Below are 115,343 nucleotides of genomic sequence, written 5' to 3'. Positions count from 1 at the left end.
TAAAGCTGTCCTAAAAAAACATAAGGTACAGGTATTTCGCCCCCGTTTATTAACTGATGGTGAAAAACAAGCTGGAGGGGATAATGGATATTATTTTCATTGCTTCATTTATTGAAGATCCTCCGACTCACCGAATAATGACTATTCAAAAAGCTACTCCTGCCTCTTCTATTAGGAAAAGCAAAAGAACTTCACCAGTGGCAACACCCCTATCTACATGTGTCTTGTCCGGAAATTACTATACAGCGTAGAATCCTAAAAGATGAGATATCAATTTTGAGCTTTAATGTAAAAAGGTTACTTTAGAAAACCTTAATCTTCTTTCGTTGCTAAGGACTTAAACGAACTTAAATGATTCATGAACGTTTCGAATGTGAAATTTTAAGAGCTAGCAGGATCAGGCTATTGCAATTGATGGAAACAATCAATTACGAAATATTATTTAAAATTCCAGAGGGTTTTAACAATAATATAATTTGGCAAATTGGTCATTGTATCACTTCTCAACAGAGGCATATGTATATGCGTAGCGGATTACCAATTTATATATCTAAAGAATTCATGGAGTCCTTCAAAATTGGATCGTCTCCAGGTTCCTGGAAAATTACTCCAGACGTTAATGAGCTGAAACATTTATTGATTGATACAGTTAACCACCTTGAATCAGATCTTGAATCCAGTTTATTTGTCAACTATACTCCCTTTGAATTACCCATCGGAATTCAAGTGAAAAATCATGTTCAGGCATTACAAGCCGCTAACTATCACGAAGCAGAACATAGTGGGAAGATTTTTACGTATTTGAAGCTGCTAGTCAAAGAATGAAGTACCGTTTCTCATAATCTTTAAGGAAAAAGAACTGGAGAAAAAAAGCAATGTGCAAAAAACACACATTGCTAATGCCGATACAGCTTAGCTGTAATAATTTCAATTGTTTTTCAACCAATCGATTGCCTTTTTACTAACCAACTCTTCAATATTGTCTTTTGTAGCTTCTGGAACGTAATCCTGGTATGTTTCACCATAATCTAAGTCACCCCATGCCCAATAAAACAGGTAAAAGTCGAAGATCAGCTCTTCATAGTCAAAAGTTAAACCCGCTGAATATAAATCATTTAGATTACCCTTGATATTGATGGATATAGCTATTTTTTCAATAAAAGTTCTGCAATACCCAGCTATTGCATCGAGTTTTTCTGGTAATACAATACCTAGCTCGTTGAACGAAGCAAGAAGAATTTTTTCTGATTCAAAGAAGTTTGTTGGCTTTGATATCCCTGCCAGGATTAGCAAGGAGGGCGTTTCGTAACCGAGCAACAACATTTCAACTGCCCAATCAACTGCCTGATCGGTATTAAAATCTATAATGTGCTGATAGGCTAACATCTTGTTTGTTAATTCACTAGTTTGCATCTTTAGTTTGTAGGTTTATTTAAATTGATAGGTTTATAAACGAGAATTACTCTAACCAAACTAGCGTTAAAAGTCATTTATCTAAAGTTTAAAATAAAGTGATTCCATAGCCAACAAAAGAGAAAACCAATGCAAATACCATTACGGCAATAGAGGTTTTAAGGCCAATAATATTTGTAGATTGTTCTTTTGTGTAACCGCTATTTGATTGAAATTTAATAGACAATAGGAAACCAATGGTACTATCAAACAAGCCTAAAAAACCGTTAACTAGGAGTGCTGTCTTTAAATCAGCTATTTTACAAATTAAATAAGCGAGAATGATGTATAAAACCGCTGAAAATATGCTTAAATAAGAATATTTGAAATTGAGTTTTCTGGATAATACTGCCCCAAGTGTCGCTATTAGGACCATGACAAGTAAACCTGAAATTAAATAGCAAATCAGAATATTTAAGTCTTTCATTTTGTTGAGCGTTATTATTATTGATACTTTTAAAAAGGACTCTTTTAACACCCGAAAGGTACGATCATTATTGATTTATAAAGCAAACATGGTTTTGTTTTGTTACTCCGCCCAACCTATATCCATAATCAATTTTTCTTTCCCAGGAGCTCTAATCACCACTTGCATTAAAAGATGCAAAGATTAAATTTTTTCTATACAAGTTCTATTTTCCCCTGAATAAGCTCCTGTTCTACTGGTGTTTTTGCTAATGCTTTTGCCCGTTCAAAATAGTGCTTCGCCTTAATTTTATCTATATTTTTACTGAGCTCTCCCAGCAGTATAAAATAAAAATGGTTGGTCTCCAGCTTTAACTTCTCGGCTTCAGGTAGTGCTACCTCAGCACCTTTCGCCTTATACAGCGCAAACGTCCTATTGAGCGCAGCTCCAGGCGAGTAGCTAACCATTAACAACTGGTTATAAAGTTGTAAAATCTCTTCCCATTTCTCTACAGAATCTTTCTTTGTACAATGACAATAAGCGATTCTGGCTTCCAGATGATAAGTACTGAGCTCTTCTCCAGTAGCTGAAAGGCTCAAGAAATAAACACCTTTATTAATTAGCTCATTATCCCAAACATGTTCATCTTGTTGTTCATATAAAATCAACTCTCCTTCCTCATTTTGCCGGGCATTAAACCGGGAAGAGTGAAAACACATTAAGGCAATTAAGGCATTTGTTTTGGGTCTATTTGTCTTTTCATATTCCGTAAGCAAGACAGCCAGTCGTAAGGCCTCAATACAGAAATCTTTTCTTAAGATCTGATTCTGTGTCCGAGAATAATATCCCTCACTAAATAGCAGATAAATAATATGGAGCACATTATCCAGGCGTTTAACCAGGTTATTTTCGGCAGGAAAACCCAGTTGAATCTTCTCTGTGCGCAACTTTTCTTTCGCCCTGAACAACCTCTTGTTTATCGTTTCCTTGTTCGACAGGAATGCTTCGGCGATTTCATCAATTCCAAAGCCGCAAAGAATACGTAATGCTAGCCCAATTTGTGCTTCACTAGCAATTTCTGGTGTACAAACAGCAAAAAGCATCTGCAGCTGACTATCCTTAATGTTTTCTTTTGAAAAGCTAAACTCATCGGTGCTATCCGATAATTCCTGATCCTGACTAAAAGCTGGAACCACCTTATCTTCAAAAATTTTGGTTCTTCTAAAATGGGAAAGCGTCTTTTGCTTTGCCACAGTATAGAGCCATGCAGCAGGGTTTGCTGGTGCTCCTTTTGTTTTCCAGGTCTCCGTGGCCAGCAAAAATGTTTCGCTAACGATATCCTCAGCCAATTCTATATGTTGCAAACCAAAACGCTTACTAATTACAGCAACCATCTTTGCGAATTCCTGTTGAAATAAATGTTTTAAAAAATCTTTTTCCATATTTTATGACCAGCGCAGCAGCATTAATACACAGCATGCGCTGGTTTAAATTTTAAGCAAATACTGGTCTAATTTCAACGCTGCCGTCTGCATCGAGCGCCGGACAACCATGAGCCAAAGTGGTTGCTTCTTCCAGGTCATCAGCAGCAATTATGATGAAACCACCCAATCTTTCCCTGATCTCCACAAATGGGCCATCTGTAACCACACCGCCCGGCTTAAGCACCTTGCCAACTGGTTCTAGTCGGGCGCCATGGGTTTTTAATTTCCCCTGAGCCGCAATCCCACCTATCCAATCATTCCATTTTTTGTTCAGTGCCTCCTTTTCCTGATCCGAAGTATTACTTTGATCATAGCTACTTTGGCGAAATACGAATATGAAGTCTTTCATGTGATTAGTTTTTAGAATATTTCCAATATAAGAATTTGATGGTTGCGCATTAACATCTATTTCAGCAATGCTGCTTTATGTTGGCCAACCTCATAACCTCCAGCAGCGGTCCGAAACGCAATATTAATGCGATTATAACTGTTAATAGTGGTTATTGCTAATGTCAAATCGATCAATTCTACTTCGGAAAACTGTGTAATCACCCTCTTATAAACCTCATCAGCAACATTACCATCCCTAATTCTTGTTACTGCTTCTGCCCATTCTAAGGCAGCACGTTCACGGTCGCTATAAAGCGAAGCTTCCCTCCAGGCGTCCAGCAGAAAAATTCGTTGGGGATTCTCCCCTATGGCGATCAAGTCTTTAGAGTGCATATCCAGACAATAGGCACAGCCATTGATTTGTGATACCCGGTAATAGATTAAGTGTAAAAGCTCTTGTTCAATTGTACCTTTTGCCAGGTAAGCACCTACGCCATACATTGCTCTCATCGCATTTTGGCCTTTTTCAAAGGCATTAAGTCTCTGTTCCATGTTATTATTGTTTTATAATTTTTTATTTATACCACAATAATGCATGAGCTTATCAAAATTGGACAACCGAAGGTAAAATAAATCCACACACCACCTTATTCTACCCTGTTTTTGACTGAGGGTGTTGCCTTGGAATAATGCAATCAGATAAAAGTCAATGCATTAAGATTTATTTTTTTGTATTTTAGCAATTACGTAAATAACTTTTACAGACATAAAAAATATCCTTGTGATAATCCGGGAATTGATATAACCTGATTAAAAATAACGTCTCTATAAATTAAAAATGATAACAAAAAACGATATTCTAAATCTTGAAAACCAGCTTTACGACGCTATGAAAAGTAGTAACGTAGAAATACTCGACAAACTGTTGCAAAGTTACAACAGTCAACCCATTGAAGCCCAATATAGATATATTCGCTTTTGGAAAAACAACTAATACTCAAGTTCATCATACTTCTCCATCCTCCTGCAATTCAGTAAACGCTCATAAAGTGCGTCCTTTTCTGCATGAAGTTTTTTAAGTTCGTCTACTGTTTCAATTAGTTTATCTAATGGATTGAAAGTACACTGGTGTAATCCGCTATAGTTGCTTGATGAACCTTCATAATTATTCTGAATATTATAAATAGCAGTTTCCTCATCAAAATTCCTGATCGCTGCTTCCGGCACATTTAATATTCCAGCAATTTTCTCCAAAAGACCTTCATCAATCTTTTCCCTGGATTCCAGGACTGAAATCTTTTTCTGACTCCATTCCTCGCCCAAAGAAGCGGCAAGCCCCTCCTGTTTAATCCCCATCATTTCACGGAAACGCTTAATATTTCTGCCTTCATGGGCTTTATTTGGCCGATCAGTTGTACTACTCATATAGTCTATATAAATCAAAAAATAAGTCTTCAGTTGTGTATTAAAGTAAATCAGCGGCCAGGTTTTATCCACATCAACGAATACCCGGGTTCTTCAGGAACAGTACCAGGATGTTTTTTATTGAAAAGAGGTGTATTTAATTCCGCTGCTTGAAATGGAGCTGCTGCAAGCTTTCGAAAGCCGGCCAGGTGTGTAAATGAGTTACTAAACGAATATAACTATAATGATTGATTTTTCTTGTCTAAATCAGCAACTAAAAAATGCGCCAAAGCGTCTAAAAAATGAGCTTAAAGATTAATATAGACATGCTGGGTTTTGGTTCTTTGACTTGAAATAATTAAAGCCTAACATGAAACTACAACCAACGATTAGCAATCCACATTACCAAATTGCCTCCTTTTTCTACTGTGATAAAAACAGCATGGAGTCTTTCCGTTTTGGAATGATTGACCTGGTCAAAACAGCCTGTTCCGATCGATACTACGGCAACCAGAAAAACCATCATCACAACCATCAGCAGTTTGTCAAGCTATTAGAGCTGGCTCATGAGCTAAAGGATAGTCAGGAAGATTTTAAACTAAGGATTAATCACCCGCTTTACAGACTTTGTGACCGCCATTTTCCCGCTTTAAATTTCCCCACACTATCCGATCTGGAGGTAAATAATATTCGGTTGTTTTTTGAAGAGTTCTTCAACTATAGAAATTTAGAAGCATGGAGAGGGATTTTAGATGCGCTTTTGGACTGTAGCAACGGGAAAACGAGCTTAGATAAAAGCTATAACTCAAAATTACATGAATCAGTACTGATCAGTGAGTATATAGCTAAGATGATAGAGGCCACGCGTTTGGTCTGTGAAACAAAATCACTGCCTTATATCCTATTACATCATGCCGGGGATTTCAGGCCTGAGGAAGAAGAAAAAAAGAGCCTTCCGGCAGTAATTAACTTCATAGCAGATGTGATTGAGCCGGAAATGATCTATTGCCTGAACCACCAAACCGACAGCGATGGCAGAGACCATGCCGATCTGATATTGGTTATTTCTGAAGAGTCCCCGCAAAAATTCGAGGAAATTAAAAGGGTGATAAATTTTGTCTTTTTAAAGGACCTTCATTTAAGCATCACCTTATTTAAAAGTACATTTTTCCATAAAATGGTGACTGAGGGCCATATCTATTTCAGCATCGCCTGTAATTCCGAAAGCCTGGTTTATCACGATGGCAGTATGCCCCTCCCAAAATTAAGAACGGACAGAAGACAAGAGAAAATAAAAAAAACCAATCATGATTTTCATGCCGGACTTACAAAAGCCAAAACTTTTTATACTACTGCTGAGGTTTACCGGAATGACAACTTCATATTATCAGCCTTCATGCTGCACCAGGCAGCAGAGCTATGCATAAGAGCCTTAATCAAGTCACTAACTACCCAGGATAAATCAACGCATAGTATAGGAATGCTGCTCCGGTTCAGCCTGCGTCTCAGCACTAAATTAGCACTTCAAATGAACAATGGCAGCGCCGAAGATGAACGCTTGCTAACGATGTTTGAAGGTGCTTACCTGGGTCACAAGTATTCCGGGAAATACAACATCGATACTCATGACTTAAATCTTCTTTTTGAAAAGGTGAAAACTATGCATATCACAGCCGAAGAAACCTTTCTAAACTGGATGAAAAAATACGAACACTTACTAAATACTGCTCAAAATGAACAATAAGGGCTCACAAAATACTCCATTAAGGAAAGCCTCTACCCCTTACAAACTAAAGTTGGATAAGGATACAAAACTGCCTGATCCTGCCGATTTGTTTGCAGTAGAGGAATCAATAATTGAAAACAATTCATATTTCAACTATAAAACTATAAACTTTAAAGGCCGGACAGTTACCATACGTTCAGGCTGGCCTGAAGAATATGACCAGGAAATTAACCTGATTAAAGACTATATTCTGGTATCCTGCAATTGCGGCAGCGAAGTAATCCGGCTTTGCCCCCACGTCACCAGACTATTTACCCGCATGATAGAGAGAAAGGATCACGAATTCTTTGAGTACTTTAAAAAACACCCTTTTACAGATCAAATTTTCTTTGATCAATACCTAACGCTGAAACCTCACTATGAACATGATGTAAAGGCTTTTCCTAAGCCCGAGTACGGCCACATTTACAACTTTGAGGATGACATAAATGCTGAACATTTTGCAGCATATCATTCATTTTGCCTCTCTCCAACAAAAATTGAAGAAGAAGAATCAAGCATAGTTGCCTATGCTATAGCAGTGCATTATGCTTTTTCCGTTCCTTTTCTAATTCCTTGCAGGGCAATAATAAATACCGAAAAAACCGATGTAAAATCCTTTGGTAACTTTTATGATCCTGCATTAGCACCGGAACGACTAAATTCAGCGGAAAAACTACTGCATTCCCATAGCCTTGATTTCAATCGGCTCCTAAATTTCGAAAAAGCACATAAGCAAAATAGGTATGTCAGCAATGAAGAAAAAACAGAGATGCAGCAGATTGCTTTCAATGAATGGAAAAGGATAATTCCTACGCTAAAGGGCCAAAAACATCTTTTTTACCATCGTTTTCACCAAAAGCTGCCTTTTAAGGGAAATCTTGCAAAAAACACCATGAGACCGATAGCTTTAGCAAATGATCTGGTTTCATTTAGTTTTAAGCTATCCGAACATGAGGGGCATTACCAACTACGCTATCATGCCTGTGTAAACGGGCAAGATGCTGAAGTCGATGAGGTATTACCGCCAGAAGAACCTTTTTTCTTTTCCCTGAAACATGCCACGGGGATATTTTACCAGTTCTTTAGCCTGGAAGAAGGGAAAGCAATAGGCGAATTGGTTAAAGCAGGAGGAATCTTTACCATCCTTCAGAAGGACTTTAAAAACTTTAACAACGCCATTTTATCAAAACTTGCACTTAATTATCCAACAACTTTCCAACTGGCAAAAGAAACAGAGCCACTGAGGTTAATCACTAAATCAACTCAAATCAGGGTTGAAGATAAAGGTGAGTATGTTGCCTTTATACCTACAATTGTTTATAGTGAAGGTTTTGAGGTAGCGGTTCAATCCGGTGGTACTGAAATGCTCCAATTTAAAAATGGTTTAGTTCAGGTGCTGCAGCGAGACAAGGCAAATGAAATGGCGTTTAAAACATTTTTCATGGCAATGCACCCTGCATTTAAAAAGCAGGAGGCATTACCGTACTTTTACCTGTCAAAAGAAACCATTAGAAATGAATTCTGGTTTCCCAAAACAATCTATAACCTCAATGACCCTAATGTTAGTTTTACTGGCCTGGAAAGCCTTACTGGTGTTGATTTCCAAATCGAATTACCTGACATATCGGTAAACTTAGAGGAAGAAAAAGGCTGGTTTGACATTGAGGTGTCGGTAACTTTTGGCGAGATCAAGCTTAGCCCTGAAGAAATCCAGAAAGCCCTTAAAAGGCGTACCATTACCTTGTATCTATCCAATGGAAAAATGGCGCATTTACCCGATTCCTTTTTTAATCAGTTGACTGCGGTTTTCCGAATTGGTACGCTGACCAGAAAAGGTGTAAAACTTGCCGGACAACACTACACGCTAATTGATCAGTTATACGATAAAAAGGAAAGACCTGATCTGGCAAATATGGTAGATGAAAGGGATAAGCTATTCGGTGAGCAGGAAAAAATACCGCTGGTGCCAGTCCCTGACAACGTGAATGCCATCCTGCGACCATACCAGTTAATGGGCTATAGCTGGTTGTGTCACCTGCATTCCTTAAAATGGGGTGGCCTGTTGGCCGACGATATGGGGCTGGGGAAAACTTTACAGATACTTACCCTGCTCCAACACCTCAAAACCACCGGTTTAGCATCAGCCCCCCATCTGCTCATAGTTCCCACGTCCTTACTTTACAACTGGCAGGATGAAGCCGCTAAATTCTGTCCTGAATTAAATCTGCTGATTTTTCATGGAGCGGATCGTAAAAAGGAGGTATCTGAATTAATGAAATATGACCTGATCATTACGTCCTATGGCACTGCTGCTGTTGATGTAAAGTTTTTATGCAACATCAAATATCATTGCCTGATCCTGGACGAAGCACAAGCAATTAAAAACCCCTTCTCACAAAAATTTAAAATGGTGACGCTCTTTGATGCGCAGAACAGACTTGCGCTTACCGGAACTCCTGTAGAAAATAGCGCTACCGATCTCTATGCACTGATGAATTTTGTAAACCCTGGTTTTTTTGGAAGCATGAAAATGTTTAAGGACAATCTTGCGGCCCAAGGCGACGACCAGGATGCCGGGCGGACCGAAACTTTACTAAAAATGACGAAGCCTTTTATTTTAAGACGTACGAAAAAACAGGTAGCCACTGATCTGCCGCCTAAAATGGAAATGATTCTATGGTGCGAAATGGAGCCCGCCCAGCGAAAAATTTATGATCAGTACCGGAACCAGTTTAAAGCTTATCTGACCGATAAGATTGACACCATTGGACTGGAAAATTCTAAGCTATATGTGTTGGATGGGTTAATGAAACTCAGGCAGATTTGCAATTCACCAGTGCTAATGAAAGATGCCCCTGCCTTTGAGGAGACTTCCTGTAAAATCGCGGAACTGATGGAACACATCATGGAGAAAACTATGGGCCACAAGCTATTGGTGTTTTCTAATTTTACCGGAATGTTGACCCTGATCAGAACAGAGCTGGAAAAGCAAGGCATACCTTACGCCTATCTGGATGGTAAAACCAAGTTGGATAAAAGAAAAGCCGCTGCAACCACTTTTCAGGAAGATGAGGCTTGCAGGGTATTTCTGATCAGTTTAAAAGCCGGCGGAACAGGGCTCAACTTAACTGCTGCTGATTATGTATACCTGGTAGACCCCTGGTGGAATCCAGCAGTAGAAAATCAGGCTATCGACCGCTGTTACCGGATTGGACAGGATAAACATGTGATGGCTTACCGGATGATCTGTAAGGGCACCCTGGAAGAAAAAATCTTAGTTATACAGGATAAGAAAAGAAAACTCGCAGGTGAATTGATCCCAACGGATGAGGGAATATTGAAATCTTTTGGGAAAGATGATTTGTTAAAATTATTCGGATAGATAATGGTTACTGAATGGTTAAAGTTCCCCTTGTTGCTTTACTGGATACTCCTTTTGCATCAATAAAATCCACGAAAAATTCAAAAGATGCTCCCGATTTATAACCCCCTGCCTGCAACATGGCTTGGGTGATCGTAATTTTAGAACCTGATAATCCAAAACCTCTCAGGTCATTTCCTAAGGCATACCAATGTACGGCTGTATTGGCAGGTACATTGGTCACTGTAAAGGTTTGCGATCCGTTTTTTACAATCTGTGCTGATGCAGGGGAAAGATGGGGTGGAATTGGATTTCCCACATACTCACTCCTTTTATTCATATTGATCAAGCCATAGTATCTAACATATTCTATTTCCATAATCGCTGGCATAGCAATTTTATTGATATTATTCCCAACAAAATCACCACCAACACTCAGGCAAATATTTAAATCAAAGTAATCATTGAACGGCCATTCATCATATCCCTTACCATTGTTGGTGAAAGTACGCATCAGCATACCATTAAAGTACCATTTGATATAATCAGGGGTCCAGTCGATTCTGTACTCATTGAACTGGTTCAGCGTAACACGAGTTGGCAGCGTAACCATATTTGATGCACCATAGGATTTAGCTGAATGTACATTATAGTTTACTTCACGATCATTTTGTCCTTTAATTTCTACGATGTCAAATTCGCCGCAACCGGGCCATGTTTTCAGATCATAGTCTTTGTGACGCTCGCCGAACCCAAAAATTGCCGGCCAAAGTCCAGCGCCTAATGGCATTTTTGCTTTGATAATATATCTGCCGTAACGTTGCTTTTTGTTGGAAACAATTTTTCCTGATGTATAATTGAAACCATTATATGACTCATTTAAAGCAATAATCTTTAATTTACCATCTTCCACTTTCACATTTTTTGATCTGCCAGTGAAATGCTGAAGCTCATGATTACCCCAGCCATAGTATCCATTACCGGTACTCATATTCCATTTCTTTGGATCAGGAGTACCCGTGTAGTTAAATTCATCACCCCAGGTTATTGATGGACTGAATTTATATTGGAATCCAGTAACAGATGGATCAGATTTGTTTACTACATCTTCCCAGGCTACTATCTTTAAATACCTCTGTGAGGTTAAAGACTGCTCAGTTGCTAATCCGATAATTTCTATAGCTGCTACCATTGACTTACCTTCTGTTTTATATACTGTACTATTAACATCGGGAATATACAGTTATTTCCATCTATTCTAAATTTGGGGCTTATATTCACCTTTATCAACTATTATTTAGAGGCATTCTCATTCTGCACCAATAGTCTTTTACCTTTCGGAAATGACTTCACTATAATGTCTTCTTTACGCTGCTGTGTTTGGTAAAGTAGTTCTAAATAACTCAAAAAAACTGATTGGTTCTTACCATATTTCACTCAGGACAAATGTCCTTTCTTAATTTAATTAATATTCTGAAGTTTGTCGATGGAAAATTACAAAAGTAAAATGAATAAAAATATAACGACCATCGCCTTTGATGCTGATGATACACTATGGGTAAATGAACCCTATTTTCAGGAAGTTGAAAAAGAGTTTTGTGTTTTGCTTGAGGACTATTTGCCACAACATTCCGTATCGCAGGAACTGTTTAGAACGGAAATGCAAAACCTGCACCTGTATGGTTATGGAGTAAAGGGCTTTATGCTTTGCATGATTGAAACCATTAGCCGGGTTTCTAACGGGACGGCTTCATTGCAATTGGTAAACAAAACCATAACGCTCGGACAAGAGCTTTTACAAAAACCTATTGAACTTTTGGAAGGAGTGATTGAAACTTTAGAAAGCTTAAAAGGAAAATACAGGCTGGTGATCGCAACAAAAGGCGACCTGTTAGACCAGGAAAGAAAACTTAAAAAATCTGGATTACAGGATTATTTTCATCATATTGAAATAATGAGCGACAAAAAAAACAGTGATTACCAAAAACTGTTAAAACATTTGGATTGTGAACCTTCGAACTTTTTAATGTTAGGAAACTCTATAAAATCAGATATCTTGCCTGTATTGGAGATTGGCGGATCCGCTGCCCATATCCCATACCATATCACCTGGACACACGAACAACACAACCATAATTTGAAACACGATAATTTCATAGAACTGGAAAGAATTGATGAAATTCTTAAACATATATCACACTAAAATTTTAAAAAATGAATATCAACATTAGAGAAGAAAGACCCGAAGATTACGCTTCAATTTTTGATCTGATTGAAAAAGCCTTTAGGAATGAGGAATATAGTGACCATCAAGAACAATTTTTAGTAGAAAGATTGAGAAAGTCAGGAGCATTTGTGCCCGGATTATCTTTAGTAGCCGAAGTTGAAAACAATTTAGTTGGTCATATTTTGCTAACGGAGATCGAGATAAAAACTCCTGAAGGTGGGATTAAGTCGTTGGCACTGGCACCTGTTGCAGTCCTACCCGAATTTCAGGGTAAGGGAATTGGAGGAAAACTCATTGAAGCTGCACACGAAAGCGCAAGAGATTTGGGCTATCAATCGGTTATATTATTGGGTCACGAGAAATACTATCCAAGATTTGGCTATCGTCTTGCAGACGAATTTGGTATATCTCTGCCATTTGATGTTCCAAAAGAAAATTGTATGGCCATCGAATTACAGCCTGATGCTTTGAAAAAGGTTCAGGGTGAAGTAGTTTACCCAAAGGAATTTTTTGAATAAACTGTAATTACTGATCTAGTGCCAAAAGGTTGTTTTTCAGAAACATAACCTCCACAGCTAAAGCTTCAGAAACGGATATTCAAAACTTTATAACTGCTGGATCTGTTTATAATCCATGGCTTTAATCAAATTTACAAACAAAGGAATTTATTGTAGCCAGGGTGATTTTTACATCGACCCCTGGAAACCGGTTAATTTGGCTGTAACTACACATGGACATGCCGACCATGTAAAATGGGGCAATAAATCTTATTTGTGCCATGAGCTTACCAAACCTATTCTAAATCAGCGATTAGGTGATTTAAACATTGAAACCTTACCTTATAACAAAGAAATCAACATCAATGGGGTAAAACTTAGTTTATTCCCCGCGGGTCATGTCATAGGCTCCGCGCAAATCAGGTTAGCATATAAAGGTGAAATTTGTGTAGTATCTGGAGATTACAAAACCGAATATGATGGGATTAGCACTGTCTTTGAACCGGTTAAGTGCCATACATTCGTAACCGAAAGCACCTTTGGACTACCAATATATAAATGGCAGCCTCAAATAAAGATTTTCAACGAGATCAAGAATTGGGCTTCAGATAACATCATCAAAAACAAAACCACAGTTTTAGTCGCTTACAGCCTTGGAAAAGCACAAAGGCTGATCAAGAACCTCCATGGAGAAGTCCCAATATATGTTCATCAGTCTATTGCCAACCTAAATGACGCTTTTATAAAAGCCGGTGTAGACTTACCTAAAACAATTAGAATCAATGCAGAGACTAAGAAAGAACAGTTACAACAAGGCATAGTTATCGTTCCTCCTGCCCTCTCTGAAGGCCGTTGGATAAAAAACCTGGTCAATGCAGCCACCGGCGTGTGTTCTGGATGGATGCAGGTGAGAGCTAGCAGGCGATGGAGAAGTGCTGATGCCGGATTTGCACTAAGCGATCATGCCGACTGGCCTGGATTATTATCTGCCATTAAAGCAACTGAAGCAGAAAAGGTTTTCGTTACGCATGGCTCTACCGCAACCTTTGCGAAATACCTAAATGAAATTGGAATTGAAGCTGAAGAAGTGCAAACACAATATGGCAAAGAGGAAGAGGAGGAAGAAGCTTGAAACGCTTTACAGCACTGATTGCATCGCTCGAAATGAGCAATAAAACTAACGATAAAATCGCGGCATTAGTCGACTATTTTAACGAGGCCGACAGTTTGGATAAACCCTACGTAATCGCCATGTTTACCGGGAAACGACCTAAACGGCCGGTAACGACAGCGTTGATTAAAGCCTGGGCAATTGAACAGAGTGATATTCCTGATTGGCTTTTCGCAGAAAGCTACCATAGCGTAGGTGATTTAAGTGAAACGATAGCTTTGGTATTGCCTACCCCTACTTATACTGTTGACCGTAAATTACATCACTGGATTTCTGACTTAGCTGCCATTGATAAATTAGATAATGAATCTAAAAAGAGCTTTATCCTGAAAGCCTGGGACAGCTTAAACATTCAGGAACGCTTTATTTTCAATAAACTAATTTCGGGCAATTTCAGAATTGGTGTTTCTAATAAAATGTTGGTCAACGCCCTGGCTAAACAAAGTAATCAGGAACCCAGTAAAATCATGCACAGCATTATGGGTAAATGGAATCCAGACGAGATTACTTATGCAGAGTTAATTGAGGGGGTCCATGTAAATACGGACAGCTCCTGGCCTTACCCTTTCTGCCTGGCTTATGCCCTGGATGCTCATCCAGATTCACTTGGCGAGCCCTCTAAATGGCAGGCCGAATGGAAATGGGATGGAATTCGTGGTCAAATTGTTAAAAGGAATGGAGAATTATTTATCTGGTCGCGCGGGGAAGAGCTGGTGACAGAACAATTTCCGGAACTCCATTTCTTAACGGAAGAATTAAAAGACGGAATTGTTCTGGACGGAGAAATACTGTCTATCAAAGCAGGAAATGTACAGCCATTTAGTATTCTACAGCAAAGATTAAATAGAAAAACAATTAACAAATCACAATTAAATGATGCGCCTATTGGTTTTTATGTTTACGATCTTTTGGAGTATAAAGGAAAAGATTTAAGAACAGAACCTTTACAGTTGAGACGTCAACTATTGGCAGGCATAATTGATCAAATGAACCATCAAAATACCGTATTACTCTCGCCAGTTTTGGAATTTAAGGAATGGGATGAACTTGCCAAAGCGCGTGAAGCCGCACGCGAAAACAATAGTGAGGGTTTGATGTTAAAAAAGCTGGATTCCCTATACCATAGCGGCAGAAAGCGGGGCGATTGGTGGAAATGGAAAATTAACCCTTATACAGTTGATACCGTAATGATTTATGCCCAAAAAGGAAGCGGTCGCCGGGCGAATTACTATACCGATTATACATTTGCCGTTCGGGATGGTGATCAACTCATTACCATAGCCAAAGCTTATTCAGGCTTAACAGATCAGGAGATTAAGGAGGTAAATTCATTTGTATTGAAAAATGCAATAGAAAAATTTGGCCCGGTACGTACTGTAAAACCCGAACTGGTATTTGAAATTGCCTTTGAAGGAATTGCGGAGAGTAAAAGACACAAAGCCGGATTGGCCCTGAGGTTCCCAAGAATTGCCCGTTGGAGAAAAGACAAGAACGCCATGGAGATCAATACACTTGATGATTTAAGGCAACTCTTACATGCTACATTGACACCTAAAAATTAAAGTTAATTTGAAGATGAAATTAGAAAATAGCAAGGGGTATAAAAAAGTGATTAAATGGCTTAAAGCGAGTAAGAAAAAACCGTTTAAATTTCAAACTGATGCCTGGCAATATTATGCTGAAGGCTACAGTGGCCTGGTTAATGCCCCTACCGGATTTGGAAAAACATTTTCTTTGTTTCTGGCGGTAGCTATTGATGAAATGAATATACTTGAAGCTCTGCCAAAAAATCCAACAGGCAAAAAGCTAGTGAAGCGGAAACCTTCTGGCCTGAAACTGATCTGGATTACCCCTCTGCGCGCGCTGGCAAAAGATCTGGCACGTGCCATGGCTGCGGTTTGTAAAGAGCTGGAACTGGATTGGCATATTGGTGTTAGAAATGGTGATACTTCTCAAAGCGAAAAACTAAAGCAAAAAAAGCAGATGCCGGAAGTCCTGATTATCACTCCGGAAAGTATACATCTTCTACTGTCTCAAAAAAACTACTACGCCTACTTTGATGAGCTCAAATGTATAGTGGTGGATGAATGGCATGAACTTTTAGGTAGTAAGCGTGGGGTAATGACCGAACTCGGAATTTCCAGAATTAAAAGTCTGATTGCCAAAAGACATCCGGAAAAATTACTTCGAATTTGGGGGATATCTGCTACTATTGGTAATATAGAGCAGGCTATGGAGGTGTTGGTACCTTACCCCGACTTGCTAAAAACCATTATCAAAGCTGACATCGAAAAGAAAATAGACATCAGATCTATTTTGCCTGATCACATTGACCTGCTACCCTGGGCTGGTCATTTAGGGCATAAGCTGGCACACAAACTGCTACCGATTATTCACAAAAGTAAAACCACCCTAATATTTACCAATACCCGTCGTCAAGCCGAATTGTGGTACCAAACTTTACTGGGATTGGATGACAACCTTGCAGGATTACTTGCAATCCACCACGGGTCAATTGATTACGAACTTAGGAACTGGATTGAAGACACCCTACATTCCGGCGCACTAAAAGCCGTGATCAGTACCTCCTCTTTAGATCTGGGGGTTGACTTCAAACCTGTTGATACAGTGGTGCAGATTGGATCTCCTAAAGGTGTCGCGCGTTTCTTACAGCGTGCGGGTCGAAGTGGCCACTCTCCTTACGAAACTTCAGTCATCTACTTCCTGCCAACGCATGCCCTTGAGTTAGTTGAAGCAGCAGCAATTAAAGAAGCCGCAAAAACCTTTAATATTGAAAGCCGGGATCCGGTAGTCATGGCTTTTGATGTATTGATACAATATCTGGTTACACTGGCTGCAGGTGATGGATTTGAGGAATCTACTTTATTTTTTGAAGTGAAACAAACCCATGCTTTTAATGAATTATTACCACAGGAATGGAAATGGGTAATGCAATTTATCACTACCGGTGGGAAGAGCTTAATTGCTTATAATGAATTCAGTAAGGTTAGCCTGGTAGAAGGATTATGGAAAGTGGAAAGCAAGCAAATTGCGATGAGACACAGGCTCCACATTGGCACCATTGTTAGTGACCCTATGCTTAAGGTGAAATTTATTACCGGTAGTTACATAGGGATGATTGAGGAATCTTTCATCTCCAGGATGAAGGTTGGCAGTAGTTTTACACTTGCCGGGAGAGTATTAGATTTTGTGATGGTGAAGGAAATGACCGTACTAGTACGAAAAAGCAATTTAAAACGGGCAATAACACCTAGCTGGATGGGTGGTCGTATGTCATTAACGGCCAATCTGGGTTCTATATTGAGAAAAAAATACAATGAAACACTGGACAAATCACACCAGGATATCGAACTCGACTTTATCTATCCCCTTTTTGAAAGGCAGGCGAAGGTTTCGCATGTCCCGAAAGATGATGAATTCCTGATTGAAATGATTGATACGAAAGATGGATACCATTTATTTGCTTACCCATTTGAAGGCAGACAAATCCATGAAATTATGGCTGCCTTGATTGCCTATCGCCTGGGAAAAACAAAACCAATCAGCTTTTCCATTGCCATGAACGATTATGGATTTGAACTGTTGAGCGACCAGATCATTCCCATGAATGAAGCGGAAGTGAAACGATTGTTTAATCCGGAAAATTTAAGTGAAGACATCGTGGCCAGCATCAATGCGACAGAAATGGCCAGGCGAAAATTCAGGGCTATTGCCTGCATTTCAGGCCTGATGTTTCAAGGTTTTCCAGGAAAATACGTCAACAATAAGCACTTGCAATCATCAGCCTCATTATTTTTTAGTGTATTCAGCGATTATGATAAGTATAACTTATTATTGCGCCAGGCTTATGATGAAGCTTTTTACCAGCAGATTGAAGAACCCAGACTAGCAGCAGCATTACATCGGATTCAATCCAGTAAAATCATCATCGTAAAATCAGACCGATATACCCCGCTTTGCTTTCCAATTAAAGTAGACAGCTTAAGGGAAAGCTTAAGTTCTGAAGAACTTAGCCAAAGAATTGAAAAAATGACTATTGAAACAGAGAAAAAAAATAATAAAAAATGATAGTGAATTGCAGATCTGAGGAGCTCATCCTAAGTAAAGACCGTGCGATATATTGGAAAAGTAAAGCACTGTTAATCATTAGCGACCTACACATTGGCAAGTCTGCCCATTTCAGAAAAAATGGCATTCCGGTTCCTAACTTAGTCGGATTAACAGATTTCCAACGTTTAAACATATTGATTAAAGAATTTAATCCAGGAACCCTGGTGATCACGGGTGATATGTTCCACAATAACATCAACAGTGATGCAATTGCTTTTCAGGAATGGCGATCTAAATACCCCCATCTTAAAATAATTTTGGTGAAGGGGAATCACGATGATTTAAAAAAAGAAGATTATGAGGCGTTCGGCATAGAAGTTTATACTAAAGAACTTTTGATTCCTCCTTTTAGATTTATCCACGACAAGCCCCATGAAATCGATGCATATTACAACATCTCCGGACATCTACACCCTGGAGTGGTCATTTATGGCAAGGCCAGGCAAAGGCTCAAATTCCCCTGTTTTTACTTTGGTGCAGAGGGAGCCATTATGCCTGCCTTTAGCGTGTTTACCGGACTAAAAATATTAACCCCTGAAACAGGCGATCGCTTTTATGTGATAACGCCTGATAAGGTGATACCCATAATTCAATGACCAAAACATACCGGGGGAAGCAGCTAAACAATTAAATAGGGCCAGCTGTTTATAGTTTAAACCATTAATTGTAAAACTCCTTTTAAATTCAGGCCCCATGACTCAAAAAACTCAGATCATCCTCCATGCTGCAAGGATGGGAAACATTGAAGTGCTTCAGGAACTGATCAATCAGAAAACCGACCTCAATGCACAGGATGAAAAAGGGTACACCCCTTTAATCATCGCCTGTTATAACAACCAGTATCAGGCCGCAAAATTGCTTTTGGAATCCGGAGCAGCAATTGATGCTTGTGACCATGGTGGAAATACGGCTTTAATGGGCGTAGCATTTAAAGGCTACCTGGAAATTGCGGAGCTTCTGATCGGTCACGGCGCCAATTTAAACCTCCAACACGGTAATGGCGGAACAGCACTAATGTTTGCTGCGATGTTCGGTAGAAATGAGCTATTACAACTTTTAATGAATTCTGGCGCAGACAAAACAATCCTGGATGCCCGGGGACTCTCGGTATTTGACCTCGCCGCTCAGCAGGGAAACGAAGCGGCAATAATCCTACTTGAAAACTAAACCAAAAAAAAATACCCGATCTAATGGACCGGGTATTTTGATTATGCTGGAACCTGACGAGGTTTTTCACGTTCCCAGAAGCGATGCCGGGAGATGGCCATAATAAACTGGCTGGCAAGTTTAGCAGCATCAGCCCCCAGCACCAGTCCCTGTTTAAGAACCTGATCATCAGAAAAATCCTCTGGCAGGTCTTTAGAGAAATAAGTCGATTCCAGTACCCCTATTGCCTGGTCGTCGGCCGCAATAGCTTTACAATGTTTGAAAGCTTCATTTAAAAAATGAACCGCATTGGCTTCCCCTTTTAAAGTCGCCACGCTACTTTTTCCTCCAGGAACATAAACTGCATCGTATAATACAGATGCCGCAGTTAAAAAGCTCTCATCCACTGCAATCGTGGATTTATCTGCCGCAATTACCGCGCCCAGGACGGGAGAAATCACATGTACCACCCCGCCTGCCGAAATGATTGCTGATTTAACTGTATTTAGCGAAGCAGCATCAACCCCATTGGCGGCAAGTATCGCAATTTTACGACTCTTGATGTTATCTTTTATCGTATCAGCCATACTCAATGCAGCAGATTTTTCAAGCTTCCCTTCTACTTGAACAGGCTGATAATCGGCTGGATTACCATCGGCTGGAATGCTATGATTAATTGGCTGTTCGACTTGTTCAGGCACTTCAAGACCAAGCGCAAAGGCAACCTTTGTAGCCAGGCCTTTATCAACCAGAGAAAGGATCCCAACCATACGCTGGCGGATCGCTACAGTTTTTACTTTACCCAGCTCAAAACTTAAAGCATCAATCAAATGATTTTTTTCAGGATCAGACTGGCTGTTTACAAACAACCTCGCCTGACTAAAATGATCAAAAAAGCTTTGACTTCTTGCCCTCACCTTTTTGGCATCAATCCGCTCCTGATAAGAAGTAAAACCACCATCTGCTGCTTTTACCTGAGCAGGGTCATCATTGCCCAGTGAGTTTGGCCCATAACTTGTTTTGCCCCTATTGATGGTTTGTCGCATAAAACCATCTCTTTGGTTATTGCGCACTGCAACCAAGGGTCGATTGATGGGGATTTCATGGAAATTTGGCCCCCCTAAACGAATCAATTGCGTATCCGTATAAGAAAACAACCTGCCCTGTAATAAAGGATCATTAGAGAAGTCTATTCCTGGCACAATGTTTCCCACATGGAAGGCAACCTGTTCCGTTTCTGCAAAAAAATTGTCAGGGTTACGGTTTAGCGTCATTTTACCAATACGCTGTACTGGCACCAATTCTTCAGGAATTAATTTTGTCGGGTCCAGCAAATCAAAGTCAAACTTAAATTCATCCGCCTCAGGCACAATCTGGACGCCCAACTCCCATTCCGGAAAAGCACCACTCTCAATAGCTTCCCAAAGATCTCTTCTATGGAAATCGGGATCTTTACCCGAAATGTTCTGCGCCTCGTCCCAGGCCACCGAATGCACTCCCAACAGTGGCTTCCAGTGGAACTTTACAAAATTTGACACTCCCTTTTCATTGATAAAGCGAAAGGTATGCACGCCAAAACCTTCCATCATTCGTAAACTGCGTGGAATCGCCCTGTCGCTCATCAACCACATGATCATATGGGTAGATTCAGGCATCAGGGATATAAAATCCCAAAAAGTATCATGGGCTGAGGCCGCCTGAGGCATTTCATGATCTGGTTCCGGTTTCACCGCATGAACCAGGTCAGGAAATTTCATGGCATCCTGGATAAAAAACACCGGCATGTTGTTACCTACCAAATCAAAGTTTCCCGCTGTGGTGTAAAATTTAACCGCAAAGCCCCTTACATCTCTAGCCAGGTCAGTAGAGCCCTTAGAACCTGCAACCGTAGAGAAACGAACAAAAACAGGAGTCTGGACTGTGGTGTCATTCAGAAACTCCGCCTTGGTGACACTCCCCATAGACTTATACAATTCAAAGACTCCATGAGCTCCTGATCCCCTGGCATGAACCACACGCTCAGGAATACGTTCATGATCAAAATGGGTGATTTTCTCCCTAAGAATAAAGTCTTCTAATAAAGTTGCACCACGTTCGCCCGCTTTCAAAGAATTCTGATCGTCATTGATCTTTAAGCCATGATCGGTCGTCATCATTTCGCCAGTGGCATCAGCGGTGTGCGGTTGTAGCGCTTTAGTCTTTTCGTTTTCAGGTTGTTTTCCCTGCATATCTTTTTTTGCCATAACTCTAAATTTAATCGGTTGTGAAATGATATTGTGATTGCTGAATGATACACTATAAACTTAAGGCTGCAACCTGCAGCAGCATAAATCTGACCAGTAGAATAACTGGTATAGGTAATAATATCTTCCTATATCCCAGGTTTTGTGAAATGCTGCTGCTTTCATAATTTATACGTTAGTAACAGAACATACTTCAACACACTGAAACATAGAATGTTTCAAAATAAATTTTTAATATTTCTCCAAACATAATATAATTTGGAATGTTCTCAGGACCCAAGGATATTCTATAAGGACATTTAGAATTCTCAATTAATCAATGAATTCTATTCCACTTAAACATGCTAATCGGTTCTGGTTGATAAATTCTATAACCGAAAACTAAAGGAATTGCAAGGGGATTATATCCATTGGTGCATTGATTTCAGATTTCCGACCTTACTATCCTTTAGGAGAGCACTACGCACATAGCCTCTATTATTTGGTATCTTTGCAAGATATTTTTTGAGACAAATTAATAACATCTGATATGAAAATAGGAATAATAGGTGCCGGATCAATCGGCTTTAATCTAGCCAAAAAACTTGCTCCAAACCACTCAATTGTTATCTCGGCATCAAAACTTAGTGATGAGCTTAAAAGAAAAGTAGCATCTATAAACGTAACTGCAGTCGACATTAAAGACGTTGTAAAAAATGTTGATGTCGTGATTCTCTCTATTCCAACGAAAATTATCCCTGAACTGCCAAAGGATCTCTTCAATGATGTCCCGGATAATGTAATTATTGTAGATACAAGTAATTATTATCCATTCAGAGATGGCCATATCCTGGAACTTGATGAAGGAAAGATAGAAAGTGTATGGGTATCTGAACAATTAGGAAGACCTGTGGTCAAAGCATTTAATAATTTACTTGCTCATACGCTTGTTCAGGGAGGAACACCTAATGGCACTCCAGGACGCATTGCGATTTCCATTGCAGGAGATAATGATGAGCCAAAACTGGTTATTAGTAACCTGATTGATGAATTAGGGTTTGATACAGTAGACACAGGTAAACTTGAAGAATCATGGAGGCAGCAACCTGGAACGCCTGCATATTGCACAGAACTCAACAAAGTTGAGCTTAAGGATGCATTAACCATAGCCAATAAAGCTAATGCTCCTCAATTACGGGATCAAGTGATGGAATACCTTATTGAAAAACAATTCAATTTAAGTCATGAGGAAATCGTAGAAAACAATCGTTTGATATATTCAAAAGCACCGCCCCCTGGTTTGTCAAAATCATCCTGAGTATAATCAGTGCCGGAGTAAGAAAAAAGGCCCAGCAATCTTTAAAAGTTAAAAAGTAATCATTGTAAATCCTATGGATATAGAAGAGTTTCGAGCATACTGTCTGTCATTTCCCCACACCCACGAGGGGATGCCTTTTCAGGGTTTTTTCAAGAATTCGCGGTCTATACTTGTATTTTATGTGGGAAAGAAAATGTTTTCTTTTTTTGATATCGATAAATTCGATTACTGCACGTTGAAATGCGATCCGGAAGTTATTGAGACACTTAGAGAGCACAACGGCATCCAAAAACCATTTAACCTGAGCTGGAAACACTGGATCAGCGTTGCTTTAAATGGCGACGTTTCTGATGAGATGGTAAAGGATCTCGTAAAGAAATCTTACGCACTAGTCTCAGCAGGTTTATCAAAGAAAAGCACCTAAAATCAGTGAACCTGGGCCGGGGTACGTGCATTGACGTGTTAACCCCATTTTAATAACAGAATTGGGTTTTTAAGAAACTGCATTTAAGATTCCACTATATTCCTAATGGAATTCACTATCTTCATTATACTAAAGCAGCAGAATACCCGATCCCAGATTTCCGGTTAACCATTTAAATACGGAAAAGGAATACCCAGAATAATCATTTCCTAATGTTTATCAAACCACACTTCTACCATGAAAAGATTAACTCTTTCAGTTCTTACTGCATTTTTCTCCCTGTCTGCCCTGGCTCAAAAAGACAATAAAATAACCATCGGAACAATTGACAGCATCCAATCGAAGATTCTGAATGAACAAAGAAAAATCTGGGTATATGTACCAGATAGTTGGACCCCTGACTCTAAACAACGATATCCTGTATTATACTTATTGGATGGTGCTGACCATTTTTCTTCCGTAGTAGGTATAATTCAGCACCTTAGTCAGGGAATCGGTAACACCATTTGCCCCGAAATGATTGTTGTTGGCATTCCAAACACGGATAGAATCAGAGATCTGACACCAACACATGTAGATGCACCTCCACCCTATACCGACAGTTTGATGTTAAAAACAACAGGAGGTGGCGAACGTTTTGTTTCATTTCTTGAAAAAGAACTGATGCCGCGTATTGATTCCTTATACCCAACGCAACCTTACAAAATATTAACCGGACATTCATTTGGAGGCCTAACAGTGATGAACGTTGCAATAAACCATACAAAACTGTTCAACGCCTACATTTGTATAGACCCAAGCATGTGGTGGGATCAAATGAACTTGTTAAATACAACTCAGAAGGCGCTAAAAGAAAAGAATTTTTCAGGTACCACTTTGTATTTGGGAATTGCAAATACCTTGAGAGAGGGCATGGATATCACTAGAGTCCGCAGCGACACCACTAAAGGCACCAGGCATATCCGATCAATTCTTAATTTGGATCAATATATTAAAGAGCAAAAGGAAAATGGATTAAGGTATGATAGTAAATATTATAGCAATGAAGACCACGGATCCGTACCCTTAATCACAGAATATGATGCTTTGCGTTTCATCTTTAACAAGTACAGTTTTAAACTTTCCCCCAAAGACCTCACAGATCCGACTGTAGACTTAGTAAATAAATTTGAAAAACATTATCAGGAAGTATCAAAACTGTTGGGTTATAAGGTTTCCCCACCTGAAGAGGTAATAAACAACCTGGGCTGTGATTTTTTGCGGCAAAAGCAATATGCCAAAGCTGAAGGACTACTGAGAATAAATGTTGACAATTACCCTGAAAGTTATAATGTCTACGATTCTTATGGCGACTATTTTAATGCAACTGGAGATAAATCAAAAGCAATTGAATATTTCAAAAAATCTTTGTCTATCAAAGAAAACCCAATGTCCCGTGGAAAATTAAACACGTTATTGCCAGGTGGATAAACACCAGAAATATAAACAGATGCGCGCTGTTGGCTTATTTACGATATATCTCTTTCAACAAGTGCATCATATATAAATTGATCTCCCATTGATTGGCTACCGGCATCTTAGTAAAGGGTAAATGAACCATATAGGGTGCCGGACCAAATTCAGTAGTAATGGTTATTTTATCTATTTTTTTATTTTGATAATCTCTGATAATTTCATCCCACCAGTTCAAATGAGCCTCCAATGCTGTTTTAAATTCAGGTAAGCGTGGATCAATGACCTGTGCACTTTGGGACTGCCCTACTCTGGAATGAATATGTCCAACTTGTTTACAGGCTAAAGCAAGTGCCTCCTGTTGATCTTCGAGTAAACTTTCAGCTACATTGCACCAATGAGAAAAATCTGCGGTTATCCTTAAATCTGGTAATTCCTTTAGAAACCGGTGTGCTATATGTGAGGCAAATAATGCTTTACCCCGGTGTGTCTCGTGACAAATAGGAATACCGGTTTCCAGAGCAATTGCATCTGCGACAGTAAATAACGCCAGGTTCTGCTCAAAATTAAAATAATCCTTACCTGTCTGAGCGTTGATTTTCACCGGATTAAATGACGCGAGCAGCTGTAAATGTTTTATATAATTGGCTTTATGCTCCTCAAAATCCTTTTCAAACGATTGATAATATTGGCCAATCAAAAGCAAATTGTTCTTTTCCAATGCTTTGATCATGATACCTTGTTCATGTGGATCTTCAGGAACAGGTGTCTCCACACCATCATATCCTGCCAGTTTTACTTTCTGACAAAAATCATCCCAGTTACTACTTTCAGAACCCCAGCGAGGACAATAGAATTGTATTTTCATATTTAAAATTGTTGTTCTAGCTAGACTGTACTGCCGGATCAAATAGCAATGGGAAAAATTGCCCCTCCATCTGGTCACCTTCAGGAACCGCAGGTACACCATTGAGCAATACTTTATTTGAAGCAGATTGTGTCCCATCAGCAAACACGTTTAATACAAATGCCCCTCTGGAATGATTGGATTTATTTTCATTGGATCCATGTAATAATAAAGGATGATGAAATGTGCCATAGCCCTTCTTCATTTCAATGGAAACAGGAACAAATTCTTCTTTTTGCTTTTCAGTCAGGTGATCTGCAATACCATTCATATCGCCCGCTAGTTCTGGTTTTTCAAGCAAGCCCCATTTGTGACTTTTAGGAACATATAGTAAGCAGCCATTTTCAGTCGTGGAGTCATCTAATCCAATCCAGCAGGTTAAGTGCTGCATTGGGACAGTCCTGGTCCAATAAGAATAATCCTGATGCCAGGCAACAACTCCGCCATGCTTTGCCGGTTTACAAAATAATTGGTCATGCCAGAACCTAACCCCTTTATTCCCTAGCAACTGGCTTGCAGCCATCAGAAAGGCAGGGTTCCAAAGCGTATCATGAAAACCTTTTGTAATACGCCAGGCCCCCAATGCATGAAACAAAACAGTTTCCGGATTTGAAGATTCATTGGAATGGAATTCATGAAAGAGATGGTTTCCGGGATGATTCGCATTGGTAATCTCCTGTAAATCTCTTTTTAAAACCTCAACCTGCTCCTCTTCTAAAAGCTTAATGTTACTTAAATACCCATGCTCATTAAAAAATTGGACCTGCTCATCGGTCAACCGGTATTCTTCCCATTGGACTTTGCTTGCCGGTTTTTTAAATGTATCAGTGAGCTGATGATGAAATTCTGAAAGATCTTGCATGTTTGGTTCGTTGATTGATCACTCAAAGTAATTGAATAAAAAGATACCAGGGTTAGCTTATTTTGACTTAATAATCACTTATCTTGTGCTTAAAATAAGCTATTAAGTCAGAATGAGCATAGAATAAGATATTTCCCATGAAACCCGTTTTTGAATCTATTTTACCGCTACCATCAAGTTCTTTAAAGGCTTTCTTCCAGGAGAAAGACGAATTTGATGCGCCATGGCATTTTCATCCACAATTTGAATTAACCTTCATCCTAAAAAGTTCTGGTTTGCGCTATGTGGGGAATAGTATGGAGAATTTTGAAGACAATGACCTGATTCTATTGGGCCCAAACCTACCGCATTGCTGGAAAAACGTAGGCCCACAAATCAATAAAGCCCAGGCCATTGTGATTCAATGGGATATTGATTTATTGGGAAAAGACTGGTTGAGACAACCTGAATTTACCCATATAAAAAGGATGTTAGACCTTTCTGAAAAAGGAATCCGGTTTGACAAACTATTTGCCGGCGAAGTTAAAGACACCTTCATCAGGATGCTTAAAATGGAATCCTTTGAAAAGTTAATGTGTTTTTTAGATCTCCTGAACCTAATGGCTAACCAAATTCAATTTCAAACCCTTTGTGATCACAATTTTGCGATAATGACTGCTTCACAGCAAAGTGACCGGATCAATTCCGTTTATCAGTATGTGAGACAACATTATGGAACTAAAATAAGATTGGAGGACATAGCAGGGCATCTACATATGAGTGAAGAGAACTTCTCCAGATTTTTCAGCAAAGTAATGAAAAAAACCTTTTTCATCTTTTTAAACGAATTCAGGCTAAATATGGCCTGCAAACAACTCATTGAAACAGATCTGCAGGTTAAACAGATTAGTTACGCTTGCGGTTATGAAACACTACCTTTCTTTTTCCGCCAATTTAAGCGATTTAAACAAATCTCACCTTTACAATTCCGGCTAAAATACCATAAAATAGCCGGTGATTTCGAAACAGTATTATTGCAGAATAATAAGTGATATATACCATCTACTCAATGAGCCTAAACGAAATGGATAGCTTTAAGTTCTTTTGTTTAAATCTTAAAACCATGAAACAGAAAAAACTTTTAAGCCTTGGAGTAATTTTGTTACTCACGCTTTCAGCACTCTTCGCTCAAAAACAGCGTCCCACATTAAATCTCAAATCAGGAGATTGGTTTGAAACAGGTATTCGAATTCGCAATGAAGCTAATACCTTCGATTATAACTTTGATGTTAGGTATGAGCTCTCCAATAAAATGCCAAATGGAAATTTGGTTTTTAAAGTCTCTTTTGAACGATTGAAGTTAAAATATGCTGATGCAAAAAACACCTGGTTGGGCTATGATTCCTACTACCCTTCTTATTTAGAAAACAGAAAAAAAAATCTAACTAAACAGCGTTATGAAGTCACAGCTGATAGTCAGGGGAAAGTATCAGAACTGAAGTCACTATCGACCCCTAAAAAAATCAACTTCTCCTCAATTGATGTGAAAACGAAATCCACTGTTCCAAAAACAGAATTGTCTGTTGATAATATTTTCCCAATTGCCCATTTAAAACAAATTTCTGAGACCATCATCAGTTCGCTGATTGCCGGTAAGGGCTTGCCTAAAACATTAGACTTGCCAAACTCCACCGGGGGGAATCACCTTGCTAATGCAGTTTTAACATCGGGCTCTTTCCAATTGCCAAAAAATGCACTGATCAAAGGTAATATTACCAATTTAGTTAAGGCAGACAGCATTTATGAAATTAATAAGGAGATTTTCAGGTTTAATAAAGATGGTTCTTTTAGTGCTAGTGTTTTGGCCGGTTTAAATTATTCAAGGCGGAGGTTTATTTTTGGAGAATTTGATACCTATAAAACCTTCAGTCTCCCTTTGGAGCCCTTAGATACACTGATCATTAAAGCAGATGCGCTAGATTTCGACAACACCCTTTCTTTTGCAGGAAATGCAGCAGCAAAAGCCTCCCTGAGTAAAGATTTGGTCGCTGTTTTTAACCAGCAATGGGTTAATGAAAGTAATTATCATTCAAAATCACCTGCAGAATTTTTATCTTTTCAAAAACAAGGGCAAAAAGATTTGGACGTGATTATAAACAAGTACGCTAACCGTGTTTCGCCGGAAATTTTAGAGTATTGCAGCACTGATTTTAAGTATGTGCAGGCTGGGACCAAATTGATGTACCTTTCTGAATACCGTAAACAACCAAAACCGAATATCTCTATTGATAAGTTCCCTAGGGAGTTTTTTGTAGGTATTGATACACTGCCTGTTTTTATGAGTGGTTTAGATGGTGGTCTTTATTACGATTATTATCTAATGTGGTTAAGCTCCTATCAGCAAACAAAATTGGGTATGGTTAATGCCGACCAGCACGGCTTCTACGCTGATTACGCAACTGCTTTGGCATCTTTCGAAGGGTATCCCTTATATTTTACCATTTATGAATCATTAAGAAAAGAGCTTCACAAAAGTGAAGTGGAAAGTACTGAAAAGCTGAAGAATTATTATGAAGATTTCATCCATAATTGTGGCGATTCTACCTTTACAAATCGAATCAAAGAGGTTTGGACACAAGCAAGGCAATGGTTACCGGGAAATCCAAGCCCGGTTAAGAAACTCCTTTTAAAAGACGGAAGCGCTCTTGATCTCGCCCGATTTAAAGGAAAGCCTCTGGTCTTAATTGTAAACAATAACAATCCAGATGCTTTAAAAGGCTACATTGAGCTTATAAAAAAGCAAAAAGGTAGTAACGTTCATTTTGTTATCGCCCAATCTAATTCCTCCAATTTTGAGAAAAGTACCGTTGATCAAAAACTGAAGGATCTTCCCAATGTCACTTATGTCGAATTAAGTGATGACTTAAACAAACAAATGAATTTTGACCTTTATTATCTGCAAACCAAGGTATTTACATTTACTTCAGACTTTAGCGTCATATCCAGTTACTTGTTTGATGCAGCACCTGATGAACATCAGGTAGTAGAGGAAATGATAAAAAACGCAATAGATTCGAGTGTAATGACTAGGGATCAAAAGGCATCATTAATCAATACTTTAGGGTGGAGCGTTTGCTCCGCTCTGCTTACTTCAGTAGTTGTGTTTTTGGTTTATAGAGCAAGGATTGCCAGCATAAAGAAGAAGACCTTATTAAAGAACAAAATCAAGGATCTGGAGATCAAAGCAATACGCTCACAGATGAACCCACATTTTATATTCAATGCTTTGAATTCCATACAATCCCTGATTAATAATCATCAGTATAAAGAAGCTAATGTTTACCTGGAGAAATTCTCGCTGCTGATGCGAAGGGTTCTGAATAATTCGGAGAAAAGCTTCGTAACGCTTTCAGATGAGCTGGATGCAATCATACTCTATTGTGAGCTGGAGCAGCTGCGTTTTAACTTTAAATTTGAAATTGAAGTCTCTCCTGAAGTGAATACCCAATTAATAGAAATTCCAGGCATGATCATTCAGCCGCTGGTAGAAAATTCAATTCTACATGGTTTGGCTCAAAAGGGAGATGCGGGACTCCTTATGATTCATATTAGTTGTGATCAGAAATACCTTAAAATTGTAATCAAAGACAATGGTACCAGCTTAAAAGAAAATATAGCTGAGGGCAATAAAAGCTTTGGATTAAAGCTGGTCAAAGAACGACTAGTCCTGCTAAATACCGATGGAAATGTAGGAAACTTACATTTAAGTAGTAATTTAGGTGAAAATGAGCATGGCGTTACTGCTGTATTAACTATTCCAATAGATTAATGAGGATCTTAAAAGCGATATTAATTGACGATGAATCGAAAAGCAGAAATAACCTGCGTCAGTTGTTGCTGGAATATTGTCCAAATGTGGAAATCATTGCTGAAGCAGGCTCCGCTGTTGAAGCACTTAAATTAATCAGGGAATTAAATCCTGATTTGCTTTTTCTAGATATAGAAATGGGAGAAGTTTCCGGATTCGATTTATTAAAATTATTAAATGGTCAGCAGAAGTTTGAAGTTATTTTTGTGACCGCTTTCGACAAGTATGGGATTCAGGCAGTTAAAGCATGTGCTATAGATTACCTGCTTAAGCCAATTAATATTTTGGAATTGAGCAATGCAGTTGAAAAAGCAACCATCCAAATCAATCCTAAAAAAGAAAATGAAAGGTTAAAGGAATTGGTTGCTAATATAGATAGAGGAGATGATGAGCAGAGAATCGCGATCCCTTTATCGGATAAAATAGAATTCTTAGCGATCAATAAAATCATAAGGCTTGAGGCTGAAGGTAATTACACGCATATTTATGTAGACCATAAAAAACAATACCTGGTCTGTAAAACATTAAAGGAATATCAGGAATTGCTCGAAAACCATAATTTCATCAGGACGCACCAGTCCCACCTGATCAACTTCCGGAAAATCTCTGCCTATGTAAAAACAGATGGCGGATATATAGCTATGGACGATGGTAGTCAGGTACCAATATCCAGACAAAAAAGAGATGAGGTTTTACTCCGAATCCTGAAAGGAAAATCTTAACTCATTCTTTTTAACAGTCGTAAATGTGAAGCAATTCCTCCCCAATAGGTTGTCTGATTTGGTGATATATTGTGTTCCAATAAAATACTGTACAATATTCTGTTAAGTTTCGGGTAATGAATATGATGGTAGTGCGGGAATAAATGATGGGCAATATGATTATTAAAACCACCAAGTATAAAATTCGCTGTTTCACTGAATGGATGCATATCATTTGAACTTTTAATCTGGTTCATCAGCCAGGATGTTTTTATAAAACCATTGCTGTCTGTTGTAGGATATTCGGTCTGTTCCACATGGTGTGTCATAAAGAAAGTGAATAACAAGAACAATGATTGTGATAAATGCATTGCCAAAAAACCTGCCAGCACAATAAACCAGGGCTGCATAGAGAACAGTAAAGGCAATAGCAGTATAAAAGTTAAATAAAACGCTTTTTGAGCCCAAAATGAAAGATGATATTTAAGGTTCTTATTTTCTGTGTATTGGTCAGTTGAAAATAGAATTACAAAGTCTTTAATAAAAATCCAGAATAGAGAATAGATTGTATAGGCAAATGGTGCATAGAAATGTTGGTAGCGATGAAACCAATAATGTTCGCTGTTCGGAATTACCCGAATAAGTTTCGAGATTTTCAAATCAGAGTCATAGTCTTCGACATTTGGGGCGTAATGATGTGAGTGTATGTGTCTTTGTTTCCAGGCCTCTGCGTGTGCGCCAACAATGGTATAGATGAAAATAAAACACAGGTTATTTATTTTTTTGCTTTTAAATATGGTGTTATGAGAAAAGTCATGAGAAAAATTAAACGCAAAAAGCAAGGAGATAAAACCATACAAAACGAAACATAAAACAAATGCGATTGAATTACTTGTGGTAAATAATGCGGAGTAGCAAACAGCCGTAAATGTGAAATAGAATATAAACTTAGTCCATATTTTCAGTGTAAAGTTGACTTTATTCACGATGAGTTGCTCCTCCACTTGCTTGTAAATGGTTTTTAGCAATTCGCTGTCCCGGGCAATATAAATGTGCTTATCTTTCAAATGGAATAGGTTTAAATTGCTGCTGCTGTCCCATTCCTTTTAAAAATCTAAAATGTGAGGCAAGAGATTTTCTGTAAGGCATTTCCATATAGATCAGGCCGTGTTTTTGAGAAAGCTCTTTAAAAATGGGAAGGATTTCTAAATAATGAACGTGGCAAATGTTTGGCAATAAATGATGTAAAGCGTGGGCATTGAAGCCGCCCAAAGTCCAATTGAAAAATGTGCTATCCGCGTTATAGTCAACGGATGTGCACATTTGCAGTTTTGGCCAGCTCATATTAAGTTTATTATCTGTGTCTGGAACAGGATGCGCTACATAATCGGATAAATGTGAAACACCCAAAACGCCAACAAAGATTAGCGATACAAGAAAGTGGTTCATTAGAAATGCCAATAAAACTGTTGTCCAATCAAAGGGCAAAAGGTAGATCGGAAGAACAATCATATAGCCGATATAAAGAAATTTGTAAAGAATGAGTTTTATGACTTCATTTCCTGGAATCTCTATTTTAATGGTTCGACTTGAGTAATTAACTAACATCAGTGTTTCCCGAAGGAAAAACCAATTTATGGAGTACAGCAAATAAAGAAATGGAGCGTATATAAATTGATACTTATGAAACCATTTTAGCCGTTGATTTTCGGTCATTCGGAAAAGTGGATTGTTCAAAACATCAATGTCGCTACCCTCCACATTCGTGTACAAATGGTGTGATTCGTTGTGATTCTTTCCCCAAACGTAGGCGTTGTTTCCTTGCAGGTTAAAGCTAAGAGAGAATAATAGTTTGTTCCAGAATTTACTTTTTACTGCAACTCCGTGTGCGGCATCGTGTGAAATATTGAAGGCTGTCAGCAGAACAGAAAGTCCCGTAAGCAGGTAAAATAAGTAAAAACCAATTGTTGTGGTACTTGTAATCATCAGTACATAAAACAAAATGTCAAGGCTGAAATAGAGTATGATTTTAAAAATCATGGTCTTATTACCCGTCTTCTGAATCCCTTTCTCTGAAAAATGCTGGTCGATTCTCTCATTTAATTCTTTGTAGAATTCAGAGCCTTCATCCTTTGTAAATTTCAATTTATTCATTTTGTCAATATTGTCGGTGTAATTTCAGTCTTGTTAAAAGGCATCTAACTCTTAAATGTACGCAATACATACTCTTATTGTTAATAAGTACAGGAAAAACCATTGGAAAAACAGTTATCTTAGGTTAAAGACATCTTCCCGAGATGCATACCTACAGTGTCACATAAGTTCGTGAAAATATAAAAAAACAAACCATGAAGAGATTCGTATTAATGTTTATTGGAGTCTTGTTTTTTAGTCTCTGCTATGGGCAAAAAACAATTGATACTGAGGAAGCAAAAATTAAACAAACAGTGCTGAGTTTTTTAAACTGGTACAGACTGGAGCAAAGCGCAGACATTTCAAGAAAAATAGATAGCACAAAAGTTTATAAGTCGATTGTAGTTCGAAAGGAAGTAGATACGATGATTAAAGTAAGCATAGCTATGAAAGAAGTCGAACGTTATTTAATGTATTTAAAATCAAGCAACGGCCTTTCTAATACTTTTCTAAATGACTTAAGACAATATTATCAATTGATCGCAAATGATGTTGAATTATGGGAACCATATCCAGCCAAAGATGGGATGTTTGCAATACCTGGCTTAAATTATGACGTTATTTTCGGTTTTGAACCGGAAGATATCCTGGAGCACATTAAAGAAGGTAAATTCAGCAGAATTCACCTTCTAAATGACAAAGCAATGGTGAAATTTGACATCACCAATATCAATCAATATATTTTTACGTTGACTAAGGTTGATGACAAATGGTTAATTGATTATTTCGGACCTGACAGCAGTAATGTTGATAAAATGTAAGTCATTATTTTTCAATAAAGTTCCTTTCTTATTTCAATAAGGCTGTTTTCTAGTTTTTGATGATCAATGCTTTCAGGAAGCGTTGACTGCTCATAGGCAAAATCTATTTGTTGTATAAGTGCTTCAGCCTGTTCAAGCAAGACACTATATTCAAATTTCCCTGATCGGATAGCTAGTAATTCTTCCCGGTTTGATCGGTTTACCTGTAATTCTCCGGTTCTCAAAAGCTCTTCAGTTACCTGAAGGAGCCTGATTGTATGCATCATATTTTTTGCATCATAGTCCTTGCCATGCTGTTTGTTGTCCAAATATCGATCCTCATTTCGCTGATCCACCCAATCCCAATATTCCTTAAATTCTTTGCAGTACATAGAATAGCTTTCTGCATTGAAAAATACATAACCAATTACCTGCGCATCTTTTGGGACAGATGATAGGGAGACATCATTTGAGTTCTCGTTTACGACTATCCCTTTATATGGAGTTTTACTTTCAGCATCATAAAATAGGGCAAACAATCCTTTTACATGAGGAATATTAACCAGCCCACATCTCTCCTGGCTATAGTTCCTTTTCTCCAGCCATGACTTGAGCGCTGCCGAAGTATTGCCTTCCAGCATATAACAGAAATCTAATACAGAAGCCCTTTTTTGAGGCATCGGATTTACAATTTTCTTTTTTAAGCCTTTTGCTTTTCTTACCTGAGTTATTGCGTAACCACCGAAGGTCTCTTTGCAGTTTTTTGACAGGAAAGTCTTTATGTTTAGCCTTTCCATTAAAGGGTGCTTGTACAATATGCAGTCTGCCGGACTAGCGAGCATTTCGAGGATGTTAGGATTGCTCTTACTCAACAGATCCATAAACCGACCTAACTCATAATACACCTCATTATTCCTTTCATCGCTAACTTGAGGAATGTAGCTGAGTCCATAAAATTCTGAGCGTGGCAAATAAAATACACCCTTTAAATCGGTATCTGACTTTGAAGTAGCAAGCCCATAGGCTCGACTTCCGCTTATGCACTCAAAAAGTAGTAATCCTTTATCTTTTATTTCTTTAATTGTCATAAGCTTTGATCATTTTCAAAAAGAAAGTATCCAGTAGACCATAATCGAATTTCGTTTGTTCTATTATTTTAACTGCTTCACTACAAAGTTCAAATTCCCTCTCGATCCAGTTTTTCAAGTCTTCGTCGATTTTTACCGCCAAAGCTTCTACTGTAGTTGTTTTAAATATAACCAGATCCTGAACCATCTCCTGCAAGTTTTGCGGCATTAATTCCAGCAAAGGATCTATTGTCATTGCTGCGATCCCATTTTTTTCCAGGCACCATTTTGCGGCAAGCAGTGGACGCAGCACATAAAATAATTTTTTTATGCTGATCTCATTGTTGTCAGTGATGGTGCTCATCGCGGATTTCCCTATGCCGAGATAATGATTTGTATTTATTCTTTGAGAAAAGAAGTGCTGGCATAATGCCCATAGTTCCGATCTAAAACCTGCTACCTCCGAATAAACAATAGGAGATTGGAGCCATTCAAAAGGCGTGGTGTTTGATTTTGCAGTCAATTGTAAAACCTTTTTCAGGTCCCAGCCATAGATATCAAGCTCATCATTTATTGGAAATCCCAAGTGATCTTGTTTTTCTGCGACCGATAAATAGAAATTCGCTGACCTTATATAGATAAACCGCACATCAAAATCGCTGTCTGGAGAGGGGAACTGCCAGCCCCGGCTTCCGGATTCGCAGGCATAAAGTATCTTGAGTTGATTGTTCGTTTCTATTTCCTGTAGTTGATTAAGTATCCTTGTTTTCATTGTCGTTCTTTTAAAGGAAGACATAGCCTTACCTATTTTACAAATATTTGTTTCAACTGATCAACGATCTGCCCGCTTCCGGACAAGCTGATGGTGTTGATCTTTTCTGCGATCTTTTCTACATATTCCATTTCTTTCAATTTGTAGAGCATCACATTGTCTTCCATTAACTTTGCCGTGTTTAACAAACTTCTGGTAGATGCAGTTTCCTCTCTACGCGTGATTAAATTGGCTTGTGCCCTTTTCTCTGCAATTAAAACCTGGTTCATAATCTCTTTGATATCTCCTGGTAATATGATGTCTTTTACTCCGCAGTCCAGTAATTTCGCGCCTAAACCTTCAGCTTTGCCCGCACAGCTATTCAAGATAGCTTCCGAGATCTTGTGTTTATTTTCCATAAGTTCATCGAAAGTCATTTTTCCAACGACCTCCCTTAAACCCAGTTGGATACTGATATACAATTGCTTGTCAAACTCTTTATTTTCCAATAAAGCTTTCATCAGATCAGTAACCTTGTATTGGGTACTGAAATTGATGCGCAATTGTGCTTTATCTTTGGTCAGTATTTCCTGTCCAATGATTTCCATATTCAATTGACGCATATCCGTCTTTAAAACATGGATTACAGTTCTGTTCTTCCAGAATATGTAATTGCCTGGTTCCATTATTTTTTCACAGTTGCCATCAACTATCAGCAATCCTTTTTCATAATTCTCCACTTTGAAAACCCTGATATGAGCTGATAACTTTGATTTTTCTATGGTATTTTTATCGATATCTGCTGCAATTTCGTAGTTATCCAAATTGGCTGTGACAAATGAATATTTGTTTAAACCTTTCCAGAATGCATATTTTCCTGCAGTCAATACCTGCATGAAATTCTTATTTTGATAAACCAGTACCAACTCATTGTCTGCCACTTCTACGGTAGTTACCAATTCTTCAAAATCTTTGTTCAATAACAAAACGTCTAGTTCTGAGGCAAAAAATGTTTTTGCCATATCGTAAGTCATTACTGATTCTCCAAAACCCAACCAGTGGTTTCCGGTAGTCAATACACGTTTAAATTCTTTTTTTCTGTAAACCAACCCTACAGAGTTGGTATTGATCATTACTCTTTTCATATTTTAATTCTTTAGTTGGTTGCTATAATTATTCATAAGCACATTCAAAAGACATTCATCTGTTTTATACGGAGGGACAAATGATACTCGGTTTCTTTTTAAAGTATTTATCCTATTCTTTAAAGATCTTCTTGCTGCTTTGAGCAGGTTTTGATCTTTCTAATAACTGATAGCTACAGTAAATTCTGCCTTTCTATGTTGTACCTGCAAAGCTTAAATCAAATTGCTTTATGGTATGGAGCGTTATTTCCATAAAGCGGAATGTCTTTCCTGGTGCTTTTTGCAATGGAACATTTGAAAAGTGTTCCTTCTTTCTGAGGACCTAAATCCGGTGCATTACCTTTTTGCTACTCCATACTCTGGAGGCAGGATTCGAACCTGCAATTGGTTTGTTACTCTACCCCTGAGTTATCCTGTTTGACCAGGAGCAGGATTCGAACCTGCGACACACAAATTGGACAATCAGCCATTTTAAACATCAGAATATTACCGCTGAACAGCGCAATACTTTGGAGCCATTAGAGACTCACAACTGTGGATGTTTATCCTTTCGACTATCATTCCCTTTCGGGAATATCTTAATGTACTTTCGTACGTCTTATTTTTTCAAAGAACCTGTCGTATTGTTGACATTACAAAGATGCCTGAGCCACTACGCAACACAATTGCGTAATAAAAAACAATTCTCAATATTTACATATCAAACTGTAAATCAAGGTGATAATTTTACATTATTCTCATTCCAGTAATTTTTCTATTTCAATTACGCAATCCCATTGCGCAGTAGTTCTCATTTCATACCTTTATAAGGTGCCGATAATGATTTTTTAACCCCTAAATATGTTATGTCAGTAAATAAACTTGCTTTGATTCGATATAAAACCATTGATGAATGCCTGAAAAACAGGTTTAGAAAATGGACACTGGATGATATTATCGAAAAGGTCGCTTCCAGACTATTTGAATATGAAGGAATAACATCTGGCGTAAGCAAGCGTACTGTTCAGGCCGACATTCAATTAATGCGCAGTGATAAGTTGGGATACAATGCCCCAATTGTCGTATCTGACAGAAAATTCTATAGTTATGGCGATTTAGCTTACAGCATTACCAATGCTCCTATCAATTCCGGTGATGTGGAGAAAATGAAAGAAATTGTTGGTGTGCTCAAACAGTTCAATGGCTTTAATTATTTTGATGAGATGAGCGATATGATTGCCCGGTTGGAAAACAACCTTAATAAATCCACGAATCCCAGCAAAAACTACATTCAATTTGAAAGTAATAAACAGCTACGGGGATTGGAATATATCAACCCACTTTATCAGGCTATTCTTCAGCAAAAATCACTGTTGATTGGTTACCGGTCTTTTAAAGCATTACAAGCCAGTCAGGATATTTATTTCCCTTATCTTTTAAAAGAATACAGAAATAGATGGTTTGTTATTGTAAAGAAAAGGAAGGGTGCGCAATTGCTTACCCTCGCTCTTGATCGGATCATCGAATTTCAGGAACTCCCAAATGAACCCTATGTTGAATATAAAGGTGTAGATTTTGACCGTTATTTTGAAGACCTTCTTGGGGTAACCAAATCCGAAAAAGATCGGCCGCATAAAGTCGTCTTAAAAATAAATAAACAAAATGCGCCCTACATCCTAACGAAGCCCTTACATCATAGTCAGCAATTGTTGGAAGAGGATTCTGATGGTTTGACCTTTAGAATTGATGTGGTCTTAAACTTTGAGCTGGAAAGAGAAATCCTTGGCTTTGGTGAATGCCTGAAAGTTTTGGCACCTCGAAACCTGGCTTCCAGAATTAAAAAAAGGCTTATTCAATCTGCCCAACAATATGAAACAGAAGAGTCGATACCTTAGAGTAAGGTATGGTTGATTAAATCACATCAGTATAAATTTCCAGGGGGTAAATTTAACTAAACTTTTATTGCGCTGAAGCGTTTGTTTAATACCTGATGAATTTCCCTCAGATGTAAACAAGTGACTGATGTGTTTTTCCGTTGCAGCAAGTTTTACAGCAGGTGCCGGCCTGCTATTGGTAGGCGGTATTGCCTTGATTAAGGCTAAAACTACTCCACAATACGTACTGGCCTGCATTCCGATCCTTTTTGCGCTGCAACAGGTGATGGAGGGTCTGTTGTGGCTGGCACTTTCTCATGCAGCTTATGCCCGGTGGACTGACCTCGCAATGTACCTCTTTCTGGCATTTGCCCAGACCGTCTGGCCCATATTGGTTCCCTTATCGATGTTGTTGTTTGAGAAAGATCCCCTGAGGAAGAAAATTTTAACCGGCTTATTAGGAACAGGTATACTGGCAGCTCTATACCTTGGCTATTCGCTATTGAATTTTAATGCCTCGGCTAGAATAGAGGAACACCATATCAGATATTCGCTGCAATTCCCTTTCCAGAGCAAACTGCTCAGAGGTATCCCTTATATGCTGGCAACGGCCATTTCCCCATTTGTTTCCAGTAACAAATGGCTCAGAATTTTGGGCTGGGCGCTTGTGCTTTCCTATGTATTTACAGCAATCGTCTATACAAACTATCTCACTTCTGTATGGTGCTTTTTCGGGTCGATATTGAGCATGCTGATCCTTTTCATTATCATAAAACTGAACAGGGAAAATTATAATTCATCTCTTTGCCAGGCGTAATACCAGAAAGAGAGGTAAATCTGGATAATTTAACTCAGAACCCCCAATAAAAATACATTTGTTCTTTTACCGGCGGTTATCATGCTGCCGTTTTTTTTTATCCGGACAACCCACATAAGCTTCTGTATCAAATAATTTTAGACCTTAGCAGGACAGTAAAGGTTGCTAATTCCCTTTTAGGGATTTATTATTGTCATCAAACACCTAAATTTAACCGAATGAACCTCTTTTTTAAGCATTTATCTTTTCCGTTCCTCCCGCTACTCCTGATCTGGTCCGCTACCGGTCTGGCGAAAGATCCTTTGGTACTAAAACCTGCCGCCCTGCAATGTGAATATCTCAACAATCCAATAGGAATTGACGCTGTGAAACCGCGTTTATCCTGGTTAATGATCGATAACCGTCAGGATGCGAGGCAAACTGCTTATCGGATTATTGTTGGAAAAGATTCATTGGAAGTCAGTAAAAGAAAAGGAAAATCATGGGATTCCGGGAAGTTAAATTCCGAAGCGCGCTTAGTTAATTATGGCGGCCAACCTCTGGAAGCTTTCAGCAAATATTTCTGGACCGTAGTACTTTGGGACAAAAATGGAAAGCCAGCGGCTCCGGGCCCGGTTAGCAGTTTTGAAACGGGTATGATGAATACGCCATGGCAAGGTGCCTGGATCAGTGATGGGAACGATATTAATAAGCGTCCTGCCCCCTGGTTCAGAAAAGCATTCGAATCTTCAAAACAAGTTAAATCTGCAAGGGCCTATATTGCGGTGGCGGGATTATATGAGTTATACCTGAATGGAAAAAAGGTAGGGAACCACCGGTTGGACCCCATGTTTACCCGTTATGACAAAAGAAACTTATATGTTTCCTATGATGTAACAGCCCAGCTTCAAAAAGGTAGTAATGCCATTGGTGTGCTTTTGGGCAATGGCTGGTACAACCACCAGGCATTGGCGGTATGGAATTTTGATAAGGCCATATGGAGGGCAAGACCTGCTTTTTGTATGAACCTCCGGGTTACTTATACCGACGGAACAACGGCGGTAATTAGTTCAGGCGAGGACTGGAAAACGAGCTCCAGCCCTATTGTGCTGAATAATATTTATACGGCGGAACATTATGATTTCCGCCAGGAACAACCTGGATGGAATACCGCAGATTTTGACGACCGTAAATGGGAAGCTGTTGTGCTCAGAAAAGCGCCTTCAGAACTGGTGGTTAGTCAGGCCATGCAACCTATCCGGAATGTGAAAGAAATTCCGGTTAAATCCATGAAAAAGTTCGACGATACGACCTATGTTTTTGACCTTGGTCAGAATATATCCGGGGTAACAAAAATCAGGGTAAAAGGAGAAGCAGGTACCATCATCCGTTTAAAACACGGGGAACGCCTGTATGCGAATGGTAGAGTTGACCTTTCCAATATTGATGTTTACTACCGACCTCAAGATACTTCCGACCCTTTTCAAACTGATATCATTACCTTATCAGGAAAGGGAGAAGTTGAATTTATGCCAAGGTTCAACTATAAAGGCTTTCAATATATTGAAGTGACCAGCAGTAAGCCAATTCAGCTCAGCAAGGAAAGTATCACCGGCTACTTTATGCACAGCGATGTGGCACCAAAAGGCAGCATCAGCTCCTCTAACCCATTAATAGACAGGTTATGGTGGGCAACCAACAATTCTTATTTATCTAACCTGATGGGCTATCCTACGGATTGTCCACAAAGGGAAAAAAATGGCTGGACCGGTGACGGACATTTTGCGATAGAAACCGGACTGTTTAATTTTGACGGGATCACGGTTTATGAGAAATGGCTGGCAGACCATAGAGATGAGCAAAAGCCGGATGGTGTACTTCCGGATATCATTCCTACCTCAGGATGGGGATATGGAACTGCGAATGGCACCGACTGGACCAGTACCATTGCGATCATTCCATGGAACATTTACCTTTTTTACGGAGATAGTCAACTGCTGGCCGATAGCTACAACAGCATGAAAAAATATGTGGATTACCTGACTCAAATCAGTCCGGCGGGACTCACTACCTTTGGTCGTGGAGATTGGGTGCCTGTAAAATCGACCTCCAATCTGGAATACACTTCCTCTACCTATTACTTTGTGGATGCAACTATTCTTGCAAAAGCAGCCAAACTACTGCACAAACAAAAGGATTTCGAATACTACAGTAAACTTGCCGACAAGATCAAAACTGCGGTAAACAACAAATATTTTAACGCTGAAACTGGAATTTATGCTTCCGGAGTGCAAACAGAATTGAGCATGGCCTTACAGTGGGACCTGGTGCCGGAAGGGCTAAAAGCTAAGGTTGCGGAGAATCTGGCCAGAAGAGTTGCCGCAGATGGTATGCACCTGGATGTTGGGGTGCTTGGTGCCAAAGCAATATTAAACGCCCTTAGTGATCATGGACAAGCAGAAACTGCGTATAAGTTGGCGGCTCAGGACACCTACCCTTCCTGGGGATGGTGGATTGTAAACGGAGCCACTACCCTTTATGAAAACTGGGATATCAAAGCAGAAAGAGACATCTCTTTAAACCACATGATGTTCGGCGAAATAGGTGGCTGGTTCTTTAAAGGATTGGGTGGTATCCATCCTGATGAAGCCTATCCAGGATTTAAGCGGGTACAGTTACGCCCCAATTTTGTATCCGGGCTTGACCATTTCAAAGCGGAACATGAAGGCCCTTATGGCAAAATCATTTCCAGCTGGAAAAGATCCGGGAATAAAGTGATTTACTCCGTTACCATTCCGGCAAATTCAGATGCCGTCATTAATTTCCCGGTAGCAGGTGGTAAAAAAGTATACCGCAACGGTCAGGTGATCGCCTCGAAGATCAGGCTAAATGCAGGTGTATATCAATTTGAAATCGCCTAGCGATTGAAAAAAGGCCTTAAAAGAAGGGGAAATCATCCCCTTCTTTTCCGATAAATGGATTCTTATTTCTCCCTGATCACATTTTCAGCATAGCGTCTTTAAATAATCCTCATTGAAAAATTCTGCAACAATTAAGCGTTTGTGACTCTAAGGTAATATTTGATAGATTGCGGAATAAAACTATATTTATCAAAAAAACCTTTACTAGTTATCATCCAATGGGATTATTCAGCAAATTATTAGGCGAGTTTATAGATGTTATTGAGTGGGTAGACCAGAGTCAGGATACCTTAGTTTGGAAATTTCCGCGTCAGGACAACGCGATAAAAATGGGCGCAAAGCTTACCGTGCGTGAATCGCAGGTAGCCATTTTTATGAATGAAGGTCGGATAGCGGACATATTTACTCCCGGTATGTATGAGCTCAGTACACAGAATATCCCGATTTTGACTACGCTGATGAGTTGGAAATATGGCTTCAACAGTCCCTTTCAGGCAGATGTGTATTTTGTGAGTATGCGTCTTTTTCTAAATCAAAAGTGGGGCACTAAAAACCCTGTGATGATACGTGACGCGGAATTCGGCCCTGTTCGTCTACGTGCATTTGGTACATTCAGTTTTAAAGTACAAGATCCCAAAGTATTTCTGAGTCAAATCACTGCAACCAATCCTGATTTTAGTCTGGAAAACATTAATGAGCAACTGCGTGATACGGTAGTCTCCCGTGCTATGGATACCGTAGCCGAGTCTAAAATACCGGTACTTGATCTTGCGGCCAATTACAATGAAATGGGTCTGTTGATTACGCAAAATATACAACCTGATTTTGCAGAACTCGGACTTCAACTCAGCAAATTATTTGTTGAGAATGTATCCTTACCTGCTGAAGTGGAGCAGGCGCTCGATAAGCGCAGTCAAATGGGCATCATAGGAAACCTGGGTGCTTATGCTCAGTTTCAGGCCGCAAATGCCATCGAAAAATCTGCGGAAAACACCATTGGAGGCAACCTTGGTGCAGCAGGTATGGGCCTTGGTGTTGGTGCAGCGATGATGGGTCAGGTGGGCAATATATTTCAGCAAAATCAGTTTAATCCCAATGAAAAAGCTACAGATACACCACCATCGCTAAACATAGTAGAGTATCATTTCGCAAAGGATGGAAAGCCTGATGGACCTCACAGCCTTGCAACTATAAAAACCTTAATTGATTCTAAGGTGATCAGTAAAGAAACTCAGGTTTGGAAAAAGGGAATGGCCGCATGGGCTCCGGCAGTGTCGTTGACTGAGTTATTTGACCATGAACCCCCTCCACTAGCTTAATTTCATGAACAACACGATACAACCCAGTGTCCTTAATCTTTCTCTAAAATGTAATGGCTGTGGCGCATTACTATATTTTACACCTGGTAGTAAAAACCTCAAATGTGATCATTGCGGTCAGAGTAATGCTATAGAAACTAATCAATCGTATACAACCATCAAATCTTTTGATTATGAACTCTTTATAGACCGCATCAATCAACACAAAATAACTGACGACAAGAAAGTAGTGAACTGTAGTAATTGCGGTTCACAAACTGTTCTCAGCTCTTTTACCAGCTCAGATAAATGCTCGTTTTGCACAGCCCCACTGGTGTTAAGTCCACAAGCCGGGCAGCAATATCTACCGCCACATTACATTTTACCCTTCGAAATTAACCAGCAACAAGCTATTCTGTACTTCCAAAAATGGCTCAAAGGGCTTTGGTGGGCACCAAATGATCTGGCAAAAAAAGTAAGCGCCAGTGCTTCGAACCTTCAGGGAATTTACTTACCGCACTGGACTTATGATACGGACACCATCACCGGTTATGATGGAAGACGTGGTGATTATTATTACACCACAGAAGAGTATACGGTAACTGAAAATAACAAAACGGAAACCAGAACAAGGCAAGTGCGCCATACCCGATGGTCAGCGGTATCGGGCAAGGTAGATTGCAAGTTTCGCGATCTGATTGTATCTGCGAGTAACTCTCTTCCTACTGAAACCTTAAAGGATCTGGCTCCCTGGAATTTTAAACTGTTGGTTAAGTTCGACGAACGCTATATGAGCGGTTTCCGCTCTGAAACCTATCAGACCGATCCTCAACAAGGCTTGTTGATGGCTTTTAAACAGACCCAAGACAAAATTAGATCTGAAATAGAACATGATATTGGCGGAGACGAGCAGGAAGTTGGCAATACCACAACGGAGTACCTCAACAAGGCTATAAAATACATCATGCTGCCGGTATGGGTCAGTGCTTATGATTACCATAATAAAATCTACCAGTTTACAGTGAATGCCAGTACTGGTGAAGTTATTGGAAAGCGCCCTTTAAGCTGGATCAAGATTGTTCTTTTTGTATTCATGATATTGATTTTAATCACTATTGTGGTGGCATGTATTTAATAAAAGTTGTTACCTTAATTAGCCTTAACAATTAGTTTATGAAATCCTTATTACCCCTGTTTGTCTGCCTGTTCCTTCTCAAAATCGCCTCCGCACAAAATCAAAGCAAAGATCTGCGATATAAGAAATATGCAGGCCAGTATGGCGGCACCTCAGGTATCAGCCTGTTTGAGGATGGAACATTTTTACTATACGGTTATGCCACAGGGGTATTTGGCAAGTATGGATTTGAAAAGGATTACCTGCTCTTCTATCCGGATCAGCCGGAATTATTCGAGGTGTTTGCCCATCAAAACCCCGCTTTAAAAGACAGTACCAGAATAAATTTCGCCGGCTTTGAAAGAGGCAGTAAAACCTTCGCTCAGTTTGACCAGGACAGCATTAGGAAGGTGTTTAATGATGATGTGAATTGCATCAATGCACCATTTGTTTACCAGAAAGCTGGTCAGACCAAAACGATCATTTTATCCAGATTACCGGAAGAATCTGCAAAACCAAATGCAGCTATTGAAGGATCCTGGCATTATCAAAATACTTCCGGGTACAATGATTTTATCCTGATTCACCATGCGCCAAAGCGCGAGTACGAAAACTTTTCCGCCATGATCACTCCAGCAGCTATAATCACTCCTGCCAAAGCCGGTGATGTGATTAAGCTTTCTAATTACGGCGGAAATAAAGGTTATACTAAACAAAACCCAGCCGGAGAAGAACAAGCCGGGTGGAAAGAGATGCTGGAATGGAAAAACCAATATGATCAATCAAAAGGAGTAAATAAGAACCTGATTTATGCCAATAAACATTACAATATATTCCCTGAACCGGATGCTGCTACCTATCAGTATGACTCTAAATCCAATCAATACACTGACAGTTCAGATCAGGAGAATAATGCTTATCACCAGCAAAACCAGTACAACGACCCCAGATATCTGCGTAAATACATCAAAATCCAACCAGCAAGCAAGGGCAAATTCAGCGAGAGTAATTTAGCCCAAAAAAGCATCTTCTTCAGCGTGTGTGGCGAGGGCTCTGAGCGATCCTATCATTATCAAGGTTTTGAAAAGCAAGAGGAAACAGCTCCAGATCATTAAACTAAGACTAACCTTTTAAGATTTTATCTGGTTAGTAAGATCTCTTATTAAGGTTACTTTTTCTTTTGGAATTTTAGTGATACTTAGCCATTTAAAAAACAAGCCATAGCCCCATCCTGAAATGGATTTCTTATTTTCCCTGATAAAACTCAGCAATTCAGGTTTGCTTTTACGATCAAAAGAATTGTGACCAATTTCTGCTGAAGCTTTTAAATAGCGGAGCAAAGTGAGGTATCGAACTGACTTGAATTCCTTTTCCAGGTCAGTAGAATATTTTATTGCCCGGGTAAATTCTTCTTTAATGATCAATAATTCCAGCAAGGCTAATTGCTCCATCTCCGCAGATCTCTTGTTCTTTCTTAAATAAGCAATCTGGTTCTGGTAGTTTTCAATTCCTTTCTCCAATGCCATGTTGGCTTCATTTGATTTGCCAATAGTTTTATACAAAACACCCACTTCTCCCCAGCTGCCATCAAACTTTTCAGCTAAGGTCAGATAATCATTTATTCCACTTATCGTATCTCCAAGTTTAAGATAGCTTTCTGCCCGGAATGTGAAATCAGGCGTTATAAAGTTCATTATTTTAACGGATCCAGCTGTGTCTATTTTAATTGCCTTACTTAAATAGTCAATTGCTTTTTTATAGTTTCCGATCTGATAATTTGCTTCGCCCAGGTTATTCAAGGATATTTTAGTCATTGCCAGACTATCATTGATATTAATGGCGGTAGTAGCCAATTCTACAGCATATTTAAACTCATTTCGATAATAGTGATTGTTACTTTTTTTGACCAGGGCAAGCACCATAGAGTCTGTTCTAAGTAAATCCTGATCCGATAGGATACCCAGGTCGATAAACCATAAAGCTTTTTCATATCGATTCCCGGAATTCTGGTTTAAGTCCTTTGGCGAATTTTTTAGCTGATTTCTATTCAGATTGATTTTTGACAAATAAGCTGCCTGAAGAATTCCGTGGGGAATTTCTTCGATTTGATTGCTGCTAAGATCCAGCGATCCAACATAGAAGTTTTCCCATCCTTTGACAGGCAGAAATGAGATCCCACAATTTTCTAAAGAAAGAGAATAGCCTTTTGAAGGTATCGTAAATAACCCTTTCATTAATTGTTGTGCATTGATTTGGCTGTTATTGTCCAAAATAAGGTTTTTAAGAGAAGTCCATTTACTCAGGTCTTCCGGGAAATTCTTTAAATGATTTACCGTTATATTTTTAACTGGATATGGGTCATCTTTTCTATAAATCCCTCTTATTGAATTATACCGTTTAAAATCGCTGATTTTTCCTGCATTCAGGCGCAGCTCCTCCAGGGATGACAGGCTCGCAATTTGCTCAGGAAGGCTATCCAGATCATTGAAGCTTAGGTTAATTTTCTTTAGGGCATGAAGTCTCCCTATACTGACAGGAATATGCCTGATGTTATTAAAATCTAAAGACAATTCTTCCAGGCCATTCATGCTTCCTATTTCTTCTGGCAAGGTAGTAAGTTGATTATTGGAAAGGTTGAGTGTCTTTAACGTTTTGACAGCCGTCAGGGATTCCGGGATTTTTTTAAGGAAATTATCATTCAGGTTGAGGACTTTCAGTTTTTTTAACTGGCCAATATTGGATGGTAATGTCTTCAAATTACCGTACTGAAGCTCAAGCATTTCTAAAATGCTTAAGCTCCCTATGCTTTCAGTTAGTTCCGCTATTGGATTAGCACTGAGGTTTAACGTTTTCAGACTTTTCAAACCGCCAAAATCCGCAGGTAATGCGCTAATCAGGTTTCCTGATAAATCTAAATGCTTAAGCTGTTTCAAATCTGAAAAATTATCAGGCAAAATCATCAGGGAATCGTAGCGCAATATCAGGGTTTTCAGTTTTCTTAGTTTAAGAATACTGTTTGGCATGACTTTCATACCGGTCGAACTCAGATCAAGGCGAATTAGTTCCTTAGGAAATGTGGATTGATTCAAAAACAGCTTTGAATTTGAAAGTTCTAATGACCGTAGTTTGCTGAGGTCTTTTAGATTAAAGTTCAGCTGTAAGCTGTCATTTCTACCTTCAATACTTAATTCTCTTAACTGCTTTAGCTTAGCAAAGTCCTGATCAAGGGACCGGATACTTGAGCCGCGAATTAGGATAGATCTTAAGTTTTTCTGATTAGTCAGAAAGTTCACAAGGCTTTTGTTGGCCTTAAAATCTACACTGTGTAGTTCGATTTTTTCTAGCTTTTCAAAGTTCAATGTGCTGAGATCTCCATCATTTTCATAAAGATAAGAGAGGGATAGATTTTTTAACAAGGGCAATTTCTGCAATTTACTCAGGACATCGAAATAGTTTAGATATTGGGCCCCTTTAAAGTTAAATTTCGCCATCTCTAAGGAGATAGATTCGAGATTTGGAAGCGTTGTAATCCATTCTGGAAAAGCCACAACATTTGAACTTTGTAAGGAAAGTCCTATTAATTGGCTCAGAGACTTGAAAGTATCCGGAATAGGTTGCTGAAAGTTCTGAAAAAACAAATATTGAAGGTTAGGTAATTCTTTAAGGACCCTAATCCCATCCAGATAATCAATTTTCCATTCCCCACTAAACTTTAGACCTATAATATTTTTATAGGTTCCGATGATTTTAGGTAATTTAATTTCAGTAGTCTGTATTTTAGCGCCGTATCTCCCTCCCAAAATCAAATATTTCATCGAAGGGAATTTAGACAACAATTCAACTTCCTGATCGAGTTCAACTTGATTGCTAAATCGCAATTCAACAAGTTCAATTTTATTTAACTGCTTCAGCTTTTCGGCAGTAATACTTTTGAGATCTTCATATTCAATAGAAATACCAGTCACAGAATCCGGAAGCGTTATGATAAACCGGGGAATAGGCAAATTGCCGGGGAAACTCATTTTTCCAGCTATCTCCTTTAAATCCTGAGCAAAAAGAGGAACTGAAAAGACAAACACAAAAAACAAGCTTAAGGAGAGCGATTTCATAAACATTAACAGCTTTTTTAGCGAAGCCTAAGCTAAACATAGAAACAATATTCCATAAACCACTACATTTCATAACTTTAAGCTTTAGATCGCAGGAAATCCCGGGACTAAACATCATGGAAGAGAAAAATGGTTGATCAACTTCATCAGTATTATCTGGATAAAAAAGAGCCAAACAAGAGCTGTTTGCTTGCCATGCGAGACATTATTCTGAATCAGGATCCAAACATCAGAGAAACGCGGAAGTACGGAATGCCCTGCTTCTGCTATTATAAAAAAATGTTTTGCTATTTGTGGACAGATAAAAAGACAGACGAACCCTATATGCTCATGGTAGAAGGGAAATATCTTGACGAACCCGAACTGGAAGAAGGCAATCGCACAAGAATGAAGATCTTCAGAGTCAATCCCAATAAAGATTTACCCCTGAAAACAATGGAGCGTATTTTAAAAAAAGCTTTAGACTTGTATCGGGACGGAATAATAAAAACCTAAAATATCTTACATAAATTCAGATTACACCAGAGGAGTACAGAACGTGTACAAGTGTTTGGAATTTCAAAAATTAAATGGTTAAATTTAAGGGAAAGGTTTTTATTTATTTTCTTGAAAAATCATAAACTATGGGATTTTTGCCGAAAGTAGTATCATTTATAGTTCCAGCCAGACTTAAGGGTCCAACAAAAAGGTTACTCCAACAGTTACTTCATTCGGGTTTAGCAAAGGTATCCGGAGGTCAGGAAGAGGCTTTATTATGGTCTAATGCACAGGCTAAATTAACCCCTTATAGGATGATACAGGGATATTTACATGGCACTTTCCCTATGCCTAAAGTAGATAATAACCAGATATTTATCTGGTACGATCCCGATCCCCGTGCAATCATACCCGTTGCTGATTTTAAAATCAGGAATGATTTATTACGTTGCTTAAAAAAAGAAAAGCTCCAGGAGTTAGACAAACGATTTGAGATCAAGGTGAATACTAATTTTGAACAAACCATCATCAATTGCTCAAAACCAAGGGGGATAAAAACTTCTACCTGGATATCCGCTGAATACACCCGGATGATGTTAGAACTTCATCAAATGGGGATAGCCCATAGTTTTGAAACCTATCAGAATGGGGAGCTTGTAGGTGGTGTTGTAGGTGTTGCTTTAAATGGTTATTTTATCACTTTAAGCCTCTTTAGAACTGTTGATAACGCTAGTAAAGTTGCTTTTTGTTATTTATTAACCAGACTTAAAGAAGATGGATTTAAGCTACATCTTACCGGAGATTCGGATAGCTGGTTTGCACAGTTTGGGGCGGTAAATATCACCCGAAAAGATTTTAGACAAGAGCTAATACCTGCGATTACAGCCCCTGTCACCTTTACTTCCCTAGTGCCGGAACTCAGCATATAGTTCCGGGTTGCCCATCCTTTAGCTCCTGATTTCTACACGGTTTACCAATGGGGATCCCGCCTGAAAAGCATCGATATTATCAAAAGTCACTTTCGCAATTTCGGTCATGGCTTCCTGGGTTAAAAACCCCTGGTGGCCGGTGACCAACACATTTGGAAAAGAGATTAACTGACTCAGTTGTTCATCCTGAATGATCAGTTCAGAAAAATCATGAAAAAAGAATTCCGACTCCTGTTCATAGACATCAAGTCCCAATGAACCAATAATACCGGATTTTAAAGCCGCAATAACGACTTTGGTGTCAATCAATCCTCCCCTGCTGGTATTGATCAGCATCACACCTGGCTTAATGCCTTTAAGGCTGTGTTCATTAATCAGATATTGCGTATCTATGGAAAGCGGACAATGTAAGGAGATGATATCAACATCATTCAGTGTATCTTCCAGAGCGCCATATTCCACCCCTAATTCCTGCATCTCCGCAGATGGGAATGGATCATAAGCTTTGATCTGACAACCAAAACCCTTCAATATTCTACAAAAGGCTTTTCCAATATTACCTGTTCCAATAACCGCTACCTTACGCGCATTTAAATTCACACCCATTAGCTTTTCGAGGGAGAAATTCCCTTCTCTAACTCGATTATATGCTTTATGTGTTTTGCGGTTAAGCGTTAAAATCAAGGCCATCGCATGTTCAGCCACAGCCTCCGGAGAATAAGCCGGAACACGTAGCACCGGAATCTCCAATTGATCTGCATACCGGACATCCACATTGTTAAAGCCTGCACAGCGCAATACGACTAACTTAAGGCCAGATTGATGTAATATATCAAGCACCTGCTTGTTTAGGATATCATTAACGAATATACAGATCGCTTCAAATCCTGCCGCCAGGACAGCAGATTCTTCGGAAAGTGCGACTTTAAAAAATGTGATCTGATGGCCGGAGTTATGTTGACTCAAAAAATCTTCATCATACTGGCACGTACTAAAAACTGCAATTTTCATAAAACTGGATTTGTTATTGTAATCCCCCGACGTTTTCATAGCCCGGTTGGATAAGGTAGCTAATATTTCAGTTTTTTATATACTAACCATTAACAATTCCTTGTAGTTTCACAAGATCAGTTATGAAAATTTTCCTCCCTGTTAAAGTGAGTACACCTTGTTTAGCGAATTCGTTTAAAACCTTGAACAGCGTTTCATAAGTGGTCCCAGCATAAGAAGAAATGTCCTGTCTACTGATTTCTACATCAATAAAGCCTTGTTCATCTACTCCAAACTGCTGGTGAAGGGAAATAAATGCCTGTGCAATGCGAGCTTTAACCGGCATATGGGCTAAATCCCGCATGCTTCTATGGGAATCATCCAGTTCATTTGCCAAAAACCGGATCAGCATATAAGCCAGCTCTGCATTTACCTTTAAGGTCGCTTCGAAAAAGGCCATATCCAGGTAACAAACCACAGCTGGTTCGAGTGCTGTTGCCGACACCGGATACAGCAGTTTTTTTCCCAGTCCCATGTGCCCGATGATATCTGCCGATCTGGCAAAACGAATAATCAGCTCCTTGTCTTTATCCCATCTTTTATGGATTTTAAAACTACCCTTCTGTACAAAAAAAATCCCATCAACAGCCTCCCCCTCTTTAAAGAGCTGCTCTCCTTTTTTTACTTCAAAATTCCTTTTATGCACGGCCAGAGCCGGAAGCCATTCAGGCAAACAGAGTTTGCATAAGAAACACGTTTTAAGATCACAAGCATTAGCGCATTCCTTCATTCTTCAAATATGCAATTTTTATACTAAAATTTGAATCAACAGATTAAAACAATTGGAGATTACGATTAACAAATACATTGCACAAACAATACTATTAAAAGAAAAATAACTAAATATTCAATCATAAATATATTTTAAAATATATTTATTGTTTTGTAATACGAAATACAAACTCTACATTTGCCTGGGCTCAGCTAACGGAAAATCTATTGGAACAAAAAGACCAGGATCTGAGCATAAAAGAAGTCAAAGAAAATAATAATGAAAAAAAACAGGCCTAAAATTGGGATTCCTATCGTTCCATCTTTACTAAATCTGACACCAAAAGACAACACCTTATTTAAAGGTCATTTTCTAAAAAAGCGTTTGTTGCAAATCTCCCTTCTATCCATTGGCGTAGCCATTCTAATCAGCTTGATTGCAAAAGTTCTGGTTTTACTGATTAATCTGGTGACCAATATCTTTTTCTATGGTGCTATTGACATCACTTTTCACAGTCCGGCTGAAAACGACCTCGGATTATTCGTAATTATTCTTCCTGTAATCGGAGGTATTTTGGTCGGATTAATGGCCTTGTTTGGCTCTAAAGCAATCAGGGGTCACGGCATACCCGAAGCTATGGAGCAAATTTTAACCAATCACAGTAAGATTAAACCCGCTATTGCTTTTTTGAAACCCATTTCGTCCGCAATTGCCATTGGATCTGGCGGGCCTTTTGGCGCTGAGGGGCCAATTATTGCGACCGGAGCTGCATTAGGTTCAACTATTGGACAACTTTTTAAGATCACCTCTAATGAACGTAAAATTATCCTTGCAGCAGGTGCTACCGCAGGGATGTCGGCAATATTCGGGACCCCAATTGCAGCCATTTTTCTGGCTATAGAATTACTACTTTTTGAGTTCTCTCCTAAGGCCATTTTACCCGTAGCACTGGCCTGTATTACCGGAGCCGCGGGCCATCAACTGCTTTTCGAATCAGGTCCGGTTTTTCCGATGCCCGATTTAGGGAGTCCCACAAATTTTGCATTGGCCATTTATAGTGCCATTGGCATCCTCATTGGTTTTATCTCACTGGGGCTCACAAAAATAGTTTATTGGGTGGAAGATGCTTTTGAAAAGCTTCCTATCCATTGGATGTGGTGGCCGGCGATAGGTGGACTCGCTGTAGGGATAATTGGATATTTCTTCCCAAATACACTTGGAGTTGGTTACGATAACATTACCAATATGCTTTCCGGAAAAATTCCGCTTGCCTTAATGCTGAGTTTATGTTTTTTTAAGTTTCTTTCCTGGGCAATTGCACTTGGCAGTGGCACTTCAGGAGGCACCCTTGCGCCCCTTTTAACCATCGGTGGTGCGGCAGGAGCGATTTTAGGAACGCTGATATTGCTGTTTTTCCCTGAGTCAGGAATTAGTGTACCAATGGCAGCACTAATCGGCATGTCGTCCATGTTTGCAGGGGCTTCCAGAGCCTATTTAACGAGTATTATTTTTGCCCTGGAATCTACTATGCAATCGCAGGCCCTACTCCCATTACTGGGTGCATGTACAGCCTCTTACCTGGTTTCCTTTTTCTTTATGGAAAACACGATCATGACCGAGAAAATTGCCCGACGGGGCATCTATACACCAGATGCCTACGAACCAGACATTCTTAGAAGAATTGTGGTTTCAAAGGTGCTGGGAAGGGGTAAAAAGCTGGAACCACAAAGTCCTCCTTATAAAGAATTCTTAGCAGAAAACAGGCCCCACCTCCATCTTAATGATCCGCTATCTAAAGCCGTAGAATTGATGGCCCTACATGGCGAAGAAGTATTGCCAATAGTGCCTTCAGAGAATTCTAACGAGATAATTGGGTTACTTAATTATCATGATATACTCCATGCCTATAAGTTATATCATAAAGAAAATCAAGAAGTAGGAATTAACCTTTCTTTAAAAAGACAGCGCAAAAAAATCATGATACTAAGTCGTAAATTAATAAGGAGGCCGTAACTTACAACCGGTAGCGAAGCTTGATGTTTCTTCCTATAGCTTTTAGTAGTCCGGGATAGTCTTCTTTAGTCCCTTCAACAACATCCCAGTCGCCCTTTGAATTGCAGGCAAGCTGATATTCCATATTATTGAGGTTAATCTGGATGGTACTGGTTTCTTTTGTTATCCCCTTCGTTAAAACCACGTAGGTATAGTCTTTCTCATCAAAAGTGATGCGCATTTGTAAATTCATATTGCAATTAAAGCGTTGGAAATGGGCTTTTATTGTGTCCGGTTTAAAATACCCTAAAAATAACCAGGAACGGTAAAAAAGCTAAATTCTCTTGCAACTCCAATTTCAATAGCCCGGATACCCTTATCTACTTATCCCGGATAAGTGTAACTAAAAATGTTTGAGAAACCGCCCCTACTTAAATAGGGCTTAATCTACTCAGCACTATGACTTTATGAAATGATGTTTGAGGACCCCCCCAAACATCAATCAGATTATGAATTTATACTTCTACTTTATTTTGCGTTTCCCCACATGCGGTTTATAAACTTCCGGCTTGGACGCTCTATAAATTGATAAGTAACATAAGAGATGAGAATGAGTAAAATCAGATAGCCGATACAATACATCAATCCAGGGAAAAAATCAATATTCTGCTTCCCCCTTCCTATTCCCACCGTACCCGGCAGGTATGCACCATGCGAAAATGGTTCCTGCAGAAAGATTTGCATGAGGTAAACGGAATAAGAGATATTCCCTAAGAACTGCAGAAACTTCCGGTTACAGAAAGCGGCGATCTTACCCGTATTTGCCGTAAAACTAAGCACCAGAACTGCAAACAGGAAAACGGTTAATCCATCATTCAGCGAAAAGTGCATTGAGATAATAATCCCTAAAATGATGATCAATGAGGCCATATCAGAGGCGAAGGCTTTTTTAACCGCGCGCAATTCATAGAGCAGGTATACGAGTACACCAGCAGTAAAACCAGCTATTCCACGGATATATCCATAGTCGAATGTGGTGTTTAAATTATGAGGAACCGGGATAGCAGGATTAATCGGGTTTACCCTTGGCAGTAAAAACATAATCGCATAATAAGCCAGAACCACCAGAAAGAATAAAAGTACCGCAGCAAATGTCTTTTTCTTATTGATAAACAAGGCAATTAACGGAAACAGCAGGTAAGCAGCCCATTCCGCGCTGATACTCCAGGAAGGGATATTCCAGGAATAGATGTTTGTAAAGCCAAAGGAATGCAGTAAAAGAATATTTGGTAAAATATCAGCCGGCTGTTCTAAGATGATCGGCGGATTCCCCCAGTTGGTAAGCCAGCGCACAATGACGACCAGCAGCAGGAGAGAAAATAAATGCAGGGGGTAAACTCTTGCAAATCTGGCCACAAGAAAGCTTTTCAATGAGGAGGCCTGTATTCTATTTTTAAATTGGCTGCTATAGACATGCATCATAATAAAACCACTCATGATAAAGAAAAGATCCACCATGAGGTAAGATTTTTCAAAAAACATCGTTTGTGAAGCCGGAACAAATCGGGCGACTGCCATTTCAAAATGAAATACTGCGACCAGTAATGCAGCGATGCCCCTTAAGGCGGTTAACGAAGGAAGGTATTCTACTTGATGTGCTGTAATTGGAATAGGTTTGGCATTTACTGCCACTGTTTCCCTGGCGGGAGGAGAATAAATAGGGTTTTGGTTCATATTAGGTTTGAAGGTTTATAAAAAGCAATGCGCGCTGATTGTAAAAGTTACTATATTTTTTCAAATAATAGAATAAATATCGTTCGCTGTATTTTTAAATCCAGCTTCTATAGCAACTGAGCCAATTGGCCGGTTTTATTAAACGTAATTGTTACAGTAAGTGTAAGCTATGCACAGCAGCGAGATTATAAAAAGGCAGCATATTTGGGTCAAATGACCCTATTTCAGTTTCGGTATTCCTTTATCTTAGTACAGCGTTTATGCTTCCCCTCCCCAGGTAAGCCTACCTGTCGTCTAAAAACCTAAAGCCTGTGATAGAATCTAAGAAAATAAATGATAAGTATTTAGAAGCGCTGATCGTCTCTATTGAAAATTCTCCTCCGCAGGCAATCACGAAGAGATCAGAAGCCGATACCTTTGAGCTGTGGAGCGATCCGGCAATACTAGAGCAGTTATCAGGGAATATCGGAGCAATCTTTGTCAGAAGCCTACTGAACAGGTTAAATGTTGATGAGCATCATGTATTTAAATGGAGGCTGGAGAATAAATACAGGCAATATCAAATCTTAAATCATTATGTACCGGACTCCGTTGCCGAAAGCATGGGCCTCTCTGCACTATTAAACACAACTGATGGCGTTCAAAAAATCAGGGAATTATGTGCAGATGGCTTTTTCATAAAAGCAACATTAGGTCACCGAACCGGCGAAAATAAAAACTTCGACAGAACTGCTGATCTGGAAAACATCATACTTTCCCATCAAAAGGAAAGTGATCAGACCGAAAAATGGATGGTACAAAAGAGACTGAATCTAAAGGAAGAATTCAGGCTCCACACCTTTAGTAAAAAGGTGATTTACGGCCTTACATTTATCATGAAAGGTGAAGATTCCTTAAAGGGTGCTTATGCGGAGGAATTTGTGAAAGGGATTTTAGAAAAACTACCTGAAACCATTTCTCAGGGTACTTTAATTGGCTGGGACATTGGCATCACCGACAACAATGAATATTATGTGATTGAAACCAATGTTACCGGATTTCACCCGGAATATGCTCGTGGTTTTCAAACCAGTGGATATTTTGGAGATACGGAGTTTGGTTCTATCATGTGTGCCTGGTTAAATCATTATTTTAGCCTCAATTATCAGGTTTCCATAGATTCAGTGGAGAACAGCCTCCTTTCCAGCAATCCTTTCTATCAGGAATTCATGTATTATGCGGCATTATTTAAGAAGGAACAGCTGGAATTCCTGAGGAATCAGGTAAAAGCTACTAACATCGCTGGCATCCTGTATTTAGGCGAACAGATCAACCCGCTTTTAACTAATTTACTGACCTATTTTCAGATAGAGAATTTTGCCGACACCTACTATTTAATTGTAAACGGGAAAAATGCGCCCATGCTCAGGCAATTTTTTTCCGGACATGCCGACGTCATGATTTTAACGGAGAATGATTTGTTTACAGCAGATCAATATCAGCTCATTGAGCAATTAAGCTATGAAAGACGGAAAAAGATTTGCTCCTATCGAGCACTTCGCCGAATTCCGGAAATGGCTATTTTTATGCTGTGATTCTTAAATCTAAAATACGTTTGTTTATGGTGGGGCCTTTTGATCCTGAAAATTCAAAGAACATTAAGGAAAAAATTAATTCATTAGAAAACAGATTTAATTCTTATTTTTAAAACCAATAGCGCTACGGAGTATTCCAGGAGTTTAATAAAAACGGTGATTAACATATGAATACCAAGAATCCATTATTAATCTATAGAGCCTGGTTTGTCAATCTACCGATGACTTTGGCGGACCATGTTGCCCATTCGGTTTTTCTAACCCTTGCCAGGTATGAACCTCTGACTAACCTTAGACTCAAATGGGATTTCAGTAGTCATTCGATTCATTGCCCCGGGGCCTGGGCAGTCCCACTCTTCAACATGCTTAACCACCAGGTTCACCTGAAACAAGAGTTTAGCAACCAGCAAATGGCCGTTATTCTACTGTGTGCCACACAATTGAGCCTGCAACACCAAAACCTTCCAGGTCTTGATTTCAAGCGGGCGCAGTATATTAAAAATTTATTAAATGGAGATATGGAGCAGGCAACAAATTTCGAGCTGGAATTGCAACATGGCAGCGTATTTTTAAGCTGCGACAACTTCCTCGATCAACTTCAGGAAGCTGGTTTTAATTTTACGACAATCCATAGCTATCGGATCAAAAACCCCTAATCCTATCCTCAGTTACGAATGTCTTTTATAGTCTCCCGGAAAGTACCCCAGCTACCGAAACACCCTAATTAAAATGCTCCTTAATTTAGGAAATGGCGCTTCCCTATCCGCATTCCTGCGAGCGTTCCGGCACCGAATCACAGACTCCCCCTTCCCGCCTAAAAAGGCAATCCCTATCCTATAAAAAATTCAGAACAAATTATTATTTAGCACTTTTTTGACAATAAGATCAAAAATAAACCGTAATAATTATTATTTTAGAGTTTCAATAAATAGTATTTCCCAATCGAATAAAACATATCCGGATTAATGTACTGCCGGAATTAACAACATTTAAGAATGGAGAAACCGGGAAAGAATATTAAAAACCAACCAGCCCCCCTTTTGATTACTTAAACCAAATCTAATGCCCTCACCTCAGCTGCGATACGCTAAACTGTACCTTGTACATACAATCGTAGCAGATCATATTTTTCTAGTGGTATGAGGAGGATACGCGTGGCCATTGCAGAAGAAAATGAGCTATTCAGAAAAGGCCTCATTGCCCTTTTATCTGCGGATCGGCAACTAGAAGTTCCTATAGATATGGATAGTGGCAGCACCTTTATTGAAAAAATAAAAGGATTAAATGTACCTCCTGATATTGCCTTGATTGATCTTAATCTGCCAGGATTTAACGGTTTTGAATTAACGCAATTGCTCCAAAAAGATTACCCAAATATTCATGTGATCATTTTTTCGGCTTACGATCATGATCAGTCGATAGCCAAAGCGATTGATATGGGTGCAAGCGGTTATATTACTAAAAGCTGCAAATCCAGCGAACTGTTTGAAACGATCTTCAAGGTATATGAGCAAGGCAGTTATTTTTCCAAAGAAATATTGCAACGCGCAGTTAAAGCCTCCCATTACCGAAATGCTAAACCAGATTTTTCTTCCTTCCCTGTTGTGCTCACAAAGCGTGAAAAAGAGATTTTAAAGCTGTTATGCAAGGAATACAGCAATATTGAAATTGCAGACCGCTTGCAGTGCCTACTGTACCAGAATTAATTGCAGCAGGTAATTCCTACAATTCGCCGGCAGCAATGGCTAAAGCGGTGATAGATTTGGGTCGCCCGGCACCACGTATCAATGCACAAGCAGCTGGTTTTGCCATTCTGACTGCGATTTACCCTGGCGAAAGAGCCCGTTGCGTTGGCGTAGTCACCGCTGCGAATGTCAACACGGCTGCTGGCGCGCATGCTGTTCCTGCACTTACTGAAACGCATCTCATTTGTGTCAATGTAAATGGTGGCGGCTTGCATTGGGTGGCGCAAGGCAGCGATGGATTGTGCTATGATCCTGGAGATGGGAACTTAAATCACAATTGGGCGCCGGTAAATACCGGAGATGCCATGGGCCCAAACTATACTTTCTCTGGTTTATGGATCGTGGTTAGCTAGCCCTTCTATGACCGGAATTTGTTTTCGTAGTTAAAGAGCGTCTTTTGATAAGACGTTCTTTTCGTTGTTTTAGCAAGGGCAGATCTGCTGCTCCATTTCTACTCCTGTAAACACCTTGGTTTCTCTACTGCTTTCCGGAATTTCAAGGTTGGCCATCACTTTTTTTGCCAGCTCATGGACACGTAGTTTCATATATTCAGGTTCCAGAATCTCGGCAACATCTCCAAACATCAGGTACCAACGGGCAAATCCCTGGTCTGTTCTATTGATCATAAAGGTCATTTCTACCTGAGCACCCATGATCTTTTCTTCTACAAAGCCATAATTTTTTCTGCTGCTTTGCAGGTATTTTGCGGTTTTTCTATCGATCAATATCCTGACACAGATTTTCTCTTCCACATGACATCCCATATTTCGGTATTCCTCCAGTGCACCGTGGGCCTTCAGGTAAGGCTCAGCGGTTCTTCTGATCTGTGCAATGCGGTCGGTACGAAACTGACGGTAATCCTGCCTCAAATGACAATATCCTAAAACATACCAAAAGTTATTTTCATGGAAGAGGCCAACGGATTCAATGGTCCTTTGGCTGGCTTGGTCGGCTTCAACGGCCTGATACCATAAAATTAGTTGCTTCTGTTCTGCAATACTTTCCATAATAACCTCCAGCGCATCCGGTACATTTTTATTGAAAAGCACCTGACTTGGATTAACCAATATTTGTGATTCCAAAGCACTGATCCAATCCTTATCTTTATTTCTCAGCACCGATTTCACTTTGAACATGGCCGAGCTAAAATAAGCGCCCAAAGTTTTATCAGTCATCTGTTGCATGAGTTTTTCCGCAGCGACAAAACTACCGGCTTCCTCACGGGTAAACATGACAGGAGGCAGGCGGTATCCTTCCATAATGGAATAGCCAGAGCCGGCTTCGGATACAATAGGTACACCAGAGCTTTCCAGACTACGGATATCGCGGTAAATTGTGCGAAGGCTCACCTGAAAACGATCGGCAAGTTCCTGTGCTTTTACAATCCTGCTGGACTGCAACTGGATCAGTATCGCTACGATCCGGTCGAAACGTTTGGGGCTTTCATCGATCATTTTATCAGTATTTATTACCTGCTAAGATAACCATTCTCTAAAGAAATGATTTCGGTATTTAATGAAGTTTTTCCAACTGCTTTGCCGCCTCTTTTTTCGACAATACTTTTGGCGTAAATGTAACAGGTGATAAAGGCAGGTCATTTTTATCCGTTGGCGATGCATTTATGGCATCAGCCACTTCCATCCCTTCTACAATTTCGCCGAATACGGTATAATCCAGATCCAGACGAGGGATGCCTCCGATGGTTTTATAAGCGGCTCTTTGTGCCGGAGTATACTGATGACCTTTCTTTTTTTCCATAGCATCCAGCTGTTCATCAGTCTGCGGTTTACCGGCAACCAGATAGATTTGAGTCAGGTAAGAACTGTGTTCCGGATTGTCGTTTCTACCAGCTCCTAATGCTCCTTTTTTATGAAAAAGCGCTGGAACAATCTCCGCTGGAATGCGGGCTAATGGCTTTTCAGGACTTAATTTTTCTCTGTCGAGGATCGTTTCATCTAACTCTCCCCCCTGACTGACAAAAGCTTTGATCACCCGGTTAAAAGCGGCCTGATCATATAAACCTTGCTTGATACTTTTCAAAAAGGCGTCCCTGTGTTTGGGGGTTTGATCGTAAAGCATCAAGGTGATATTGCCCTTATTGGTTTCCAAACGGACAAATTTTGTTTGTGTATAACCGATAAGGGTAATTAGTACTAATGATAAAGTCGTAAAAAGGAATTTCATGTATTAAATTTTTGGCAGGCTGTAACCATTATGGTATGGAGCCATTAAGTATTTATTGTTAATTTGTTTATCGGTAAACTGGTTTTTCTGTGCATCCCAGGTTAGTTTTTCCCCGCTTTTATAGGCGATATTACCCATTTGGGCGATGCTGGCTACATGCGCACCTGCCTGAATGGAGCAATTCAGTTCGTCTTTCTTTCTTGACCTTACACAGTTAAAGAAGTTGACCATGTGGTTATTGAGGCCGTTATCTGAAGCTTTCACCAAAGGTTTACTGACCTTATTTCCGCTTTGTCTTTCTTCGACCACTTCCCATCCCCCTCTATTCAGAATCAACGTTCCATTGTTACCAACGTAAGCGATTCCATGATCCCTGTTATAAGAACCATTGTCGATGCCCATTGCAGAATCCCATACCAGATTGAATTTATCAAACTCGTAAAGCGTGGTCAGGGTATCCGGTGTTTCTTCGTATAAATCCGGATAGGCGAAACGGCCACCTAGTGCCGAAATACTTTTCGGAATAGGCGATCCCATGCCCAGCAAACCGTAATCCAGTAAATGTACGCCCCAATCCGTCATTAAGCCACCAGCATAATCCCAAAACCAGCGGAAATTAAAATGATATCTACTGGAATTAAAGGCTCTTTTCTGTGCAGGTCCCAGCCATAGGTTGTAGTCCACACCAGCCGGAACAGCAGAATCCGGAACCACTGGTCCGGGTTTCATCCAGCCTTGGTAGCACCAGACTTTAACCGTCCTGATGTTGCCGAGTTGTCCACTTTGCACAAAATCTACTGCATCTTTGAAATGCTGCTGACTCCGTTGCCATTGTCCTGCCTGCACTACTTTATTGTATTTTTCCTGTGCATTTACCATTGTTCTGCATTCCAGAATGGAATTGCCAACCGGCTTCTCTACATATACATCCTTGCCTGCTTCACATGCATGGATCATCATTAAGGCATGCCAATGATCTGGCGTTCCAATAATTACGGCATCAATATCTTTATTATCCAGCAAAGCGCGATAATCCTTATAGGTTTTAACCTTTGAAGCATCTACATTTAAGCCTTTCAAATCCCCCATCCGTTTATCCAGTACATTTTGATCGGCATCACAAAGTGCGATCAAATTTACACCGGGAACTTTTATCGCAGCTACCAGATCCGACCAACCCATTCCATTAATCCCAATTACCCCGATATTGATCTGGTCGTTGGCACCAATAGTGCGTTCATATAAAGCATAAGCAGGATTGTCAAGTGCAGAAAGTAGTACAGTACTGCCAATGGCGCCAGCACTATTTCGGATAAAGTTTCTTCGGTTGAGCATCGTTTTGGTTTGAAGGTTCGTTAGGACTGTAAAGTACTTAAAATCTTTCAGCCGGCAAAACTCAGTCCATTGGCATTTAAAAGGCATACCAGATAAATAAAGATAGTATTATGCTTTATTGTAATAGTAATACTATTACATTTGCAGTAAAGACATTCGAAATGGATCAGTTACTCGCAAACATCAAAATACAGGTGAACGACAAAATTTATGTCAAGGACCCTGAAACCACTGCACTCGGCAGGAAGATCATCAAGCATAGTTTGATGATTATAGATGAAATCGGCTTTGATAATTTCACGTTTAAAAAACTTGGCGAGCTGATTGGTTCCAATGAGAGCTCTATTTACCGTTACTTTGAAAACAAGCATAAATTACTGGTTTATTTATCCTCCTGGTATTGGAGTTGGATTGAGTACAAAATGGTATTTGCCACGGCCAATCTGGAGACGCCATTAAATCAATTGTTAAAAGCACTGGAGATCGTGACTGAAAAAATTGAGGACGACCTGAATACGCCTTATATTAATGAAGCTTTACTGAACAAGATCATCATTGCAGAGTTCACCAAGACCTTTTTAACGAAAGAAGTTGATGAAGAAAACAAAGAAGGCTTTTTCCTGATTTATAAAAGAGTGATCAACAGAATGGTGGCCATGGTGATCCTGATCGCTCCGGAATACCCCTACCCAAAAAGCCTGATTTCCGGTATTGTGGAGGGGGCATTACACCAGCATTTCCTGAAAGATCATTTCAAAACCATCACAGATTGCAATGAAACCGTTAGTCCTTCAGATTTTTACAAACACCTTATTCAGCACATTTTAAGTCCTAAATCATGAGCCCTGCCAAAAGATTCTTCAGTCTGCTAAAACTTGATAAAAAAGATGTTTACCAGATATTTTTCTACGCGATCATTGCCGGACTCATTAGTCTATCCCTGCCCTTAGGGATTCAGGCAATTGTGAATTTCCTTCAAAGTGGCAGAGTTAGTGTATCCTGGATCGTTCTGGTGATCGGTGTAGTAACCGGTGTTGCTTTTGTGGGGATTTTATCGCTCATGCAATTGCGGATTACAGAGAATCTACAGCAGAAGATCTTTGTCCGCTCTTCTTTTGAGTTCGCTTACCGCCTTCCGAAAATCAAATTTGACGAGTTATACCAGAATCTTTATCCCCCTGAAATTGCCAACCGTTTCTTTGATACTTTAACCATTCAGAAAGGCGTTTCAAAGTTACTACTGGACTATTCTTCTGCCTTACTACAAATTGGCTTCGGAATCATTCTGCTCTCCCTTTACCACCCATCCTTTATCTTATTTGGACTGATGTTGGTGATCTTACTATACCTGATCTTTAAATTCTCTTATACTACCGGAATTGACACCAGTATGAGCGAATCCAAGTATAAATACCGTGCAGCAGATTGGTTACAGGAGATTGCGCGCAATAAATATAGCTTTAGAAAAACGCTGAACTTCGACTATGCCCTTCAAAAGAACAACACCTTAACCAATAATTATCTGGATTACCGGGAGAAACATTTCAACATCATCAAGCGTCAGTATGTGCAGTTGATTATTTTTAAAGTGATCATTACAGCCGGCTTGCTCCTGATTGGTGGTTACCTGGTCTTGAACCAGCAAATGAACATCGGCCAGTTTGTAGCCTCAGAGATCATCATTCTGCTGGTTATTAATTCAGTCGAGAAAATTATCCTTGGTCTGGAAACCTTTTATGATGTACTAACTGCGGTAGAAAAGATTGGAAAAGTAACTGACATGGAAGTAGAAGAAGTTTTAGAAAATGAGGAAAAACCTCTTTATGACCGCATCGCACTGGAAACTGATCAACTGTCCTTTCGGTTCCCTGATGCTCAAAAAGATGCCTTAAAAGACATCTCTTTGAAAATTGAACAGGGTGAAAAAATCATCCTGAATGGAGGAAATGGCGCAGGAAAAACGACCCTGATCCGAACCCTATCCGGGATTTTAAAACCCAACAGCGGAGCTTTGTTTATCAATGACGATACTTTCCGAAAAATTGATATTAACCAGTACCGGTCACAAATTGGTACGATCATGTATGGGGAAAGTCCTTTTGAAGGTAGTATACTGGAAAACATTACGTTCAATGACCCGGCAATTACTGCTCAGGACATCCGCTGGGCATTAGATGCGGTGCAATTGAGCAGCTATATCAAAACGCTGCCTCAGGGGCTGGACACACAAATACTTCCGGAAGGCAGGCAAATGTCCTCTTCCAATGCGCAGAAAATCCTATTGGCGAGAAGCATTATCCGTAAACCGGCAATCCTTTTTTATGAGGATCCAACAGACCGTTTAGACCCGGACACTGCTGAAGAGATTATCGATTTCATCTGTTCTGAAAAACAGGGCTGGACGGTAGTGGTCTCTTCTGTTAACCCAACCTGGAAGTTAAAATCAAGCCGATCCATTACTATGGAAAACGGAAGAATCATCAGCGATCTAAAAAAATAAAGACATGCTCCATCTATCTGATCAAAAATACACCCAACAACATATCCTGGAACGCTATAGTGCAGTCAAAAACCTCAGAAACCGACCACATTACAAGGTACTGAACAGGATAATTTTAGCACTCTTTATCATTGGGATTATTGTGCTCTTTCTTCCATGGACACAAAATGTATCCGGTTCGGGAGCTGTAACAGCCCTAAAACCTAGTCAACGGCCGCAAACTGTCAATACCATTATTCCTGGTAAGATTGAAAAATGGTATGTGGAAGAAGGCGATTTTGTAAAAAAAGGAGACACAATCATTTTCCTTTCCGAAGTAAAAGAAGAATATTTTGATCCGAATTTACTACAAAACACAAAAAACCAGGCTGATGCCAAGAAGATGGCATTGGAATCTTATGGCGGAAAAGTAACTGCTTTAAACACACAAATTACCGCATTGGAAGGCGAGAAATCCCTAAAACACCAACAGGCAAAGAACAAAATCAGACAGTCTCTTTTGAAAATAAAGAGTGACAGTATGGATTTTGAGGCGATAAAAACACAGGTAAAAATTGCAGCTACCCAGGCTGAACGCTCCATCCAACTCCAAAAAGAAGGACTAAAACCCTTAACGGATGTGGAAGAAAAAAGGCTAAAATTACTGGATGCGCAGGCAAAATCGATCACTCAGGAGAATAAATTACTGACCGCCAGAAATGAACTGATCAATGCCAGGTTAGAAATAGAGCGACTTTCTGCAGAGTACGCCGAAAAAACCGCTAAGGCCAATAGCGATAAATACACCGCAATGAGCAGTCAGTTTGATGCTTCAGCACAGCTGAGTAAACTGGAAAATCAATATGCCAATTACAACATCCGCAATGGAATGTACTATGTTAAAGCACCACAAGATGGCTATGTAACGCGCGCACTACAGTCGGGAGTAGGCGAAACGGTAAAAGAAGGTATCGCGATTGTCAGCATTATGCCTGCTGCTTACGAGCTTGCGGTGGAGACTTATGTAAATCCGATAGACATTACGCTTTTAAAAAAGGACGAAAAAATCCGCGTATGGTTTGATGGATGGCCAACCATTGTTTTCTCCGGATGGCCGGATATGTCTTATGGCACTTTTGGTGGCAGAATTGTAGCGATTGACAATTCCATCAGCCCAAATGGCAAATACAGGGTACTCATTGCGCCCGACAAATCAGAAGATCCATGGCCAAAGCAATTGAGTATGGGTTCCGGTGCAGAAACCATCGCACTGTTAGAAACCGTACCTGTTTGGTTTGAGATTTGGAGAACCCTCAACGGCTTCCCTCCTAACTATTATCAATCGGAAAAACCTGCTACTTCTAAAAAATAAAGGCATGAAAATCAAATTATTTATATTCCTGCTACTCCTATGCCGTTTACCAGCAAGCGCCCAGCAGCTGAAACCGGAAGTACTCAGCTTTAATGAGTTTTTGGGCTATGTAAAGAAGTATCATCCGGCAGCACGTCAGGCAGATTTATTGCTTACTGAAGCGGAGACCAGGCTCATGATGGCTCGTGGCGGTTTCGACCCAAAGCTGGAAGTAGATTTCAACAATAAACAGTTCAAAGGAACGGAGTATTATTCCTTATTTAACAGCAGTTTCAAAATACCAACCTGGTATGGAATAGAGGTTAAAGCGGGCTTTGACACGAATGAGGGCTACTACCTGAATCCACAAAACAAGACACCAGACAATGGTTTGGCTTCCTTAGGGATTACCGTTCCTTTGGCACAGGGCCTGCTCATCAATCAACGGATGGCTGATTTACGCATCGCAAAAATCCAGCTACAGCTGAGCAAATCTGAGCGTCAGTTACAGGCTGTAAATGTGATTTACGATGCCACTACTGCTTATGTGAACTGGAAAAAAGCGCATGATGAAGCACAACTTTACCAGGAATACCTATCCTTTGCAGAAAAGCGGGCTGCGGGAATAACAAAATTGATTAAAGCGGGTGATAAAGCTGCGGTGGATAGTATTGAAGCAAATATTGTAATTAAAAACAGGCAGTTAAATTTAGCTGAATCCCAACTGAAACTGACTAAATCCAGACTAGAACTCTCGAATTACCTCTGGATTGAAAACATCCCCATGGAGCTAAAAGAAACGATGCTTCCGGAAGAGAACCTGGAAAACGTGATTAAACTAGCGCTCAATTTTGAGGATACTGAACCAGAATCGATGGTTTTAGCGAGCCACCCTAAGCTCCTGGCGATGCAGAACAAAATTGAAATACTGGGTATCGAACAGCAATTAAAACGCAATATGTTATTACCGAAACTGGATGTGGGCTATCATTATTTATCGGAGCCTTCTTACCTGAACAACTACCAATCCGGCAACTACAAGTTTGAACTAAAATTCAGCGCTCCGCTTTTCCTTAGAAAAGAACGAGGGGCTTTGAAATTAGCAAAGCTGAAAATCACAGATCAACAGCTCGACCTTAACCTGGAACGGATACAACTTAAAAATAAAATCACTGCGCAGCAGACAGAGATTAAGTCCATTCAACAACAAATTTCCATTACCGCTTCATTGGTCAGCGATTATGAAAAGATGTTGCAATTTGAAGAAAGGCTGTTCCTAATGGGTGAAAGCTCTGTGTTTCTGATCAACTCCAGAGAAAGCAGTCTTGTGAGTAGTAAATTATCCCGTATTGCACTTCAAAACAGGCTCCTGATTTCCGATGTAGCCTTATTTAAAATCAAAGCAAATACGGAATAAGGGTACTTTAGTAATGCATTTTAATCACGATATTATTGGCATGATCCTGTTTAAACATGGTATCTTCAAATTTCGGTGCCGATAATTTAGGGATGAAATTTCTGGAAAAAGCGTAACCTTCCTTAGGAATACCAAGCATATTGGTGTTACATTTTCCATCGTTGTTCTCATCATGATACAAGGCTACGGCATAATCTCCTTTGGGTAAATCAAGGAAAGTAAAAGTCTCCGTTCCTGATTTCACGTCCCTGACCATTGATTTATATTCTTTTCCTTTTTTAATAAAGGAGTCTTTGCTATTGTATAAGCTGACCTGGATTTTCCCTTTCAGCTCATGGATATTAGTCACGGTGATTTTCAAGGGACTCTGTTGCGCAAAACTAACTTGAGCCACAAACAGTAATAGGATTCCAATTAGATTTTTCATAATTATAGGTTTTTGTGTAATTGAAAGATTATAGTTCCTTAAAAAAGCGGGAGGCCATTTCCTTATCTTTATGAAGCAAGGCATTAAAAGGCTCTGATTTCTTGAGCAGGTGCTTTTTGACGGAGCTCCTGAAAACGGAGGCCAAAGTCCTTTTTATAGGAGACACCGAATGTTTTAATTTTTCAAAATAATCCTCCAGCGTATCTCTTCTGAAATGCAATAGTGCTTCCAGCTCATCACCATCCGCATAATATCCGCAGTGGAAATTCTTCTCCGCAAAAGCCTGTTGTGGAAAATCCATTCCTCCGAGTCCAAAAGCTTGAAATGAGCGGTTTAGAAAATCCTCATAGCTGGTACGGCACAAGGCGCCACCACCCAGATTATAGGTTTTACCGGTTAATTCCGTCTGATGTTCAATCCCCTTTACGAAGGCTCTGGCTGTATCTTCAGGCGTCAAAATCTCCATGGAAGTTGCTAAAGGCATGTGGAACATGATACCAGAAGGCTTGTGATTACTTAAACCCATGATTGCGGCCAGGCGAAAAATACAGAACTTGAGTCCACTGTTACGAATCAGCTGTTCAGACTCAATTTTGGTGACCGCATAATGATCTTCCGGACTCGGCGATAAGGCGTCTGTAACTTTAATCCATGGCGTATCTAAACGATCCCCATACACTGAAATCGAAGAGCTATACATAAAAAAAGCCTCCGGCGAATACTGCTTTAAACCCAGAATCAGGTTTTTAGTACCATTCACATTGACGGCATGGGCCATTTCCCGTTTCTCATCAGCTAAGGGAGGTATAATCGCTGCCAAATGAATTAAATAGTCCTTTTCCAGGCAAACCTCTGCTATTTTATCCGGATTGGTAATATCCCCGTAAACCACTTCCACCTGTTTTTCATAAGGCGTTAATAACTTTACAGAATTGTCTGTCTTTTGATCAAAAACGGTGACCTCATATTTATCAGATTGCAAAACCAGTTGCTTTAATACTTCGTAACCGACTGTTCCGGAAGCTCCTGTCAATAAAATTTTCTTCTTCACTTTCATATCCGCTTATTAATTTTGTAGACAAGAATTTGTTTATTATTCCTGATCATTTATTAATAAGCATTAATTATTCCAAAAAATTCAAATTGCAATATTTAAATGAGTCAGCCTCCCTAAATCCTAACCATAATGCCATAAGCCAAACACCAGACTAATCCCAATAATGTAGAGTTCATTCAGCTTATATTTCTTCATTAAAATCAGCGTGATTATGATCCAGATGACGGCTGCAATATCCAGGTTTTGGAAACTGATTCCTCCCGGAAAAACAATGTCCTTTCCCAGGAATAAAGTCAGGTTAAGGATCACTCCTACTACCGCAGCGGTAACGAAGCTGAGTACATTGGTGATTTTGTGATTTCCATGTGCCTTTTCTATGATTGGACCACCTACAAAAATGAATAAAAATGAGGGAAGAAAAGTGTGAAAAGTGGTGAGCAATAAGCCCAGAATACCCATAGAAATGGAGGCATCAAAATGATTATATGCAGCCATAAACCCCACAAAAGCGACCACAATAATCAGTGGCCCGGGCGTGCTTTCTGCAAGTGCAAAACCATCGATCATTTGCATTTTACTTAGCCAGTGAAGCTTGGTAACTGCGTATTGCGCCACATATGGCAATACGGTATAAGATCCTCCAATAGTCAGGAAGGCTGTTTTAGAGAAAAAGAAGGTCAGTTCTCTCCAAAATGCAAAATCACTGGTCAGGTAATACAAAGCGAAAGTTGGCAGGAGCCAAAGCAGCACAAAAACCAAAATTTGCAGGCCTGCACTTTTCCAGCTGGTCCCCGTCCCCGCGGCAACAGAATCTTTGTTGAAATAGTATTCTTTTTCGGGAAGCAGTTCCTGGTTTTTTTCAGCTTGTTTTTGCTGAATCAGATCCGGCCATAAGTAGTTAAATATAATGGCTAGTCCGATAGTTCCAAGGATGATAAACACCATGGAAATATTGAAAAAGAAAATGCAGGAAAAAGCGAGTGTTGCGATGGCAATATGATAAGGTGTGCGAAGTGCTTTTTTCCCGATCCCCAGCAAGGCCACGATAATCATCGAAATCACTGCCGGTTTAAAGCCGTCGAACATGGCAAACATCCAGGGTTGGTTTCCGAAATAAACATAGCATACGCTTAATACGAGCAGGATAAACATGGCGGGTAACACAAAAAGTATCCCTGCTGCTAATCCTCCCTTTCTACCATGCAGCTGTCTGCCCATATAAATGGCCAGTTGCTGAGCCTCCGGGCCAGGTAATAACATACAAAGGTTTAGCGCGTGAAAGAAGCGACTGTCGCTGATCCATTTTTTCCGCTCTACGAGGAATTCATGCATGATATTGATGTGTCCGACTGTTCCGCCGAAGCTGATCCATCCCAATATAAACCAAAATTTTAATGCGTCCTTGAATAAGGGTTTCTCTGTCATGTGTTGTTTTTTCTGCCCATAGCAATGCCCATCCCCGTATTTGGAGGTTTAAAATCAATTGCTAAAATCAGCTAGGTTAATAAATCAAAAGAAGGGCTGTTGTCCGGAATTAGCCGCAGTTTTTGTTCGTTATTTCTTGTTTCTGACGTGAAATTAGGCAAAAACAACGACCTGACAAAGGTATTTGTCACCTAATTTTAGCTGCGATTTAAGGCTAAAATCGAGCCCATAAAGACCGCAAATCCAGTTTACTTGTACCGGAGTAAATCTGTGGTGCGACAATTCAACAGAAGGCTTTATATGAGATAAAACTCAACTAGTTAAACTATGTTAAATAAAAAATAAAACCTGTTCATCCTGGTAGATTAGCTCTACAAACCTAGTTAACTAAACCTGGATGATCCTGCGCTACAAAAACTTACAGCTATTTACAGCCTTTTTATTGGTCAGTTTATTGGTCAGTTCCAGGCTTAAAGCACAAACCAAAGCTCCGGTATACCTGATCAAAGGAAAAGTCCTTGATGAAAAAAAACAGGAACTGATGTATGCCCTGGTTAATTTATATCATTCAAAAGATAGCACGCTGGTCACCGCAACCTTAACCAATGAACAAGGAGACTTTAGCTTTTCCAAAGCTCCGGAAGGCAGCTATCTGATTGAAATAGTATCAATGGGTTATCAAAAGAAATTCCATGGCCCATTTGTAGTCAATCCGGGTTATCAAATGATCAGCATTGAAAACATCCTGATGTTACCGGAAACAAAGCAGTTAAATACGGTGGATATCCTTGCTAAAAAACCATTAATAGAAAGGAAAAACGGAAAAGTGATCCTGAATATTGCCAGCAGCACCATTGCATCTGGCAATACCGCGATGGAAATACTCAGCAAAGCTCCTGGTGTGACGGCCGACAATGAAGGCAATTTCAGTTTAAGGGGAAAAACGGGTGTCAATATCATGATTGATGGCAAGCTGACTTATCTATCTACTACCCAGTTGAGCAACCTGCTTCGCACTACTCCGGGAAGCTCCATTCAGAATATAGAAATCATTTCCAATCCTACGGCTAAATATGATGCCGCAGGAACGGGAGGAATCATCAATATCAACCTGAAGAAAAACAGCAGTTATGGGACCAATGGAAACGTTCAGCTTGGCGCTGGTTATGGCACCTTTTATAAATCTGATATTGGCATCAGCCTCAACCACCGCAGCAAAAAAGTAAATATTTTCGGGAATTACAATTACGCCAACAACAAAGAATATGAAGACCTGTTCGTCAGAAGAAGCACAAAAGCACTGGAATCGGCAACCTATTTCGATCAGGAAGCCAAACAGAACTATTTCAAAAGAAACAATACGTATAAAGCCGGGCTCGACTATTATTTAAACGATCATCAGATCATTGGATTTATGGCGAGTGGTTATGTGAACAATAACAAAATTACAGACCATATCCTGACCAGAATCGGGGCACAACCAGGGATAACCGACTCTACCGTCCTTGGCAATAATCCGGGGAAAAGCACCTTTCGTAATCAAAGCTATAATTTAAATTACAAGGCTGTTTTAGACACCTCCGGACAAGAACTTAATGTAGATATAGACTATTCCAGGATCAAAAACACGGAACAGACAATTTACCAGAGTGAATTTATGAATGCTAATGGAATCGCATTTAAAAACCCTTTGATCTTCCGGAATGCTACCCCTACAAAAATCAATATCCTAGCTGCAAAACTAGATTACTCCTACCCTTTTAGCCCGAAGTTAAAGCTGGAAACCGGTTTAAAAAGTAGTTATGTAAACACGGATAATGACTTCCAATCCGCAAATTTTCAGGATAACAGCTGGATAAATGACCCTGCAAAAAGCAATAGATTTACTTACAAAGAGTATATCAATGCGGCCTATGCTTCGCTTCATAAAACATTTGAAGGAGGGACAAATGTACAAGTAGGCTTACGCACAGAACTGACCCGGTCTGAGGGAAATTCCATCACTTTACAAAGTGTATTAAAACGTAATTACCTGGATTTCTTCCCCAACTTTGCCATCAGTCACAGCTTATCAAAAGATCATGATCTGGGCTTTTCTTATAGTAGAAGAATTGAACGACCGGGCTACCAATCGCTGAATCCCTTTATTTATTATGCAGATTTATATACGCTAGCTCAGGGCAATCCTACACTGAAACCGGAATATGCAAATGCCTTAGAACTGACTTATGGTTATCAAAAGAAAACAAACTTTAGCCTTGCCTATACCAAAACGAAAGATGTGATTGCAACTACGCTGCTGACAGATACCATCAAGAAAACACTGTTATTATATGAGCAAAACCTGGCTTCCAGAAGCACCATCAGCTTCAATATCAACAGGCCTTTTGTGCTAACCAACTGGTGGAGTACCAATAACGACCTGACGCTCTATTACAGCCGATTTTCTACTCCGCAATTGATGGGTGTCCCTTTCAAAAACGGTAAAACCACCTTCATCCTGAACACCACACAAACCTTTCAGCTGCACAAAACCTGGAATGCAGAATTAGCGGCCAACTACACTTCGTCACAAGCCTATGGCACTTATGTAGCTAAACCGATCTATGGAATAGACCTGGGCATCAGTAAATCTTTTGCCAGGGAAAGAGCGAACCTTAAATTCGCAATTAATGATGTGTTTAACACGAGGGAGATCAAGATTAACAGCGCTATTCCTTTACAGGATTATCGCCTTACGCAGAAACAGGAAAGCAGGATTTTCCGGCTGACCTTTGGCTATAGCTTTGGCAGTACGGTTATTAAACCGGCCAGAGAACGCGCTAACAGCTCTGAACTGGAACAAAACAGGGTAAAAACAGGAAATTAAAACGGCTACAATCTTAAAGATGGCAGCTTTCTTTTTTCTTCGGGGAGCTGCTTAAATTCTTTATAAGCATCCATGATATATAATTGAAGACCGGCAACATCCAGACGTTCCAAGGCCTTAAAAGATGGCCGGTACATCACCATAAAGCAATCTAACTCCGCACCCTTTAATGGGCATATTGCCTTTACTGCGGTATTATTGAAACGTTGATCCACTTTTCTTTCAACCAATTCTACTTCCATTCTACGTTTAAATTTCCTGCCGGATTTCCCCTTTTTACTAAAATAACGGAAAGGACTGAAAGCCAGGGGACGGTTAACTCCGGTATTGAAAGCTTTTGCTTCGCGAAAAGCATCCGGATATTCCGCTCGCGGATCGAAAGTTTTCCCACTAATCACTACCGTACTTAAATCATATCGGTTGTGTTGAAGGTAACGTTTAACAGGCCTTAAATTAATCAGAAACAGCGTATCGGGCTTATAGCCCGGCTGAAAAAAGACAAGCACATCATTTACAGTTGCCGGGATTTTAAACTCCCCTCTTTTGTTTGTGACTGCTTTCTGCTGGTTGTTTAAATTGAATATTTCAACGTATTCCTGAAGCTCACGAGTCTGCCAATCGGCTACAGTTCCCTTAATTTCCTGCGCAAACAAGGAGCCGCTGGACAAAAGATAAACGGCTATAAAAACAAAGAGATTACATGATCGGGTTTTTAATTCCATTGACTGCTTGTTTTATTAAAAAACACCACCATATCAAAGTTCTTAGCCATAGACAATTTTTTATTGACCGGGCTACTCCATGACCCTATCATTCTCATTTGAAGTGGCTGAATAAAAAACTCATTTAAAACCGGATCTTTTAAAGCAGTTGGTAACTCAATTATAAAATTGCTGAACTTACATTGCTTAAAATAAAATTCGTACCCTTTATCCGAGTCTACTTCAGGAAAGTAATGCGCCTGAAAACCCAACATTGGTTTGTTCTTTGCCACAAAGACATTGACATAAGCTTTACCATGGTTGAAATCTGTGCCAATTGCAAAATACTTATCCCCGTATTTTTTGTCGAGCAAAGTACCCATTGCAGGAACTCCATATAATTCATCCTTCGCAATATGTCCGTTATGGGCCCATAAAATCAAACGCTGGTCCTTCGCTCCTTCTTTGAGAAAAATTGCGTTTGTAGCCATGTCTACATCCCTCGCTCCGATTTTAGTTTCATAATAGCGATCAACAAGTTGTTGAAGTAGCGTAACATACAACTTAACAGAGGCATTTCCATTGACTTTTTCCAGGTTGTTCAAAGTAACTTTCATTGCTTTGAGGTCTTCCTTTTTTATGTTTTGGTACGCGGCACCTTTAATTCTTTCCAGTAAGATTTTATCTGAGGCTTCGAGCGCCGGAATCACCGTGAGAATCTTGCTAATGACGTTAGAGAAATTTCTTGCTTCTAAGCCATAAACGTGAACTTTATCGGCTTGAGGCTGGCCCTCATTGTACTTTCTTAACCAAACCAACATTTGTCTATTGGTACCAATTAAGGCTGAGCCAGGCAGAGAAAATAAACTGTCCGTCTTACCATTGATGTATTGATCTATATCTTCAACAGCCAGGTAATCACTTTCAAAAGCAATGGCTTTATAGCCCATATTGGTCACAAGAAACCGAACCAGCCGATCCTTGTACTGGAAAACCTCAGCAGTTCCATGAGTAACCTCCCCGAGAGAGATCAATTCCTTCTCTTTTAATGTTTCCTTTAAAAAAGCAAGGTCAGCAAAACTACTATCTGCCTTCAGCGTTTCTATTGGCCGGATCAGGTTATTTAAACTAGGAACAATTTGCGTTTTTTTATCTTGCGAAAACAACTGGAAGGGCGTCCATATGATAAAAAACAAAATAGCGACCCGGGTAATTTTAAAGGATTTCATACGATAGCGGTTATTTTAGTTAAAGTTATTATTCATTCACATCAAGCGAACATTTTTAACTTACTTTAACACAACCGATACCTCAAGCTAGTCTGGCAGCTTCTATACTTCTAAAACCTAAATTGTTTTTAAAAGTATAAAAGCGCCAATAACTGCTCCGATTAAAAAGGCTGAAAATGCAAACTTGATTAAACTCTTCTTTGTCATGCCTCTAATCTAGAATTAATTCTGGTGTTTCTATGAAAAATTCAATGTTCCGACGTACTGCGTTTCCGCAGCAAGTTTCCCATCTAAAGAGACAAAGAAAATCCAGCAATGTAGTGTATCACCTATAAATGATTCGGGCATGGATATTTCTGCCCTTAAATCCGAACGCCGGGGCCCTTCGTGTTTTACACTATGGTCCTTTTCCCGATTATAAACGAGTATATAAGCCAGATCATCTGCTCTGGTGGTGATACTTCTAAACTCTGGCATCTGCCAGTTTAATATAACCGCCTCCCCATTCAGCAATGCTAATTCTGGTTTTACCACCGGATCTATTCCCTTATGAAAACTAAGTTTTAGCTTACTATAATCCATTTGATAATCCGGATAATCGCCAATCACTGCATGTTTCAAATGATAGGCACAGGCCAGATTCATCGGAATAAACCGGTTACCGGCAGCAGTACGGTATCCAATATGAATTAAATCAGAGAACTGTCCCATAAACCGATTTAAAAATTCGAACCTTTTGCGTTGCGCCAATTGCGCTATACTTGCTTTTTTCGTTGTTTTTGCAGGCAGATTTTTAACGATATCTTTACCCTTCCATTTTGTGGCAACTACGTGCCCTACTCTACCTCTGAAGCTACCGAATGCCCCTGGATTATAACTTCCCATATTTCAAATATTTAATATAATTACCAATACAATTGACCTGCATAAACGCTATTGGAGATAGACTGCCGGCTACTGGAAATAAAAGAGATGTACAACTCCATTAAGGCGTTCTTCTTTTCCAGGGTTAACAAGAGCAGATCATTACCGACATGCCGGTTTGCTCCTGCTGTCACATAATTTGAGGTCATAGATTCGGGGAAATAAGCCAGCATCATTACCTGATCTGTCCAATGGGCGTATCCTTCCTCAAATGCCGGATCCCAGCTAAAATTAACCCCATTTCCCAGCAATGAACAGCTGACTTTTTCGGGTATAGGCAAGACTCCGGCAGTCAGTTTCGCCTTACTGAAGTCGACCCCAATATCAGGATACTCTCCTTTTAAAGCATTCTTCCAGTGGTAAACAAAGGCTGGGTTTTGCGGATGTTCTTTATTGAGCCTTGCAATAATTTCATATCCGATTTTGACATATGGCATAACCGGATTTAAAAATTCGGAAGTCACCTTCGTTTTTTGCATCACTGCCAACTGTAATTTACTGCGTGGTTTATCGCTGACTCCAATGGAGCGCGTTACCATTTTTCCATTTAAGGGATAGGAAACTGTCCTAGCTAACTTCCCGGTTGAGAGCCTGTCTCTTGATGTTGCCATAATTAATAATTTAAAAGTTAATACCAAATGTATCTTTAAGAAATTTAATAACACTCAAAAACAGTGTAAATTACCCAAGATTACCCAATTTTACCTCCACTTTACCCAGGATTGCCGAAAATTGCCGGAACTTGCCGGAGATTGCCGCTCAACTGCCGGAATCTGCCGCTCGATAATCCTGACATTCAGTAAAAACGCTGCATAGCTGCTATCGTGATGCTTCTTTTTGAAGGGTTGTTGAAGAAGTGATGAAGGAGTTTTGGAGGGGCACCCTTAAACAGATCTCCTATACATCTTCGGCACTTCTTCATCAATCCTCCAACAACCCCGAATTCTACACCAATTTCAACTAAAGCTTCTCCGGGCAGCATAGCCTTTCCCGACAGGATCAATATTTCAAAAACAAGACTCATTAACACAAAAAAACCCCGGCCATTGGCCGGGGTTTCAAAAAAACTTAATTAAAACTATGGGTTTGTACTGATTTGCATCATGCCCGCATAATTATAAAAATTACCGTTATTCAGGGTACGTGCTCCGCCCCTCACATAATACAAGCTTCCTGGTTTTAGGTTTTTCAGTGTAAACTCATACGTATCATTTTCCACTGCTGCATCAGAGATGGCTTCTGTATTGACCACTCCCAATCCATTCTTTGTACCATCAACATTATAATAGTTATTGATATCCACACCAGCTGTCAATCCTGCAACCACTGCTACACGGGCAATTTTCTGGTCATTTCCAGGGGTACGTTTTGCCTTGATCCGAAGGGTGATGGAGGTCGATGTTTTCGACACCAGCTCAGCACTTACTTCCATATATGGCGTCACTTTCAGGTCTGCCACCACATTTCCCTTAATATTCAAAGAAATGGTATCTCTGTAGAAGAATGGTCCTTCTGCTACTACCTTATAATTTCCGCTAAAGATGAAGGTATTGGCATAACTACCATCCGATTTAATAGAGGAATTGATTGGCTGAGGGTTCTTATAATCCGTTTGATATAGACGAATTTTCGCACCGTTTAAAGTCTGTTGCGGCACATTTTGCCCTGTTAAGGCATCCACAATATTTCCGGAAATCCCGGCATCAGGTGCTTTATAATTGTCCTTTTTACAGGCGGTGCAAAATACAGCTACCGCAAGGGAAAGGTATATAAATTGTTTTCTCATTTGTTTTTCTTTAATACGCGGTTAATACAAAGGATTTTGAATGTAAACAGGCGATCCTTGTGGTACTGGCTCATAGTATAATTTCTCAGGAAAAGTCCTTGAGTTTTTCGGTGCCAGCGCTTTTTCAAACGTATATTTCATCGTATTAGGATTCCCGTTTGCTTCCCACATGATCCATGGGTATAAAGCATGAAACTGCGTATTGTTCAACACCGTTGTGGCTGTTCTCCACCTGCGTAAGTCCCATACCCGGTGATTTTCAAAAGCCAGTTCTACCTTTCTCTCATGTCTGATTTTTTCCAGGCTAACGACAGTAACCGTCGCAATTCCTGCGCGTTCTCTGATCAGATTTAAAGCGGTCATCGCTTCCCCGGTTTTACCCAGTTCGAAGGCAGCTTCTGCATAGTTCAATAAAATTTCCCCGAACCTGAACACCATCCATGGCGTTGTAGAACGACCGTAAGGCACCCGATTTACCGGATCCATAAACTTCTTGATGTAAAAACCAGTTTTAGTAGGATCATTAGTCGTTAATGGACCATCTTTACCGACTCTTTTAAATTCGGATTTTATAGTCGGGTAACCATCACTTAAAACTTCAGAAGTATATTTAACCCCATTATCAATTACACCGCGACGAATTTCTAAGACTCCCCCTTGCCAGGCATCAAAAGGCGTAAGGATTGTAGCAAACATCCTCGGGTCTTTACCGATGAATAGATCGGTTGGTTTATTGTAAACGATAGGATTTCCTGAACCGTCCAATACTTTTAGGATACCCGGACTCCCATCTGTATATTCAAATTCTTCCACCATTTCCAGTGTAGGGTTTGTGGCATTTCCATAATCTACACGGAAGCTTTGTGGCGCATTGTAATAGTCGAAACTATGCGCTTTATCAGGCGACTGAAACATCTTGGTAAAGATCGCCTCTGTAGCTGGTGCGTTTAAGAATAGCTTCTGAAAATTGGTTGCTTTATCAGTATCCCCTTTATAAAGAGAGAACTTCTTTGAATCCATAATCAAGGCTGCAGCGTCCATTGCTTTTTGCCAATAGGCATTCGCTAAACCCGCAGGAATTCCGACCAGGCCATTCAACTGCACCGTTGCATATTTTGCACTGGAAGCCGCGTACAACATCGCTCTTGATTTTAAGGCCAATGCGCCATACTTCGTAATGCGGTTGGCGTTTGACGCATCATAAGACTCCGGCAGATCCGGGATCGCTTCATCTAATTCTTTGGCGATAAAATCGTAAATCTCCTGTTCTTTAGAACGTTGAACTTCTAAAGGAGTAATATCATCTCCTGGCGCATATTGCTGTACACTAGTTACCAAAGGTATTCCGCCGTAGCGTTTTACCATGGCGAAATAATGGAATGCACGAATAAATTTACCTTCTGCGATGAAGCGTTTTTTCTGATCATCAGTGATCAATGCTCCCGGCAATTTCTCGATAAAATCATTCACACGTCTGACACGTCTATAGTCCCAGCCACCATACCAGTTGCCCACAATAGAATTATTAATATCTCCCCATGGATAAGACCGAACCGCTTCATCTGTGGTTGTAGATGCATAACCGGCCTCATTATTGACCGTAGAATCCATGTCTTCCGTCTTCATGTCATTGTAAAGCGTCACGGTAAGCGCTTCAATTCCGCTCAGACTTCCATAAGCTTCTGCTCCGGAAACCAGGTTCTTGGGTTGTCTGTTTAAAAAGTCCTTTTTACAGGCTACAAAACCTGTTGCCATTACGGAAAGCAGGCCAAAATATATTATCTTTTTCATCATTCAATCAATTAAAGGCCAATGTTTACGCCCACTGTCCATACTTTTTGTTGAGGGTAATAAGAACCGCGTCCATCTGGTGCTTCAGGGTCCATGTATTTGATTTTATCCGCGGTAAATACGTTTTGACCAGAGATGTATAATCTCGCTCTGCGGATTCCAATTCTTTCCGTTAATTCTTTGTCAAAGGTATAGCCAAGGTCAAAGTTTTTCAACCTGATATACGTGGCATCTTTAAGCCAGAAAGTAGAGGTTTTCTGATTATTAGTACTTCCTGAAATGATGGTAGAAGGGTATTTTCCTGGAATCCATGCACTATTAGGGTCGTAAATATCAGCCCTGTGCCAGCGATCTTCAAACATCGCATAGGTATTGGCGTTATTATACATTGGGTTTTGTAATTCCCCGTCGAAATAGGCGTTAAAATTAGTTGCTCCCTGGAATAGTAAAGAGAAATCGAAGCCTTTATAACCTACACTTAAGTTCAGACCATAGAAAACTTCTGGTGTATTACCTCTTCCGATAATTGTGATATCTGAATCATCGATCACACCATCGCCATTCACATCCTGATAACGGATATCACCAGGTAAGAGGGTTTGATTTCCTTTTTCATCTTGTACCGGGGCATTATTGATTTCTTCCTGCGACTGGAACTGGCCGCTAGCTATGTAACCACGATAAAGGTTGTTCCAGCGATCGGTACCATTGTTTTTCCAATTGAGTAAGGAGTTACTCGAAGGTGCTCTTTCCTGATATCCGTTTTTAGTACGTGTGAAAGATACATTTGGCGAAACCATGTATTGCCAATCGCCAATGGTATTTTTATGCGTGATTAAGAGCTCAAAACCACGGGTATTGTCGCCATTAAGGTTTTCCTGTGGTAAATTAGCACCAAAAGTATTCGGCAGACTTAAAGTACGGTAAGCTAGTAATCCTGTTCTTTTGCGGTAAAAAACATCCACTTCCGCGCTTAGTAAACCTTTCCAAAGGGAAATATCGACCCCAAGGTTCATAGTGGTAGAATTAAACCAGGTTAACAATGGATTGGCCAGACCTTTATCAGATAACCCGGGAATCAGACTGCTACCAAACAGGTAATTGCCGTTTGGATAATTAAATCCGTTTAGGTACTGGAATGGAAAAATGTAATTACTTCCAATTGTTGGATCATCGCCACCATCATCGCCCACTTTACCCCATGAGGCACGGATTTTCAGGTTGTCAATGGCCTTAAATTGTTTCATAAATGGTTCTTCACTGATTCTCCATCCTGCGGATACATTGGGGAAGAAACCATAGCGTTCAGCTGGCGCAAATTTGTAAGTACCATCGTACCTGAAGCCAAACTCTACTAAATATTTACCAGCATAATCGTAATTCACTTTTCCTACATAGCCTAATCTGGCGATTTGTGCAGAAGATCCGTCGTTGTTTTGATTCTGTGCAACTCCGGCAAATAGTTCATCAATGTTATCCAATAAGAATTCTCGGGAGGCTTCGAAATCAGACAAGATGTTTTCCTGACTTTCAAACAAAGCTAATGCCGATAAGTTATGCTTCGTTCCCAGTGTTTTTTTGTAGTTCAACTGAAACTGAAACACCTGCTTATCATTCTGTGCGGTACGTAGAAACAACTTATTCGGATCATTCCCTACATAGGCTACGTTGTATTTATCCGTTGCCGCATCGTATTTATAAAGGTTGTATTTCTTGGTGTAATTCTTAATATCGCGGTCTTCATTCTGATATGAAAACATCCCTTTAGCACTTAAACCCTGGATAAAAGGAACATCATACACTAAGGATAAAATTCCCGAAAAGAATTTCTTTTTGTCGGTCGCATAACCAGAATTATCTTTATCCATCAGGAACACCGTGTTCTGGTGCGCATTGTTAGGTGGCGCAAAATAATCTTTATTGTTATTCGCGTAAATTGGGAAGGTTGGGAAAGACCTTTGAATACCACTGATCAGCGTTCCTGCACCTATTCCCGGATAAGAACGATCTTCCAGACGCCCGCCAAGGTTTAGTTCAGCAGTTAGGTTTTTACCAATTTTAGCATTGATATTACTACGGAAATTGTAGCGTTTAAAGTTGGTATCCTCACTTTTCCAGATCCCACCCTGGTTTAAATAACCAACGTTGAAAAAGTATTTCACTTCTTCTGTTCCACCGTCCACATTGACGTTATGGTAAGATTGTGGTGAATTTTTACGGATAGATGAGCCAAACCAGTCGGTACTTGGCAACTCGCCACTTTTATATTGCTCTACCACTTCCCTTGAAAAAGGTAAAGATAGCGTGGTGCCCGGGTTGTTGTTTTTGATCCAGGTGTTAACTGCTGCCTCATTAGACAATTCCGAAAACAAGGCTGCATCAGCCAGTTCCGGATAAGTAGCAATTCGCTGAATTCCCTGATAAGTGCTGTAATTGATGCTCGTTTTGCCTGGTGTTCCCTTTTTGGTGGTCACCAATACTACACCATTTGCGGCACGTACTCCGTAAACGGCTGCCGAAGCATCCTTCAGGATGGTAAAACTTTCTATTTCATTGGGATCCAGTTGTGAAAAGTCTGAGGGCACCCCATCCACAATCACCAGGGCATTTCCTAATCCCCTGATGTCGATTCCGCTGGCATCCTGCCCTGGTTCTCCACTACGTTGTGTTGCTCTAAGACCTGGTAATCGTCCTACAAGCGCATTGCTGATGTTTGCCACAGGCGATTTCACCAGCTCTTTACCTTTAATCGTAGCTACAGATCCGGTAACAGATACTTTTTTCTGTGTACCATAGCCCACTACAACCACATCATCGAGTTGGTTGTTTTCTTCGGCCAGGATTACGTTTAACGTAGTTTTCGTACCAACAGGGACTTCTTTGCTTACATATCCTACCATGCTAAATACCAAAATATCGCCTGGTGTAGTATTTAGCTTGAAGGCTCCGTTGCCATCTGTACTGGTTCCATTGCCACTCTTATTTTTTACCGATACGGAAACACCTGGTAATGGCTGTCCCTTGTCGTCTTTAACAATACCCTGTACAATGGCAAAAGTAAGGTTAGATTTTTTGTACGGTGCTTTTAGGAGGGAAAAACCGGGTGGTTTAGTCGCATGAAAATCAGCGTAACCCTGCTGATTTAATAACTGCATCGCGATCAACAAAGCAGTACCCTTTAAGATGGGTATTTTTTTCTTCATAGAAATTTAATTTGGTTAGTTGGTTTAGTATAACGTTTTAACGCTGAAATTTTAAGCATTTTCGTTAGAACCAAGGTATACGTATTTCTATTTTCTCAAAATAATTTAACCGCACAACCGTTTGCGCTAAATTCAAAAACACAGCACCCAACTAACTAAGTTTCAGCTAAGAAAACCTCATTTTCACCTCGCTAAATCAATTAATTGGATTTTTTACTCTTAATAGGTTTAAGTCGGCGTTAAGGCGATTAATCAGGCCACACAAACGTTTGATATGATCAATGAAGGGAGAATTCAGATAAAAAATAATAATATTCCACAAAACTGGTATATTCGTGGCAATTATGGGTTACGCAAAAGAAAGAGGAAAGCTGGAGAAGCTATCAGGAAAAATTGTTGGTCTGGATATTTATAATGAGAAAAACTTCGCTATTCTCGTTGACAGCCATGAAAAATACTCGCATACAATCAGAATTCTAAAGAATAAAGAACCTGAATTGTTTATGGAGTTATATACTAATGAACTACAGGAACTAAAAGGCGTTAGAAACGCTGTGAAAGAAAGTGAAACTGATGAAGCTCGTCAGGCGAATTTCTTACTATATAGAGATACGATTGTACGTATCATGGGTAAAACCATTGATATTACGAAACAAACCAACTAATTTGGTTTAAAAAGTATAAGTTGAGCCCCGGAGAAATCCGGGGCTTGTTGGTTTAAGGGTATTTGACGTTTGCGTTTTTCAGACTGACATTTGTTTCTCAGGCTGATATTTACTTTGGGTGGTCCAGTTGAGGTTTATGTTATTGATAACCTTCATTCTGACTAAACTCCCCTTTATTACTTACCGCATCGATTTGTGTTCTTGGGATTGGTCTCGCAAGATTAAAATCTTTGATGTTCAATGCGTTTGGATTGTAGGCTTTTACACGTTCCAGCAGTTTTCCGGTTCTTTTCAGATCGAACCACCGGATTTGTTCTCCGGCAAATTCCCTTCCACGTTCATCGAGGATAAAATCGAGGGTCATTTGCGCTGCACTAACCTGCATTGCGGCAACTTTACCTGCTTTTGCAGCTCTGGTTCTGAGTACGTTGATGTATTTAGCGGCATTATCGGGGTCTTGTAATTGCAGGGATGCTTCTGCAGCAATCAGGTATAATTCTGCAAGGCGGATCACGAAAACATCGCGGGCACTTTGGGCCTCATTGATACTGCTTCTGGTAGGATCATCAAACTTACTCAAAGTAACATAATGCAACTGGTCTTTTACGGTTCCATCCGTATTATAAACCGCGTTACGGTCGTAGATTTTATACAATTTACCAGTTGGGGCATAGACTTTTTTTGTTGCAAAAATAGCAGTATCTCCTACTTTCATTCCGGCAGGTCTGGTGGTTCCATTGGCATACCATACGGTTTTAAAAGAACCTTCATAACGTGCATCATCATCCGTAAATAAATCCAGTAAAAAGCGGGTAGGCATATAGCGGTCAAAAGGTCTTCCATTGATGATATCGCGTAACATTCCCGGCTGATCGTCGTACTTCATGGCAAACAACATGTGACTACTGTTGCTGCCTCTGCTATGTCCTAATGGGTTTAAAATAGGATCAATAAGGTCATTTAAAGAGAGATTCGTAGAGTAGTTTACAGCATAAATCACCTCTTTATTTTTCAGATTTGCCATTTTCCACAGGTCTCCATAAGCAGGCAATAGCGAGAAGCCATAGGCACCGTCGATCACATTGAGCGCCATTTCTTTTGCTTCTTTATATTTCTTTTGGGTCAGGTACATCCTTGCCAATAGTGCTTGTGCCGCTGGTTTTGTAGCCCTGCCATAATCTTTGGTGCTTGCTGGCAAATTGGCTACCGCGAATAATAAATCCTCCAAAATCTGTTTATTGAAGGTTTCTACAGGCGTTTTATTTGCGGTTGTGGTTACGCCTTTAGTTTCATCCAGGGTAAAATGCACCCCTCCCCAGGATTCCACAATGTGCCAGTTGTAAAACGCCCGGAGGAATTTAAGTTCTCCTTCTCTGATGGCCTTTGTAGCTGGATCCAGACCGGCACCAGCAATCTTATTGATCCCTGCATTGCATAAATTTACCGCGGTATAGAGTTGCTGCCATTCTGTGGTGATCGCCACATTTGTGCCTTGCAGATTGATATATTGCGTTAAATCGGTGGTCACATCACCTGCACCACTCATCCAAAGGTCAGTTCCCATTTCTGCCATTCCATACCCTTCTTCTTTCCCATACCACCATCGCTGATAAGAATACGCGGCATTCACCAGGGTTTCGAAACCTGCCGGCGTAGTGAATACGCTTTCTGCCGTGATTCCGGAAAGATTCTCTTCATTTAACATCTTTTTACAGGACGACAAGGCCGCCAGTCCGCTAAAAATGATTAGTCCTTTAATTATATGATTTTTCATGATCTATCTTATTTGTGGATAATAATTCTGTTTAAAAGCTGGCATTCAGGCCAAACGTCCAGAGCTTCGTCATTGGCGCACCTTCTGATCCACCTCTTTCCGGATCATATTCTTTTAGCAGTTTTGATTTGGTATAGGTAAAAGGGTTTCTTGCAGTTGCATAGAATCTCATGCTTTTCACAAAACTCTTTTCAAGTTTAAGTTTTGGAATGGTATAACCGAGGGTAATATTCCTGATTCTCAGGAAAGAGCCATCTTCATAACCCAGACTGGTAGAATACAAAGTGGAAGCCAGAGAAGTGTTTTTATTTGGTCTCGGATAGGCGTTTGTTGCATTTTCCGGAGTCCAGTAATCGATGATCGTTGAGCTGTTGTTCACACCCTGTGGATCATAGCGACGTAGAAAATCTGCGTACACCATTTGCCCCATTCTTGCATAGATAAACACGTTTAAGTCCCATGCTTTATAGGTAAAAGTATTTTCTAAGCCGCCACTCCAATCAGGACGGTTGGTTCCTAAGATGGTACGGTCGTTGGTACCATCAATTTTACCATCACCATTCAGATCTCTCACTTTGATATCCCCTGGTTTTTGTCCGTATTTTGTGGCTTCGGCAGCTTCTTCAGTTTGCCAGATACCGATCTTTTCATAGTCGTAATAAGATTGAATCGGAGAACCTACAAACCAGGCATTTTGTACGTCTGCCTGAGCGCCGCCAGCCAGTTCGATGATACGTTCTTTGTTTCTGCTGAAACTAAGGGCACTGGTCCATTGAAAGTTTTCGCCGATGATATTTTTAGAGGACACATAGATTTCCAATCCCCTGTTACCGGTTTTAGCGACATTCTGAATCACGCTGCTCAGACCTGTGGAGGTTGGCAAACTTCTGTTCAGGAGTAAATCATAGGTCTTAGAGTCATAATAATCGACTGTTGCAGAGATTCTGTTTTTGAGGAAGGAGATTTCCAGTCCAATATCGCTGGTCTTGGTTTTTTCCCAGGTCAGCTGCGTATTTCCTGTTCTTGGCGAATACGTATAGGCTGGTGCCGCGGTATCATCATAAGCAAATGCAATTTTCGACAAGGTGCTTTCTGTAGAATACGGGCTGATGTTGTCACTGCCCGCAATCCCGTAACTGTACTTTATTTTCAGGTCGCTGATGACTTTATTGTCTTTCAGAAACGCTTCATCGCTGACTCTCCAGGCTACCGCTCCCGAAGGGAAGAAAGCCCATTTATTACCCGCTGCCAGCTTGGAAGAACCATCTGTACGTCCGGTTAAGGTAAGCAGGTATTTTCCTTTGAACGCATAGTTTAAGCGCCCCGCAAAGGAAACCAGGTTGTTCATGGTGTAAGCAGTGGTTACCGCCTGATTGATGGTATTACCGAGGCCATAAAACAGCTGGGATTTGAGCAATTGATTCTCACCGGAGGCGTTCACATTATCCCCCCTGTTGAACAGTAAACTGTTGATGCCGGTTAAGGTAAAAGCATGGTCTTTGATTTGCTTGTTATAGGTCACAAAGTTTTCAATATTGATCAAATGTCCGTTAGAAGCACCATAAGTTGCTTTTGGATTGGAACCATTACGATCCAGAGAATAACGATCTGCATAAGTACCGATGCGTTCCATATTTAGGTTTGCGCCAAGGTTTGAGCGGATCACCAGCCCCTCCAATGGTTTTAACTCCATGTATGCCGATAAAATTGTGCGGTTAATGACCGATTCGCTGGTATAAATATCCGGTTGTTCATCCGCTAGTGGATTTACAAATGTTCCAAAAAGCGGGTAAAACATGAATTTTCCGGCATCATCATAAATTGTTCCTAATGGCGCTACTTTATTGGCCTGGTTTAAGGGATCTCTACGATTTTCCTGCTCATAATGGGTAAACTGAGCCTGTAATCCAGTGGTGAATATTTTACCTATAGATTGGTCTATGTTTAAACGAGCCGAATAGCGATCCGACTTGTCTTTCTTTAACACACCTTTCTCATTCATATAATCTAAAGAGAAGTAAACCTTCGTTTTTTCCGTACCAGCGCGAACGCCGATTTGATGATCCTGCTGATGGCCATCATGGAAAAGCAGGTCCTGGTAATCCAGAAACTGATTGTTCTGAATGGCTGAGTATTCCGCGGTATTAAAAATCTTAGCATCATCAGCTGGAGTAGCCCAGGTTCCTGTAGCACGGTTTGCCTCTCTTTTAAGCGCAATATATTGTCCTGCATCCATTACAGATGGGTATCTGGACACTTTAGAAACACCGTAATAGGAATTGAAAGAGATGGTTGCTTCTCCGCTGATTCCTTTTTTAGTGGTGATGAGGATCACACCATTCGCTCCTCTTGAACCGTAAATTGCAGTAGAGGAAGCATCTTTCAGGATGTCCATAGAAGCAATATCGTTTGGGTTTAAATCCTGAATACTAGGGTATTGCACACCATCCACAATGATTAACGGACCGTTTCCGGCAGAAATGGAGCGCGTTCCACGGATATTGATGTTTACCCCCGAAGAAGCAGATCCGCTATTTCTGGTAATGTCTACCCCGGGAACTTTCCCCTGAATAGACTCTAATGGGTTGGCAGAAGGCACTTTGGCAATCTCATCGCCTTTAACGGAAACTACAGAACCCGTCAGGTCTCGCTTTTTTACCGTCCCATAGCCCACCACCACCACCTCATTCAGGTCGTTTTGTTCAGGTGTTAATTTAATATTCAGATTGGTTTGCTTACCTGCACTGACTTCCTGTTTTTGAAAGCCGACATAGTTTAGCACGAGAATGGGGTTGGAAACGTTTGCAGGAATACTTAAATTAAATTTCCCATTGGCATCGGTACTTGTCCCGCGGGTACTTCCCTTCAGCTGAACGCTTACGCCGATCAGTGTTTCCCCGGTTTTGGCATCGGACACCTGGCCCGAAATTTTGCGGTCCTGGGCGTACAGTGAACTGCATAAAAGACACAGCACGGCCAGTGTTAAATAGAATTTGCTCATTATATTTGGTTAGGTTAATTTCTTTCGTCCTTAAAACAAGTCTACAAAGAATCAAACACCAAAATTTAAAACGGAGGAAATAAAACTGTGCAATCGTTCCCGAAACAGGTGAAACAGAATACGTTAAAGATTTTAAACTGAAAAGGGCCATCATGAAGACGGCCCTTTTCAGTTCTTTTATAAAAAGACTACTTTGATTTTGCTTTCAAAAGATCTAGTTCTTTCTTTAAAAGATCAATCTGTGCTTGTTGTTCTTTGATCGCAGCGACCAATACAGGGATCAGACTTTCGGCCTGAACCTCACTGTATTTCACCACTTTAGAATCATTTTTCCCGGCATTATATTGCTTAGAAACTTCGGCTACCATTTCCGGAAATTCAGGGAGCACATTGCTCACCAGAAAACCATATTGGGCACCTGCCGGAAGCTCCAGATAATTGAACTTTTTAGTGTCGTACTGAAAGGTAACGGGTTCAAGATTCTTCAATTGCTGTGTTGAATTGGCAATCTTGTCTACGTTAACTTTTAGTTCTTTTTCATTGATTTTTTGTGCGCTCGCACTCATTGCAAAGGCTGTCAAGACAAGCCCAAATGCAGCGGTTTTAATTAACATTTGACGTTTCATGATTTTAAATTTTAATTAAAAAATTTACATTGTTATTCTTCAGACCAATTTCTTGATCTTTCTACTGCTTTTTTCCAGTAGTGAAGGTAAGTTTTAGCCTGGTCTTTTTCCATGGCAGGCTCAAATTTCTTCTCTATATTCCATTGTTTCTTGATCTCCTCTACGCTACTCCAATAGCCAACAGCAAGACCAGCAAGATAGGCTGCACCAAGCGCTGTAGTTTCCAGAATTTTAGGTCTGACTACATCGCTGCCAAAAATATCTGCCTGAAACTGCATTAATGCGTTATTTTCTACCGCTCCGCCATCTACTCTTAATTCTGTAGATTTCTTTCCGGAATCGGATTCCATACTTTTCAAAAGATCATTTACCTGGAAAGCGATGCCTTCCAATGCCGCACGTGCGATGTGTGCTGCGGTGGTTCCTCTGGTAATACCAAAGATCGAACCGCGTGCATATTGATCCCAGTAAGGAGCACCTAAACCGGTAAGCGCAGGCACGAAATAAACGCCACCATTGTCTTTCACCGAAGCGGATAAGGTTTCACTTTCTGCAGAAGTTCTGATGATCCCAAGACCATCGCGCAACCATTGAATCGCTGCTCCACCCACAAAAACACTACCTTCTAAAGCATAAGTTACTTTATCATTGATTTTCCAGGCTACGGTTGTCAACAAGTTGTTTTTGGAGAATACTGGCTTCTGACCGGTATTCATCAACATAAAGCAACCAGTGCCATAAGTGTTTTTAGTCATCCCTTCGTCTACACACATCTGACCGAATAATGCGGCCTGCTGATCTCCGGCGATTCCTGCAATAGGGATTTTAGAGGCGAAAAGTGTGGTTACAGTATTTCCGTAGACCTCAGAACTTTGTCTTACTTCCGGTAACATACTTTCAGGAATGGTTAGCAATTCTAATAATTCTTTATCCCATTCCATGGTATTGATGTTGAACATTAAAGTTCTGCTGGCATTGGAAACGTCGGTAATGTGCATCGCACCACGGGTAAATTTCCAAACCAACCAGCTGTCTACCGTACCGAAGCAAAGTTCTCCGCGTTCTGCTCTTTCCCTTACTCCTTTAACGTTATCCAGCATCCATTTCACCTTAGTTCCGGAGAAATAAGCATCAATGACAAGCCCTGTTTTTTTCTTTATCTTATCTGTCCAGCCTTGTTCTTTAAGCTCGTCACAATATTTTGAAGTACGTCTGTCTTGCCAAACGATAGCGTTGTATACTGGAATTCCGGTTTCTCTATCCCATACAATCGTCGTTTCCCTTTGATTGGTGATTCCGATTGCAGCGATATTTAATCCGTTTAAATCAGACTTAGCAATTACTTCTGCCGCGACAGAAGATTGCGAGTACCAGATTTCATTTGCATCATGCTCTACCCAACCTGGTTGCGGAAAGAATTGCTCAAATGGTTTCTGCGCTACAGCAACGATCTCTCCATCATGGTTAAAGATAATGGCACGGGAACTCGTTGTTCCCTGATCGAGGGCTAGAATGAATTTTTGATCTGGCTCCATTTTATATAAATGATTAGAATTTAAATTTTAAATTAATTTGTGCCTGTTATGCTATGTCGCTTAGAATATGGTGTAGGTTTTAGCCAGATTTTTGAAATCTTCAACTTCCTGCGCTACCCATGCCTGATCGCGTTTCAGCTCTTCAGCAATGATTCTTGCCACTTCTGGTGCAGCTTCAATCGCGGCTTTTACATCCAGGAATAACAACCTGAAACGACGGCCTACTACATCTTCTACCTTACGGGCATATTCATTTCTAACTGCCCATACCACCATTGCTTTCGTATATGGGTAGGCTGGAACCAGCCTTTCCTGAAGAGAAGGATTTTCCTTAATCAGGTTATTAATACCTTCCAGATCAGTTCCATAGAAATGAAGCGGATCTGATTTATCAGGTGTGGCAACATAACCATGAATGTGAAGTTCTTCAGTTTTACATGGTTTTGCCGGTAAATATCCTTTTTCAATCGCTTTATCTACCGTATCCTGGGCCATCCTTCTAAAGGTAGTCCATTTACCACCGGTAATCGTGATCATTGCTGAATCCGATACGATGATCTTATGACTTCTGGAAATTTCCTTAGTTTTTGATCCTTCCTGTTTTGGGGCTGCCAATGGGCGTAAGCCAGCAAAAACAGCCAGTACATCTGCACGGGTTGGCTTTTTTCTAAAGTATTTTGCTGCTGTAGAAAGGATAAATTCGATCTCCTGATCTAATGCCTGAGGCTCCAGTTCCGGGTGATCTCTTAAAGTATCGGTTGTTCCTACAATTAGTTTATCATGCCATGGTACGGCAAATAATACCCTTCCATCATCAGTTTCAGGAATCATCAAGGCATTATCACCTTCCATGAAAGAACGGTCAAGGGTAATGTGTACTCCCTGACTTGGGCGTACCAAATGTGGTGCTTCTGGTTTATCCATTTTCAGGATATTATCTACATATACGCCGGTTGCATTGATCACTACCTTAGCAAGGACGTCATAAGTCTGACCGGTTTCAATATCTTTCACTTTCACACCGTTTACTTTCTTATTGCTATCTTTAAGTAAACCTTCTACTTTCATATAGTTTAACACGGTGGCACCGTTTTCGATAGCCGTCTGTGCGATGTTTAATGCCAGTCGGGTATCATCAAACTGTCCGTCATGGTAAACTACGCCACCTTTCAATCCTTCTCTTTTAATTGAAGGTAATGCGGCAATTGTTTTTTCTTTATTGATATATTTAGAAGAACCAAGGCTTAATTTGCCCGCTAAAAGGTCATAGAATTTCAATCCTATGGTATATTTCACATTATCGAACCAGGTGTAGTTTGGAATCACAAATGTTTCATTTTTTGTCAGGTGAGGTGCATTTTTCAACAACAGTCCCCTTTCATGACATGCTTCACGCACCAGGCCAAGATCGCCCTGCGCCATATACCGAACACCGCCATGCACTAACTTGGTCGCTTTACTGGATGTTCCTTTGGCAAAATCTGCCTGTTCCACTAATAAGGTTTTATAACCACGTGTAGCGGCATCCATTGCAATACCCAAACCTGTAGCCCCCCCGCCAATGATGACTACGTCCCATTTTTCGCCGGTTGCTAAATTTTGTATCAATTTAAGTCTGTCCATAGTAGAAGCTTTTAACAAAATGAAACTTTCAATTAGTTTCGTTTTCTTTCACAAATTTGTCTTTTTATAGTTTTAATTCCAAATTATTATCTTGTTTTTTTCGGGCAGGGTTTGTTAAATTACATAGAATTGAACAATCGCATAAAAAATTACCTGCGCTTTACACAATTGGTGAAGGCAGTCAGGCATAAATCGTAATGTTGGTTAAGAGGATAATGAAGAAGAGTGCCAATTTGTTTGGTACAGGCCGGTATTTCTGGTAAATTATTTTCTGACTGCATTGTTTTAGTGGTTTTAAAGGAGATGAAAGTAGGCAATTCGCTGCTGATCCTGGTAAGTATCTCCTGGATTAATCGTTGCTTGTGCTATAAAGAAGCCTCATCCCAGCTCCTTACCACAACAATTGATCTTTTTCTGCAAAAATATTTCAACTGTATTTCAACGGGTTACGAAAATTATTTAATTATCATTCACTTTTTTAGGGGGAAGGCATACAGATTAAAGAAAAATTTCTATCTTTGCACTCCCGAAACAAGGGAACATAATTGATTCCGTAGCTCAGCTGGTAGAGCATTACACTTTTAATGTAGTGGTCCTGGGTTCGAATCCCAGCGGGATCACAGAAAGGCTTAGAGAAATCTAAGCCTTTGTTGTTTAAACCCTGTTTATCATACGATAAACAGGGTTTTTTCAATTTTATAGGATTCCAAAATCTACTTAAAATTCAGTCATAATCGGTGAGTTACCCGGTGAGTAAGCTGAAGATTCCCTAACTCACCGAATAAAAGAGCTAACACACTGATATTAAACAGCCCAAATAGAACAACCTTACTCCTATCCTAATTCTCCCTCAATATATCGTAACCAGCCTTCCATAATATTCTGTTTAGCAGCATTAGGCTGCCACTACCAAGATTTATCACTGATTTTAACTGCTTCATAGAATATTTTTCTACAAAAAAAGTGACCGTTATATCATCTACCGATGTAAACGGTGTTTTTTGATAGGAGATTTCGAACTCTAAAAAACACTTTATTGGATTAACCAACCGGTCGGTAGCATTTTCTATTAGCAGTTCTAATATCCTTCTACCTCCAGCATGATTTTTATTGATTTTCTGCTCAATTCTGGTTTCTACTCCCTTTTTTTCTAACTGAAGCTGAAAAAGGTCAACTTTTGCCAGCGCCTCCAGATATTCCTCTTTATTTATCATATCCACTACAGTTGATTATTAATATGTTCCTAATTTTAAGCAAGCCCTGATATCGGGCTTACTCTGGTTCAGTAAAATCAAGATCCTTATCGTGCGTTTCGGGAACAGTAAGGATGCAATAAAACCCTATACCAAAACAGATTACTCCCAATAGAGCAGCGGCATCCAGCTCCTGCACATGAGGTTTGAGATAAGCATAAAATGTAGTCATCAGTATGACCGTACCACGTACCATATTTGGAATTGTGGTAGCGGCAGTCGCACGCACATTCGTACCAAATTGTTCTGCCCCAATGGTCACAAACATAGCCCAATAACCTATCCCAAAGCCTAGCCACAGACACATCATGTAAAGCCCTTCTGCAGTCTGAATGCCCGCATACAGGTAAACTATCGTTCCAAAGAGGGTAAAAAGCATCATGATGGCTACCGCCTTTTTTCGCGAGGAGAGATAGTAACTGAATACCCCGCTGACCAAATCGCCCACTGCAAGCCCAATGTAACACCACATTACTGCAAGTCCCGGTTTCACTTCTTCAGTAATTCCCAGGGCCAGCCCAAATTCATTACTAAAGGTGGCCAGGATACCGATTACGTACCAGGTAGGCAGGCCGATTCCTATACATTTTAAATAAAGTTTTAAGCGCCTGGCATTAGTGAAAAACGATAAGAAATCGCCCTTCTTCAGATCGCTTTTTTCGGCCATATGCTTAAACATCCCTGACTCAAAAACACCTATCCTTAAGAACAAAAGCAAAATACCCAGGCCACCACCGGCAAAGTAAGCATAGCGCCAGCTAAAAATTTCTACCGTAAAGTATGCAGCCACTGCGCCCAGGAGCCCTACCCCAGCCACTACTGAGGTGCCAATTCCTCTTAACCTTTTCGGCAGGCTTTCTGAGACCAATGTAATCCCTGCGCCAAGTTCTCCAGCTAAACCAATTCCTGCAACAAAGCGAAGTATTTTATACATGGTCACATCCTGTACAAATCCACAGGCAAAATTGGCTATCGAATAAGTAATAATAGAGCCGAATAAAACAGAGAGCCTTCCCTTTTTATCACCTAAAATACCCCATAAAATCCCACCCAGGAGCAGTCCGCTCATTTGCCAGTTTAAAATACTGGCTCCTTCAATTGATATTTCGGCCTCATTCAATCCCAGATCGATTAAACTGGGTATCCTTACTATTCCGAAGAGCAAAAGATCGTATATATCTACAAAATACCCGAGTGCGGCTACAATCACAGGAGCACTTAATAGGTACTGCCATGCTTTTTTATTTTCGTTAACCATCATTTCCTTACTGATCAATGAATTTTAAGATAAACTCACTATTGTTAAAGGTCGCCGGAGCTGGAGAAATCCCATTAGAAGATAGTGGTTTGGCCGATTGCGGCCTGGTGCTGAATGTAGCAAGTGGTGGTGCTGCAAAAAGAAGAGATAGCTTTCTCGTCATCATAATATGTATTTGGTTTATAGGTTTATTGTCCAGATTAATTTCTGTTATTTTCAAATGTTGGACAGTAATCTAAATTTAGCACGACTTGATGCGAAACCCTATCTTTGGGTTATACAATCCCAAACCAATATATTGATCAACACATACACCTACAAAACAGGCAGTTACAACAACCAGAAAACAACTTTGTACAATCCAATGCTTTTCAGGAAGCTGGATAACTACTGTAAAAAGCAGCGATGAAATTTGGAAAATAAGTATATCGACTAACGCGACTGGTACTACCTTAAGATTATGGATGTTTTTTGCCCGCCCTTCACTTATTATAACTCCAGTTTATTTTTGATCAACGCATATTTCGGGGCTGATAAAAATTAATACGAACCAGCTATTGTCGTTTTATTTACCGCCACAACCTCCATTACAGCCAGGGCCAGGAGGGATTGATAGGGAGTAACCACCTTCCATGAGAAAAGGCAGCCAATAATTGACAAATATGGACTTATAGGATAATATGGTGGCAATAAGGCATTATAGCCACCATTGCTTCAGGATTTCCTTTTTTCCACTTTCTATAATGCTAAAATTTGGCGCCATGTGACTTAACGCAACATCTAACCAGCCATATTTGCAATATTTTTGTGCAACATTGAACTCAGCAGTACCAATATCAAAGTCACAATTTGAAGCCGGCACACGATAATCACCCCAATTACATTTTTTCTCGATTTTTGCCCCATATCTTTTCCATATCCCCACAAAAGCGTTATTGAAATAACCATCTGATTCAATATTCATATCATCATAAGTGATTTCATTCTCTTTGTTTACATACCATTTAGTTTTGACAACCCCATAAAAAGCACCCACGTGTTTTTGGCTTTTATCCTCGAAAAACTCATACTTTGCCGTTAAAAGTCCTTGAGTTTTTATCCCCTTATCTTTAAATTCATTATCCAGGCCAAACCTGGTCCTTCTGGATTCTTTTATTTCCTTGATGGTTATCTTTCCATTAAAATCACAAACATTCTCTTTAACACTTGATTTCCCCTTAACTAGATACTCATTTGCATTATCCGGATTCTTTACAACTGTCAAAATCTTAATCAGGATTCTTTGATGCTCATCTCCAATTATCCCATAAACCAACCTATTGTCCGTTTTCAGCCATAGGTTCGAGAAATTATAGCTTCTGAAGTATTGCGTTTTGTCCACAGGAATGAGCTCTTCTTTGTTCATAATATCAGTTCTACATAGATATTGTGCCCTTAAATCAATAGAGAAAAACAAGAAGATGAGGATAATTTTATATTTCATATTTTAGAATAATCGTAAATATTGACTCCACTATTGCATTTGCAGCTAAATTATATTAAAAAAGGTAATCCATCAAACAGAGAGACGAACAGCTTAAAAACAACAGCCAATCACTGATAAATTTCAATAAATAACGAGACTATTTTTCTAATAAATAAACTAACTTTAATTTTTCTCCTTAAAAGTCTTTCAAAAGTCATGATGAACAAATCTGCTCTCTTCATAGTTTTATTGATAACGCTCTCCTATTTTAGTTCAGCGGCACCTGCCTTCAGTTATTCCAAACAAAAAATAACCATTGATTATGAAGCTGCAGAGGAATTGATCAGATTAACCAATTTAAAGACCATCAGCGATGAGGAGCTATCCCGGTTCGCCTCCATTTATGGAAACAAACTGCTGATCAAAAAAACCAGCGGCTCCACTGGTGGTACTGAGGAAGTTTTCAAAAAAACGCTTAAAGAGATGATCACTACAGGTGCGGTTAATGGAGCTGATCCCTACAATTGGGAGAAAGTACGCATGGAGCTCCCGAATACAAAAAAACTGATTGCCTACCTAAAGCTTAACAAGGATGCATTTACGACCGAAATAGAGAACCGTATCGGCTACTACACCCCTGCTACACTTCCAACACAAGAGCTTCGAGCCTGTCTTTTACTTGGTGGAACTGCTACAGGGTTCGTGATTGGAGATGACGGGACTTTCTGTGTTGCCCTACAGCATTTTGGGACTGATTTTGAAGGACTTAAAACCATTATGGTGCACGAGCTTTACCATGCCGTTCAGCAGGCTGGTCAAAATTTGAGAAAGAAAACCTTAACGGATAAACCCAACTATAACACGAAGGCTACTTATTTCCTGATCTATAACCTTTGGTCGGAGGGTACGGCTGAAAATTTAGGTGACTTTAGCCTGATTAGCAATCCAGCTGAATACTCGAAAAAACAGCAGGAAAATCAAAAGAAAAACAATGAAAGGTTATTGGCGAATTTTAGACTGACAGAAATGATGATCTATAAAATGTATACCGACACGAATGCAAGGTATTCATCTGTTTATGCCATTGGCTTCAGTCCGGTTTACGAAGAGGTCAGCTATTCTGTTGGCGCAGAGATGGCCAGAAAGCTTGAACACTTTTTAGGAAAGGAAGCCCTGGCGGAAATGGTAATTCAAGATCCACTTGATTTTATCACCAGTTACATTAAGCTCTACCAGGAGCATCCTAAAGAAGTGCCCTATCACTTTGACAAAAGCACTGAAGTAATTATTGAAAAACTAGTTACCTGGAGGAACAGGATATAACAAAACTATTTTTTATCGCTTTGCTGATATTTTTCAAAAGCATCCTTTGACACTTTTTCTCCCTGGAGGTAATAGCTTTCGAAAAGAATGCTTCCATCAGGTTTGTACATGTGCGAAACGCCATGTCTTTTTCCGTTTTCAAATGTTGAATCCATACTTTTTTTACCCAACATATAGGTTGTCGATAGACCGTTTTGTAAATCGTCTTTATAATTGTTTTCAGTCATGATTTTACCCGCATTATAAACACGGTAAACACCGTTTCGCTGATCATTTTCGTAATTAGCCTCGGTAGTCAGCTGATCGCCGGAATAGGTTAAAGACAAGCCATTTTTTTTACCCGCCTTATAAGCTGATTTATTGACGAGTTTGCCCGCATTGTACATTTCGCTGATGCCATCTTGCCTGCCGTCTTTATATTCCTGAGCTAACCAAACGCGGTTCTCACTGTCGTAATTTTCTTTTAAACCGTTACGTACCCCATTTTTATAATGCAGTTTACATTCCATTCTTCCGCCCTGCGCGTACCAAAAGGCATCGCCTGTAATGAGCCCGTTTTTAATAGTATACAAAGCAAAACTACCTGCATCTAATGGGATTTTATATTGGCCCTCCAACAGTTTCCCATTTAAGGAGAGTACCATTTTGGAGCTATCAGTATTATAGGTTTTCAGCAAGTGCTTCCATTGAATCTCTTCAGGAAGTTGCGCAAAAAGATTTGTACTCAGACCAAGAAAAACAAAGGTACAGCTGAGTTTTAAGATGATTTTTTGATGATTTTTCATATTTCTTATAAGCCTAAGGTACATCAAAAATAGTAAGTTGATCGCTTATTCAATTCCTTTTACCTTCATTGGTAAAGTATAAATCGCTTCACGGGCAGTAATGAACAACACATCCTTATCTCTTCCTGAAAAACAGAGGTTACTTGGTCCATGAGGAACCTTAATCCGAGCAATCATTTGCCCTTTATCATTAAAAATCAACACCCCGTTACGGGCCGTTAAATAAATATTTCCTTTTTCGTCTAAGGTCATCCCATCCGAGCCATACTCCATCAGGAATTGCTTTCCGACTAGATCGCCATTGCTTTCAATTGAATATCGGTACGTTTTACCTGCCCCGATATCGGCGACATACAAAGACTTTCCATCAGCTGTCCCAACAATACCATTTGGTCTGATCATCCCATCAGCAACACGTCTTGCCTGCTTTGCCCCTTTCGGGAGATAGTAAACATCGTTGCTACTCAAATCACCGGCAGTTCTTGTCCAATAATCACGTTTATAATAAGGATCTGTAAAATAGATCTCTCCTTTGGTATTGATCCAAAGATCATTCGGACCGTTAAATTGTTTTCCTTCAAAATCTGCGAGTAACACCTTTATTTTTCCATTGGGTTTTATAGCCCACAACTCTCCATTTATATCAGCACAGGCCACCAGATTCCCTTTCGGATCGAAATATGTTCCGTTAGCTCTCCCGGATTTATCAAGGAATACCGACAACTTTCCCGCTGTACTATATTTCCAGATTTTATCATTTGGCTGATCCGTAAAGAAAACATTTCCTTCTTTGTCCGGAGAACATCCCTCTGTAAAGCTGAAATCACTGGCAATCAATTTAAGTTCGTCCTGAACGAAAAGGTTTGCAGTACCCGGATCCACTTCCTGCGCATATAGAAAAGAAGAACAACACCACAGCAAGAGTATTAAGTTAAGCTTACAAATTTTCATAGGAAAGGGTTTACCCTCAAATTTAGAAAAAACTATCAATTAGTTTATTTACGTTTCAGCTCAGACCATAGTCTACGCAAAAACAAAAAAGAGAATGTCGTATCAAAAGTTATAGATACAAAATTCTCTTTTTTGTTTTAAAGCTTGTTTAACCCGGATGATTAGCAGCTTTTTACTTTAAATCCGTAACCTTTCCGTCTACTTTGTTATTGCCTAGCTCTGCCCCTATAACCCTTTCAAAAAGAACTCTTTTTTTATTGCTATGAAATGCAGGATATGCAGTATTGGTAGTGATGTTATTATTTTTAAAAACGATTCCATCTACCGATTTCGCATAAAGTACCGGTTGATCAAAAGTATCAAACTTATTGTTTTCTATCTTGATACCAGAGTGAAAGTATTTCTTTTGACCTTTAAGATCTGGTATCTCCGGATAAATAGAAATAACCGCATTGGTAAACTGATACATACTGGTTAAAGCATTGATAAACGTATTGTTACGAATAGTAACATCTCTGCAAGATCCGGTTTCATACCAGCCATTACTATCGCCACATAACACGATGGCACTGCCCGAAGTATGATCAAATAAGTTATCAGCCACTAACGTTGGTTTTGGCGTACTAAATAGCGCACCTCTCGCTCTATTGTTACGGATCGTATTACCGGTGAAAACAACTGTTGGTGTCCATGATAAGTTTTCTATCCCAACATCCGTTTTTGATGGATCAATGTCCTTGTCCAATACATTTGTAAATTCAATTTTAAACTCTTTGATCGGATCTCCAGGATTAGATTTTATCGGTGTAATAGCAGCAATGGTATTCTTGGTATCCCATAAATCCATCGTTTTAGATTGAATAAACTGAACCGTATCTTTTAAGATTCCCCAGTCAAAACCATAAGATTGTCCTTCCATATATCTGCCAATCACCGTGCGGTCATCCAATCTTTTGATCATTTTCAGGTAGGTTCCATGAATATTGATCGCATCGTCCATCATCCCCTCATATAAACCATTTTTAGAGACAATCTCCCCTTTACATCCAGAAAAATGCGTAGCATCTGCTTGAGTAGTAAAGTATCTTGGGTCGTTTTTCCCTCTTAAACACACGCCAAAACCATCCATGTAGATGTTTTCTGTCAACTGTGCCAAAAGACCCATTCCTTCTGCATAATGCACTTTTACGTTCAGGAGCGTAATATTCTTCCCTTTATGTACAAAAATACCCGGAGTTGGACGGTTCCAGCTTCTCATGGCGATAACCGTTCCGGGAATCAGCATTTTGTTCTTCCAGTGATGCGCTTTTATCCTTCCAGGGGAAAGCTCAGTTACACCTTTAGTACCTACTCTGATATCTCCACTATTGTAAACGATATGCTTGGTCTTATTTTCAAAAGCGATCCCTGAAGTCGGATTCATCTCCCAACCTTCTCCTAAATTATAAAGGACACTATCTTTGATTTTGTAAGTTACCCAGGGAGCCGTTTCATAGATGATGGTCCCTGCGATTGGATCATTTTCTACAATCTTGATCTGCGTAATCTGTGGTTTTTCGAAATCGATACTCAGGTTTTTGATTTTCACATTCTGGCTTTCAATTAATGCCAGGGGAATCATACGGCCATGAAACATCAAGTCTGCTCCATTTCCATCCAGGGTAATGTTTTTGAAATGATCTAATTCAATACCTACGGTCTTAGGGTTATCCTGATCGTGGTTTGAGATATAGTATTCTCTTTTCAGCGCTCCTTCCGGATGAAAATTATACTTTCCTTTCTTGAACTGGATGACAATTGCATCCTGATCAGTAGACTTGCTTTTAATTTCTTTGAGTAATTTCCCCAATAAAGGGCTTATATTTTCACCGGTATTCGGTTTTATACCATAAGCGGAGAGCTGATACACTTTGGTACGAGTTTGTGCTTTTAATGGAAATATTAAACTGAAGGTTAATAGCACCAATAAGATGATTTTTTTCAAGTGATTAAATTAATTAGGGTTCATGAATTATTTACGTTTGGAAGATACAAAGTAAAAAAATAAGAGCCGGTGTGAATGGCTCTTATTTTTGACCTTCGTTTATAGTATGGTTAAAAATTAATAACCTGCGTTTTGATCATTTTTCAACAGAGGATTTAAATCCATTGCCGATTGAGGAATCGGGAACAACAGTAAACGGTTATCCCATGATTTTTTAACCACCGGGTAACCATTCGGTGCAAAGGTCTCTCTGTTCATTACAGATGCCGCATAAGTGGCGCCATAACGACGAACGTCATAAAAACGGTTCCCCTCACCTGCCATTTCGATTCTTCTTTCGTTTCTTACAAAATCAAGCGCAGCAGTCTTTGATGACATCACAATAGGTACAGCAGGCATCCCACAACGATCACGCAAATCATTTAAAGCAGTCTGAACATCAGTATCCCAACCTATGTTTTGGATACGTGCCTCTGCATAGGTTAGTAGAACTTCTGCATATCTGATGACTGGAAAATCGTCTCCTGAAGAACCTTCACCCGGATCTGAGAAGTAGGGTTGTAAAGCAACCATTTTACGCCAGCTATAACCACTTGAGGATTCGTTACCATCATTCACAAATGCCGGATCCCAACGGTAATAAAACGCACCGGAGAAATCTGTTTCATGCCATCCTTTAAAAGGAAAAAGAATCGAAGCATACAAGCGGCTGTCTCTATTGCGGAACTCTCCCATATATGGAGCACTTTTTAAATTAAGCGTAGGTACTTTTGCAATGTATTGCGTTTGATCCAGACCAGAAACCTGAGTTTCTATAGCCGCAAAGTTAGTTGCCCTGGTTTGAGTCGCGATCAATGGTCTAACGGTTTTACCATCGATATCCCAATACGCATCTACCAAATCCTGAACAGGTTTTAAAGAACTGTAACCAGATACCAGCTGACTTGGTCTCATATAGATGTAACGTGACACATCTGATTGGTTTTTTTCTGCCATATAGCCTTTAGTTACCACATACTCCTTATTATTAGTATTGGCATTCTTACCATGCCATAAGGTTTCGTAACTGAATAATCCTTTTACAAATTTATCCTTATCAATCCCTTTGGCTGCGAAATCAATGTATTGATCCATTTCATCAGCTTCCTTTTGTTGTGGAGCATCCAAAGTAGTGACACGAAATAATTCATGTTGTCCTTCGTTGATGATCAGGTTTGCTGATTTTTCGGCTTCGATAAAATTACCAAAGTACAAAGCAGCCCTTGCTCTTAGTGCCAAAGCACCAGAACGGGTAATTCTGCCTTTCTCTTTCAGGTAACCACCAGCATAGTCTTGAGGTAGTATTTCTGCAATCTCTGCCAACTCATCTAAGATGAATTTTTGCACTTTTTCTACTGGATCTCTTGGTAATGGAGGTGCATTATAAGCTAAAACCGAAGTCACCAACGGTACTTTACCAAAATAAGATGTTAGCTTCAAATAAGAGAAAGCACGCATAAATCTGGATTCCGCTTTCATTCTGTTGCGCAAATCGTTATCCATGGTACAACCCTCTACCTTTTCCAGAAAGTTATTTTGAATACGGATATCGATATAGCTGTAGCCTAAATCATCAGCAGAACTTAAAGCGTTTAACTGTGTGGCCTCAAAAGGTCCCTCCCAGGACTTCTGACTATGGCTGTTATCAGTGGTCATTTCAATATAACCATCCCAACCTGGTAGCTGACTGTAACACGCATTTAAGCCCGACCAGGCATCTTTTTCTGTCTTCCAAAACGTCTCCGCAGCGACTTCAGATGGTGGTAGTACCTCTAGTTTTTTACATCCGCCCATAAAGATCAGGACAGCTGAAGCAATGAATATTTTATTTAAAAAGGTTCTCATAATTCGTTTTTTTTATACTTCTTCTCTTACAAAGTAAGATTTAGACCAATTGACATTGTTTTAACACCGATACCTAATGCTCTTGAACTAGCGGTCTCCGGATCAAAGTCTTTCATTTTATCATCGGCACGGATGGTAAACATGTTTTCAAGATTCACAAAAATTCTAGCCGCTGAAATACCACGTTTTTTAATCAGATTATCCGAAAATTTATAACCGAAAGAGATGTTCTTCACACGGAAATAATCGGCATCAAATAAAGAGTACCCGGAAAACTCTCTGTTGTAATTATCTAAAGTACCACCACCATAAGTACGTGGATAAACTGCCTGTGGGTTAGGATTTTCTGTACTCCATCTTTTCAAATGATAAGCTCTGGCGCTACCACCCTGAAAGAATGGCACCAATGCGTCATTCTCAAAGGCAACCATCGCACCACTTATGCCTTGTCCGAATGCAGCAAAATCAAAGTTTTTATACTTTAAGCTCACATTTAAACCATAAGTATATTTCGGCACATCGTTTCCAATAATTGCTCTATCATCTCCGGTGATATCACTTTTCCAGGCCACATTTGCTCTTTGTGGCACATATTTAATGTCACCAGCATTAGGAACGCGACCAAACCTATAATACTCTCCTTTATCGATTTCCGCCTGGGAATAAAGTCCGTCAGTTACATATCCATAGTAAGAACCGATCGATTGCCCCACTTTATACATGTAATTAATTTTATCAGTACCCCTCTGATAGATCATATTATCAGAGCTGCCTAAATCAACAATCTTATTGGTATTGACCGACATATTTCCGCCAAATGAATATTGGAAATCACCAACCTGATCTCTATAGTTTAAGGCCAGCTCAAAACCTTTGTTTTGTACCTTACCGATATTTTGTGATGGTCTTTTATCAGGATCTATACCTACTTCTAACGGAACATTATAGGCCATCAAAATATCGCTTGTATTTTTGATATAGTAATCAGCAGTCACCGATAACTTATTACCTAACAATTCTAAATCAAGTCCGATATCAGTGATCGCTACCTTTTCCCAACCTAATTTGCTGTTTGCTGGCTTCGACTCGGAGATATCCGGAACCACCTGATCTTCAAAATTGTAACCCAGGCCATTGTTATACGTTTGGAAATAATCGTAATTACCAACATTGTTGATGTTACCCAACACCCCATACGAACCTCTCAATTTCAATAAATTGATCCAGCTTACACTTTTCATAAAAGCCTCTTCAGACACTAACCAACCGGCAGAAAACGAAGGGAACACTCCCCAACGAGAATCTTTATAGAATCTGGAAGAACCGTCTGTTCTGATGTTGGCTTCCAATAAATAGCGTCCTAAATAATTGTAATTCAAACGTCCGAAATAAGAGGCAAGATTGAATTGATAAAGCCCCCCTTTATTGGTCAGATCCGCACCTGCGGAGGAACCCGCACTTAAATCTTCTAAATTATCTGTAGGGAAGTTTTTGCGCGAAGCTTCTAAACCCTCGAACTTATTATGTTCGTAAGAAGTACCTGCAAGTACTGAAAAGGCATGTTTCTCATTCTTCCAGTCGTATTTTGCTGTTGCGGTGTACAAAAAACGAGATTTGCTACCCCATACCATCTTCATTTGGTTAACAGTAGCTCCGGTACCTGGTATCTCAGCTTTTGAAAAGTAATTCAATGCATTCTCTTGCAAGGCATCATACGTTTTCTTCTTATCTTCTGTTCCGGTATAAGAACCCTGACCACTAATCGTTAAGCCTTTTAAAGGTTTAAGATCAAAACCCAGATCTATAATCGTATTGGCCGAGTTTTTATGCTCCCAATCTTTTCTGTTTAAATTACGAAGTGCATTATTTCTGATGAAACTTTGTGAACCAATTACACCACCATTTATCGTACCCCAATCTCCATTAGTATGACGCGCTACCATAGTAGAAGGAACCGCTAAGATCTGGTAAGTGTTAGTTGCACCATTCACGCGATCGTTTTGCGTATTAATGTAAGAAACATTGCTATTTAAAGTCAACCAGCTTGTCACATCCGAAGAAAGCTTCGTTTGCAGGTTGTAACGTTTTGCATCCTGACCTGGCATAAACTGGTCATCATAAAGGTAACCAAGACTAGTAAAATAGCGGATCTTTTCTGAGCCACCACTAAAATTCACAGCGTGTTGTGTCGTGATTGCCGATTTATCCAATACTAAATCAGTCCAGTTGGTATTCGGATATAAATCTGGTTTCGAGCCATCTTTAAACCATCCAATTTGTTCCGCAGAATATAAAGGCGCAACACCACGGTTTACCAAACCTTCGTTATACAACTCTGCATATTCCCAGGAGTTTAGTAAATCTGGTTTATAAGTAGCTGATTTAGCACCTACAAAACCGTTATACGAAATCGTCATTACCCCATTTTTTCCTGATTTGGTAGTCACCAATACCACCCCATAAGCGGCACGGGAACCATAAATAGAGGCTGAAGAAGCATCTTTAAGAAAAGAAACCGATTCTACGCTATTTGGATCCAAACTCGAAAAAATAGTCGCATCTGAGATGACCCCATCGATCACAAATAATGGAGAAGAGGTTTCAAAGTTACCCCGACCGCGGAAGTTAATCGCTGGTGCTTCACCTGGACGAGCAATGATCGTTACCCCAGGAACTTTACCTTGTACAGAGGCCATTAAATTGGTATTGGAACGATCTTTAAGATCCTGAGCGTTCACTGTAGCTACAGATCCGGTTAGGTTTATCTTTTTCTGAGTACCATAACCTACAACCACTACTTCTCCCAATTCTTCTTTCTTTTCCATCAATTTGATGGTAATCGAACTCTCATTGCCCATAGTAACCAACTGTGTGGTATAGCCAATCATCGAGATTTCTAAAACATCACCTTTATTAACGTCGATACTAAACTCGCCGTTTCCATTGGTAGAGACTGCTTTATTGGTGCCCTTTACTTTAACGGAAGCACCGATCAATGGTAAGCCCAATTCATCGATGATCTTTCCATTTATAGCGGCAACCTTTATTGGAGCTGCGATCTGTTGAAAAGCCAGCTTTTTCTGTTGTTTAATGATAATGGTTTTGCTTTCTATTTCGTAAGAAAATGGTTGATTAGAAAACACCTGTTGCAAAACCTCAGCAAGCGTTGCATTTTTTACCTGAATGGTTACCGGATTGGCATTTTTAAGTAGGTTTTCTGTGTAGAGAAAGTTATAGCCGCTTTGGCTTTTAATTTCCCTGAAGATGGTTTTTAGTGCTGCATTAGAATTAGATAGGCTGATTCTTTGTGCATAACCGGCTGCACTCACCTGCATGATGGAGGCGATGATTATAACGGTGGTTAAACGCATAATTAATAATAATTTTTGGCATAAGCGTTGGTAGACACCAAGCTTCCCCGGATAATTTTTATACATTAGTTTAAGGTTTGGTTATTTGCATTCTGCCTCTTGTCGTCGAAAACTACGGGCATTATGCAATTCAGTTGATTTAATTAATTGTATCCAAACTCAACCGGGGGTGTTCATAGCACCTCTGGTTCGTTTTTCCTATTGGCATTAGTTTTTCTGTCGTATAATTCTTTTCATGTTTTTTTTGATATGAATACTCTGTTGATTAATAATATAATTTTTAGCTCTTTTATGGATTAGTGACACTAGTCACAAATATTTTTCTGCCTTCGATCTTGAATTTTACCGCGCCAGTTCCCGCTAATACATCCAAAACTTTAGACACCTTATCAAATCTGGAAACGCCCCCTCCGAATTTCTCCCTGGACTTCTCCCCTACATACACCACTTCGACATTGTACCAGCGTTCCACCATTTTCATGACGTTTTCAATAGATTCGCTTTCAAACATAAACTCGTTGTTCTTCCAGGCCAGATCAAGCACCTCGTCGGCAGGCCCTACCACAAAATCCCCTTTGGCTAACAAAGTGGACTGTTGACCAGGCTTTAACATTTTAGACGTCACCTGACTAGAAACCTGTACGCTACCTTTTACCAGGGTGGTTTTTATTGGCTCATTTGCATATCCTTTTACATTGAATTGCGTACCCAGAACTGTTATTCGTTGCTTATTTGTTGTCAGGATGAAGGGATGTTTTACATCCTTAGCTACCTGAAAATAGGCCTCTCCTTCCAGTTCAACCCTTCGTTCTGTGTCATTCAGGAAGGAAGCCGGATATTTTAATTGCGAAGCGGCATTTAACCAGACCTCTGTTTTATCTGGCAACCGTACCCGATAAGTTTCACCATTAGCCGTTGAAAGGGTATTTATTTTATTCGATGCCGCATCGACAGGATTACTCACTTCATAGATCAGCTCGCCCTCAGCAGTTTTCGTAATGGTTACGCCGGCTTCTTTTGCCAGCTCGCCGTTATTGGAGGTATTTAATTTGATTTTTTTACCATTGGCTAAAGTTAAGGTGGCACCAACGGAACCCGGAGCAAGGTCCTGGGTAACGACTTGCTGCTGACCTTGATTAATATCAGGTTTTCCTAAATAAAACCAACCTGTTCCAATAACTATAGCTATTGCAGCAGCGGCAGCAAATTTGGGCCAAAGTGTAACGGTTGTAGCTACCGGGTTGATTGCGGCTAAAGTCTTTTGCCGGATTATAGCAAGGTCTTCTTTAATTGCTTCATCAGGAATATCAACTGACTTATCTAGATTCCATCCTGCATACCAGGTCTCCAACAAAGCTTTCTCCCGCTCATTGCATAGTCCCTGATCATATTTATGAATTAGATCTTCAATTTCTTGTCCGTTCATGGTTTTGGCTGATGCAAAGCTGTTATAACCCGCATACAAACACTAAAGACAATGTAAACTAAGCCTGGGGGTAATGAAAAAAGAGTTTTTTTTCTAAAGGACTAGAAAAAACATAGAACCAAGCCTAATGCGTAGCACTTTTAAGGCATTGTTCACGGTCGTTTTTACCGTTTGTTCGGAAATATTGAGTTGAGTTGCGATCTCTTTATGAGATAAGAAGCCCTTGCGGCTTAATTCAAATATTTCTCTGGTACGTGCCGGAAGTGCTGTTATTTCCTGATCAATGATCAAGGTTAACTGTTTCAATCTTACCAAATGATCCGTAGAAAAGCTATTTTCAACTTCCAGACACTGGATCGCTGTAACATACGCTTCATTCAGTTTTTTCTTCGTCAACAGATTAAATATTCTGTTGCGAACCGACATAAATAAATAACCGGATAGCGTGGTTGAAATGAGCAGTTCTTTCCTTTTTAACCAAAGTGTAGTCAGCAATTCCTGTATTAAATCCCGGCACTCTTCCCGCTCTTGCAGGCGCTTAAAAGCATGAATATAGAGCGGGCCATGGTATCGGTCAAAAATTTCAGCAAATGCAACCTCGTCATCGTACTTTACTAAATCAACTAGCTCCTCATCTGTATATTTACTGTAATCCACCATTTAAAATTATCCATTTCGAAACTACATAAAAATAATAACTAATTGCAATCAACTCCATCAGCATTTGATTGATCAGAAAAAAGGAGATGGGATCTTTTAGTCTGTCAGGATGTTTTTTAACTTAAAGACGGCTTCTTCCATCAATTTGCGACTAAATCCTGTAAATCCCAGAATCAGTGCCTTAGGATGTTTAAAAGCCACAGAAAGTTCGTCAACCGCATATATAAAGATACCATTGGCCCTTGCTTTCCCAGCTACAGCGCTGGCATCTTTGTCCGTTAACAACCAGGCCACCAAATGCATTCCTGCATCTGTAGTCTCTACCCGAAGCTGATCTCCAAGTTGCTGTTTCAACAAAAAGACCAGTTCCTCCTGGGCCTTTCGGTAAACCAATCTCATCCTTCGCAGGTGTCTGGAGTAATGCCCTCCGAGGATAAATTCCGTTAAAATAGCCTGATCAATTATCGGGCTTTGCCGATCTATAACCGCTTTAGCAATTGTAAATTGTTGTGCAAGAGCTACCGAAGGTAACACCATATACCCAATCCTCAGTGCAGGAAATAAGGTCTTATTAAAGGTGCCCACATAAATTACTTTTCCAAAAGTATCCAATCCTTTAAGCGCTGGAATTGGTCTGTTCACGTACCTGAACTCACTTTCATAATCATCTTCTATGACCCACATATTTTGTTTTGCAGCCCATTTTAGCAGTTTTATCCTTTCCATTAGCGGCATCGTTTCTCCCAGAGGATATTGATGAGCTGGCGTTACATAGGCAAGCTTTGCAGCAGGAAATTGCTGCATAGCAAAATCCAGGTCCATACCTGAAGCTGAAATTGGAACCGGACATATTTTAGCACCAAAACGAGAAAAAGCTGACTTTGCTCTCAGAAAACCAGGGTCTTCCATCCAGCATTGGTCGTCTGTTTTTAAAAGTAGTTCGGCAATGAGGTGCATGGCCTGACTGGAGCCATTCACCAAAACAATCTGGTCGGCCCTGCAGTTGATTGAACGATTAATCCGAAGGTAATCTGTGAGCGCTTCCCGCAAGGGAAGATAGCCCTGCGCACTATCATAACCCAGATGTAATTCATGAATATTCCGGTACACATTAGCCGCAATCTTTGCCCATATCTGGAATGGAAAATCAGGCAAAGAAGGTATGGAAGGCTGAAAAGGCAACATCGCTTCCTGTCCAATATAGTTTAAAACAAATTTCGCATGTAAAGGTAATTCGTTAGTTTCAGGAACAACAAAAGGCTTTTCTTCGGTTATTAAAACCTTTTTCAACTTCCTGATACTGGTTTTCAACTCATTAAGTTGCTCACAAACATAGGTACCATCACCAGTTTTACTACTTAAAAAACCTTCTAATGTCAGTTGTTCAAAAGCCAGTAACACGCAATTCCTGGAGATACTGAATTCCGTAGCCAGACTTCTGGTAGAGGGCATCCGGTCTCCATGTTTAAGCATCCCATCAAAGACACCCCGCTTAATCTCGTCATACAGTTGAATGTAAAGCGGGGTTTTAAGTGTACGTTCCAGATTAATAAAAGTTAGCAGGATCTCGGGCGATATTTTGCTCATAAATTGGCTCTATTAATTCCTTATATAATGGCTCTTTTTAAAGAACCAATGTAAGCTTAGTTTTGCAGATAACAAATCAGCTGTTCCGATCATGCCAAAGACTATTCCGCATCCCCTACTTACTACACTTACTTTAGGCATTTTAACCGCCATTGGATCTATCTCCATTGACATCTATCTCCCGGCTTTTAGTGTGATGTCTGCTTATTTCAAAGTCCCCATGGTAAAGATAGAAAGTACCATAACACTGTTCCTGTTTGGGATGGCCTTTGGTCAGTTATTCATAGGCCCACTTTCTGATGCCTGGGGAAGAAAGATTCCTTTAAGAATAGGCCTGGCAGTTTACATTGTTTGTAGTGTTTGTTGTATGTTAACGAACTCTTTTACCTGGTTGCTGGCATTAAGGTTTATACAGGGTCTGGCCGGAAGCTCCTGTCAGGTGATATGCAGAGCATTGGTGAATGACTTGTACAAAGGCAGAAATGCGGCCCATGTTTTCACGCTACTACAAATTCTAATGGGCATTTCACCAATTCTGGCCCCTATGATCGGAGGCATGCTATCCGATGAATCGACCTGGAAGTTTTTATTTTTGATCATGGCCCTGATTTCAGGAGTTGGACTGCTGGGATGTTTAACTGTTCTGCCAGACGGCAAGCCCGCCACTGAAAGTAGGGAGCTAAATTTTCAAACCATCCGATACGGCTACCTTCAATGTATCAAGCATCCAGCCTTTGTAAATTATGCTTTAGTCAGGGCGGTTAGTAATAGCGCAGCTTTTGCCATGATTACCGGCTCTCCATTTGTATTCACCAAAATTTATTCTCTGACACAAAAACAATTCGGCTTCACATTTTCCTTATTCGCTGTAGGAATTATCTCTGCAGGGCTGATCAATACCAGGTTACTAAAACACTTCGAAGTTAAAGTCATTACAAAATTTGCATTGATCTTTCAGCTGATCACCGGGGCGATAATGATTTTAGCAATTTATTTTAATGGGCCCTTCTATTTACTGCTTGCAGTTGCGTTTATATTCCTCGCTATGCTAGGTCCGATTTTACCAAATACAACCGCTTTGTACCTGGCTTCCCTACCTACATTTACAGGTTCAGCATCAGCATTAATAGGATCTCTGAGCTATTTATCAGCTTTCCTGATTACTTCAATACTAAGTTTACTCCATAACAATACTGCTTACCCTATGATCTCCACCATGTGGGCCTGCACAATCATTGCTTTGAGTTGCTTGCTTTATAGAAAAGGTATTCATAACATTTAGATTTTTTATCCGATTAAAAATTATTGCAGTCTCCGTTTTCGCCTTTTGGCGGGATATGATCCGGATAATTGCGATTTCCTCTTCCAAAATTCAGGAGATTCCAATTGGAATTTTAAAATTATCTGTTTTTATGACGATTAGATCGTATTTTTTTCACCTACAGATCAAGGGATTAAACCAATAAATCATTTAAAATCAAATTTAATCACCTGTTGATGCAGAAAAGCTGCATAATTTTTCTACTTTTGCAATCCCGAAACAAGGGAACATAATTGATTCCGTAGCTCAGCTGGTAGAGCATTACACTTTTAATGTAGTGGTCCTGGGTTCGAATCCCAGCGGGATCACAAACAACAGTATCAAAAAGACTTAAAGCCTTGCAAATCAAATGATTGCAAGGCTTTTGTTTTTGGTGGATATATCAAAATATGCATAAAATCGCATATAAAATGAGCGTCATTCGGGGCGTTGTTCTTTAATTTATCAAACTCCCCTAATTTAAATTAATCATCTGGTATTCAGCTAATTCATAATCTGAACATCTTGTACACTTAGACCTGCAAAGCTAATTTTGTTTAACCTTAATGTTATCGTTATGAAAACTAATTTTAGCGTACTTTTCTTTTTGAAAAGACCAAAGAACTACAAAAAAGGTGATGCCTATTTTATCTTTTTAAGAATTACAGTAGACGGCATCCGTTCGGAAATGTCTACCAGCAGGTGTTGTGAGCCGGAAAGGTGGAATGCCAAGGCCGGAAAAGTGATCGGAACAAAAGAAGACGTCAAAACCCTGAATACTTATCTTGAAAAGATTAAATCAGAAGTATATACAGCGCATACCCTACTCAGTGTGGAAGGAACTCAAATAACTGCCGAGACTGTAAAATGTAAATACTTAGGCAAGGAAGAAAAGTCACATACCATTCTGGAAGCGATTAAAATCCACAATGAAAAAATGAGTGCATTGGTGGAACGGGACGAATATGCAAAAGGAACACTTAAACGGTTTGAGGTGTTGAAAAGGCATGTTACTGATTATCTGCTGCACGAATACAACAAGAAAGATTTAGATGTAAGGTATATCGATCATGAGTTTATTGATAGGTTTGATTTCTATCTGCATACCAGCAAAGAAAACGACACCAATACAGCAAATAAGCACCTTAAAAACCTTAAAAAGATCATAACCATTTGTCGTAAATATAAATGGATCAGCACTGATCCTTTCTTTGGTCATGTATTAAAGTCTAAACCAGTACACAGGGAATATTTAACCGCTGATGAATTACGTAAAATCACTGAAAAACAGTTCAGCACTGCAAGGCTATTCCAGGTACGTGACTTTTTCCTGTTCAGTTGTTATACCGGGCTTTCTTATGCAGACGTTCAAAAACTTAAATTATCAGACATAGGCATTGGCGTTGACGGGGAACGCTGGATATTTACCTACAGAAAAAAGACAGATACAAGGGTTGCCATTCCATTACTGCCAATAGCGGCAGGTATTCTTGACAAGTATAGAGGTCATCCTTTTTGCCTGAACAATGATAAAGCACTGCCGGTTTCCAGTAATCAAAAGATGAACGAATATTTGGTTGAAATTGCGGCTCTTTCGGGTGTAAACAAGGTCTTAGGCAATCGCATCGCTAAACGGACATTCGGAACCACAGTTACTTTAATGAACGGTGTACCTATCGAAAGTGTGTCTAAAATGCTTGGACATACTAACATACGCACTACTCAATTATACGCTAAGGTACTTGATAACAAAGTGAGTGAAGATATGGCTCCGCTTATGGAAAAATTCGTAACTCAACATGCCAAGGCAAATGAAGTTACAGAAACTAAAATAAGTGCAGATGTAGCCTTGTTGAGAGAAAAATATCAGCAAGCAATATAATAATGGAAGCCTGAAACGCAATTTGTGTTTTAGGCTTTTAATCCTCGATACCAATCGGCCGAGAAGAAAATGTGCGAAATTACACAGGTTAAGTCCAAGTCGAAGGAAACCGGGATAAAACTCTCCGTAAATGCCAAAAGCGAGAACAGTGGGCGGGATTTGAGCTCTGGGGTTTCGCAGGCCACAAATGTGAGGGGAGAAAAGAAATCAATAAACTGATATCTATTCCCCCTTGTTATGCAAATTCCTACGGTCAATTTCCTTAAAATACTCATCCTTCGTATGTAATTTATATTGGAATATTAATCAGCTTAAAAAGGCATAGAAACTTTGACTGAGGTTTAAACTATCTAATTGTAGAGATCAATTTCATACCCTTATCAAGAATAATCGGTAATTTTGATCGTGAATTAGATTAGGATTTTAATAAAGTTAATAAATACTCCGATGTTCAAAATTATAGCCAATCAAGGTAGAAATGAAATTATATAAGTATGTTCACCCAGATAGAATAGACATTTTATTAAACGCTGTCATCCGTTTTTCACAAGCAGAAGCATGGAATGACCCATATGAGTTTCAACCCTACTATCAAGACCATATAGTGAAAAATCCTTTGAAACTACTTCACGAATTTTCAAAGATTGTTATCGATTATACAGATAATGGAACAGTTCCATCATTAGAACAAATTGAAAACTATGAAAAGGAACGAACAAGGATAACAAATAATGATATTTATAAATATTTAAACAAGAAAATAATTGCCCTTTCCTTAACCGAAGAAAGAGACAACCTGCTTATGTGGTCACATTACACTAATAGCCACTCCGGATTTGTGATTGAATTGAATACAGATACGGATTTCTTCAATAGCAATGATAGGTATTTATATAAGGTTAAATATGGGAAAGATAGGCCGAACGTAAAAACTAACGAATTTGGTACTTTAGTAGTCGAGTTGGTAAATTTGATAACCGAAAATAAAGCTGTACCTACAGCACGACTTAAAGAATTATCTAAAGTCTTCAAAAAAAGTTTAGATTGGTCTTATGAGAAAGAATGGAGGCTTATCACACTTACTGAAAACGCAAATAATTTTAAATCTTTTGAAGATAACTTAAATACACTTTATTTAGGCTCGGATCACTACGAAAGATTATACATCGCATTATTGCAATTGCCTCTTGAAACTATTTCGGCAATTTATGTTGGTGCAAGAGCTTCTTTTAATTTGAAAAGAAAGCTCTACTTATTAACCAAATACAATCACTTATACTCACATATCAAGATAATGACTACAAGTATAGATGATAAGGAATTTAAACTTAATCATAGAGAAATGAAGGATCTGGATGTTTTAAAACTTGCAGAATTAAAACTTGATGTAAACAAGATAACCAAATGGCAGCGTCTGACCAACCCTTACTTAAATAATTACTACAATGAAATAGCGGATATTAAAAAGTTAAATCCTACAAGCGATAAAGGTACCCAAAAGC

The 115,343-nt window shown here is 39.8% G+C and carries 91 protein-coding genes and 2 tRNA genes (1 of these 93 running past the window's edge); 43 read left to right on the top strand and 50 right to left on the bottom strand.

The features are described 5' to 3' along the window. Positions 1-115, top strand: the 3' portion of a protein-coding gene (locus R2Q66_RS18350; RefSeq protein ID WP_316751723.1) for a hypothetical protein. The gene continues 83 nt to the left of window position 1, outside the view; the window shows 115 of its 198 coding nt (coding positions 84-198); its start codon lies beyond the left edge, outside the window; it ends in the stop codon at positions 113-115. 236 nt (positions 116-351) lie between these two features. Continuing rightward, on the top strand, positions 352-825 hold the full coding sequence (locus R2Q66_RS18345; RefSeq protein WP_316751721.1) for a DinB family protein: 474 nt from the start codon (positions 352-354) through the stop codon (positions 823-825). 102 nt (positions 826-927) lie between these two features. Here the strand turns inward: R2Q66_RS18345 and R2Q66_RS18340 are convergent, their stop codons facing one another. The 6 genes from R2Q66_RS18340 to R2Q66_RS18315 form a co-directional block, all read right to left on the bottom strand. After that, positions 928-1,413: a hypothetical protein gene (locus R2Q66_RS18340; RefSeq protein ID WP_316751720.1), complete on the bottom strand. Its 486-nt coding sequence runs from the start codon at positions 1,411-1,413 to the stop codon at positions 928-930. 88 nt (positions 1,414-1,501) lie between these two features. Then, entirely contained in the window at positions 1,502-1,879 is a 378-nt protein-coding gene (locus R2Q66_RS18335) for a hypothetical protein (protein ID WP_316751718.1), read from the bottom strand. A gap of 194 nt (positions 1,880-2,073) precedes the next feature. Next, positions 2,074-3,300, bottom strand: coding sequence for an RNA polymerase sigma factor (locus R2Q66_RS18330; protein ID WP_316751716.1), 1,227 nt, complete (start codon positions 3,298-3,300; stop codon positions 2,074-2,076). 52 nt (positions 3,301-3,352) lie between these two features. Beyond that, a complete protein-coding gene (locus tag R2Q66_RS18325; RefSeq protein WP_316751714.1) occupies positions 3,353-3,691 on the bottom strand; it encodes a YciI family protein in 339 nt (112 codons plus the stop codon). A gap of 56 nt (positions 3,692-3,747) precedes the next feature. Next, entirely contained in the window at positions 3,748-4,224 is a 477-nt protein-coding gene (locus R2Q66_RS18320) for a carboxymuconolactone decarboxylase family protein (protein ID WP_316751712.1), read from the bottom strand. 438 nt (positions 4,225-4,662) lie between these two features. Continuing rightward, a complete protein-coding gene (locus R2Q66_RS18315; protein ID WP_316751709.1) occupies positions 4,663-5,097 on the bottom strand; it encodes a helix-turn-helix transcriptional regulator in 435 nt (144 codons plus the stop codon). Between the two features lie 349 nt (positions 5,098-5,446). Here R2Q66_RS18315 and R2Q66_RS18310 point away from each other — a divergent pair, with 349 nt between their 5' ends. Beyond that, positions 5,447-6,820, top strand: coding sequence for a HEPN domain-containing protein (locus R2Q66_RS18310; RefSeq protein WP_316751707.1), 1,374 nt, complete (start codon positions 5,447-5,449; stop codon positions 6,818-6,820). Next, on the top strand, positions 6,810-10,226 hold the full coding sequence (locus tag R2Q66_RS18305) for a DEAD/DEAH box helicase (protein ID WP_316751705.1): 3,417 nt from the start codon (positions 6,810-6,812) through the stop codon (positions 10,224-10,226). Before R2Q66_RS18310 ends, R2Q66_RS18305 begins: the two co-directional genes overlap by 11 nt. Positions 10,227-10,233: 7 nt before the next feature. On the opposite strand, the gene R2Q66_RS18300 is transcribed toward R2Q66_RS18305, so the two are convergent. After that, the gene (locus R2Q66_RS18300; RefSeq protein WP_316751703.1) at positions 10,234-11,397 is read right to left on the bottom strand and encodes a glycoside hydrolase family 16 protein; all 1,164 of its coding nucleotides are present in this window, start codon (positions 11,395-11,397) and stop codon (positions 10,234-10,236) included. A 315-nt stretch (positions 11,398-11,712) separates the two neighbouring features. Between R2Q66_RS18300 and R2Q66_RS18295 the strand changes: the two genes are divergently transcribed. From R2Q66_RS18295 to R2Q66_RS18265, 7 genes are all read left to right on the top strand, one after another. Beyond that, positions 11,713-12,408, top strand: a complete 696-nt coding sequence (locus tag R2Q66_RS18295) for an HAD family hydrolase (protein ID WP_316751701.1) — start codon at positions 11,713-11,715, stop codon at positions 12,406-12,408. An 11-nt stretch (positions 12,409-12,419) separates the two neighbouring features. After that, positions 12,420-12,950, top strand: coding sequence for an N-acetyltransferase (locus tag R2Q66_RS18290; protein ID WP_316751699.1), 531 nt, complete (start codon positions 12,420-12,422; stop codon positions 12,948-12,950). A gap of 115 nt (positions 12,951-13,065) precedes the next feature. Then, the gene (locus R2Q66_RS18285) at positions 13,066-14,061 is read left to right on the top strand and encodes a ligase-associated DNA damage response exonuclease (protein ID WP_316751696.1); all 996 of its coding nucleotides are present in this window, start codon (positions 13,066-13,068) and stop codon (positions 14,059-14,061) included. Further along, positions 14,058-15,662 (top strand): ATP-dependent DNA ligase, encoded by a 1,605-nt coding sequence (locus R2Q66_RS18280; protein ID WP_316751694.1) that lies wholly within the window; start codon positions 14,058-14,060, stop codon positions 15,660-15,662. Before R2Q66_RS18285 ends, R2Q66_RS18280 begins: the two co-directional genes overlap by 4 nt. A 13-nt stretch (positions 15,663-15,675) precedes the next feature. Continuing rightward, positions 15,676-18,189 (top strand): ligase-associated DNA damage response DEXH box helicase, encoded by a 2,514-nt coding sequence (locus R2Q66_RS18275; RefSeq protein WP_316751692.1) that lies wholly within the window; start codon positions 15,676-15,678, stop codon positions 18,187-18,189. After that, positions 18,186-18,827 carry a ligase-associated DNA damage response endonuclease PdeM gene (pdeM, locus tag R2Q66_RS18270; RefSeq protein ID WP_316751690.1) on the top strand — a complete coding sequence of 214 codons (642 nt, stop codon included), beginning with the start codon at positions 18,186-18,188 and terminating at the stop codon, positions 18,825-18,827. Before R2Q66_RS18275 ends, pdeM begins: the two co-directional genes overlap by 4 nt. 67 nt (positions 18,828-18,894) lie before the next feature. Beyond that, on the top strand, positions 18,895-19,398 hold the full coding sequence (locus tag R2Q66_RS18265) for an ankyrin repeat domain-containing protein (protein ID WP_316752023.1): 504 nt from the start codon (positions 18,895-18,897) through the stop codon (positions 19,396-19,398). 41 nt (positions 19,399-19,439) lie between these two features. Here R2Q66_RS18265 and R2Q66_RS18260 read toward each other — a convergent pair whose 3' ends face one another. Further along, positions 19,440-21,620 (bottom strand): catalase, encoded by a 2,181-nt coding sequence (locus R2Q66_RS18260; protein ID WP_316751688.1) that lies wholly within the window; start codon positions 21,618-21,620, stop codon positions 19,440-19,442. A gap of 529 nt (positions 21,621-22,149) precedes the next feature. Here R2Q66_RS18260 and R2Q66_RS18255 point away from each other — a divergent pair. The 3 genes from R2Q66_RS18255 to R2Q66_RS18245 all read left to right on the top strand — a co-directional run bounded on the left by R2Q66_RS18255 (position 22,150) and on the right by R2Q66_RS18245 (position 24,811). Next, positions 22,150-22,917 (top strand): NADPH-dependent F420 reductase, encoded by a 768-nt coding sequence (locus R2Q66_RS18255; RefSeq protein WP_316751686.1) that lies wholly within the window; start codon positions 22,150-22,152, stop codon positions 22,915-22,917. 73 nt (positions 22,918-22,990) lie between these two features. Further along, positions 22,991-23,341 carry an MmcQ/YjbR family DNA-binding protein gene (locus tag R2Q66_RS18250; protein ID WP_316751684.1) on the top strand — a complete coding sequence of 117 codons (351 nt, stop codon included), beginning with the start codon at positions 22,991-22,993 and terminating at the stop codon, positions 23,339-23,341. A 237-nt stretch (positions 23,342-23,578) separates the two neighbouring features. Then, on the top strand, positions 23,579-24,811 hold the full coding sequence (locus R2Q66_RS18245) for an alpha/beta hydrolase-fold protein (RefSeq protein WP_316751682.1): 1,233 nt from the start codon (positions 23,579-23,581) through the stop codon (positions 24,809-24,811). 34 nt (positions 24,812-24,845) lie between these two features. Here the strand turns inward: R2Q66_RS18245 and R2Q66_RS18240 are convergent, their stop codons facing one another. After that, positions 24,846-25,661 (bottom strand): sugar phosphate isomerase/epimerase, encoded by an 816-nt coding sequence (locus R2Q66_RS18240; protein ID WP_316751680.1) that lies wholly within the window; start codon positions 25,659-25,661, stop codon positions 24,846-24,848. Between the two features lie 16 nt (positions 25,662-25,677). After that, positions 25,678-26,562: a phytanoyl-CoA dioxygenase family protein gene (locus R2Q66_RS18235; protein ID WP_316751679.1), complete on the bottom strand. Its 885-nt coding sequence runs from the start codon at positions 26,560-26,562 to the stop codon at positions 25,678-25,680. A 137-nt stretch (positions 26,563-26,699) separates the two neighbouring features. Between R2Q66_RS18235 and R2Q66_RS18230 the strand changes: the two genes are divergently transcribed. From R2Q66_RS18230 to R2Q66_RS18220, 3 genes are all read left to right on the top strand, one after another. Next, positions 26,700-27,593: an AraC family transcriptional regulator gene (locus R2Q66_RS18230; protein WP_316751677.1), complete on the top strand. Its 894-nt coding sequence runs from the start codon at positions 26,700-26,702 to the stop codon at positions 27,591-27,593. 71 nt (positions 27,594-27,664) lie between these two features. Next, positions 27,665-30,370, top strand: a complete 2,706-nt coding sequence (locus R2Q66_RS18225) for a sensor histidine kinase (protein WP_316751675.1) — start codon at positions 27,665-27,667, stop codon at positions 30,368-30,370. Continuing rightward, a complete protein-coding gene (locus R2Q66_RS18220; protein ID WP_316751672.1) occupies positions 30,370-31,131 on the top strand; it encodes a LytTR family DNA-binding domain-containing protein in 762 nt (253 codons plus the stop codon). Before R2Q66_RS18225 ends, R2Q66_RS18220 begins: the two co-directional genes overlap by 1 nt. Here R2Q66_RS18220 and R2Q66_RS18215 read toward each other — a convergent pair. Then, entirely contained in the window at positions 31,128-32,177 is a 1,050-nt protein-coding gene (locus tag R2Q66_RS18215) for a fatty acid desaturase family protein (protein WP_316751669.1), read from the bottom strand. The genes R2Q66_RS18220 and R2Q66_RS18215 overlap by 4 nt on opposite strands. Beyond that, entirely contained in the window at positions 32,167-33,264 is a 1,098-nt protein-coding gene (locus R2Q66_RS18210) for an acyl-CoA desaturase (RefSeq protein WP_316751668.1), read from the bottom strand. The genes R2Q66_RS18215 and R2Q66_RS18210 overlap by 11 nt, the downstream gene beginning before the upstream one ends. A gap of 194 nt (positions 33,265-33,458) precedes the next feature. Between R2Q66_RS18210 and R2Q66_RS18205 the strand changes: the two genes are divergently transcribed. Beyond that, complete coding sequence (locus tag R2Q66_RS18205) at positions 33,459-34,064, top strand: hypothetical protein (RefSeq protein ID WP_316751666.1); 606 nt, start codon at positions 33,459-33,461, stop codon at positions 34,062-34,064. An 11-nt stretch (positions 34,065-34,075) separates the two neighbouring features. On the opposite strand, the gene R2Q66_RS18200 is transcribed toward R2Q66_RS18205, so the two are convergent. Genes R2Q66_RS18200 through R2Q66_RS18190 form a run of 3 tightly spaced genes read right to left on the bottom strand, consistent with a single transcriptional unit; the run spans position 34,076 to position 37,006 of the window. Then, the gene (locus R2Q66_RS18200; RefSeq protein ID WP_316751664.1) at positions 34,076-35,131 is read right to left on the bottom strand and encodes a DNA polymerase beta superfamily protein; all 1,056 of its coding nucleotides are present in this window, start codon (positions 35,129-35,131) and stop codon (positions 34,076-34,078) included. Next, the gene (locus tag R2Q66_RS18195) at positions 35,121-35,906 is read right to left on the bottom strand and encodes a nucleotidyltransferase domain-containing protein (protein WP_316751662.1); all 786 of its coding nucleotides are present in this window, start codon (positions 35,904-35,906) and stop codon (positions 35,121-35,123) included. Before R2Q66_RS18195 ends, R2Q66_RS18200 begins: the two co-directional genes overlap by 11 nt. 8 nt (positions 35,907-35,914) lie before the next feature. Beyond that, positions 35,915-37,006 (bottom strand): slipin family protein, encoded by a 1,092-nt coding sequence (locus tag R2Q66_RS18190; protein ID WP_316751661.1) that lies wholly within the window; start codon positions 37,004-37,006, stop codon positions 35,915-35,917. Positions 37,007-37,851: 845 nt separating this feature from the next. Here R2Q66_RS18190 and R2Q66_RS18185 point away from each other — a divergent pair. The 6 genes from R2Q66_RS18185 to R2Q66_RS18160 all read left to right on the top strand — a co-directional run bounded on the left by R2Q66_RS18185 (position 37,852) and on the right by R2Q66_RS18160 (position 46,103). Continuing rightward, on the top strand, positions 37,852-38,880 hold the full coding sequence (locus tag R2Q66_RS18185) for a WYL domain-containing protein (protein ID WP_316751659.1): 1,029 nt from the start codon (positions 37,852-37,854) through the stop codon (positions 38,878-38,880). Between the two features lie 127 nt (positions 38,881-39,007). Next, positions 39,008-39,676, top strand: a complete 669-nt coding sequence (locus R2Q66_RS18180; RefSeq protein WP_316751656.1) for a DUF6629 family protein — start codon at positions 39,008-39,010, stop codon at positions 39,674-39,676. Positions 39,677-39,894: 218 nt separating this feature from the next. Continuing rightward, positions 39,895-42,576: an alpha-L-rhamnosidase gene (locus R2Q66_RS18175; protein ID WP_316751654.1), complete on the top strand. Its 2,682-nt coding sequence runs from the start codon at positions 39,895-39,897 to the stop codon at positions 42,574-42,576. Positions 42,577-42,794: 218 nt separating this feature from the next. Continuing rightward, the gene (locus R2Q66_RS18170; protein ID WP_316751652.1) at positions 42,795-43,895 is read left to right on the top strand and encodes an SPFH domain-containing protein; all 1,101 of its coding nucleotides are present in this window, start codon (positions 42,795-42,797) and stop codon (positions 43,893-43,895) included. A gap of 4 nt (positions 43,896-43,899) precedes the next feature. Further along, on the top strand, positions 43,900-45,009 hold the full coding sequence (locus R2Q66_RS18165) for a zinc finger domain-containing protein (protein ID WP_316751650.1): 1,110 nt from the start codon (positions 43,900-43,902) through the stop codon (positions 45,007-45,009). 38 nt (positions 45,010-45,047) lie between these two features. Then, positions 45,048-46,103, top strand: a complete 1,056-nt coding sequence (locus R2Q66_RS18160) for a preprotein translocase subunit SecD (RefSeq protein WP_316751648.1) — start codon at positions 45,048-45,050, stop codon at positions 46,101-46,103. A gap of 15 nt (positions 46,104-46,118) precedes the next feature. Here the strand turns inward: R2Q66_RS18160 and R2Q66_RS18155 are convergent, their stop codons facing one another. Continuing rightward, the gene (locus tag R2Q66_RS18155) at positions 46,119-49,103 is read right to left on the bottom strand and encodes a leucine-rich repeat domain-containing protein (RefSeq protein WP_316751646.1); all 2,985 of its coding nucleotides are present in this window, start codon (positions 49,101-49,103) and stop codon (positions 46,119-46,121) included. Positions 49,104-49,226: 123 nt separating this feature from the next. Between R2Q66_RS18155 and R2Q66_RS18150 the strand changes: the two genes are divergently transcribed. Together R2Q66_RS18150 and R2Q66_RS18145 are read left to right on the top strand one after the other, a co-directional pair. Continuing rightward, positions 49,227-49,592 carry a DUF1801 domain-containing protein gene (locus R2Q66_RS18150; RefSeq protein ID WP_316751643.1) on the top strand — a complete coding sequence of 122 codons (366 nt, stop codon included), beginning with the start codon at positions 49,227-49,229 and terminating at the stop codon, positions 49,590-49,592. A gap of 128 nt (positions 49,593-49,720) precedes the next feature. Next, entirely contained in the window at positions 49,721-50,503 is a 783-nt protein-coding gene (locus R2Q66_RS18145) for a leucyl/phenylalanyl-tRNA--protein transferase (RefSeq protein WP_316751641.1), read from the top strand. A gap of 18 nt (positions 50,504-50,521) precedes the next feature. Here the strand turns inward: R2Q66_RS18145 and R2Q66_RS18140 are convergent, their stop codons facing one another. Continuing rightward, positions 50,522-51,514, bottom strand: coding sequence for a 2-hydroxyacid dehydrogenase (locus R2Q66_RS18140; protein ID WP_316751639.1), 993 nt, complete (start codon positions 51,512-51,514; stop codon positions 50,522-50,524). Positions 51,515-51,596: 82 nt separating this feature from the next. Then, positions 51,597-52,226 (bottom strand): Crp/Fnr family transcriptional regulator, encoded by a 630-nt coding sequence (locus R2Q66_RS18135; protein ID WP_316751637.1) that lies wholly within the window; start codon positions 52,224-52,226, stop codon positions 51,597-51,599. Positions 52,227-52,544: 318 nt separating this feature from the next. Between R2Q66_RS18135 and R2Q66_RS18130 the strand changes: the two genes are divergently transcribed. Then, complete coding sequence (locus tag R2Q66_RS18130; protein WP_316751634.1) at positions 52,545-54,278, top strand: chloride channel protein; 1,734 nt, start codon at positions 52,545-52,547, stop codon at positions 54,276-54,278. Position 54,279: 1 nt separating this feature from the next. On the opposite strand, the gene R2Q66_RS18125 is transcribed toward R2Q66_RS18130, so the two are convergent. Together R2Q66_RS18125 and R2Q66_RS18120 are read right to left on the bottom strand one after the other, a co-directional pair. Further along, positions 54,280-54,510: a hypothetical protein gene (locus R2Q66_RS18125; protein WP_316751632.1), complete on the bottom strand. Its 231-nt coding sequence runs from the start codon at positions 54,508-54,510 to the stop codon at positions 54,280-54,282. Positions 54,511-54,785: 275 nt separating this feature from the next. Then, positions 54,786-55,991 (bottom strand): acyltransferase, encoded by a 1,206-nt coding sequence (locus tag R2Q66_RS18120; RefSeq protein WP_316751630.1) that lies wholly within the window; start codon positions 55,989-55,991, stop codon positions 54,786-54,788. A gap of 311 nt (positions 55,992-56,302) precedes the next feature. On the opposite strand from R2Q66_RS18120, the gene R2Q66_RS18115 reads away from it, so the two are divergent. The 4 genes from R2Q66_RS18115 to R2Q66_RS18100 all read left to right on the top strand — a co-directional run bounded on the left by R2Q66_RS18115 (position 56,303) and on the right by R2Q66_RS18100 (position 59,663). Further along, a complete protein-coding gene (locus R2Q66_RS18115) occupies positions 56,303-57,565 on the top strand; it encodes a hypothetical protein (RefSeq protein ID WP_316751628.1) in 1,263 nt (420 codons plus the stop codon). Between the two features lie 167 nt (positions 57,566-57,732). Further along, complete coding sequence (locus R2Q66_RS18110; protein ID WP_316751626.1) at positions 57,733-58,221, top strand: hypothetical protein; 489 nt, start codon at positions 57,733-57,735, stop codon at positions 58,219-58,221. 483 nt (positions 58,222-58,704) lie between these two features. Then, the gene (locus R2Q66_RS18105; protein ID WP_316751624.1) at positions 58,705-59,271 is read left to right on the top strand and encodes a response regulator transcription factor; all 567 of its coding nucleotides are present in this window, start codon (positions 58,705-58,707) and stop codon (positions 59,269-59,271) included. After that, positions 59,250-59,663 carry a hypothetical protein gene (locus R2Q66_RS18100; protein ID WP_316751621.1) on the top strand — a complete coding sequence of 138 codons (414 nt, stop codon included), beginning with the start codon at positions 59,250-59,252 and terminating at the stop codon, positions 59,661-59,663. Before R2Q66_RS18105 ends, R2Q66_RS18100 begins: the two co-directional genes overlap by 22 nt. Positions 59,664-59,732: 69 nt before the next feature. On the opposite strand, the gene R2Q66_RS18095 is transcribed toward R2Q66_RS18100, so the two are convergent. The 3 genes from R2Q66_RS18095 to R2Q66_RS18085 are packed head-to-tail and all read right to left on the bottom strand — an operon-like array spanning position 59,733 to position 62,829. Continuing rightward, a complete protein-coding gene (locus tag R2Q66_RS18095; RefSeq protein WP_316751619.1) occupies positions 59,733-60,764 on the bottom strand; it encodes a YafY family protein in 1,032 nt (343 codons plus the stop codon). Between the two features lie 58 nt (positions 60,765-60,822). Beyond that, on the bottom strand, positions 60,823-61,494 hold the full coding sequence (locus R2Q66_RS18090) for a peptidylprolyl isomerase (protein ID WP_316751618.1): 672 nt from the start codon (positions 61,492-61,494) through the stop codon (positions 60,823-60,825). A gap of 3 nt (positions 61,495-61,497) precedes the next feature. After that, on the bottom strand, positions 61,498-62,829 hold the full coding sequence (locus tag R2Q66_RS18085) for a Gfo/Idh/MocA family oxidoreductase (RefSeq protein WP_316751616.1): 1,332 nt from the start codon (positions 62,827-62,829) through the stop codon (positions 61,498-61,500). 161 nt (positions 62,830-62,990) lie between these two features. Here R2Q66_RS18085 and R2Q66_RS18080 point away from each other — a divergent pair, with 161 nt between their 5' ends. From R2Q66_RS18080 to R2Q66_RS18065, 4 genes are read left to right on the top strand one after another with little or no spacing between them, the layout of a single operon-like run. Further along, complete coding sequence (locus R2Q66_RS18080) at positions 62,991-63,671, top strand: TetR/AcrR family transcriptional regulator (RefSeq protein WP_316751614.1); 681 nt, start codon at positions 62,991-62,993, stop codon at positions 63,669-63,671. Then, entirely contained in the window at positions 63,668-65,329 is a 1,662-nt protein-coding gene (locus tag R2Q66_RS18075) for a peptidase domain-containing ABC transporter (protein ID WP_316751611.1), read from the top strand. The genes R2Q66_RS18080 and R2Q66_RS18075 overlap by 4 nt, the downstream gene beginning before the upstream one ends. A 4-nt stretch (positions 65,330-65,333) precedes the next feature. Further along, a complete protein-coding gene (locus tag R2Q66_RS18070; protein WP_316751609.1) occupies positions 65,334-66,680 on the top strand; it encodes an HlyD family secretion protein in 1,347 nt (448 codons plus the stop codon). Positions 66,681-66,684: 4 nt separating this feature from the next. Continuing rightward, positions 66,685-68,076 carry a TolC family protein gene (locus R2Q66_RS18065; protein ID WP_316751607.1) on the top strand — a complete coding sequence of 464 codons (1,392 nt, stop codon included), beginning with the start codon at positions 66,685-66,687 and terminating at the stop codon, positions 68,074-68,076. Between the two features lie 7 nt (positions 68,077-68,083). Here the strand turns inward: R2Q66_RS18065 and R2Q66_RS18060 are convergent, their stop codons facing one another. The 3 genes from R2Q66_RS18060 to chrA form a co-directional block, all read right to left on the bottom strand. Further along, entirely contained in the window at positions 68,084-68,503 is a 420-nt protein-coding gene (locus tag R2Q66_RS18060; protein WP_316751605.1) for a DUF2141 domain-containing protein, read from the bottom strand. Positions 68,504-68,531: 28 nt separating this feature from the next. Beyond that, entirely contained in the window at positions 68,532-69,560 is a 1,029-nt protein-coding gene (locus R2Q66_RS18055; protein WP_316751603.1) for an NAD(P)-dependent oxidoreductase, read from the bottom strand. 120 nt (positions 69,561-69,680) lie between these two features. Next, on the bottom strand, positions 69,681-70,985 hold the full coding sequence (gene chrA / locus R2Q66_RS18050) for a chromate efflux transporter (RefSeq protein WP_316751601.1): 1,305 nt from the start codon (positions 70,983-70,985) through the stop codon (positions 69,681-69,683). 397 nt (positions 70,986-71,382) lie between these two features. Here chrA and R2Q66_RS18045 point away from each other — a divergent pair, with 397 nt between their 5' ends. Next, positions 71,383-73,854: a TonB-dependent receptor gene (locus R2Q66_RS18045; RefSeq protein WP_316751599.1), complete on the top strand. Its 2,472-nt coding sequence runs from the start codon at positions 71,383-71,385 to the stop codon at positions 73,852-73,854. 5 nt (positions 73,855-73,859) lie between these two features. Here R2Q66_RS18045 and R2Q66_RS18040 read toward each other — a convergent pair whose 3' ends face one another. The 7 genes from R2Q66_RS18040 to R2Q66_RS18010 form a co-directional block, all read right to left on the bottom strand. Next, positions 73,860-74,576 (bottom strand): hypothetical protein, encoded by a 717-nt coding sequence (locus R2Q66_RS18040; protein WP_316751597.1) that lies wholly within the window; start codon positions 74,574-74,576, stop codon positions 73,860-73,862. After that, positions 74,567-75,784 (bottom strand): erythromycin esterase family protein, encoded by a 1,218-nt coding sequence (locus tag R2Q66_RS18035; RefSeq protein ID WP_316751595.1) that lies wholly within the window; start codon positions 75,782-75,784, stop codon positions 74,567-74,569. The genes R2Q66_RS18040 and R2Q66_RS18035 overlap by 10 nt, the downstream gene beginning before the upstream one ends. Positions 75,785-76,021: 237 nt before the next feature. Next, on the bottom strand, positions 76,022-76,669 hold the full coding sequence (locus R2Q66_RS18030; RefSeq protein ID WP_316751593.1) for a DUF6266 family protein: 648 nt from the start codon (positions 76,667-76,669) through the stop codon (positions 76,022-76,024). 20 nt (positions 76,670-76,689) lie between these two features. Then, complete coding sequence (locus tag R2Q66_RS18025; protein ID WP_316751591.1) at positions 76,690-77,319, bottom strand: DUF6266 family protein; 630 nt, start codon at positions 77,317-77,319, stop codon at positions 76,690-76,692. Positions 77,320-77,786: 467 nt separating this feature from the next. Next, the gene (locus R2Q66_RS18020; protein ID WP_316751589.1) at positions 77,787-78,494 is read right to left on the bottom strand and encodes a DUF3823 domain-containing protein; all 708 of its coding nucleotides are present in this window, start codon (positions 78,492-78,494) and stop codon (positions 77,787-77,789) included. A 21-nt stretch (positions 78,495-78,515) separates the two neighbouring features. Next, on the bottom strand, positions 78,516-80,288 hold the full coding sequence (locus R2Q66_RS18015; RefSeq protein ID WP_316751585.1) for a RagB/SusD family nutrient uptake outer membrane protein: 1,773 nt from the start codon (positions 80,286-80,288) through the stop codon (positions 78,516-78,518). 8 nt (positions 80,289-80,296) lie between these two features. Then, the gene (locus R2Q66_RS18010; RefSeq protein WP_316751583.1) at positions 80,297-83,488 is read right to left on the bottom strand and encodes a TonB-dependent receptor; all 3,192 of its coding nucleotides are present in this window, start codon (positions 83,486-83,488) and stop codon (positions 80,297-80,299) included. Between the two features lie 344 nt (positions 83,489-83,832). On the opposite strand from R2Q66_RS18010, the gene R2Q66_RS18005 reads away from it, so the two are divergent. Next, positions 83,833-84,153 carry a hypothetical protein gene (locus tag R2Q66_RS18005; protein ID WP_316751580.1) on the top strand — a complete coding sequence of 107 codons (321 nt, stop codon included), beginning with the start codon at positions 83,833-83,835 and terminating at the stop codon, positions 84,151-84,153. 139 nt (positions 84,154-84,292) lie between these two features. Here the strand turns inward: R2Q66_RS18005 and R2Q66_RS18000 are convergent, their stop codons facing one another. The 5 genes from R2Q66_RS18000 to R2Q66_RS17980 all read right to left on the bottom strand — a co-directional run bounded on the left by R2Q66_RS18000 (position 84,293) and on the right by R2Q66_RS17980 (position 92,712). After that, positions 84,293-85,927 (bottom strand): RagB/SusD family nutrient uptake outer membrane protein, encoded by a 1,635-nt coding sequence (locus tag R2Q66_RS18000; RefSeq protein WP_316751578.1) that lies wholly within the window; start codon positions 85,925-85,927, stop codon positions 84,293-84,295. A 31-nt stretch (positions 85,928-85,958) separates the two neighbouring features. Then, positions 85,959-88,928 (bottom strand): TonB-dependent receptor, encoded by a 2,970-nt coding sequence (locus tag R2Q66_RS17995; protein WP_316751576.1) that lies wholly within the window; start codon positions 88,926-88,928, stop codon positions 85,959-85,961. Positions 88,929-89,116: 188 nt separating this feature from the next. After that, positions 89,117-89,554 (bottom strand): tail fiber domain-containing protein, encoded by a 438-nt coding sequence (locus tag R2Q66_RS17990; protein ID WP_316751575.1) that lies wholly within the window; start codon positions 89,552-89,554, stop codon positions 89,117-89,119. Between the two features lie 32 nt (positions 89,555-89,586). Next, a complete protein-coding gene (glpK, locus tag R2Q66_RS17985) occupies positions 89,587-91,089 on the bottom strand; it encodes a glycerol kinase GlpK (RefSeq protein WP_316751572.1) in 1,503 nt (500 codons plus the stop codon). 60 nt (positions 91,090-91,149) lie between these two features. Next, on the bottom strand, positions 91,150-92,712 hold the full coding sequence (locus R2Q66_RS17980) for a glycerol-3-phosphate dehydrogenase/oxidase (protein ID WP_316751571.1): 1,563 nt from the start codon (positions 92,710-92,712) through the stop codon (positions 91,150-91,152). Positions 92,713-93,259: 547 nt separating this feature from the next. On the opposite strand from R2Q66_RS17980, the gene R2Q66_RS17975 reads away from it, so the two are divergent. Beyond that, a tRNA-Lys gene (locus R2Q66_RS17975) sits at positions 93,260-93,332 on the top strand. Between the two features lie 219 nt (positions 93,333-93,551). Here the strand turns inward: R2Q66_RS17975 and R2Q66_RS17970 are convergent. The 4 genes from R2Q66_RS17970 to R2Q66_RS17955 all read right to left on the bottom strand — a co-directional run bounded on the left by R2Q66_RS17970 (position 93,552) and on the right by R2Q66_RS17955 (position 96,706). Continuing rightward, on the bottom strand, positions 93,552-93,926 hold the full coding sequence (locus R2Q66_RS17970) for a hypothetical protein (protein ID WP_316751569.1): 375 nt from the start codon (positions 93,924-93,926) through the stop codon (positions 93,552-93,554). Between the two features lie 58 nt (positions 93,927-93,984). After that, a complete protein-coding gene (locus R2Q66_RS17965) occupies positions 93,985-95,226 on the bottom strand; it encodes an MFS transporter (protein ID WP_316751567.1) in 1,242 nt (413 codons plus the stop codon). 4 nt (positions 95,227-95,230) lie between these two features. Continuing rightward, on the bottom strand, positions 95,231-95,389 hold the full coding sequence (locus tag R2Q66_RS17960; RefSeq protein ID WP_316751564.1) for a hypothetical protein: 159 nt from the start codon (positions 95,387-95,389) through the stop codon (positions 95,231-95,233). Between the two features lie 531 nt (positions 95,390-95,920). Further along, the gene (locus tag R2Q66_RS17955) at positions 95,921-96,706 is read right to left on the bottom strand and encodes a hypothetical protein (RefSeq protein ID WP_316751562.1); all 786 of its coding nucleotides are present in this window, start codon (positions 96,704-96,706) and stop codon (positions 95,921-95,923) included. Between the two features lie 198 nt (positions 96,707-96,904). Between R2Q66_RS17955 and R2Q66_RS17950 the strand changes: the two genes are divergently transcribed. Then, positions 96,905-98,011: a DUF5700 domain-containing putative Zn-dependent protease gene (locus tag R2Q66_RS17950; RefSeq protein WP_316751561.1), complete on the top strand. Its 1,107-nt coding sequence runs from the start codon at positions 96,905-96,907 to the stop codon at positions 98,009-98,011. Between the two features lie 5 nt (positions 98,012-98,016). Here the strand turns inward: R2Q66_RS17950 and R2Q66_RS17945 are convergent, their stop codons facing one another. From R2Q66_RS17945 to R2Q66_RS17910, 8 genes are all read right to left on the bottom strand, one after another. After that, positions 98,017-98,796 carry a toxin-antitoxin system YwqK family antitoxin gene (locus tag R2Q66_RS17945; protein ID WP_316751559.1) on the bottom strand — a complete coding sequence of 260 codons (780 nt, stop codon included), beginning with the start codon at positions 98,794-98,796 and terminating at the stop codon, positions 98,017-98,019. 45 nt (positions 98,797-98,841) lie between these two features. Beyond that, on the bottom strand, positions 98,842-99,747 hold the full coding sequence (locus R2Q66_RS17940; RefSeq protein WP_316751557.1) for an SMP-30/gluconolactonase/LRE family protein: 906 nt from the start codon (positions 99,745-99,747) through the stop codon (positions 98,842-98,844). Positions 99,748-99,919: 172 nt separating this feature from the next. Then, entirely contained in the window at positions 99,920-101,731 is a 1,812-nt protein-coding gene (locus R2Q66_RS17935; RefSeq protein WP_316751555.1) for a hypothetical protein, read from the bottom strand. 117 nt (positions 101,732-101,848) lie between these two features. Then, positions 101,849-103,615: a RagB/SusD family nutrient uptake outer membrane protein gene (locus R2Q66_RS17930; protein ID WP_316751553.1), complete on the bottom strand. Its 1,767-nt coding sequence runs from the start codon at positions 103,613-103,615 to the stop codon at positions 101,849-101,851. 26 nt (positions 103,616-103,641) lie between these two features. Beyond that, complete coding sequence (locus tag R2Q66_RS17925; protein ID WP_316751551.1) at positions 103,642-107,052, bottom strand: TonB-dependent receptor; 3,411 nt, start codon at positions 107,050-107,052, stop codon at positions 103,642-103,644. 223 nt (positions 107,053-107,275) lie between these two features. Next, positions 107,276-108,412, bottom strand: a complete 1,137-nt coding sequence (locus R2Q66_RS17920) for a FecR family protein (RefSeq protein WP_316751549.1) — start codon at positions 108,410-108,412, stop codon at positions 107,276-107,278. Between the two features lie 93 nt (positions 108,413-108,505). Beyond that, positions 108,506-109,072, bottom strand: a complete 567-nt coding sequence (locus tag R2Q66_RS17915) for an RNA polymerase sigma-70 factor (protein ID WP_316751547.1) — start codon at positions 109,070-109,072, stop codon at positions 108,506-108,508. Positions 109,073-109,168: 96 nt separating this feature from the next. Beyond that, positions 109,169-110,659: a PLP-dependent aminotransferase family protein gene (locus tag R2Q66_RS17910; RefSeq protein WP_316751545.1), complete on the bottom strand. Its 1,491-nt coding sequence runs from the start codon at positions 110,657-110,659 to the stop codon at positions 109,169-109,171. Positions 110,660-110,750: 91 nt separating this feature from the next. Between R2Q66_RS17910 and R2Q66_RS17905 the strand changes: the two genes are divergently transcribed. The 4 genes from R2Q66_RS17905 to R2Q66_RS17890 form a co-directional block, all read left to right on the top strand. Next, positions 110,751-111,941, top strand: a complete 1,191-nt coding sequence (locus R2Q66_RS17905; protein WP_316751543.1) for a multidrug effflux MFS transporter — start codon at positions 110,751-110,753, stop codon at positions 111,939-111,941. Between the two features lie 274 nt (positions 111,942-112,215). Beyond that, positions 112,216-112,288, top strand: a tRNA-Lys gene (locus tag R2Q66_RS17900). 248 nt (positions 112,289-112,536) lie between these two features. Continuing rightward, positions 112,537-113,841, top strand: coding sequence for a site-specific integrase (locus R2Q66_RS17895; RefSeq protein ID WP_316751541.1), 1,305 nt, complete (start codon positions 112,537-112,539; stop codon positions 113,839-113,841). A 478-nt stretch (positions 113,842-114,319) separates the two neighbouring features. Then, positions 114,320-115,343, top strand: a 1,024-nt coding sequence (locus R2Q66_RS17890) for a DUF2971 domain-containing protein (RefSeq protein WP_316751539.1), incomplete at its 3' end; no start/stop codon positions are given.

It is taken from the genome of Pedobacter gandavensis (assembly GCF_032677645.1).
GTDB lineage: Bacteria > Bacteroidota > Bacteroidia > Sphingobacteriales > Sphingobacteriaceae > Pedobacter > Pedobacter gandavensis_A.
The sequence above is the reverse complement of the archived record's forward strand: the minus strand, read 5'-3'. Positions and strand labels throughout refer to the sequence as shown.

Coding starts and splice junctions, on each gene's coding strand:
- R2Q66_RS17930 (WP_316751553.1), bottom strand. CDS start 103,615: ATGAGAACCTTTTTAAATAAAATATTCATTGCTTCAGCTGTCCTGATC.
- R2Q66_RS18200 (WP_316751664.1), bottom strand. CDS start 35,131: ATGACAATTAAAGAAATAAAAGATAAAGGATTACTACTTTTTGAGTGC.
- R2Q66_RS18340 (WP_316751720.1), bottom strand. CDS start 1,413: ATGCAAACTAGTGAATTAACAAACAAGATGTTAGCCTATCAGCACATT.
- R2Q66_RS18120 (WP_316751630.1), bottom strand. CDS start 55,991: ATGAACCAAAACCCTATTTATTCTCCTCCCGCCAGGGAAACAGTGGCA.
- R2Q66_RS18105 (WP_316751624.1), top strand. CDS start 58,705: ATGAGGAGGATACGCGTGGCCATTGCAGAAGAAAATGAGCTATTCAGA.
- R2Q66_RS18325 (WP_316751714.1), bottom strand. CDS start 3,691: ATGAAAGACTTCATATTCGTATTTCGCCAAAGTAGCTATGATCAAAGT.
- R2Q66_RS18035 (WP_316751595.1), bottom strand. CDS start 75,784: ATGAAATCCTTTAAAATTACCCGGGTCGCTATTTTGTTTTTTATCATA.
- R2Q66_RS18225 (WP_316751675.1), top strand. CDS start 27,665: ATGAAACAGAAAAAACTTTTAAGCCTTGGAGTAATTTTGTTACTCACG.
- R2Q66_RS18230 (WP_316751677.1), top strand. CDS start 26,700: ATGAAACCCGTTTTTGAATCTATTTTACCGCTACCATCAAGTTCTTTA.
- R2Q66_RS18145 (WP_316751641.1), top strand. CDS start 49,721: ATGGGATTTTTGCCGAAAGTAGTATCATTTATAGTTCCAGCCAGACTT.
- R2Q66_RS18165 (WP_316751650.1), top strand. CDS start 43,900: ATGAACAACACGATACAACCCAGTGTCCTTAATCTTTCTCTAAAATGT.
- R2Q66_RS18240 (WP_316751680.1), bottom strand. CDS start 25,661: ATGAAAATACAATTCTATTGTCCTCGCTGGGGTTCTGAAAGTAGTAAC.
- R2Q66_RS18220 (WP_316751672.1), top strand. CDS start 30,370: ATGAGGATCTTAAAAGCGATATTAATTGACGATGAATCGAAAAGCAGA.
- R2Q66_RS18195 (WP_316751662.1), bottom strand. CDS start 35,906: ATGTCTTCCTTTAAAAGAACGACAATGAAAACAAGGATACTTAATCAA.
- R2Q66_RS18045 (WP_316751599.1), top strand. CDS start 71,383: ATGATCCTGCGCTACAAAAACTTACAGCTATTTACAGCCTTTTTATTG.
- pdeM (WP_316751690.1), top strand. CDS start 18,186: ATGATAGTGAATTGCAGATCTGAGGAGCTCATCCTAAGTAAAGACCGT.
- R2Q66_RS18205 (WP_316751666.1), top strand. CDS start 33,459: ATGAAGAGATTCGTATTAATGTTTATTGGAGTCTTGTTTTTTAGTCTC.
- R2Q66_RS17965 (WP_316751567.1), bottom strand. CDS start 95,226: ATGATGGTTAACGAAAATAAAAAAGCATGGCAGTACCTATTAAGTGCT.
- R2Q66_RS18010 (WP_316751583.1), bottom strand. CDS start 83,488: ATGAAGAAAAAAATACCCATCTTAAAGGGTACTGCTTTGTTGATCGCG.
- chrA (WP_316751601.1), bottom strand. CDS start 70,985: ATGACAGAGAAACCCTTATTCAAGGACGCATTAAAATTTTGGTTTATA.
- R2Q66_RS18285 (WP_316751696.1), top strand. CDS start 13,066: ATGGCTTTAATCAAATTTACAAACAAAGGAATTTATTGTAGCCAGGGT.
- R2Q66_RS17995 (WP_316751576.1), bottom strand. CDS start 88,928: ATGAGCAAATTCTATTTAACACTGGCCGTGCTGTGTCTTTTATGCAGT.
- R2Q66_RS18210 (WP_316751668.1), bottom strand. CDS start 33,264: ATGAATAAATTGAAATTTACAAAGGATGAAGGCTCTGAATTCTACAAA.
- R2Q66_RS18065 (WP_316751607.1), top strand. CDS start 66,685: ATGAAAATCAAATTATTTATATTCCTGCTACTCCTATGCCGTTTACCA.
- R2Q66_RS18290 (WP_316751699.1), top strand. CDS start 12,420: ATGAATATCAACATTAGAGAAGAAAGACCCGAAGATTACGCTTCAATT.
- R2Q66_RS18055 (WP_316751603.1), bottom strand. CDS start 69,560: ATGAAAGTGAAGAAGAAAATTTTATTGACAGGAGCTTCCGGAACAGTC.
- R2Q66_RS18185 (WP_316751659.1), top strand. CDS start 37,852: ATGTCAGTAAATAAACTTGCTTTGATTCGATATAAAACCATTGATGAA.
- R2Q66_RS17950 (WP_316751561.1), top strand. CDS start 96,905: ATGATGAACAAATCTGCTCTCTTCATAGTTTTATTGATAACGCTCTCC.
- R2Q66_RS17920 (WP_316751549.1), bottom strand. CDS start 108,412: ATGAACGGACAAGAAATTGAAGATCTAATTCATAAATATGATCAGGGA.
- R2Q66_RS18305 (WP_316751705.1), top strand. CDS start 6,810: ATGAACAATAAGGGCTCACAAAATACTCCATTAAGGAAAGCCTCTACC.
- R2Q66_RS17990 (WP_316751575.1), bottom strand. CDS start 89,554: ATGAAACGTCAAATGTTAATTAAAACCGCTGCATTTGGGCTTGTCTTG.
- R2Q66_RS18160 (WP_316751648.1), top strand. CDS start 45,048: ATGAAATCCTTATTACCCCTGTTTGTCTGCCTGTTCCTTCTCAAAATC.
- R2Q66_RS18005 (WP_316751580.1), top strand. CDS start 83,833: ATGGGTTACGCAAAAGAAAGAGGAAAGCTGGAGAAGCTATCAGGAAAA.
- R2Q66_RS18140 (WP_316751639.1), bottom strand. CDS start 51,514: ATGAAAATTGCAGTTTTTAGTACGTGCCAGTATGATGAAGATTTTTTG.
- R2Q66_RS17960 (WP_316751564.1), bottom strand. CDS start 95,389: ATGATGACGAGAAAGCTATCTCTTCTTTTTGCAGCACCACCACTTGCT.
- R2Q66_RS18320 (WP_316751712.1), bottom strand. CDS start 4,224: ATGGAACAGAGACTTAATGCCTTTGAAAAAGGCCAAAATGCGATGAGA.
- R2Q66_RS17915 (WP_316751547.1), bottom strand. CDS start 109,072: ATGGTGGATTACAGTAAATATACAGATGAGGAGCTAGTTGATTTAGTA.
- R2Q66_RS18345 (WP_316751721.1), top strand. CDS start 352: ATGATTCATGAACGTTTCGAATGTGAAATTTTAAGAGCTAGCAGGATC.
- R2Q66_RS18330 (WP_316751716.1), bottom strand. CDS start 3,300: ATGGAAAAAGATTTTTTAAAACATTTATTTCAACAGGAATTCGCAAAG.
- R2Q66_RS18250 (WP_316751684.1), top strand. CDS start 22,991: ATGGATATAGAAGAGTTTCGAGCATACTGTCTGTCATTTCCCCACACC.
- R2Q66_RS18315 (WP_316751709.1), bottom strand. CDS start 5,097: ATGAGTAGTACAACTGATCGGCCAAATAAAGCCCATGAAGGCAGAAAT.
- R2Q66_RS18040 (WP_316751597.1), bottom strand. CDS start 74,576: ATGGAATTAAAAACCCGATCATGTAATCTCTTTGTTTTTATAGCCGTT.
- R2Q66_RS18030 (WP_316751593.1), bottom strand. CDS start 76,669: ATGGGAAGTTATAATCCAGGGGCATTCGGTAGCTTCAGAGGTAGAGTA.
- R2Q66_RS18125 (WP_316751632.1), bottom strand. CDS start 54,510: ATGAATTTACAAATGCGCATCACTTTTGATGAGAAAGACTATACCTAC.
- R2Q66_RS17980 (WP_316751571.1), bottom strand. CDS start 92,712: ATGGACAGACTTAAATTGATACAAAATTTAGCAACCGGCGAAAAATGG.
- R2Q66_RS18175 (WP_316751654.1), top strand. CDS start 39,895: ATGAACCTCTTTTTTAAGCATTTATCTTTTCCGTTCCTCCCGCTACTC.
- R2Q66_RS18295 (WP_316751701.1), top strand. CDS start 11,713: ATGAATAAAAATATAACGACCATCGCCTTTGATGCTGATGATACACTA.
- R2Q66_RS17895 (WP_316751541.1), top strand. CDS start 112,537: ATGAAAACTAATTTTAGCGTACTTTTCTTTTTGAAAAGACCAAAGAAC.
- R2Q66_RS18310 (WP_316751707.1), top strand. CDS start 5,447: ATGAAACTACAACCAACGATTAGCAATCCACATTACCAAATTGCCTCC.
- R2Q66_RS18060 (WP_316751605.1), bottom strand. CDS start 68,503: ATGAAAAATCTAATTGGAATCCTATTACTGTTTGTGGCTCAAGTTAGT.
- R2Q66_RS17970 (WP_316751569.1), bottom strand. CDS start 93,926: ATGATAAATAAAGAGGAATATCTGGAGGCGCTGGCAAAAGTTGACCTT.
- R2Q66_RS17910 (WP_316751545.1), bottom strand. CDS start 110,659: ATGAGCAAAATATCGCCCGAGATCCTGCTAACTTTTATTAATCTGGAA.
- R2Q66_RS18090 (WP_316751618.1), bottom strand. CDS start 61,494: ATGAAATTCCTTTTTACGACTTTATCATTAGTACTAATTACCCTTATC.
- R2Q66_RS17945 (WP_316751559.1), bottom strand. CDS start 98,796: ATGAAAAATCATCAAAAAATCATCTTAAAACTCAGCTGTACCTTTGTT.
- R2Q66_RS18150 (WP_316751643.1), top strand. CDS start 49,227: ATGGTTGATCAACTTCATCAGTATTATCTGGATAAAAAAGAGCCAAAC.
- R2Q66_RS17905 (WP_316751543.1), top strand. CDS start 110,751: ATGCCAAAGACTATTCCGCATCCCCTACTTACTACACTTACTTTAGGC.
- R2Q66_RS18180 (WP_316751656.1), top strand. CDS start 39,008: ATGTGTTTTTCCGTTGCAGCAAGTTTTACAGCAGGTGCCGGCCTGCTA.
- R2Q66_RS18130 (WP_316751634.1), top strand. CDS start 52,545: ATGAAAAAAAACAGGCCTAAAATTGGGATTCCTATCGTTCCATCTTTA.
- R2Q66_RS18275 (WP_316751692.1), top strand. CDS start 15,676: ATGAAATTAGAAAATAGCAAGGGGTATAAAAAAGTGATTAAATGGCTT.
- R2Q66_RS18085 (WP_316751616.1), bottom strand. CDS start 62,829: ATGCTCAACCGAAGAAACTTTATCCGAAATAGTGCTGGCGCCATTGGC.
- R2Q66_RS18000 (WP_316751578.1), bottom strand. CDS start 85,927: ATGAAAAATCATATAATTAAAGGACTAATCATTTTTAGCGGACTGGCG.
- R2Q66_RS18335 (WP_316751718.1), bottom strand. CDS start 1,879: ATGAAAGACTTAAATATTCTGATTTGCTATTTAATTTCAGGTTTACTT.
- R2Q66_RS18235 (WP_316751679.1), bottom strand. CDS start 26,562: ATGCAAGATCTTTCAGAATTTCATCATCAGCTCACTGATACATTTAAA.
- R2Q66_RS18080 (WP_316751614.1), top strand. CDS start 62,991: ATGGATCAGTTACTCGCAAACATCAAAATACAGGTGAACGACAAAATT.
- R2Q66_RS18155 (WP_316751646.1), bottom strand. CDS start 49,103: ATGTTTATGAAATCGCTCTCCTTAAGCTTGTTTTTTGTGTTTGTCTTT.
- R2Q66_RS18095 (WP_316751619.1), bottom strand. CDS start 60,764: ATGATCGATGAAAGCCCCAAACGTTTCGACCGGATCGTAGCGATACTG.
- R2Q66_RS18015 (WP_316751585.1), bottom strand. CDS start 80,288: ATGATGAAAAAGATAATATATTTTGGCCTGCTTTCCGTAATGGCAACA.
- R2Q66_RS17940 (WP_316751557.1), bottom strand. CDS start 99,747: ATGAAAATTTGTAAGCTTAACTTAATACTCTTGCTGTGGTGTTGTTCT.
- R2Q66_RS18255 (WP_316751686.1), top strand. CDS start 22,150: ATGAAAATAGGAATAATAGGTGCCGGATCAATCGGCTTTAATCTAGCC.
- R2Q66_RS18190 (WP_316751661.1), bottom strand. CDS start 37,006: ATGAAAAGAGTAATGATCAATACCAACTCTGTAGGGTTGGTTTACAGA.
- R2Q66_RS18110 (WP_316751626.1), top strand. CDS start 57,733: ATGAATACCAAGAATCCATTATTAATCTATAGAGCCTGGTTTGTCAAT.
- R2Q66_RS18070 (WP_316751609.1), top strand. CDS start 65,334: ATGCTCCATCTATCTGATCAAAAATACACCCAACAACATATCCTGGAA.
- R2Q66_RS18170 (WP_316751652.1), top strand. CDS start 42,795: ATGGGATTATTCAGCAAATTATTAGGCGAGTTTATAGATGTTATTGAG.
- R2Q66_RS18020 (WP_316751589.1), bottom strand. CDS start 78,494: ATGAGAAAACAATTTATATACCTTTCCCTTGCGGTAGCTGTATTTTGC.
- R2Q66_RS18075 (WP_316751611.1), top strand. CDS start 63,668: ATGAGCCCTGCCAAAAGATTCTTCAGTCTGCTAAAACTTGATAAAAAA.
- R2Q66_RS18245 (WP_316751682.1), top strand. CDS start 23,579: ATGAAAAGATTAACTCTTTCAGTTCTTACTGCATTTTTCTCCCTGTCT.
- R2Q66_RS17925 (WP_316751551.1), bottom strand. CDS start 107,052: ATGTATAAAAATTATCCGGGGAAGCTTGGTGTCTACCAACGCTTATGC.
- R2Q66_RS18025 (WP_316751591.1), bottom strand. CDS start 77,319: ATGGCAACATCAAGAGACAGGCTCTCAACCGGGAAGTTAGCTAGGACA.
- R2Q66_RS18300 (WP_316751703.1), bottom strand. CDS start 11,397: ATGGTAGCAGCTATAGAAATTATCGGATTAGCAACTGAGCAGTCTTTA.
- glpK (WP_316751572.1), bottom strand. CDS start 91,089: ATGGAGCCAGATCAAAAATTCATTCTAGCCCTCGATCAGGGAACAACG.
- R2Q66_RS18260 (WP_316751688.1), bottom strand. CDS start 21,620: ATGGCAAAAAAAGATATGCAGGGAAAACAACCTGAAAACGAAAAGACT.
- R2Q66_RS17955 (WP_316751562.1), bottom strand. CDS start 96,706: ATGAAATATAAAATTATCCTCATCTTCTTGTTTTTCTCTATTGATTTA.